Source organism: Ruegeria sp. ABM4_193, assembly GCF_056158705.1.
In genome coordinates, this window is the sequence record NZ_JBSWTT010000001.1 from 2,950,633 (window position 1) to 3,062,870 (window position 112,238).

The following is a 112,238-nucleotide window of genomic DNA, read 5'->3' on the forward strand; positions in this document are numbered from 1 at the left end:
TTTTTGAAAGCCCCCCCAACCAACATACTGACCGCCTGACAAAAACGCCCAATGTCCAAGACCGTCCCGCGCCCAGTAGCCTTCCTTCTTAGTGATATACTCTCTTGCGACCTCGATACTCCATTTGAACGTCAAAAGCGGCATATGCTCTGCTACCCGGGGGTCGGACATATGAACCGCAATGTCATTCGGATCGATTTCCGAAAGGCGTGCAAATGAAATCCCATCTTTCATCATTATACTCATTTGATGGCCCGAGCTGTCCCTTGCATGCACATAATTATGGCGCGAATGCTTTTTTTACGACTTTCTCGCGACAATGTACCGGCTCAGCAATAACCCGGCTTGATCCGCCGTCTCGACGATATCGAAGCCCGCAAGTTCAATGGCTTGCTGGAGTTCAGCTACGGACACAAAATTTACGAACGGAGCTTTCCCGAGCAACTGCATAATCGGGATCGCTATTCGGCTGATCATGCCATATTTCAACCCTCCACTCTCCGGAGCGCAGACGGTTTTGGAAATGAATACCCCACCGGGTTTTGTAAGGGTCGCAATGTGTTCGAGTGCTTTGCCCAGATCGGGAACAAGGTGCAGCAGATTATGTGCGAGGACAGCGTCGTAAGAACCGTCGTTAGGATCATGCTGCAGAACCTCGGCCACTTTGAACGTTACATTCTCCAGCTCTTCTTCAGCGAGTTTTTCGTTAGCGATTTCGATCATCCCCGGTGCGAGATCGGAGGCAGTTATTTGAGCCAGATCCGGTGCCAGCAACAACGCGGTCGACCCCGTTCCACAGCCGATTTCCAGCACGCTGTCTTCGGCTTTCAGGTAGGACTTTGTACGTTCGAGCGTGTTCAGATACCCTTCCATATTTCGGATAGGATCAGCCGCATATTTGCGCGAAATCTTGCTCCAAAATGCGGCATCTTTGGATAATGTAGCCATATCGTTTCTCTTTTCCTTTGGCGTCACCGCAGCCAATATCTTAAAACGCCAATTTATTAAATTGCCAGATATTGCAGAACTGTTATGCATTAATGCATGAATTGGAAGGCAATCAATTTCGATTGGAACCAGGCTCGGTCTTTTCTTGCAACGGCAGAAGAAGGCTCGTTTTCCGCCGCGGCGCGCGTGCTTGAACAGACCCAGCCAACCGTGGGTCGTCAGGTCGCCGCGCTGGAACAGGCGCTAGGCGTCACCTTGTTTGAAAGGGTTGGCAAGTCGCTTAATCTGACAACAGCCGGTGCTGAGCTTTTGGTGCATGTCAGTGAAATGGGAAATGTCGCGAACAGAATTTCTCTGACCGCAACAAGCCAGTCACAAGCAGTTGAAGGGCAAGTCAGGATCACTGCTTCCGACGTGATGTCAGCCTATCAGCTACCGCCTATTCTCAAACAGATCAGGATCGCGGCACCGCGGCTTGAGATCGACGTTGTCGCAGCAAATGACATACGAGACATACAGCGGCGCGAGGCAGATATCGCAATTCGGCATGTGCGCCCGACACAGCCGGACCTGATTGCAAAGCTCGTGGCAGAAGCGACGGCACATTTTTACGCTGCCCCTTCATACCTCGAACAGGTTGGGCGACCACGAAATGAAGACGAACTTGCTAAGTTGGATTTCGTCGGCTTTGGCGATGTTGACACGATGATTGGATTTCTCAATCCGGCTGGCATCGAAGTAACCCGCAAGAATTTTCGGATTGGATCGCAGAGCGGGATAGTGTCATGGGAGCTTGTGCGCCAAGGCTTCGGCATTAGTGTTATGTCAGACGATGTGGCGGCCCTTACACCCGGTGTGGAGCGTGTTCTGCCCGAACGCGAGCCATTCAAATTTCCTATCTGGTTGGCCACACACTCTGAGTTACAAACAGCGCGAAGGATCAGGTTGGTTTTTGATCAGCTTGCAGACCATCTCGGCTCGCGGACAAATTATTGAACGTGAGTTGGTCTGGTGTCGTGAACTGGAGTCTGCTTCGGGCTCGAAGCAGTCATACGGCAGAATTCAAAGAATGCCTGCAATGCGGACAAATTCGCCATTCGCCGCGGTTCAACCAATGGTTCACGAACGCGTGATCACTGTTGCGATAGTGACGTCGAGAAACGACCTACCTATCAGTAGGTAAGTATAGTCAATTTGCACATACACAGTGACAATGGAGGGAGACCAAACCATGCGCGTGAACGCCAACTTCAATAAACGTACCCTTATACACTTTGAAGAGAACGATTGGGTCGCATCCCCGATGCCCGGAGTTGAGCGCAAAATGCTTGACCGAATTGGAGAGGAAGTAGCTCGCGCCACCACTATCGTCCGTTTTGCGCCTGGCAGCGCTTTCTCTGCCCACACGCATGACGGAGGCGAAGAATACTTGGTTCTCGACGGTACTTTTCAAGACGAAGACGGTGATTTTCCAACTGGTTCCTACGTGCGGAACCCGCCGACCTCGTCTCATACACCTGCAGCACAGGACGGCGCGACAATTCTGGTAAAGCTCCACCAATTCGATGCTAGCGACCGCGATCAAGTCCAGATCGACAGCGGCAAGGCAAGCTGGATTGAAGCAGCAGATGGTGTCTCTAGGTTGCCCCTCCACACAGATGTACGTGAAACTGTAGCGATGGAACACTGGGATGCGGGTACAGTGCGCTCTTTAGATGCCTCAGGCGGGCTTGAGGTCTTTGTGATTGATGGGAGCCTGAACGAGGGTGGCGACACCCTGTCCCGCTGGGATTGGTTACGCCTGCCCGTCGGGGCGAGTTTCGAGGCGACCGCTGGCGCTAACGGGGTGCGAATCTGGATCAAGACCGGCCACCTTAGTAACGTCGCAGAGAGCGCGGCATGAAGCCAAACGCAAAGATTGTCATCGTCGGCGCAGGGTTGTCCGGCCTAGCTTTGGCGCATGCGCAGAAGCTTGAAGGGCGCGACGTGCTTTTGCTAGAGGCGCGCGACCGCGTAGGCGGTCGCATTCTCTCACAGGGCGGCTATGACCTCGGCCCTGCTTGGATTTGGCCGCACAACCACCGCATGCTATCCCTCCTAGACAAGCTTGGGCTGCGAACATTTCCACAATACAGCGATGGACGATTGGCGTTCGAGGATGCTCAGGGAAATGTGCGTCGTGACTTCGATTTCGCCCCCATGGGTGACGCGCTTCGCGTTTCAGGCGGACTCGCTCAGATAACCAACGCCCTCGCCCAAAAGGTTGTTGATACGCTGTGCCTTGGCCACGAAGTTCGGCGTGTGATCGAAGAAGACGAATTCGTGACCTTGAGCGGAAACGGGTTTTCATTGCGCGCCGACTTCGTTGTTTTGGCGCTACCCCCGCGCCTCGCTGCACAGATGGGCGTGGTCGTTCCGGATGTTCCAACTTGGATGGCCGGACATGCCAAACTCGTTGCTGTTTACGACACCCCATTCTGGCGCGACGCGGGCCTGAATGGCGACGCAATCTCTCATCAAGGTCCGCTGGCTGAAATCCATGACGCGTCGCCTATGGACGGCACCCAGGGTGCTCTGTTCGGCTTTGCCATGCCCGGCACGGCCCGACAATCCGGGTTCGAAGCGCAAGCGGTGGCGCAACTGGTCCGCCTGTTTGGCCCCAAAGCAGCCGAGCCACGCGGCGTAATCGTCAAGGATTGGAGCGCCGACATGGCAACCGCCACGTCTGCCGACCTCAAGCCGCTTAGCTCCCATCCTATGTATAGCAAACTAACTCCTACTCGGCGGGTGATCTTTGCAGGAACTGAAACCGCACCGTCGCACGGTGGTTTCCTCGAAGGCGCTCTTGAAGCCATGGATGCAGCGCGGCAAGAATTGTCGAGGGTGATGGTATGACATCAGAAGAGAAAATCCTGGTCGCCGCCGAGGCGCGGGTCCGCACTGGCGGCTACAACGGCTTTTCGTTCCGAGACCTTGCGCGCGACACAGCGCTGACCAGCGCAGGCGTACATCATTACTTCCCGACCAAGGCCGATCTGGTCGCTCGACTGGCCAGAAATTACACGTCCCGTTTCCTAGACGCTTTGGATGAATGCCCGTCTCATGCGCGTGTCGCGCGCCTACGCGAACTTTTCGCGGAAAGCTTGCGCCAGGACGGAAAGATGTGCCTTTGTGGGCTACTCGCAGCTGAAAGCGGAGGCCTGCCTGAACCGGTAACGGCGGCGGCAAAAATGTTCTTTGCAGCATTGGTCGATCGGCTTGTCAGCGCATTTCCGGACAGCGACGATCCGCTTTCTGACGCACTAGCAGTGCTCGCGACGCTGGAAGGCGCTGCACTACTTGCGACTGTGCAGGGTGATCCGGACGTCTTCGAAAAAGCAACTGCCGCTTTGGGCTCACAGCGGTCGTTCACTGCGTTCTATCAGAATTACCGCTTTGCGGACAAAGCTGACTTTTAACTGTGATCGTACAGCCTTGGTTAATGTTGGCTGCGAGAGCCATTCAGTTATAGTTGTTTCTGGAAAGGTTTTTTTCAATTTCTCGCCGAACTTGGAGGAGGAAATCCGGCGAGCTCCATCCAATCTGGGTATGACCGTGTTGTCAACGTGGCGATTAAATTCCACGTCGATTTCCTCAACTAGATGGGGCTCAATCAAGGAAAATCGACGACATTAATGCGCTACGCCCCCGTTGCGGATATTGACCCTTGTAACGCACTCGGCAACTTCCACAGAAAGCTCTAATTAGGTGGCGTTCAAGATTGGACCGTCCAATAATCTTACCAATTCTCCAAAGTATCCTCCGGAACGAGCCGGACGAGTAGGATCAGATGTGATTGCTACGGCTAGGTTTCGGTCAGTATGAGCAGCTAAAATTTGCCCTCCGTACCCACGCGCCAAAGCATAACCCGAAGGCGTCAGAAACCAACCATACCCATAGTCTAACCCAGAGTAAGCCGAGCGGCCATATGGCTTGGTCGATTCCGAGACCCAGCTTTCAGGAATAATTTGCCTTTCAGCAAAGGCCCCGCGGTCCCGAAGCAACACCGCGATCTTCAACATCGACTTTGGAGTAATTGCCATCTCATTGCCTCCTAGGTAGTAACCCTGTGGATCTCTCGTCCAAGCAGGTATCTCAATACCAAGAGGTATTCCCAGCCTCTCACGCGTGAGCGTCAAAAGATTTTGGCCGGCAGCCTCGGTCAACGCTGCACCAAGAACATGAGTTGATCCAGTGGAATAGAGCATCTGTTGTCCTGGCTCAGCAACCATCGGCCGTGTCAATACATCCGCGACCCAGTTAGGAGAGCTGATCCATTCCCCATAGTTACTGCCAGAGGTTCTTTCGAGACCGGCTCGCAGCGTCACCAGATCCTCCATGGTTATGCTTTCGGTGCCGGGTGTAGCATTGGCAGGCAAGAGCTGCGGAGCGACCTCCCGCAGGGTGGCGTCTACAGATGGGATTTCCTGCCGATCGATCGCCGTCCCAAGCAACAGAGCCACAATGCTTTTCGAACAGGACTTTATGTTAGCTGGCCTGTCTAGGCCTGCACCCTGTTGAGTCTTAGCGAAAATGACTTCATCTCCGCGTTGAATTTGAAGTGAATGCAACTGCGGCAGACCGCTTATCACATTTTTCAGCGCTACCGTTTGTCCCCGCGCTATGTACGGAGCAGCCATTGCGGTTACGGTTAAGAACAGGAACTTTCGACGTGTGGCCATAGCATTTATTTGGAAGCAAAACTCTGAATGTCCAGAATTCTACGCAACATGGCAGCCTAATTGCGCAAAGTGTTAGCCCCCCAAAAAACGTAGTGTGGGATTTGTGGCAACACGAAGCTTCGTTGGTACACCTGGCTGGCGTCGTAAAGTATAAGAACTGTGTTAGACTGGCCAGGAGGACATTCTAGCAGGAGATCTCCAGTTGCTACCGAATTCACTCCGTCTCGCACTCACTGCCACTACAATTGCCATCTCGGCGGGCGTACTCCCAGACCGCGTCGAGGCGATATCGCAAGATGTCCCAGTGTGGTTACAAAAACACGTGGGTACGGGTGACGGCCAAATCGCGCCGATCGTTTTGAACAGAGCGCGAGCGCTTTACATAGAGAAAGTACGACGAGGCGAAGTAAGGAACCCCTGCTACCTTGCCAAGGATGCAACCCGCCCCAGCACTGCAAGAAACGGCAATCCCGCGAAGCGGTTTTACGTCATCTGCGAGTCACAAAATTCTTTCCGAGCGGTTTCGTCCGGCTATGGAAATGGCCGAAAACTAAGGGGCGCCAATTTTTCGAATGGTCGGCAATGCGCGAAGAACTTCAGCAATGCAGAAGGATCTAAACTTACCGCCGGAGGTGCCTATGTGACGGCTGAAACCCGCACGTCCTTCAAAGGTTATTATAGTCATTCCGGCAAAACGCAGCCGTTCTACCGCACCTTTCTTTTGTTTGATGGGGAAGGAGAAACGAGCAATGCTCGCGAGCGCGCCATTGGAGGCCATTCCGCTGTTTTCCTTAAGTGGCAATGTAGGTTCAAAAGTCCTCGAAGCACTCATGCAGACAACGACGGCTATGTCCCCTACGGAAAACTTGTGAACTACACTGGCGGCCGTAGCAATGGCTGCACAACCTGGTCACAGTCGGCCTCAAAAGAGATATTGGCGCTTGTGGAAGGGAATCCGACGACCCTGTATATCTACCCGGAATCCAAGGATATCGATGCTGTCGCTAAGGCTGTGAAAAAGGGGAAATCACTATCGCGGGTAGGAGTTTATTGGAACGCAGCTTGCTTGCAAGCAATAGGCGCACCAAAGTTCTGGCCCAAAAGTAGCCTCCAACCGATCATAAATAGTTGGAGAGCTTCCTTGCCTAAACAACGGCCACTAGAATTGCCTATCTGCAAATAGTTGAAAAAGCGCGGGACAACTTAAGAGCACGCTGCCCTTCAAGCATTTCTGCTTTGTGCTAGTAGCAGCCGTCGGCTGTACTGGGATTGTACGAACGCTTTGCCGCTTTCCGAAGAATCCAATCAAATGGGACACTCGCATAAAGCGCAGCATTTGCCTCTTTGGGTTCGACGCTGTCGTTCGCAGCACTTGGCGTGAACTACTGCTGAGCGAATTGCCAAATGGATACGTAGCTATATGCCTGTGCCTCAATTTCAGTGCTATCCACGTCAACCTTTTATTGATACCGCGCAGCTTATTCCTGACAATTTTCGCATCTTTGTGCATGATGAAAAACTAGGCAGACTGTTTTTGCCTTCCGGGAAGTGTTTGAATTATTAAGAGGCGTGCTATGGAAGTATTGGTTAATGGCATAAACACGGTTCTTTGGAACTACGCATTAATTTACGGACTTCTTGGAACCGGTATCTTTTTTACAATTCGTCTTGGCGCACTTCAGTTTCTTCATTTTGGGGAAATGGTGCGCGTACTCACGTCTTCGAAGAGCACGGACAAAAGAGGTATTACTCCGTTTCAAGCGCTGACGGTAAGCTTGGCTTCACGCGTCGGCACTGGAAACCTGGCTGGCGTAGCTGTGGCCCTGACCTTAGGAGGTCCGGGCGCCATCTTTTGGATGTGGATCGTAGCATTGGTTGGAATGGCCACGGCTTATTCTGAAAGTACTTTGGCCCAACTCTATAAAGTCACATCGTCCAACGGCAGGTTCAGAGGAGGCCCAGCGTTCTACATGGCGAACGCCTTGAATGCTCCTTGGGCCGGAGTCATTTTTTCGATCTGCCTGATTGTTAGCTTTGGTTTGGTTTTTGTCGCCGTCCAATCCAACTCGATCGCCGAAGCTTTCGAGGGCGCGTTCGGGTTGAACAAATCGATCGTTGGCATAGCGCTGGCCGCAGCCGCAGCCGTGGTCATATTCGGTGGAATAAGGACCATCGCAAAGTTCGCTGAGATTGTCGTGCCGCTCATGGCAGGTCTCTACCTCTTGCTTGCCTGTGTTGTGGTAGTCCTGAACATTTCCGAAGTACCCGCTATGTTGTGGTCGATTGTTGCAGGGGCATTTGGCCTTCAAGAAGCTGCCGGAGGCGTGACAGGCGGCGTCATGGCTGCTGCCCTTAACGGCATAAAACGGGGACTTTTCTCCAACGAAGCGGGCATGGGCTCAGCACCGAACATTGCAGCGGTTGCCACACCTGAGCCCCACCACCCTTCCAGCCAAGGTTTCGTTCAGGCATTCGGGTGTTTTGTGGATACAATTTTGGTCGCGACGGCAACTGCATTGCTAATTCTTTTGTCGGGCGCAATCGAAATTGATGGCCCTACGGGTATGCGACTGACTCAAGACGCGGCGGCGGTCCATCTCGGCGAAATCGGTCGCCACTTTATCGCGATTGCTATCGTCTTTTTTGGCTTCACATCCATACTTGGCAACTACTCATATGCCGAAAACGCGATGACGTTCTTAAAATTGGAAGGGAAGCTGCCGATTTACATCTTGCGTTTGGGCTGCCTTGCAATGGTTGTTTGGGGCGCTGTGCAAGCTGTTGCCACAGTGTTCAATTTCGCGGATGCCGCCATGGGAATAATGGCAACCATCAATTTGGTGGCAATAGTGCTCCTGTCTGGCACCGTATACAAATTAACGGTGGACTATTTTTCGCAACGCCGACAGAACCTTGAACCTCGCTTTGTCGCAAGCAAATTTCCCGAACTTAGCAAGGGCGTAGATCACACTGTCTGGACGGAGGAGATCCATGCCGATACTCAAAACCACCGATAGCGAGAGGCTTCAGGAAGTCTTGGACGATATCGCAGATCGCATTTCCGGCATGTCCGAAAGGGGGAAAGTGGCGCAATACATTCCAGAACTCGCCACAGTTGATCTGAACCAATTCGGTATTGCCATTGCACCAATCAACGGCCCGTTAATTTCCGCTGGAGACGCGAGCACGCTATTCTCGATTCAGAGCATTTCAAAAGTGTTCTCGCTCACATTGGCGCTTCAACAGGTTGGTGCCACTTTGTGGCAAAGAGTTGGTCGGGAACCTTCCGGCGATCCATTCAATTCAATCGTTCAGCTTGAACACGAACGCGGAATCCCAAGGAACCCGTTTATCAACCCAGGTGCGATCATAGTGGCAGATGTTCTGCTCGAAGACCGTTCTTCTGATGAAGCAGTCAACGACCTTTTGGGATTGTGCCAAGAGCTTTCGGAGGACAACTCGATCGAGGTCGATGCGTCAGTTGCAGAGTCTGAGATGCGAACTGGGTCCAGAAACCGCGCTCTTGCGCATTTTATGCAGGCGGAAGGAAATCTAAACGCGCCGGTAGAGGATGTTTTGTCTCTGTACTTTCGCCAATGTAGCATCGCAATGTCATGTGAACAGCTAGCATTGGCGGGCCGCTTTCTCGCCGTAGCGGGTCAAAATCCGGCCACCGGTGCCACAGTATTGTCGGCACAGCGAGCCAGAAGAGTAACCGCACTGATGATGATGTGTGGTTCTTATGATGCCTCGGGTGAGTTCGCCTTCCGTGTTGGCCTTCCAGCGAAAAGCGGCGTTGGTGGCGGAATCTTGTGCATTGTACCTGGTATCGCATCTGTAGTCGCCTGGAGCCCCGGGCTAGATCAAAAAGGCAACTCCCATTTGGCGACTATCGCATTTCAGGAGTTAGTTCGTGCGACAGGCTGGTCGATCTTTGGACCGAGTGCATAGCCTGCCCTGTTCAATTCAAGACCAGTCACATAGCTTGAGCAGGCGCCACACTGAGGATGATCTATGACGGACAAAAATGACTTCGAAAATAGCTGGCAACCATCCCAACGGTATCCAGATCCCTCCGTTGTGACACTCGATCCTCGGTTTGATAAATACAAGCTGCCGTTGGCCGGCGTCGAACGATTGGCAACTGGTTGTCGCTGGTGTGAAGGGCCAGTGTGGTTCGGTGACGGGCGCTATCTGCTATGGAGTGATATTCCGAATAACCGGATCATGCGCTGGGACGAGGTTACCGGACGGTCATCGGCGTTTCGCCAGCCGTCGAATTTCGCCAATGGTCAGACCCGGGACAGGCAAGGTCGTCTGATAACGTGCGAGCACGGTGGACGACGGGTTACGCGTACAGAATATGATGGCTCAATCACTGTGCTAGCCGAGAGCTTTGACGGAAAGCGACTTAACTCGCCCAACGATGTGATCGTCAAATCCGACGGCAGTGTCTGGTTCACCGATCCACCGTTTGGCATCTTGGGCAACTATGAGGGTCATCGCGCCGAACCAGAGTTAGGCCAGAACGTATACCGAGTGGACCCCGACACCGGAAAACTGAAAGTCGTAGCCGATGACATTCTAGGGCCAAACGGCTTGGCCTTCAGCCCCGATGAGACCGTGCTTTACATTGTTGAATCGCGTGGTGAACCGTCTCGAAAGATACTGGCTTATGACGTGAACACGGATGGTGCCTCGATCCAGAACAAGCGTGTGCTAATCAATGCAGGTTCTGGCACGCCTGACGGGTTCCGCGTGGATGTGGACGGTAATCTCTGGTGCGGTTGGGGCATGGGTGATGCCGAACTGGACGGAGTGATTGTCTTTGCCCCTGATGGAACTCCTATAGGTCGCATCGCTTTGCCTGAACGATGTGCGAATCTCTGCTTTGGAGGCCGTGCCAACAGCCGGCTTTTCATGGCAGCAAGCCATTCTGTGTACGCCCTATATGTCAACGTCGCTGGCGTGGCGGGAGGATAACACTGCTCTCTGGTGGGCTTCTGCGCGATTAGGAATAGCGGTTTACCTAATGGGCTCTCAAATATCCTGGCTCCCTTTTTAAGCGACAACTTTGGGCTCGGTGCTGTCGTTCGCTGTGATCTGTCCGAGGGACTGCTATGCGGACAAAGCGGCCACATGGGCCGCTCAACAATTCAAATGACATGCGCGGTCGTCTATTACAAAGTGCGGGTTGAGGAGTGCGTCATGTCCGATGTTTTCGACCGTATTGCCGACTGGTTGCAAAAGCTGGCCTTTTTCGACGGCGATGTTGGTGGCCTGGTTGAGCATCTCAGTCACAGGCTGATCGACGGCGGTGTGCCAGTCGCGCGGGTTTCGCTGGGCCGTCTCATGATGCATCCCGTCATCGGACTGGTCGATGCAACTTGGGATGCATCAACGGACCGCATAGACTGGACTGTCATGCCACGGAGTTCAGTGACCGATGACCTTTTTGACAAGGCGCCGTTCGGCGAAAACACCAAGCTGACCGCCAGAATAGCCACTAAGTTCTTTCAAAGTGATATCTGGGATCTGGCCGACGGGCTGGTCGGCGAGACGGAAATGATGCCGGTGCTGCGTGCCAATCTGACCGATCCGTCAACCCGTGACAAATATCCGATTTACCAGAAGCTGGCTGCATCGGGCATCACCGATTACCTGGTCTTTTCCGTTCCGTTTGGCAAACGGAGCATTACCTTCGAAAGCGGCACGCAGTGGGTACTGGGCGCTTCAGTGTCCTTCGCGACAAAAAGGCGCTCCGGCTTTACACAGCGGGAAATCGACGGCCTCACGCGACTGTCGATACCACTGTTTGGCACCGTCCACGTCTTCACGGAGCAGTTCCTAGCGGCTGAACTGATGGAGGCCTACCTGGGCAGGATTTCAGGCCGATCCGTCTTGAACGGCCAAATATCGCGTGGCGATGTCCGCGAGATCGATTGTGCACTTCTGTTCAGCGACATGCACGGCTCTACGGCCCTGAGCCAACGCCTGTCACCGGGTGACTACGTGGCCGCGGTCAACCGGTACTTTGACTGTGTCGCGGGTGCGGTACACGACCATGGTGGCGAGGTGCTGAAGTTCGTCGGTGATGGATTGCTCGCGATTTTCCCGTTTGATGGTCATCGGCGGCTGCCGGAGGACATGTGCGAGGCAGCCCTGTCGGCGGCACGGGAAGCGTTTCAAAGGCGCGAGGAAATTGAGCCCGAGAATCGAACGGATTTTGGAATCGGCCTGCACATGGGCGCGGCGATCTACGGCAACGTGGGAACTGAAAGCAGGCTGGACTTCACGGTGACCGGGACTTCCGTCGCAATGGTAAGCAGGTTGGAGGGGCTGACCCGGTCCGTTGATGCACCCATTCTGGCAACGAGCGAGTTTGCCGAACTTGTCACCGAAACACCCAGCACGTTGGGATCACACACCTTGCGCGGTTTCGACGACGGCGTGGAAGTCTTCTCATTCGAACCCCTGGTTTGACAGCTCACCGCTCCATAGTTTCCACCCCTGTTGGGAGTTAACTTAGAACTTGTGTGGAAGTCTTTCGCCCAGCAAATAAACAGTAAACGGATAGAATATTTGGCTGAACCCGATCAGGTAACTCATAGTCAATTCGAACTGACGAGTTGGTTCCCGGTATCAATCCGTCGCTAACTACAGGCCATTCGAAACTAGCCAGCAATCTGGCGGGTATGTTGGCGGGTATCTGGTAAAAACCGCCATTTTTTCCAATGAATTCAAAGGAAAGTGGCGGACCGAGGAGGATTCGAACCCCCGACCCCTTGATTCGTAGTCAAGTACTCTATCCAGCTGAGCTATCGGTCCGCGTTGGTGAAGCGGTGTTTAGACCCGGTGCGTGGGACGTGCAAGTCGATTCTTGAAAAAATTTTCAAAAAGTCATGTCGCCACGTGGAAGGCTTATTTCGAACACTGTTCCTTCGGGTCCGGTGTGTTTCAAACTCAGGTCTCCACCATGTCCGCGCACAAGTTCCTGCGAAATCGCCAGCCCCAAACCCGAACCGCCCTTTCGAACTCCGCCCTGGAATGGTGTAAACAGGTTTTCGCGCGCTTTTGGTGGAAGACCCGGGCCTGTATCGCTGATTTCAATGCACCAGGTGTCTCCATATTCGCAGCCAGCAATTGTTACTCGCCCGGGTTTGGCAGATGCGACCAGTGCCTGACGCGCGTTGCGCACTAGGTTCATGATGACCCGGAACAATTGTTCGGGGTCTGCGCGGACAATCAGGTCATCTGGCACTTCGTTTACGATTTCAACGCAGGCATCGGCGACGGCAAGCTGCTCACTGGCTGCAACGTCAGCAGCAAGCGCCCGTACAGGAACCATCGTCAAGGTGGGCGCGGGTTCTTCCGCGCGCCCAAAGGCCAGCGTGCTTTCGCACAGCGACACAGCGCGGGTTATGGAGTTCACCAGTTTCGGAGCCATCCGACGAACCAAGGGATCGTCGCTGGATTCGATCCTGTCGGTGAACAGCTGTGCCGACGTTAAGATATTGCGCAGATCGTGACTGACTTTGGCAACCGCCCCACCCAGTTGCGCCAGTCTTTCACGCTGTCGCAACGCCTGTGTCAGATCCGTCTGCAGCATTTTCAGCGCCTCTTCTGCCTCGCGCAGTTCCGTCACTTTCGAGTTTGGCGAGATAATGCCCCGCGCGTCTTCGGGCGCGCTGGCGTAGCGCTGCATATATCCCACTACGCTTTTGATTGGCCGTACAAGCACCACCCGCACAGCCAGGAAAAGCAACGAAGCAGTGATTATCGAAATGACAAAGGAAAGGCCGAGGATACGCAGGCCGTAATCCACCATCGCCATACGTAATGGGGCACTATCCGTGGTGACCTCGATCAAAAGCCCTGCGCCTTTGACGGGTTCGCCAATAACTCGAATGATCTCGTTTTCGGGCTTGAAAATCCGGCTCATGGCGTCACGGATCAAAACCCAGGGACCGGCATCGCGCAGATCATATGTCTGGGTGATCGATTCCGGAATCGGTGATGACAACATAAGCTGCCGAACTTCGTCACGACGCAACACGACATTATAGACACCGGCATTCGCCAGCAGTTCCGCCTCGAGATCCTCGGCCAGCATATCGTCTGCCAACAACGCCAATGAGGCAATCTGGGCGCGCTCCAGACGGTTCAGCAGGAAATCCTCGCGGAACCGAGCGATAGACGGGACAAAAATCAGGATTTCGGCCAACATGACGAAGACCGTCGTCAGGATCAGAAATCGGCCCGACAGCGAATTCAAAATGCGCCCCTCCTACGGTCAGGGAATCCAGCGCTGGACGAACCTGACCACTCGTTTAACTGTCTGATTCTCAAACAGCCTTGGCGTGAAATAAGCACCCGCCACGCGTTTGTTAAGCTCTCCGATCGTCGGATAAGGCGAAACCATAGCGGCGATCTGCCCCATCTTCAGGTTATTGGCCAAAGCCAGCGACCACAAGTTGATCAACTCGCCTGCTTGATGGCCCACAATTGTGGCCCCGACAGGTCGGCCTTTAACAACCATGACTTTGATGAAGCCTTTTGTTTTACGCTCGGATATCGCCCGGTCGTTGTGGTGATAGTCAAACCGTGCAACTTCCAACCTGTTACCATGTTGGTCGCGGGCCTGTGCTTCGGTCATACCAACCTGCGCCAGTTCCGGATCGGTATAGGTCGCCCAGGGGATATGCGCGGTTTTGGCTTTGGACGGCAGGCCAAACAACGCTGAGCGAATAATGATACCCGCGTGGTACCCGGCCACGTGGGTAAACTGCAGCCCACCCGCAACATCACCGATCGCATAGACCTTGCGGTTTGTCGTCCTCAGGGCCTCATCAGTTTTGATGCCGGTCCGGGTGCGCTCAATTCCTGCCACTTCCAGATTCAGGCGTTCAACATTGGCCTTACGTCCGGCCGCAATCAAAAGATGGGTGCCCCGGTGAATCTCACCGTTCTCGGTCACGACCTCTACTGTGCCTTCGCTGCCTCGGATCTGCGCCACCATGGCATCTTCGCGGATGTCGACGCCTTCATTGCGCAACGTCTCCAACACCAGCGAAGCGGCTTCGGGGTCGTCTTTGCCCAACGCCTTCTGACCTTCTATAACAGTGACTTTGCTTCCTAGCCGTCGATGGGCCTGCGCCATTTCCAAACCAATCGGGCCGCCGCCGATGATCAGCAGGTGATCCGGTCGCTCGCGCAGGTCGAAAATGGTTTCATTCGTATAGTAAGGAACCGTGTCCAACCCCGGGATTGGCGGCACCAAGGGCGAAGATCCGGTCGCAATCACAATTCGGCGCGCAGAGATCAGGTAATCCCCCGCCTGCACTTGGTTGGAAGAGATAAAGGTACCGTATTCGCGGATCACCTTGACGCCAAATCCTTCGAACCGCTCTTGGCTGTCCATCGGTTCGATCTGGGCGATGACGTTATGCACATGATCCTTGGCCGCCGCATAATCGATCTGAGGAGCCGCATCCGCGACCCCGAATGCTGCGGAATGCGCCTGACCATAAGCAACCTTCCCGCTTGCAATCAGCGCTTTGGACGGGACGCAGCCGAAATTCAGACAATCGCCCCCCATCTTATGCCCTTCCAACAGAACGACATCCGCACCCATCTGGCTGACCCCAGCTGCAACTGACAGCCCGCCGGACCCGGCCCCAATGACCAGGAGGTCTGTTTTCAATTCGGTCATGGCTCAGCTGTCCTTATTTGCACGCAAGGCTTTGATAACGATGGGCAAAGCGGCCAGAACGCACAAGCCGATAATTGGCCCGATTACGAACGGCTCCCACAATAACGACACATCCGGGGTTTCACCGCGGTCGAACACACCGCCAAGCCCCACACCAATCCACGTGTAGACTATCCCGCCCGGAATAATGCCCAGCGCCGTGGTGATCAGGAAGTTGCGAAACTTTACGCCAACCAAAGCAGGCACCAGATTGGCCACAAAGAACGGAACAACCGGAACCAGCCGCAACAGGAACAGGACCGAGATCTCGTTCTCGCGTAGACCGTCTTTCAGTTTCTTGACCGTCCCTTCCGAGGATTCCAACCGGGCGGTCAGCGACTCGCCCAACCCCCAGCGTGCAGCCAGGAAAATCGCCGAGGCTCCAATAGTCGCTGCTACAACGTTGAAAACCGTGCCCGCAAACAGACCAAACAGGAACCCACCCGTCATCGACGCCACCGCCGCCCCCGGCAACGAAAACGCCACAATGACGATGTAAATGGCAACAAAAGCAGCCACCATGACCCAATAGTGACCGTCCCGCCAAGCCAGCAAAGCCTCACGATTTTCCCGCAGGGTTTCAAAGCTCAGATAGTCGCCAAGCGTGAAAAATCCCGCGACGGCAACACCAAGGATAACCAGCAATGGAATATGGCGCGCAAACCCGCTGCGCGGTGCCTGGCTTGTTTCGGACATAAGGTTTTCCGGTTCTTTCTGCTTCATCTTGTGCTCAAGATGCGCTGCCGGGCGGTCCAGCAACAGGGGGATCACGGGGCCTTGATCTTTGTGGCCCCGAATGTGAGAGATTCCTTCGATATTTGGGTGTTTTGAAATCTTTTCGCCTTTGCGGTTACAGAATTGTTGCAAAAGGAGCGAAAACCCGGTTGTTGGGGTTTGACTTACCCCCCGCTTAGCAGTAGAGGACGGGCTTCGAACACTAGGGCCAGGCGAATCCGCGCCGCACCCGACCGCTATAGATTGGAGACGGAGCGATGAAACGCACCTATCAGCCTTCGAACCTGGTTCGCAAACGCCGCCACGGTTTCCGCGCGCGCATGGCCACCAAGGCCGGCCGCAAGATCCTGAACGCACGCCGCGCACGCGGCCGCAAATCGCTGAGCGCGTAAACCGCTCACCGATCAGGTTATGAACATGACGCCGCCGGAGGCCCCTGTGGATGGTAAACACCACCCCGGGAACATGCCCCCGGCGGCGTCCGTTTGTGCGCCGGTCTCTTTGACTGTTCTTAAAAATCGATCAGACTTCCTGAAAGCAGCACGAGCGCGGCGGCAAGGCACATCTTCCATGATGGTGCAGGCCCGTAAGCGCGCGCCCGACGAAGCCTGCGGCATTCGCGTTGGTTTCACCTGCTCGAAAAAAGTGGGCAACGCAGTCGCGCGCAACCGTGCAAAGCGCCGACTGCGCGAGGCTGCGCGGGCCATTTTGCCCGAGGCGGGCCGCGATGGCTGGGATTACGTTCTGATCGGCCGCGCCGAAGTCACGGCCAACCGCCCATACGACGCACTGTTAGGCGACTTGCGCTATGCATTGCGCAAGGTACACGCTTCGGGCAAATGACCCTTCTGTCCCATATCGTCGCCCTGCCCGTTCGGGCGTACCGGCTGATCTTCAGCCCCTGGGTTGGGTTTAACTGCCGTTACCAGCCAACATGTTCAGCCTATGCCCTTGAAGCGCTGGAGAAACACGGTGCGATCAAAGGGACATGGCTGGCCGCGCGTCGGATCGGGCGCTGTCATCCGTGGGGTGGCGACGGTTATGATCCGGTCCCCGACTCCGATACCTCGACTGACAAGGACTAGACCCGGCGTTCAGTGACCATCTTGCCCGGTTGCGTCATCTGCTGTAGGGGCAGCGCATGTTTGATGATGCAGACGATATCCACCCGCTGTTTGCTGGCGCGCCCTCGACCACCGAGTTCAAGAAGCTGCGCAAACGCATCGTGCGCCAAACCCGTGAAGCGATCGAGCAATACGGGATGGTGGACCCGTCAGCACATGACAAAGACGGCAAACCCCCGCGCTGGTTGATCTGCCTGTCAGGCGGCAAGGACAGTTACACGCTGCTGGCCGTTCTTTATGAACTCAAATGGCGCGGCTTGCTGCCCGTCGATCTGCTGGCTTGCAACCTGGATCAAGGCCAACCCGGCTTTCCCGCGACAGTCCTGCCAGAGTTTTTGGATCGCATGGGTGTGCCACACCGGATCGAGTATCAGGACACTTATTCCGTTGTGATGGACAAGGTCCCGCAAGGCCGAACCTATTGCGCGCTGTGTTCACGCCTGCGCCGCGGCAACTTGTATCGCATCGCGCGGGAAGAAGGGTGTTCTGCCGTCGTACTGGGCCATCATCGCGACGACATTCTTGAGACGTTCTTCATGAACCTCTTCCATGGCGGCCGCTTGGCCACCATGCCGCCAAAGCTGGTGAATGAAGAGGGCGATCTGTTCGTCTTCCGCCCGCTTGCCCATGTCGCGGAAGCCGATTGCGAGAAATTCGCCAACGCGATGCAATACCCGATCATCCCCTGCGACCTGTGCGGCAGTCAGGACGGGCTGCAGCGCCAACAGGTGAAACAAATTCTTGATCAATGGGAAAAAAACAGTCCCGGTCGGCGTCAGGTCATGTTCCGCGCGTTAACAAATGCGCGTCCTTCGCATCTTTTGGACGCAAAACTGTTTGATTTCCTTAACCTTTCAATAAATTCTGACGAAAAAACTACTGTCTCGGATGGAATTCCACAGCTGCGTTAACGACTGACTCAGACTGGTTTCCTAGGCTCGGTGGGGTGTCATTCATGCCCAAGGCCCAAAGCACGATGCGGAACCACTCTACCTTCGACCGTTTCATTCAATCATTGAAACCCATTCTGAACGGCCCAGCTGCACTTGCGTTTATTCCGGCACTCAGTCTGGGCGCATTCTGGCTTGGGGGCGAACGCGCCTTGGTTTCGATGGCATTGGGCCTGCCTCTGGCCGTCGCCGGACTCGGGGCGTTTTCGAACACCCGGTCCAGTCCTCGACGCAGGTCTGCGACTGGACTTTTGTCAAACGATCACTTTGCATCCGCGCTGACCGAGGTGTTTGCCGAAACCCGTCGCACGGGTGAAGACTCTGCGTGTTTTGCCGTGGTTCTGGATGATTACACCGCGTTGCTCGATCTTCACGGGCAGGCCGCCGCGAACCATGTCGCCCAGCAATTTTATGCACGTGTCATGTCCATGATCCGCACCAGCGACTGTGCAACGCAAATTGGCGAAAACAAGGTGATGGTGGTCCTGCGCCCTGCCAGACAACTGGACCTTGAAACCTGCATCCAGATGTCAGGCCGAATGCAATCGGCCATTGAAGAACCTATCATGCTAAATGGTACAGGCGTTTATATGTCATGTTCCATCGGGTTCTGCTTGAGCAGTAGCTTCCCTGAAGGATCGGCCATTGACTGGCGTGACGCTGCAAACAATGCCTTGCTTGAGGCACAGCAAAACGGGCCTTCCACGATACGCGCCTTCTCGTCTGCGACCCGGCGGCGCGCTCTGGTGCGTACCAATCTGCGCAAAGAATTCGAAACCGCCTTGGACAGCGGCGAAATTCGCCCATGGTTTCAGCCTCAGATTTCGACCGACACCGGGCGCGTTACCGGTTTCGAGGCGCTGGCCCGGTGGGAGCATCCCCAAAAGGGGATTCTGGGGCCTAACGTCTTTCTGCCGTTTGCCGAACACGCCGATCTGATGGGTCGGTTGGGGCAAACCGTGCGGCATTATGCTTTTTCAGCTATGCGTAACTGGGATCAATCAAGTTTTCACGTACCGCGTATCGGGGTCAATTTCTCTTCGGATGAATTGCGAGACCCGGGCCTGATCGACCGCTTGAAATGGGAGCTGGATCAATTCGACCTGACGCCCGACAGGCTGGCTGTCGAAGTGCTTGAAACCGTTTTCTCTCGTCGACCAGACGATGTCATCACCCGCAATGTTACTGGATTGGCTGCAATGGGATGCTGCATTGATTTGGATGACTTTGGAACCGGCCATGCATCGATCGCGTCCATCAAGCGGTTTCACGTGTCGCGCATTAAGATCGACCGTTCCTTTGTCACTAAAGCCGATCAAGACCCCAGCCAACAGCAGCTTGCCAGCGCCATTCTGACCATGGCTGAACGCTTGAATCTGGAAACGTTAGCCGAAGGCGTCGAAACCCCGGGCGAGCATGCACTCATGGCGCAATTGGGTTGCGATCACGTTCAGGGCTTTGGCATTGGCAAGCCCATGCCTTTCGAAAAAACCAAGGACTGGATCACGTCATATCGCAGCAAATTGGATGGTGTGCCCAAAATTGGACGGGAAACAGGTTAAAGAACACTGAATTGAGGCAAAGAAGACCAGTACGTGACGAAATGACGGGCGATTCCGCTTGACCTTTGGGCCCGCACTCTGTTGAACCCTGCGGGTGTCTTTCACTGCTCAAGGTGGCTGTCCCCGATGGACGATCAGAACAAGAATCTCATCCTCGCAACTGCGCTCAGCTTTCTCGTGATCCTGGTCTGGTTTGTGCTGTTCCCTCCGCCGGAACCAACACCCGCACCGGAACAGGCTGAAATTGCCAGCGCCGAAGGCAATGAGGTTCAGGCTCCAAGCGCTGCTGATACGGGCACTGTAGGAGAAGCAACTGCGGCCGCGACAGAAGCAGAGCCCGAGGCCCAGGCGCCACGGATCAACATCGACACGCCGCGCCTGACCGGCAGCCTTTCACTGGCTGGTGGGCGCATCGATGAGCTGTCGCTGAAGGACTACAAGGTCTCTCTGGCAGACGATTCTCCAATTGTCGAACTGCTGTCGCCGGTGGGGACCGAGTCAGCTTATTATGCCCTGTACGGCTGGGCCCCCGGTGCTGGCCTAAGTGGCGCGGACGTTCCCGGCCCCAACACCATCTGGTCCGTTGAGCAGGGCGAGACCCTTGGCGTTGACAGCCCTGTGACGCTTGTTTGGGACAATGGTAACGGTCTGACCTTCCGCCGCACCATTTCGGTGGATGAGAACTATATGTTCAGCGTTACGCAGTCGGTCGAAAACGCCACGGAGGCCGAGGTTGGAATGGCCCCATACGGCATCCTGGCGCGCCACGGCATCGGCGAAGACGGTGATCTGCCTGGTCTGAAAAACTTCTTCATTCTGCATGAGGGTGTTATCGGCATGGCTGACGGCACCCTTACAGAAGTGGACTATGGCGACGTACGTGATTTCGACATCGACCCGAACGAGCGCGCGCAGGCCGAGGTTTATCAGGTCAAGGAAAACGGCTGGATCGGATTTACCGATCACTACTGGATGACCACTCTGATCCCTGACCCGGGATCCGCATTCAAAGCTGCGGCCAAATATGACTCGCGCCGCAAGATCTATCAGACAGAAACGGTTCTGCCGACGCTGACCGTAGCGCCGGGTGCGACCGAGCAGGTCTCAACACGTCTATTTGCCGGTGCAAAAGAATGGGAAGCCATTCAGGAATACCAGTCAGAAGGTGTTCAGAAATTCATCGACAGCATTGATTGGGGCTGGTTCTTCTTCCTGACCAAGCCAATTTTTTGGCTGCTGCACAACATCAACGTGCTGATTGGCAACATGGGTTGGTCGATCATCGGCCTGACGCTGATCATCAAGGCGATCCTGTTCCCGCTGGCGTTCAAATCCTACGTCTCGATGGCGAAGATGAAGGAACTGCAGCCGCAGATGGAGGCCCTGAAAGAGGCCGCTGGCGACGACCGTCAGAAGATGCAGCAAGGCATGATGGAACTGTACAAGAAGGAAAAGGTGAACCCGGCTGCGGGCTGTTTGCCGATCCTGTTGCAGATCCCGATCTTCTTCTCGCTGTATAAAGTGATCTTTGTCACAATCGAACTGCGTCAGGCCCCTTGGTTCGGCCCGTTCCAGGACCTGAGCGCACCGGATCCGACCTCGATCTTCAACTTCTTTGGCTGGCTGCCGTGGGCCGCACCCGCGCCCGAAAGCTTCATGGCGCTGATCTTCATCGGTATTCTGCCGCTCTTGCTGGGTATCTCGATGTGGCTGCAGCAAAAGCTGAACCCGGCACCAACTGACGCTACACAAGCGATGATCTTTGCCTGGATGCCTTGGGTCTTCATGTTCATGCTGGGCGGTTTCGCCAGCGGTCTGGTTGTCTACTGGATTGCGAACAACACGATCACGTTCACGCAGCAATATCTGATCATGCGCAGTCAGGGCTATACCCCGGACGTGTTCGGGAACATAAAGTCCGGCTTCAAAAAGACGCCGAAGACGGACAACAAATGAGCGGCACAGTCTCAAACCTCTGGCGTCACCCGATCAAAAGCCACGGTCGAGAAGCGCTGAGCCAAGTCACAGTCATCCCCGGGCAGACCATGCCCGGGGATCGCGTTTGGGCGGTGGCTCATGAGGCGGCCAAGACAGATGGTTCGGACTGGGCTCCTTGTTCGAATTTCAGCCGCGTTGCAAAGGCCCCCGAGCTGGCGGCGATCTCGGCCGAGTTGCTTGAAGAGCAAGTGACACTCCGCCACCCCAACCGACCTGATCTGCAATTTGCGCCGGATACCGAACAAGAGGTTTTTCTGGATTGGGTGAAGCCGTTGATGCCAGCGGACCGCGCAGCATCCGCCCGAATTGTCCGGGTTCCAGGACGTGGCATGACGGATAGCGATTTCCCATCCATCAGCCTGTGCAATATGGCATCCCACCGCGCGGTCGAGCAAAAGCTAGGACAATCGCTGTCCACCATCCGCTGGCGCGGGAACATCTGGTTTGACGGTCTGCCCTTGTGGGAAGAGTTTGACTGGCTGGGGCGCGACGTCCGCATTGGGCAGGCCGTGTTCCGTATCCGCGAACGCATTACCCGCTGCATGGCCACCACCGCCAACCCTGACACAGGCACGCGAGACGCGAATACTCTGGGTGCGCTGAGCAATTGGGGCCATCAGGATTTCGGTGTTTACGCCGAAGTCATTCAGGGTGGTGAAGTCCGCCTGAATGATGAGGTGCGCGTGCTATGACATCGCTTCCGTTTCCACTGGCTGAAGAGCCGGATGATTTTTCCAAAGAACGCGGGCGCAAGCTGTTTGCGGGCCCTTCTGAATTTGTCAAAGGCGTGGTCGTCATGAACGGCCTGCCCGCCCCCGATCGGCTGGAGGTCTGCTTTGCAGGCCGGTCAAATGTCGGCAAGTCCAGCCTGATCAACGCGTTGACCGGCACCAAGGGTTTGGCGCGCGCCTCGAACACGCCCGGTCGCACGCAAGAGATCAACTTTTTCACCCAAGGCCCCGAGCTTTATCTGGTGGACCTACCCGGCTATGGCTACGCCAACGCCCCGCTGAAAGTGGTGGAGAAGTGGCAGAAGTTGCTGAAACAGTATCTCAGTGGTCGCCAGACCTTGCGTCGCGCCTTTGTGCTGATCGATGCGCGCCACGGCGTGAAACCGGTTGATGCCGAGATCATGAAACTGCTGGACACCAGTGCCGTGACATTTCAATGCGTTCTGACCAAGTCGGACAAGGTCAAGGCCAAGGAACGCGAAAAGGTGCTGGACCAAACACGCGCCGCCCTGTCCAAGCACCCCGCAGCTTTCCCGGAAATCGTGCTGACCTCTTCCGAGAAAGGCGACGGTATCGCAACCCTGCGGTCCATCATTGCGCATCTGGAATAGCTTCACACTTGGCAGGGCCGGGCAAAGGCCCTAACACAGGTCTCCAAAGGGACTTTAGCCATGAAGACAAGAGATATGAACCGGGACTGGATCGCCACCGCAGCCACACTCAACAGCGCTCTGCCCTATCTGCAGCGCTATGACGGGGCCATTGTCGTCATCAAGCTGGGCGGTCACGCGATGGGCAGTGATGAGGCAATGGAAAGCTTCGCCCGTGACGTGGTTCTGATGCGTCAGGTTGGGGTTAACCCCGTGGTTGTGCATGGGGGCGGTCCGATGATCAACTCTATGTTGGACAAGCTGGATATCCAGTCCGAATTCGTGAACGGCAAGCGTGTAACAGATACGGCCACCGTTGAAGTGGTCGAGATGGTTTTGTCCGGGTTGGTAAACAAGCGCATTGTCCAGGCGATCAACGATCAGGGCGGCTCGGCAGTCGGCCTGTCTGGCAAGGACGCAAACCTGATGGTGTGCGACCAAACCGACGCATCGCTGGGGTTTGTTGGCACCCCTGCCGAAATGAATCCCAAAATCCTGCAAGACCTGTTCTCGCATGATGTGATCCCGGTGATTGCTCCGTTGGGTGCAGGTCGCAATGGTGAAACGTTCAACGTCAATGGCGATACGGCGGCGGGCGCAATTGCTTCAGCCCTGAAAGCAGACCGTCTGCTGCTGCTGACCGATGTCTCAGGCGTCAAGAATGCCGCCGGAGATGTTGTGACCGAACTAAAGGCCGGGCAAATTCGCGAAATGACCCGCGAGGGCACGATTGCAGGCGGCATGATCCCCAAAACTGAAACTGCTCTGGATGCCTTGCACAGCGGCGTCCGGGCCGTGGTGATCTTGGACGGGCGCGCGCCGAATGCTGTATTGCTTGAGCTGTTCACGGAACACGGGGCCGGATCGCTGATACGGCCGGACTGACCCGTTTGAGGAAGGAAAAAACATGTCCAACCTTACGCAGCCTTCCTCTGACCAAAATGCAGTATCCTATGACCACATCGTTGAATCGGCTCATCGTGAGGGGCTGATTGTTATGGGGGCTCTGCATCCCCGTAAGACAGACGCCAAACAGCTTGATACAGGCACGCTGGTCCTTTTGGGGGCCGGAGGGGACTTTTGGCGAGCCTTGAAGGCATCCCCCGAGTGGGGTGCCCCGGACCCGGTTGACCGTTGGTCGACCAGAGTGATTGGTGGGATGGCCCAGAAACTTGGTGCCGAAGTCTATTTCCCTTTTGGCGAGCCGCCTTATGCCCCTTTCATCGACTGGGCCCTGAAATCGGGGCGGACCTTCAGCAGCTCGGTGGGTGCATTGGTGCACGATACCGTTGGCATGATGATCTCATATCGCGGTGCACTACATTTTAACGACGAATTCGACATCCCGAACACAACCGGGCAATCCCCTTGCACCACTTGTGACGCGCCCTGCACGCGAACCTGCCCCGTCGGAGCCCTGAACGCGCAAGAGTTCTATGACGTTTCGGCCTGCCACAGCCATTTGGATACGTCCCAAGGACAGACCTGCATGACTGGTGGGTGTCTTGCCCGGCTTGCCTGCCCTCTTAGCGCGGGCGCGGGGCGTACATCAGAACAGTCAGCCCATCACATGAGGTCGTTCCACCCGTCATGACCCGCACATTGATCCTGACACGCCACGCCAAATCCAGTTGGGAAAACCCGATGCTGGACGACCATGCGCGTCCACTGAACAAGCGCGGGCGCAAGTCAGCCCCCGCAATTGCCAAATGGCTGCGCGTTCATGGATGGGCGCCGGACGAAGTACTGAGTTCAAACTCGGCCCGAACTCGCGAAACCTGGGACAGGATGGGCATGACAGCTGAGCATGTCCGCTTTCAGGATGCGCTTTATCTGGCGAGTCCCGACCAGATGTTACGCCAGCTGTTTGATGCGAAGGGTCAAACCGTTTTGATGCTGGGACACAATCCGGGGATTGCCCAGTTCGCGCAGCAATTGGTTCAGGATGCCCCGAAACATCCGCGGTTTCTGGATTATCCAACCTGCGCGACAACCGTCATAGAATTTGACGTTGACAGTTGGGCCGAACTTCAAAGGCACAGCGGGACGGTTCTTGGCTTCGTCATTCCGCGCGAATTGCCGGAATAGAAAAAGGCGGGGCAACACCCCGCCTTCCTTTTGGTTTCAACTCGCTTAGTGACCCAGAATCTGGCTGAGGAACAGCTTGGTCCGTTCGCTTTGTGGGTTGTTGAAGAACTCTTCCGGTTCGTTCTGTTCCACGATCTGGCCGGCATCCATAAAGATCACGCGGTTGGCGACCTGACGGGCAAATCCCATCTCGTGGGTCACACACAGCATGGTCATGCCTTCTTCGGCCAGTTCGATCATGGTGTCGAGCACCTCTTTGATCATCTCGGGGTCCAGCGCCGATGTCGGTTCGTCGAACAACATGATCCGCGGCATCATGCACAGCGAACGGGCAATCGCCACACGCTGCTGCTGACCACCGGACAACTGACCGGGGTACTTCAAAGCCTGATCGGGGATCTTCACCTTCTCAAGGAAGTGCATCGCGCGCTCTTCAGCCTCTTTCTTGGGCGTCTTGCGCACCCAGATCGGGGCCAGCGTGCAGTTTTCCAGAATGGTCAGATGCGGGAACAGGTTGAAGTGCTGAAACACCATGCCAACCTCAGACCGGATCTTGTCGATGTTTTTCAGGTCATTCGACAGCTCGATCCCGTCCACGACGATCTTGCCCTGCTGGTGTTCTTCCAGCGCGTTCAGGCAGCGGATCAGCGTGGATTTACCCGAACCCGACGGGCCCGCGATAACAATCCGCTCGCCCTGATTGACGGTCAGATTGATGTCGCGCAGCACGTGGAACGAGCCGTACCACTTATTCATGCCGTTGATTTCGATGGCGACCTCGTCGCTCACCTGCATTTTGGAGCGGTCGATTTCGCGGTCAATTGCAAGTTCAGACATGTGTTGAACTCCTTAACGATGATCTGTGGCAAGGCGACGCTCGAGCCACTGAGAATATTGAGAGATGCCGTAACAGACGACGAAGAACAGAAGCGCGGCAAAGCCCAGAAGCTCCCAATAGACGCCGTTCCATTCGGTCGACGCCAGGATGGGACCCCGGATCATGCCCACCAGATCGAACATCGAGATGACCGATACCAGTGTGGTGTCCTTGAACAGGCCCACGGCCACGTTCACGATCCCGGGGATCGAGATCTTCAGAGCCTGCGGTAGGATGATCAGCCGCATCGCCTGCGGGTAATCCAGACCCAGACTGTCTGCTGCTTCGTATTGTCCACGCGGAAGCGCTGCCAGACCGCCGCGGATCACCTCGGCGATATAGGCGGCTGAGAACATGGTGATCATGATCACAACGCGCAGGAACAGGTCGACTGTGCTGTCAGGCGGGAAGAAATACGCCAGCATCACCGAAGCCACAAACAGCAGCGTGATCAAAGGCACGCCACGGATGAATTCGATGAAGATAACGCAGACCCATTTGATCAGCGGCATGTTCGACTGACGACCCAAGGCCAGCGCGATGCCCAGCGGCACGGACAGAGACACACAGGTCACGCCCAACATCATGTTCAGCATGAAGCCACCCAGATCACGGCTGGGGACCGCTATGAGCCATGCATTCTCGGATGCGTCTTCGGGGATCAGTGCTCCGCCGACGTTCCAAATGACCAGCGCAGTCACGATGGCGCCAAAGAACCCGGCAGCGAAGCTGTTGTTGCCCAGCTTCTGGAACACAGCACCCGCAGCGATGAAACCAACCAGCGCCACCAGAGGAACCAGGATCGTGCCCCCCCAGATCAGCCAGAAGGCCACAAACGGATAGACAGCCGTAAACAACAGCATCTTGCGTGGCAGGTCAAAGAACAACACCGGAGCAAGGGCGACCAGCATCAGCACAAAGGCCAGGTTCGGTCTCCAATAAGCTTCGGCAGGGTATTTGAAGCCATAGATCAGCTGGGGCCAGCGTTCCGTCAGAACCGCGAAACAGGCACCAGTCTTGCCGTCTAGGATTTCACGACATTCCGCCAAAGAGTTGGCATTCCACACCCCGTTCAAAATCCACGGCAACGTGTTTTTCAACAGAATGTAGATCAGCACCAGCGACAGCACCGTCAGGATGGTGTTTGTCACGCCCGAGAAGAGGTTCTCGCGCAGCCATTTGACCACTCCGACTTCATTTGCCGGTGGCGGTGAAGGCGGGATAGTGCCTTCGGCCACAAAGGCGATCGGGTTTGTTGTTTGATCACTCATGGCTCAGCGCTCCTTCAACTTAACGGAGGCGTTGTAGATGTTCATCCCCATCGAAATCAGCAACGAAGCTGTGAGGTAGAACAACATCAGCAACAGAACGCACTCGATCGCGCGACCGGTCTGGTTCAGTGTGATGCCGCCTAGGGTCGCGGTGATATCCGCATAGCCAACGGCAATTGCCAACGACGAGTTTTTGGTGATGTTCAGATATTGCGAAATCAGCGGCGGAATGATGACCCGCAGCGCCTGAGGCAGAACAACAAGGTTCATAATCCGCCCTGGACGCAGGCCCAACGCGGCCGCAGCCTCAGTTTGGCCTTTGCTGATCGCCTGAATACCCGCGCGCACGTTCTCTGCGATAAATGCGCCAGTGTAGATAGACAGGGCAAACCACAGCGCAATCAGCGGACCGCCAACCTTGATGCCACCACTAAAGTTGAAGCCTTTCAGAGCGGGAATATCCCAAGTCAGCCCCATAATCAGCATCAACGCAGCAAAAGGCACCAGCCATACTGCCAACTTGACCAAAAACGTCTTCGGGCGCTCGCCGGTTTCTTCCTGTTTCAGCGTTGCACGTTTTTCAATCTCGCGCGATGCAAACCACGAGCCGATCAGGACGACAATCACCAGCAACCAGTTCAAAATGGTTGCGCCAAACAGACCGTTTGTGAATTCGGGACGAGGAATGTAAACACCCCGGTTGGTAAAGGCGAAGGCGTCGAACAGCATGCTGGATGTGGCGTCATCGCCCCGGAACGCACGTGGCGCTGGCAGCACTGCGGTCATGACGGTGAAGATTATGATGATCCAGATCAGAACCGGAATGTTCCGGAAGATCTCGACATAGACCGCCATCAGCTTCGAAACCAACCAGTTGTTCGAAAGCCGCAGAACACCCGCGATCACGCCGAACACCGTGGCGGTAATACACGCCAGAAATGCCACCAGAAGCGTGTTGAGAATACCAACAACAGCCGCTCGCCCGTGACTGGACTGGCTGTCATATTCGATCAGACGCTGGTTGATGTCATACCCGGAGGGGTCGCCCAAAAACGAGTAAGAAATGTTGAGCCCTGCGGCCCGAAGGTTCTGGATCAGGTTGTTTCCGAGATACCAGATGGAAAGCGCAATAACGATCGCCGCGATCACCTGAAACGTCAGGGAGCGATAGCGGGTGTCGTTAATGAGCATGGACAACCGAAAGTCAGCTTTCGGCGGATCAGTCATAGTCGACATATTTTGAAATCCCCGTAGCGTGCGGTTTTTTTGTCTTGGCGGGTTTGTCCCCGCTCTGCATGTTCCCGCAGCTCTTTGATGTGAAGAGGGCGCAGGTTGCCCTGCGCCCTTCTCCGTAGGTTTTAGCGGAACGGCGGCGAGTACAGCAGGCCGCCTTCGGTCCACTGTGCGTTCAGACCGCGTGCCAGACCAATCGGTGTCTCTTCACCGATGTTTTTGGCGAATACTTCACCATAGTTGCCACCCGCTTTGATGGCTTTGGCCGCCCAGTCAGCGTCCAGACCCAGCATCTCACCCAGAGTACCTTCGGTACCCAGCAGGCGGTTGATTTCCGGGTTGTCGGTGCCGGCGCTCAGCTCATCGATGTTGGCCGAGGTCACACCCAGTTCTTCTGCAGTGATCAGCGCGTTCAGAGTCCAGCGCACAACGTCACCCCACTCGTGGTCGCCGTGACGAACCAGCGGGCCCAGAGGCTCTTTCGAGATGATTTCGGGCAGCAGAACGTGCTCGTCCGGTGCTTCAAACGTGGCGCGTGTCGCAGCCAGACCCGATGCGTCGGTGGTGTAAACGTCACATGAGCCAGCCAGATATTGCTGCTGAGCTTCGGCGTTGGTTTCGATTGGAACCGGCTCGTAGCTGATGTTGTTCGAGCGGAAGAAGTCCGCCAGGTTCAGCTCGGTTGTGGTACCGGTCTGGATGCAGACGGTTGCGCCATCCAGTTCCTTGGCAGAGCTTACGCCCAGCGCCTTGGGAACCATGAAGCCCTGACCGTCATAGTAGTTTACGCCGGTGAATTCGAACTTCAGGTCGACGTCGCGGCTGAAGGTCCAGGTTGTGTTACGGGCCAGCATGTCGATTTCGCCAGAAGCCAGCGCGGTAAAGCGTGTCTTACCGGTGGTGGGAACAAACTCAACAGCGTTTGCATCGCCCAGAACAGCAGCAGCAACAGCACGGCACAGCGATACATCAAAGCCTTGCCATTCACCATTTGCGTCGGGTGCAGCAAAGCCAACCAGACCGGTGGTCACACCACAGTTCAGCTTGCCGCGCGCTTTAACGTCGTCAACGGTCCCTGCCGCGGCTGCGCCAGCTGCAAGACCGGCAATCGTTGCCGCGCCCAAGATTACGGATTTTTTCATTTTTACCTCTTCCTGATTTTCCACCTCTTACGAGGCGGCTCTGCCCGGCAAGTGGATGCCGGAAAGGTTACCCCAAAGGTGTCTCCCCTTTAGTGGGACTGAGTTTGGGCGTATTCATAAACAAACGTCAAGGGGCCGATCATCGAAATCGATGGTTCATGCACCAAGGTCTTTTAACATTTGCCCAAATATCAGGAAATAAGGCTCAAACCGACATATCAAAGAAGCGTTTTGCGTGCAAAAACGCGATCCTTTTGGTTTCGGCAACCGCATGGGCCTCGTCATCATGACCCCATTGTTCGATCTGCCACGTTTCGTCCAGTCGCGAAATGCGCCATATCTCGTCCGGTTCGCGCCAATCCATGGCTGCGGCAAAGCCGAGAATCAATGACCCTGACAAGCTGACCAGGTCGTGGAAAGCCGCCAGTTGAAACGAATCCAACGCGTGAACGCGCGCGCGCAGTGTCTCAAGAGCAGGGTCAGCTTGCGGTTTGTGCAGCACCCCAGCGACCGGCACCAGACGCGCCGACAAGGTTGCCGCGGCCCAGTCAAGGGCGGGGTCCCATTCGGCGCTTTGGCGGTTTTGCAGCTCTTGCGGGTGCGTCGCCCGGTAACACAGCAGATCTGAATCACCATAATCCGCAAGCATGTCCGCCACCTCGGCGTGTTGAATGCGCACTTTGTCGATTGCAGCATTGGCAGAACGGGTGAACGGCATTGAGGCTGGATCAACCTCTTTGTCCTGTGCGTCCCATTCAGCAGCAACGGCGTCGGCCATGGCGCGGGTCGGCAGGACCAACCCTTCTTTGGCAGGTGTTTTGACGCGCCGACCGTCCAATTCAACCGTAAACCCGCCATCAGTTTCAACAACGGCACTTTCTTTCCAAAAGCGTTTTGGTTTCCAGTCGCTCATATTCTAGTTCCATATTCCAGCCAGCGCCGTGGGCAACTGGTTAAACGTCTCGATTAAACATGTGGCCGAAGCCAAAGCCGAGCGATCATGGTATCCCCAAGTCACCCCAATTCCGCGCACACCCGCTGCGGCAGCCATATCCATGTCAAAGCTTGTGTCACCAATCATCACAGCACAATCCGGATCAATACCGGTTTCCAACAAAGCGGTTTGCACCATCGACGGGTGCGGCTTGGAGGGGTGATGATCTGCAACCTGACGTGTGACGAAGTAAGCCTCCAACCCGTGCGCCTCGATCAACGCATCAAGACCGCGCTGCGATTTTCCGGTGGCTACTCCCAAAAGCACTTCGGGCACTGCGTGTAACGCTTCAATCGCCTCACGTGCGCCGGGATAAAGCGGTGAACTGGCCGCCCCCAGATCCAGCCGATGTGCGTGGTAAGCCTCTTTGTACCCTTCGACCAGATCACTCTGGACCAAGGATGGTTGATCCGGTGCCAGTCGCGCAATGGCGTGTGGCAAGGACAGACCAACAATCGAAAGGATCGCGTCGCGCGACGGGATAGGCACCGAAGCCGCCTGAAAGCTGGTTGTCATGGAGTGAACGATACTGCCCTGACTGTCGACCAATGTGCCGTCGACATCGAACAGAACCAGCCGTAAGGGTGCGCTCATTGCAGATCCTCAAACGGATCGTCAGCAGCCAGATCTTCGGTCCATCCAAACGTATCCCAGCTGTGCTTCATATGATCCGGCAAAGGTGCCGTGACTGTCACAGGCTTGCGGGTCATCGGGTGTTGAAACGACAGTCGCCGGGCGTGTAGGTGCAGCTTTTTACTAATGATCCCGCCCAGTTGAGCGCCCCAGCCGTCGCCAAGGTTTTCCTGACCCGAGCCGCCGTATTTACCATCCCCGATAATCGGATGCCCTATCGCAGCCATGTGGGCCCGCAGCTGATGCGTCCGTCCGGTGATCGGCTCCATTGCAACCCATGCAGCACGGCCGGCGACACGGTAGAGAGTCGCATAATGCGTATGCGCGCGTTTGGCGCCCGGTGTGCTGTCGATCTCGTTCATATGCACGGGGATCATCTTTTCGCCCTCGCCGTGCTTGCCATGACCGGGCGCTTTCACAAGGCCCGTCTTGATCTCACCCAAATATGGCGTCGGAACACCGGCAACCAGCGCCCAATAAATCTTGCGTGTGTCGCGGTGACGGAAAGCGGCCGTCAGACCCTTGGCGGCCTCACGCGTGCGCGCCAGCAGCAGAACACCAGACGTATCTTTGTCCAGGCGATGGACCAGACGCGGGTTCTCCTCATAACCGAACCGCAGTGCTTCGGACAGGCTGTCGACATGGCGGGTCTGCCCGCTTCCGCCCTGAACCGGCAGGCCCTGCGGCTTGTTGAGCGCCAGAATGTGATCATCGCGGTAGATCACACAGGACTGAATCATCTTGGCATCGGCATCCGAGATACGATGTTTGACCTCAGCCGGTTTATGATCCGCGTCAGGCAAAGGCGGCACACGCACCACTTGCCCAACCTCCAGCCGGGTCGAGGCTTTGGCGCGGCTGCCATCGACACGCAGTTCACCCTTGCGGCACATCTTTTCAATGCGGCCCTGACTGACATGCGGAAAAAGACGGCGCAGCCAGCGGTCAACGCGCTGATCGCCATCCCCTTCAGCGACTGTAATCATCTGTACGCCACTCATGCCATTAACCCTTGCACCGCGCGAGTGAGCCGCCCGGATTGCACCTTTGTCCGTGTCCCAGAAATCATGGGCGTCTGTCGCGCGCAATGCACCAAGAGTCAAGGTATCTGGTCGTTGCGATCAGATGTTCGAGAAATCCCCGTGCCGCCCCGCCCCGTCCCGGAAACGCCCCGCGCCCGAGGTTCCTTCCCGACGGATCGCCTCCAATCCGTTGGCCCATTCCACCTTGAGCGCCTCGCGCACCGGCATACCCCGCGTTTCGATGATCGAACGGCGGTCAGCCCGCACAGCCTCTTGCGGAAAACGTGCAATTTCATGGGCCATTTCTTCAGCTGCAGAACGCGCTTCACCCTGCGGGACAATTTTTTCCGCCAGCCTGATGCGATAACACTCCTCAGCCTCGACTTTCCGACCCGTCAAGGCGATCTCCAGCGCTTTGCCCTGCCCCACCAAACGCGGCAACCGGACCGAGCCGCCATCCATCAGGGTAATCCCCCAGCGGCGACAATAAACACCCAGATATGCCGTTTCCGCCATCACACGGATGTCGCACCAAAGGGCAAGCTCCATGCCTCCGGCCACGGCTGCACCCTCAATCGCGCCGATGACCGGTTTCGAAAGCTCCAGCCGGGACGGTCCCATCGGCCCTAGCGTCGAAGTGGCTGAACCTATTGGAAAGGTATGTTTGTCGAAATAAGCCTCACGCAGTTCAGGATCGGCTAGCGTGGCGGCGAGTTTCAGATCCCAGCCCGCGCAGAAATTGCCACCCTTGCCCCAGAACACAGCGGTTTTGGCAGAACTGGCTTCAAAACTCAGGAATGCGTCAACCAGAGCCACGGCGTGTTCCGTATCAACGGCATTCCGAGCATCCGGCCTGTCATGGATGATGGTCCAGACGTCTTGGGTCTTTTCAATTGAAACCGGCATTTCCCGTCCTCCCTTGCTGGTATTGACCCAAGGGAAGCGTTCAATTGCGAACCTGTCGCCTGTGACGCGGCGGCATGTTCAATACTGACCCTGCGTAACTAACTGTTGCGCTGTGTCCGAAGCTTGGCAAAGTAATCGAGGCGCTTTTTCAGCTCTCGTTCGAACCCGCGTTCGACCGGCTGATAGAGGACCGGGCGTTTCATGGTTTCCGGGAAGTAGTTCTGACCGGAAAACCCATCCTCGGCGTCGTGGTCATAAGAATAACCCGCACCATATCCCTGATCCTTCATCAGCGAAGTAGGCGCGTTCAGGATATGTTTGGGCGGTGGCTCGCTGCCGGACTGCTTGGCCAGCCGCATGGCCGCTTTGTAGCCCACATATGCCCCATTGGATTTTGGGGCCAGCGCCAAATAAACCAAGGCTTGCGCCAGCGCCAATTCTCCTTCGGGAGACCCCAGCCGTTCATACGTTTCCCACGATTGCAGGCAAATGGCCTGCGCCTGAGGGTCCGCCAGACCGATATCCTCAACCGCCATCCGCGTGATCCGGCGCGCCAGATAGCGCGGGTCTTCGCCGCCGGTTAGCATTCGTGCGAACCAGTACAGCGCAGCATCCGGGTCAGACCCACGTACCGATTTATGAAGGGCCGAGATCAGGTTGTAATGCTCATCACCCGACTTGTCATATTTCACAGCCCGCCGCATAAGCCGCGTCGACAATGCATCGGGATCCAGCGGCGCGTCCACTTTCCAGGCCGAGACTTGTTCGATCAGGTTCAGCAACGCCCGCCCATCACCATCGGCCATTTCCTGCAACGCATCGCGCGCAGCCGGGGTCAAAGGCAATGCGCGGCCCAGCTCTTTCTCGGCGCGCTGCGTCAGGCGTTCAAGGTCGGCAAGGCTGAGGCGTTCCAGTACCAGAACCTGCGACCGGCTCAGCACAGCGGCATTCAGTTCAAATGACGGGTTCTCGGTTGTTGCGCCCACCAACAAGATGGTGCCGTCTTCCATATGGGGCAGAAACCCGTCTTGCTGCGCCTTGTTGAAACGGTGGATCTCGTCCACGAACAACAGCGTCCCCTGCCCGTTCTGTCGGCGAATCTTGGCGGCCTCGAAGACCTTCTTCAGGTCAGGTACACCCGTGAAGATCGCACTGATCTGGACAAAATGCAGATCGGTTTCCTGCGCCAAAAGCCGCGCTATGGTCGTCTTTCCTACTCCGGGCGGACCCCAAAAGATCAGGCTGGACAGGCTGCCCGCCGCCAGCATCACGCCCAGCGGAGCTTCCGGCCCCAACACCTGCTCCTGACCGATGACGTCGCCCAGCGATTGGGGCCGCAATCGATCTGCCAAAGGGCGATGCGGGGCGGCGGCGTGCTCCTTAGGACCGGTGTCGAACAGATCGCTCATACGTTACAGCCGGAATCGCAGTGACACGGAACGGCCTTCGCGTTGAAGCCCCATGTGCACGCGGCGTCCCGGGTCCGTCATTGCGCGTTCAACGTCACCAGGGCGCTGAATATCAACCGCGTTGATTGTCTCGATCACATCGCCGGGTCGCAACCCGGCCCGCGCGCCATAAGGGCCTGGATCAACCACAACAACACCGGTCAGAGATAGGGGCAGGCCCAGCTTGGTGATCACCGCCGGATTGATCCGAGACACGATCAAACCCGGCAAAACTGTCGTATCGTCCAGCGCGGTTTCTTCGGCAGCGGGTGTTTCAGGTGCTTTGATCAAGGCCACCTCGACCTCATCGCTTTGGTCGCCGCGCAGCCGCGTCAGAACCGAGCTTCCCCCCACACCCGCAATAGACATGCGGAACTTCATTTCAGCGGGGGAGTTCACCTCGTCCCCGTCCACATGGGTGACGACGTCGCCCACCTTCAGCCCCGCCTCGCGCAGCGGGCTGAGGTCATGCAGGTCCGAGATCACAACGCCCAGCGGGATAACCAGCCCCAAAGACTCCGCGATATCCGCGCTCATGTGCTGACCCGACATTCCCGCCCAAGGGCTAACAAAGCTGTCATTGCCTTGCTGCGCCTGTTTCAGGAACTCGGCCACCAAATTTGCCGGGATGGCAAAGCCGATACCGTTGGAACCACCGGACCGCGTCAGGATCGACGTGTTGATCCCGATCAGATCACCATTCACGTCGATCAATGCGCCGCCGGAATTACCCGGGTTGATCGCCGCATCCGTCTGAATGAAATACCCGCGACCGTTGCCCGTTGCCGTTCCCGTGCGCGCCAGACCCGAGATGATACCCGAGGACACGGTTTGCCCCACACCAAAGGGGTTTCCGATGGCCAAAGCCAGTTCGCCCACTTCAACCTGATCGGAATCCCGCAGGCTTAGGAACGGCAGGTTTTCGGCCTCTTCCAGACGCAGGATCGCAATGTCGCTTTGTTCATGACCCAGTACAACTGTGGCCGAAAACTCGCGTCGGTCCGTGGTAACAACCCGGATTTCTGTCGCGGATCCAACCACGTGATAGTTAGACACGACATAGCCGTCATCGGACAGGATCACCCCAGAGCCCAACGAGTTTTGCACGCGCGGCTGTGGCGTGCCAAAGCCGCGGCCAAAGAAGTCTTTGAAAAACGGGTCCGAAAAGAACGGGCTGGCGCGCCCCTGCCGCACGATCTTGGCATAGATATTCACGACCGCAGGAGAGGCTTTTTTCACCACAGGAGCAAAGCCCAGCGAAATCTCGGCCTGCGATTGCGGCACGCGTGTTTCAGCCGTCGCAAATGTGGAAACTGCACAGGTCAAAGCGATTAGTGTCGCGCGAAGCATGGATACCTCTACCTCAAAAGCTGCGTAGGATATGCGACTACGGGCGCGCTAATGCAAGCACCTGTCCGGCGCGCTCAATCCAGCGGCGCGTGCAGGCGGGTCCCTTTTGTAATGATCCCACCCCGATTGCCCACTTCGATCGATCCGTAACGCTGCTTGAAAACGTCAGGTAACTCCCGGTCTCCGTCGGGTGAGAGCCATAGGCGAAAAAGATGCCGACGGTCGGCCGGATCAGGCCAGTCCACGAAACCCGTCCTGTCATGCAACTGAGAATGGTTGTAGACAAATTGCATATCGCCGGGTTGCAACCGCATGGTCAGATACAGATCTGGGTCGTTCGACAAGGAGTCGAACTTGTCCAAAGCAGCGACATGCTCTGGGGTCAGGCGCATGGCTTCGGGAAACCGCTGCGCGCTGTCGATGTACTGTCGCTGATAGAATACGGTCAGCTTGCCATCATGCCAGTTGAAGGGCGGAATAGTCATATAGGGCTGCATGCCTTCCGGCACTTCACCGCGCCGGTCGGTTGCTATCGGGTCGAACAATCGCTCCAGCAGGTCCGGGCATTCGGCGCGCATCTGGTTGTAGATGGCTTCGGCACTGACCAGCAGTGAATCCCCGCCCTCTTTGGCGTCCCGAAGACACAAGAGCCCTACGATATCGGCGCTGTCTGTGTGAAAGGTCTGCCGCTCGTGGGTCTGATAGATCCGCGTGTTCGGGTCATTTGCGTCCGCACCGATATCCCGGACATGACCCAGAATATGCCCCTGTGCATTCTGGGATCGCGCCGATCCCAAATGGGCACCCACCCCGCAGAAGATCGCGGCGGCCATTTCCTGAGAATAAGTCTCGACCGGCAGGCCCCGGATCACTTCGAACCCAATACCGTTGATCAGCGTGTCACTTAGAGTCTCAAGATGACGGTCGAACCGGTGCAGCAGAAAATCTGTTTTGGTGATTTCGCCGATATCCTGCCCCAAGCTTAGATAGTGGCGCGCGGCTTGCTCAAGGTCTGCGACATCCTCAGGGCTCAGATGCAACAGCCATTCATTCTGCCGCGCTACCATTTCCCGTCCGGTCCAAACAGATGGACCGGAGATTTGCGCCGGTAAATCAGAAAACACGGTCATCGCTGCCTCTCCTCACGCTTTCCGCATGTTCGCTTGTGAGAAAGCACAGGTCATCACCTGAAGTCACCGAAACTTGTAAAAACACGACACCAATTCGGTGTGCTAGCTCGAACGGTTCGGGTTCTACTCGGCAGGGGCCCAGTCAGGGCCTGGGTCGTATTCCAGGATGCCCTCCGCGCGTTCCAGCGTGTCAGGACCCAAGTCCGCCTCGAAAATGATCCCGTTCTCACCAACCAGAAACGAGTGAATTCCGGTCTCGCCATATTCGGAAGGAACGGCCAACAACGCATGACCTGCAACAAAATGATCCCCGACAAAGTACGAATACGCACCACCCGGAGCATTGGGTCCCTGCCCTTGAAGGATCGTATAGTAATAACCCAGGAAGGGTTCAGGTTCGTAATCCTCTTCTCCGTCGCTCCACCCAGAGGCCACCGCTCGTGCGAGCGCCGCGCCGACAAAGCTGTCTTCCTCGGGCCAGAACAGACCATCTTTCACACCCGGATCGGAAATGATGTTGCGCGCGAATTCCATCACGCCATCGCCATTATGGTCGGCCAAACGGAACGCGGCCTGAAGATCGACATAAGCATCAAGCAATTCCATCACTTCCAGCTCATTCAACCCGATCTCGCGGGCCGAAACTTCTTCGATGCCCGCTTCGAGGTCAAAGTGCCATTCCTCACCGGCCCGAGAAATCGGGATTGGGAAGGGCCAGCTGTCTTCCCCCAGCAAGACGACAACACCGTCCTCGTCCGGCTGGAAACGATAGCCCTCAGCATACATGCCAAGCACTTCCTCTCGTCTGGCGCGGTCTTCTTCGGGGTCGCCGGTTGCAAGCAAGTCTTCGGCTTCAGCCCCAAACACGTCCAGCAACTGGTCCCGATCATCCGACTTCAGAGCACCGACAAACGCATCCAACGCCGCCTGCGGGCTATTATATCGGGCACCCTCGGATGCGGCTGTGCTCGCCGTGATCAAAAGAATGGCAGAAGAAATTATGAAATTCCGCATCTTATCTCCTCCGCTTTCCCTTGGCCGCGTGCCCGCGTTTTGACGCGCTGTGGGTTCTCTTGCCGGACGCTTTCTTTTGCATGGCTTTCCCTTTGGCCGCAGGTTTTTTCTGCTGAACTGCAGCCTTTTGAGCCTGGGGTTTCTTCGCGGTCTTGGCGTTGCTTTTAACCGGCTTCTTGGCGGCACCAGAAGATTGCTTGGTTCTGTCCACAGCCTTCTGTTTCGCGGCGGCTCTGTCAGTGTCGACATTCCCCCGATTCACCTTGGGCAGTTGCTTGTCATTGCCGCGGTTGGCCAGTGCACCACCTGCAATCGCCCCGGCGCCCGCCCCGGCCGCCAACGCCGCAGCGCCCGAGCCGTCCCGACTTATGTCGGCAGCTCCTGATTCACGGCTGAGCTTCGAGCGCAATTCATCTGTGCGGCCGTTTGGTCGGTCAACAGGCAATGTTCCGGCACCGCCGCCAGTGCGTTTGTGATCGGCGATTTTGTTCCGCGCTTCCTGCTGTCGGTTGGAATCGGGTTTCCACTCGATATCTGTGCGGTCACCCAGATCAATGTCGTTGCCGATATTGACGTTGCCATCGACGTCTATGTCGATATTCGGGTTTCTGTAGATCGGGCCACCGCCCCATCCACCGCAGTTTCGACACCCCCAATAACCATACCAATCATCATCATCGTCAAAAATCTCGTCAATCAACGCCACGGTGCCAAAGGTCAGCAGAGCAGCCCCCACAACGTCACCCGTTGATGGCCCGGTATAGACGGTCGCAGGATCGTATTGCGGAACATAAACGGTTTCTGTGTTGGTCGGTGTGATGACGACGGTCTCATCCTCTTCGACCTCAACTGTTTGTTCCGGGCCGGACACCAGTGCACCGCTGTCGATTGCCTGATCCCGCATCACTTGGACAGCATCCATCACATCGTCTGATTGGGCCAGCATTGCTGTTCCCATCGTTTCGGTCCAGTCGACATGCGTCGCCATTTGCCCAACGACTTCGGGGAACGCTGTTGCAAGCACGCTGACCGACGGGTCCCAACCCATGGCCTCGATTTCAGGTTCAAGCTCCGCCGGATCTCGGTCTGCATTGTCGATTAAAAAACGCTCGGCCTTTACAATCTCCAGCGGCTGGGTCGAGGCGACAAGTATCTGGATGAGCAGAGTATCCGGATACAAGGCAACCGGCGCGACCAGAGTTTGCAGTTCTGCGTCGGTCAGAAGGTCAGTTGTTTCTTGCGACGCCGCCTCGGTCGTTTCATCCGTTGTTTCCTGCGCGAAAAGCGCAGTGCTTGCGCAAAACAGGGGCGCAAAAATCAGATATCTAAACATATTGCGATCCTTCAATTTCTTTGAGGATCGCCCAAGTTCATGATTCTGGCAACAAATCTCGGAACATGCGCCTCGATTCTAATAACAACAAAACCCCCGCGTCAGGGACGCGGGGGCTAAAAAATCAGAAAGCCGGGCTTTCTTATTCTTCGTCTGCGGCCTCTTCGGCGGCAACGCGGGCTTTGTCAGCCGCGCCTTTGGCGTCGATGTCACGATCAACAAATTCGATGATCGCCATCGGGGCCATGTCGCCATAACGGAAGCCAGCTTTCAGGATGCGGACATAACCGCCCTGACGCTCGGCGTAGCGGGGGCCCAGAACTTCGAACAGCTTCGCGACGTCTTTGTCTTCTTTCAGCTGTGCTGCGGCCTGACGGCGGGCGTGCAGGTCGCCGCGCTTGCCCAGAGTGACCAGCTTTTCGATGATCGGGCGCAGTTCTTTTGCCTTGGGCAGAGTTGTCTTGATTTGCTCATGCTCGATGAGCGAGCCAGCCATGTTCGCAAACAGAGCTTTACGGTGCTCATGAGTACGGTTCAGGCGGCGGTAACCACGTGCGTGACGCATTTTTCAATTCCTATCTTGCGTTTTGCTTTGTCTGGCCGGCGATGCGTGTCACCGGCTCTCCTTGGGGCGGAAGTGCCCATGTCGTCCCCGGAAACCCGGGCATTGGGGAAGACGCGTTTAGAACGCGTCTTCGAATTTCTTGGCCAGATCTTCGATGTTGTCAGGCGGCCAATCCTCGACATCCATGCCGAGGTGCAGACCCATGCCGGACAGCACTTCTTTGATCTCGTTCAGCGATTTGCGGCCGAAGTTCGGGGTGCGCAGCATCTCGGCTTCGGTTTTCTGGATCAGATCGCCGATGTAAACGATGTTGTCGTTCTTCAGGCAGTTTGCCGAACGGACCGACAGTTCCAGCTCGTCCACTTTCTTCAGCAGCAGCGGGTTGAACTCCAGACCATCGTCCTCGTCCTGACGACTTGCCGATTCCGGCTCGTCGAAGTTGACGAAGATCGACAGCTGATCCTGCAGGATGCGAGCAGCAAAGGCCAACGCGTCTTCCGGTGTGATCGAACCATCGGTTTCGATCTTCAGGGTCAGCTTGTCATAGTCCAGAACCTGACCTTCACGGGTCGGCTGAACGTCGTAGGCAACCTTTTTGACCGGCGAATAGATAGCGTCGATCGGGATCAGGCCGATAGGTGCGTCTTCGGGCTTGTTCTTCTCAGCCGAAACATAGCCTTTGCCGGTGTTGACGGTCAGTTCCATGAACAGATCGGCGCCATCGTCCAGGTGACAGATGACGTGATCGCGGTTCAGAACCTCGATGCCAGCGCTTTCGCTGATGTCACCTGCAGTGACAATTGCCGGGCCTTTGGCATTGATCGACAGGCGCTTGGGGCCTTCGACTTCCATGCGCAGGGCTACCTGCTTGAGGTTCAGAATGATATCGGTAACGTCTTCACGAACACCTGCGACCGAGGAAAACTCGTGCAGGACGTTGTCGATCTGAACGCTGGTGATGGCAGCACCTTGCAGCGAGCTCATCAGAACGCGGCGCAGGGCGTTGCCCAGGGTCAGACCAAAGCCACGCTCCAGCGGTTCGGCAACCAGGGTCGCCTGACGTGCGGGATCGTTGCCCGGCTTGGCTTCCAGCTGGGTCGGCTTGATCAATTCTGCCCAATTCTTGTGGATCATGTAATCCCTCCATTCCTGTCCGCGCCCCATGACCAACAAGGTGCAGACGCCCGAGGTTCAAAATGACGTGCTGGGGCCGTGCACGAACACAGCCCCAGCTCAATTCAAAATCGCTTAGACGCGGCGACGCTTCGGCGGGCGGCAGCCGTTGTGAGCAATCGGGGTCACGTCGCGGATCGACGTGATGTTGAAGCCCACTGCAGCCAGCGCGCGCAGAGCCGATTCACGACCCGAACCGGGGCCCTGAACTTCGACTTCCAGCGTCTTGACGCCATGTTCCTGCGCCTTTTTGCCTGCGTCTTCTGCAGCCATCTGAGCGGCGTAGGGGGTCGATTTCCGCGATCCCTTGAAGCCCATGGTACCTGCAGACGACCACGAAATGGCGTTGCCCTGTACGTCCGAGATCAGGATCTTGGTGTTGTTGAAGGTCGAGTTCACATGGGCAACGCCCGATGCGATGTTCTTACGCTCTTTGCGCTTAACGCGAGTCTTGTCACGTGCCATCAGTCAGACCCTCCCTTATTTCTTCTTACCAGCGATGGCCTTTGCGGGGCCTTTGCGGGTACGAGCGTTGGTGTGGGTGCGCTGACCGCGAACCGGCAGGTTGCGGCGGTGACGCAGACCGCGGTAGCAGCCCAGGTCCATCAGGCGCTTGACGTTCATCTGAACTTCACGACGCAGGTCACCTTCGACGGTGAAGTTTTCGTCGATGTATTCGCGGATTTTCAGAACTTCGGCGTCGGACAGTTCGTTGACGCGACGGGTCGCTTCAATGCCCACGGCTTCGCAGATCGCTTTGGCCGAGGTGTTGCCGATTCCGGTGATATATGTGAGGGCGATAGGTACCCGCTTGGCAGTCGGGATGTTTACGCCGGCAATACGTGCCACGTGTCACTTTCCTTTTCGTTGCGGTTCCGTAACTCCAGAACCTTTTTTCACAACGCTTTACCGTGGCAGTGTGGCCAGAGGGTTCAGCATTATTCGAGGTGGTCGGGGCATTTGGGACGAATCCCGCATGCAGTCTTGATTCCCTTTAGGGATGGGGGTCGATATGGGCTTTTGGAAGGGGCGTCAAGCCCCAACCTTAAGTCAGCCGAGAATTGCCTCGATCGAGGCGGTGACTTCTTCGATGCTGGCCAGACCATTGACCGGGCGCAGGTCGCCCTTGGCATGATAATACCCAATCAACGGAGAAGTCTTTTTGTAGTACTCCATCAGGCGAATACGAACGCTGTCTTCGTTGTCGTCCGCCCGCACCGGCTTGCCCGCCGCACGCGCCTCTTCAGCGCGGCCCACGATGCGCTGCACCAGAACCTCGTCGTCGACGCGCATTTCGATCACCGTGTGCAGCGACTGGCCCATCTTGGTCAGCAAAGCCGCCAAAGCGTCAGCCTGCGCCAGTGTGCGCGGGAAGCCATCAAAGATAAAGCCTGCACCCTTTTCGGTCATCAGCTTTTCTTCGATCAGGCCGATCACGATCTCGTCGGTGACCAGTTGGCCCGAGTCCATGATCTCGGCAACTTTCTGGCCCATCTCGGTACCGCTGGTCTTGGCTTCGCGCAACATGTCGCCGGTGCTCAGTTGCACCATGCCGCGGGTTTCAACCAGATGCTGCGCTTGCGTGCCCTTGCCCGCCCCCGGGGGGCCCAAAAGAATGATGTTCATCGACGAGCGGGTCCCTTCCTGCCGCGTTTCTTGCTCTTACCGCGCAGTTGGGACTTTTCAATCAGCCCTTCATATTGATGCGCCAGCAGATGGCTCTGAACCTGTTGGATTGTATCCATGGTGACAGAGACAATAATCAGAACCGAGGTGCCGCCGAAATAGAACGGGATAGCGAACTGGTTTCGCAGAATCTCGGGCAACAGGCAGACCGCCGCCAGATAGGCCGAGCCCAGAACCAGAACACGGTTGACCACGTATTCCAGATACTCGGCTGTCTTTTTACCCGGACGGATACCCGGCACAAAGCCGTTTTGCTTTTTCAGGTTGTCCGCCACGTCATCGGGCTTGAACGCCACGTTGAACGTATAGAAATACGCAAAGAACACGATCATCGAAGCGAAGAACAACAGATACAGCGGCTGTCCGGGGCCGAAATTGGCCAGCATCCACGACATGATCGGTCCGTTCGCAGCACCCGCCGAGAAGGTTGAGATCGTTACCGGCAGCAGCAGCAGCGAGCTGGCAAAGATCGCAGGGATCACGCCCGCCGGGTTCACTTTGACCGGCAGGTGGCTGGAGCCGCCTTCGTAGACTTTCATACCGGCCTGACGACGCGGATACTGAATGTGAACCTTGCGCAGCGCGCGTTCCATAAAGACCACAAAAGTGATCACAGCGATGACCATGACGATCACGCCAACGATCACTGCGGGGCTGATGGCGCCCGAACGTCCCGAAGCAAAGAACTGCGCCAGCGCGGCCGGAACCTCGGCGATGATGCCGACGAAGATGATCAGAGAGATACCATTGCCGATACCGCGCGCGGTGATCTGTTCACCCAGCCACATCAGGAACATGGTGCCACCGACCAGGGTAATCATGGTCGACATACGGAAGAACATGCCCGGATCGGTCGCCAGATCCCCTGCTTCCAGCGAGACCGCCAGACCATAGGCCTGCACAGTGGCCAGCGCCACGGTGCCGAAGCGGGTGTACTGGTTGATCTTCTTGCGGCCCTGTTCGCCCTCTTTCTTGAGTTGCTCAAGCGCGGGAACCATGGATGTCAGCAGCTGCACGATGATCGAGGCCGAAATATAGGGCATGATGCCGAGGGCAAAGATACCCATCCGCCCCAGCGCCCCGCCGGTGAACATCGAAACCATGCCGCCGATGCCCTGCCCCGCCTGCTCCATAAACTCGCGCAGCGCCTGCCCGTCGATCCCCGGCACCGGAATAAAGGTGCCCAGACGATAGACGATCAGCAAACCCAGCGTGAACAGGATGCGGTTGCGCAGATCGGTGGCTTTGCCCAAAGCAGCCCAGCTTGTATTGGCTGCCATTTGTTCTGCTGCTGATACCATAAATCGGTCTCTCTTATGCAAACGCCGCCCGGAACCGTTTTCCGGCTCGGACGGCGTCTTGGAAAACTCTGAGGTCTATGTAAGCGGGTCTTGGCCCGCTCACAAGCGATTACTCTGCCGCAGCAGCTTTTGTGACCTTCAGTGAACCGCCCGCTTTTTCAACTGCCTCAACGGCAGACTTCGAAGCACCGGTTACTTCCAGGTTCACTTTGGCGCTGATTTCGCCTTTGGCCAGAACGCGGATACCATCCAGCTTGCGGCGGACCAGACCGGACGCAACCAGGGCGTCTTCGGTGATCGCAGCCGAAGCATCCAGCTTGCCGGCTTCGACGAATTTCTGGATCAGGCCCAGGTTAACAACGGCGAATGCCTTGCGGTTCGGCTTGCTGAAGCCACGCTTTGGCAGACGCTGGTACAATGGCATCTGACCGCCTTCGTAGCCGTTGATGGCCACACCCGAGCGGGATTTCTGGCCTTTGATACCACGGCCACCCATTTTACCTTTGCCGGAACCCGGACCACGGCCAACGCGCGTGCGTTTCGGTGCGGCGCCAGGATTGTCGCGCAATTCGTTCAGTTTCATTTCGCTTCTCCTAAGCCGGATATGACCCCCGAAGCGTGATGGGCCAAACACGGCATTTCTTGGTTTTGATTCTCATGGCGGAAAGCCACCGCAGGCGTATAGGCCCGATGGCGGGGCTTGGCAAGCCTGCAGATTGCCGTCTGGCCTGCGGTACGGTAACAAGCCCCTGTACGAGGTTTCCAGATGATACCTAAATGACAAGCTCACTGCATTCTGACCGTTATTTGACTACGAATTGCAGCGGTTTTGACAGAAACCACTTGCCATGCCGGGGTGGTAGTCTATCGGGATGCCTGAAAACACCAGACTGGCAGGCGCATGACTCACCCTTCTCACTCGCTTCGGGACAAGCCGGAGACAACCGCCGCACGTGACTGGGTCACAACGCTTGCCAAATACCGCGAACCGGACCAACTGCGCAGCGCGTTCGAGTTGGGCGTCAGCATTGTTCCTTTCTTCGCGCTGTGGGCGTTGTCATGGATGTCGCTGTCGGTCAGCTATTGGCTGGCCTTTACGATTTCCGTGCTTAATGCGGCCTTTCTGCTGCGCCTATTTGCCATCCAGCACGATTGCGGGCACGGCGCGTTCTTTAAGAACCGGGCCGTCAGTGACTGGGTCGGGCGCGGGATCGGCGTTCTGACCCTGACACCTTATGATGTCTGGCGTCGCACGCATTCCACGCATCACAACAGCTCGGGCAATCTGGACAAGCGTGGGATGGGCGACATCCACACCCTGACTGTTGCTGAATATCAGGCCAAAACGCCGATGAACCGGTTCTGGTATCGCGTCTATCGGAACCCGATCACCCTGTTCGTGTTTGGCCCCGGCTATCTGTTTCTGTTTCAGAACCGCCTTCCGCTGGGGCTGACCGACAGCGTCAGGTTCTGGGTCAGCGCCATGGCCACCAATGTCGCCATTCTGGCCATATTACTGACGGTCTATTATTTTGGCGGCCTGATGCCGATGCTGCTGATCTTCCTGCCCTCAACCCTGATTGCCGCAGCGGCCGGAGTATGGCTGTTCTACGTGCAGCACCAGTTCGAGGACACACATTGGGAGTCGGATGAGAACTGGCAACTGCACGAAGCGGCACTGCACGGAAGCTCTCATTATATATTGCCGTCGGTGTTGCAGTGGTTCACCGCCAATATCGGCATCCACCACGTGCATCACCTGTACAGCCGCATTCCGTTCTATCGACTGCCCGAAGTGCTGCGCGATCATGAAGAGCTGGCCAACAGCAACCGGATGACCATCCGCGAAAGCCTCGCCAACGCACGGCTGCATCTGTGGGATGAGCAAAGCCGTCGCCTGCTATCCTTCGCCGAAGCCCGCGCGCTGTATGGGTGAGGGGCAAACAGCCCCTGATCCTGACTGTTCCAGCAGAGCGATGAGCCGCGCTAGCGACTGCCCTTGGGATGGTGTCGTAACTGCTGTTCAGTGCGCTTTATGGTGCCAGATACATCCGAATTCCTAGCGAGACGCAAACGTCCCCAAAGCGCCAGCCCGCCGGGACGGGCAGTCGCTGGCGCGGCGGCCTTCTGCCTTGTCCCGTGCTCGGGTGAATGGCTGGGAAACACGTGAACCCTAGAGGAAGGCTACAGCATCGACGTGCCCACGGGCTTTGATCGAACCCGTTTTTGGTGAGAGAGGTAAAAACCCCTGCGAAAGCGGGGGTTTTTTTGTTCGTGTTTACCAGACGACCATAGGCACTGGGCAGGAAGGCGCTTGGTACCCGGGGTCATCCTTAAGTGCGTAAAGCACACCTAGAACGTTGGTGTTGTTTAACCGTTCCCCTTGTTCAAGCCATTCTCCGGCTTCGCCGATTATTTCAGAGTATAAAGCCCAGTTCTCGGAGCGGGTAACGAGGCCGACATCCGGTTGGAAAACAAGGCCGGTCGCTGAGCCCTGACGCTCATCGATATCGACCCAAAAACAGTTGTCTTTCAGAAAAGGACTCTCTCATCGTTGCCGACGGACAAAATTTGAAAGTCTGGGTCCCGGACAACCGGAACTGGAGTTCCAAACGGCCGAGAGAGGTCAAACAGAGCCTGATAGGAGACAATCACGCCGTTAGGCAAGCGTACACAAGATCCATATTCTTCGATACGGTGTCGCAGAAACAGAGCCGAATATGCCAGCACTAGAACGATAAAAAACACACTGAGTGTCAGAAGGAGGTATCTTGCACCTGTAGCCAACCGTGAGATGATTGTACTCACATTAGCCATCGAAACGAATCCAGCTTTTGTTTCTGTCCGCAACGATTGTGCCTGACATTCGCGCTGACCAGCTATCAAAGATTGGATATGGGGTGCCTCCCGGCAGTTCAATTCCTATATCCAATGGATCGGCGAATTCGTCGACAAGTTCAAAGTCGCAATCACCACTTATGCGAAGGGTACCGTTCTTCTGAAAAGTGACTTGACCTTTTGCTTCCCCTTCGATTGTCGTGTGTCCAATACTGAATACAATGTGCTGCATCTGATAGAAATTCGTGAACGGATAGGTAAATTTACCAGATGTTTGTATACGAGCGGCATCTGCGATTTGGCCAACCAGTCGATTGGAGACAGTGCCCCAATATTCGTTAACGACTTTTCGGAGGTGGCCAATTTCTCGCACCCTGACGGGTACCCCGTTGCCGTTCCGATAGTGATTGATGAAATCGCGGTTGGTCCATGGTCTGCCAGTGTCGGTCACACCTATCATTTGCACGTTCAGCGATTCACTTACAGCTGGAACATATGGTTCAGCTTTGCACAGACATCCAAATCCTTCACCGGGATGACCAGTAGAGGGCGGGTTGCCCCAAGCAAAAACCTTACCATCCTGGGCGGTATGAGATGATCGTACTTTGTTGTCGCCGCGGGTTCGCCAGATATAGAATCCAGTCGATTTGTCCTGTTTAAGCGCAAGCTCAATTGGGGTACCTTTTCTCAGGTAGGCATCGAAGACTTTCTGGTAGGTGTTCTGGTCGATGATCAATGCATGTGTCCCAGCGAAAGTTTGCCAAGAAACTGTGAGTGGTTGGTTAAGAAACCTGAAACAGTGAGGGCGATGCGCTTTTTGCTCGGTTAACCAAAATAGGCGCTCCACCCTATAGACACCCACCCCCAACACTGCTAAACGCACCCAATCTTGCGGCCTCGGATTCGTTCCGGGGCCTCTGATATTTGTAACCGGGGACCTTCGGGGCCCTATACCCTTGGCACCTACGGGGGCCTATCACATAGCAGGGAAACCCCCTGCACTTGCTAAACGGAAGACAGAAAGCATGGCACTCAAGTCGTACAAGCCGACGACGCCGGGCCAGCGCGGGCTGGTGCTGATCGACCGTTCGGAGCTTTGGAAAGGACGTCCGGTCAAGTCTCTCACAGAGGGTTTGACCAAATCGGGCGGCCGGAACAACACCGGACGGATCACTTCACGCCGCCGCGGCGGTGGCGCAAAGCGTCTCTACCGGATCGTTGACTTCAAACGGAACAAATTTGATGTCGCGGCAACCGTCGAGCGGATCGAATATGACCCGAACCGGACCGCATTCATCGCACTGGTAAAATACGAAGACGGCGAGCAGGCATATATCCTGGCTCCGCAGCGTCTGGCTGTTGGTGATAAAGTCGTGGCATCCGCCAAGGCCGACATCAAGCCGGGCAACGCAATGCCGTTCTCGGGCATGCCCATTGGTACCATCGTCCACAACATCGAGATGAAGCCTGGCAAAGGCGGTCAGATCGCACGTGCGGCCGGTACTTACGCTCAGTTCGTTGGTCGCGATGGCGGCTACGCTCAGATCCGTCTGAGCTCGGGCGAGCTGCGCATGGTCCGTCAGGAATGCATGGCCACCGTCGGTGCCGTGTCCAACCCCGACAACTCGAACCAGAACCTCGGTAAAGCCGGTCGTATGCGCCACAAAGGCGTTCGTCCGTCGGTTCGTGGTGTTGCAATGAACCCGATCGATCACCCGCACGGTGGTGGTGAAGGTCGTACATCGGGTGGCCGTACACCGGTTACACCGTGGGGTAAGGACACCAAGGGTAAGCGTACCCGCAACAAGAACAAAGCGTCCCAGAAGCTGATCATCCGCTCGCGGCACGCCAAGAAGAAGGGACGTTAATCTATGTCTCGCTCTGTTTGGAAGGGTCCTTTCGTCGATGCTTACGTGCTGAAAAAAGCCGAAGCAGCGCGCGAGTCGGGCCGCAACGAAGTCATCAAAATCTGGTCGCGTCGTTCCACCATTCTGCCCCAGTTCGTGGGTCTGACCTTTGGTGTGTACAACGGCCAGAAGCACATTCCCGTCAACGTCTCGGAAGACATGATTGGTCAGAAGTTCGGTGAATACTCGCCGACCCGTACCTATTATGGCCACGCCGCAGACAAAAAAGCGAAGCGGAAGTAAGTCATGGGCAAGGAAAAGAACCCCCGCCGCGTGGCTGAAAACGAAGCAATGGCGAAAACGCGCATGCTTCGCACCAGCCCGCAGAAACTGAACCTGGTTGCGCAAATGATCCGCGGCAAGAAAGTTGAGAAGGCTCTGACCGACCTGACTTTCAGCAACAAGCGTGTCGCGCAGGACGTCAAGAAGTGCCTGCAGTCCGCAATCGCGAATGCCGAAAACAACCACAACCTGGACGTTGACGAGCTGATCGTCGCCGAAGCATGGGTTGGCAAGAACCTGGTCATGAAGCGCGGTCGCCCGCGTGCCCGTGGCCGTTTCGGCAAGATCATGAAGCCGTTCTCGGAGATCACCATCAAGGTGCGTCAAGTTGAGGAGCAAGCCTAATGGGACATAAAGTCAATCCGATCGGCATGCGCCTTCAGGTCAACCGCACCTGGGACAGCCGCTGGTACGCTGATACCAAAGACTACGGTGATCTTCTGCTGGAAGACATCAAGATCCGTGAGTTCATCAACAAAGAGTGCAAGCAGGCCGGTGTTGCACGTGTGATCATCGAACGTCCGCACAAGAAGTGCCGCGTCACGATCCACACCGCACGTCCGGGTGTCATCATCGGCAAGAAAGGTGCAGACATCGAAGTTCTGCGCAAGAAGCTGGCCAAGATGACCGACAGCGAACTGCACCTGAACATCGTCGAAGTGCGCAAGCCGGAACTCGACGGTCAACTGGTTGCCGAGTCGATCGCTCAGCAGCTGGAACGCCGTGTCTCGTTCCGCCGCGCGATGAAGCGTGCCGTTCAGAACGCCATGCGCATGGGCGCCCTGGGTATCCGGGTGAACGTCGCTGGTCGTCTGGGTGGTGCCGAAATCGCACGGACCGAGTGGTACCGCGAAGGCCGCGTGCCTCTGCACACCCTGCGTGCCGACATCGATTACGCACATGCCGAAGCGATGACTCCTTACGGGATCATCGGGATCAAGGTCTGGATCTTCAAAGGTGAGATCATGGAGCACGATCCGCAGGCACGTGACCGTAAAGCACAGGAACTCCAGGATGGTCCGGCACCTCGCGGTGCAGGCGGCCGTCGCTAAGGGGGAATTGAGATGCTTCAACCAAAGCGTACAAAATTCCGCAAGATGCACAAAGGCCGGATCAAGGGTGAAGCCAAAGGCGGCTCTGATCTGAACTTTGGCACTTACGGTCTGAAAGCTCTGCAGCCTGAACGCGTCACCGCGCGTCAGATCGAAGCTGCACGTCGTGCCATGACCCGTCACATGAAACGTCAGGGTCGTGTCTGGATCCGTATCTTCCCCGACACTCCGGTCACTGCAAAGCCGATCGAAGTTCGTATGGGTAAAGGTAAGGGTTCGGTGGACCGCTGGGTTTGCAAGGTCAAGCCTGGTCGCGTGATGTTCGAGATCGACGGCGTCAATGACGACATCGCCCGCGAGGCCCTGCGCCTGGCCGCGATGAAGCTGCCGATCAAGACCCGCGTCGTGGTTCGCGAAGACTGGTAAGCGATTGGGGCTCAGGCCCTGTTCGTAAAAAGATTGACCCCCGTCGGGACACCGGCGGGGGTTTTTTGTTGGGGGCGCTGCCCCCGCCACGGCAAACCGCGCCTCCCCCGAGGTATTTTTAGCCAGATGAAAAAAGGATCCCAACTTCATCTGGCCAAAAATATCTCGGAGCGCGAGGCAGAGCCTCGCAATTCCGCCATCGCCTTCTCCGCATCACTGGTCTAAGAGAGGGCGCATGGCACAGATTGAATCACTCTTCGTTACCCGTCTCTATCGCGCAGCTTTGTCCGAGTTTGATCCCAAGATCGATGCGGAGGAGTTGGAAAACTCCTGCCTTGTCATCGCGGAAGATGACGAGGCCGGGCAGGATTGGTGCGAAGAAAACGGCTACCCCGGCTACACCAGCTATGCATCGCTGACGGACCTGCCTTGGCGGTTCCCGATCTTTGCCGATCTGGTGAAAGTGCTTGATCAACACGTGGCGGCCTTCGCCAAGGATTTGGAGTTTGATCTGGGTGAAGGAGAGCTGAAGCTGGAGGATCTGTGGATCAACATCCTGCCCGAGGGCGGAATGCACTCCAGCCACCTGCACCCGCACAGCATCATTTCAGGCACGACCTATGTGGCGATGCCCGAAGGGGCGAGCGCGTTGAAGCTGGAAGATCCGCGCTCAGGCCGAATGATGGCAGCGCCGACGCGTCTAAAAGGCGGACGGCGGGATTTGCAGCCGTTCATCTATATGAAGCCACAGGTAGGCGACGTCCTACTTTGGGAAAGCTGGCTGCGCCACGAGGTGCCGATGAACATGGCCGAGGACGAGAGGATCAGTGTCAGCTTCAACTACAAGTGGGATTGACCCCTGTATCAGGCATGCAATGGAAGTTGCGACTCCGGTACTCTGGGGTGGCGCTTTGGTGTTGTTGCTATTGACGCTCTATCGAACAGGCTGGAATTTTCGAGAGAGCATCTTGAAGATGGTCGGATTGCGGGGGTTTGGCGACCTTAGCACGCTTGAATTGGTTGTTTGGGCAGCAACAATGGGCGGAACGTTTTACGTATTCTTTCAGGTTTTGGAAGCGTGTAAAAAATTGTAGCGATCAATCAGTTTTTTGACCCGATAGATTCTCTCCAAACTTTCCCTTGCCACCCACCCCCTAAACCCTTATACGGCGGCATCCTGCAAGTCCCCCGGCCGAGTCGGGGGATTCGCATGTCTATCATTCATCCACCAGGTCCAAGGTGACCCTGCAAGGGGGCCTTCTGGTGTTTTGAGCAAAGGAAAAAGGCGATGAACGCCCAAGAACTGCGTGACAAGACCCCGGACCAGCTCCGCGAGGAACTGGCCAACCTGAAGAAAGAAAGCTTTAACCTGCGCTTTCAACAGGCAACCGGTCAGCTGGAAAATACAGCTGGTATCAAAGCGGCCCGCCGCAATGCTGCCCGCGTCAAAACCATTCTGAACGAAAAGGCCGCTGCCGCGGCATCGGAGGAGTAATCCTATGCCCAAGCGTATCCTGTCCGGAATCGTAACCAGCGACGCCAATGAGCAGACAGTGACTGTTTCGGTTGAACGCCGTTTTAAGCACCCGCTGCTGCAGAAAACCGTTCGTAAGTCCAAGAAATATCGGGCTCACGACGAAAAGAACGCCTTCAAGGTCGGCGACACCGTACGCATCATCGAATGCGCGCCGAAATCGAAGACGAAACGTTGGGAAGTTCTGGAAGCGTAAGCTTCCGGGATTTTTCATTTGTCGAAACCCTGGGGGATCTAATCAGACCAGCCCCCACAGGTCGGGAGAAACCACATGATCCAGATGCAGACCAATCTGGATGTTGCTGACAACTCCGGCGCACGCCGAGTTCAGTGCATCAAGGTCCTGGGTGGTTCCAAGCGTAAATACGCCTCCGTTGGCGACATCATTGTCGTCTCGGTGAAGGAAGCCATCCCGCGCGGCCGCGTAAAGAAAGGTGACGTCCGTAAGGCCGTCGTCGTACGCACCGCCAAAGAAGTCCGTCGCGAAGACGGCACCGCGATCCGTTTTGATCGCAACGCCGCCGTCATCCTGAACAACAACAACGAGCCAGTCGGCACCCGTATCTTTGGCCCCGTTGTTCGCGAACTGCGCGGCAAGAACTTCATGAAAATCATCTCGCTGGCTCCGGAGGTGCTGTAATCATGGCTGCTAAACTCCGCAAAGGCGACAAGGTCGTCGTGCTGGCCGGCAAAGACAAGGGCAAAGAGGGAACCATTTCCTCGGTTGACCCGAAAGCCGGTAAAGCTGTTGTCGATGGCATCAACATCGCCATCCGCCACACCCGTCAGTCGCAAACCTCGCAAGGTGGTCGCCTGCCTCAGGCAAACCCGATCGAGCTGTCGAACCTGGCGCTGCTGGACAAGAACGGCAAAGCAACCCGCGTTGGCTTCCGCATGGAAGGTGACAAGAAGGTCCGCTTCGCCAAGACCACAGGGGACGTGATCGATGCTTGATAACGCAACCTACACCCCGCGTCTGAAAGCACAGTACGCTGAAACCATCCGAGCCGCTCTGAAAGAAGAGTTCGGCTATAAGAACGACATGCAGCTGCCCAAGCTGGAAAAAATCGTTCTGAACATCGGTTGTGGTGCTGAAGCGGTCAAAGACTCGAAGAAAGCAAAAGCTGCTGTCCAAGATCTGACTGCGATTGCTGGTCAACAGGCCGTTGCAACCAAGGCGAAGAAGTCGATCGCGGGTTTCCGCGTCCGTGAAGACATGCCGCTGGGTGCGAAAGTGACCCTGCGCGGTGACCGGATGTACGAATTCCTGGATCGTCTGATCACCATCGCGCTGCCGCGCGTTCGTGACTTCCGCGGTGTTAAGCCGTCTTTCGATGGTCGTGGCAACTTTGCCATGGGCATGAAAGAGCACATCGTGTTCCCGGAAATCGACTTCGACAAAGTCGACGAAGTCTGGGGCCTGGACATCGTAATCACCACCACAGCGAAAACCGACGCTGAAGCGAAGAGCCTGTTGAAAGCATTCAACATGCCTTTCAACGCGTAAGCGCCGGGAGGATTGAGACATGGCTAAAAAAGCAATGATCGAACGCGAGAAGAAGCGCGAACGCCTGGTGGCCAAATATGCCGCAAAGCGTGCCGAGCTGAAAGAAATCGCGAATGACGAGAGCCGCCCGATGGAAGAGCGTTTCAAAGCGCGTCTGAAACTGGCGAAACTGCCGCGCAACAGCTCGGCTACACGTCTGCACAACCGTTGTCAGCTGACCGGTCGTCCCCACGCTTACTACCGTAAGCTGAAGGTCAGCCGTATCGCGCTGCGCGAGCTGGGTTCTGCTGGTCAGATCCCCGGCATGGTGAAATCGAGCTGGTAAGGGAGACATAGATATGAATGATCCTATCGGCGATATGCTCACCCGTATCCGCAACGCGCAAATGCGCGGCAAGTCCACCGTTTCCACCCCAGCTTCCAAGCTGCGCGGTTGGGTTCTGGACGTGCTGGCGGACGAAGGCTATATCCGTGGCTATGAAAAGACGACCGGTGCAAACGGTCATCCGGCCATCGAAATCAGCCTGAAATACTACGAAGGCACCCCTGTTATTCGCGAACTGAAGCGGGTCTCGAAACCCGGTCGGCGCGTATACATGGGCGTCAATGACATCCCGCAGGTCCGTCAGGGTCTGGGCGTGTCGATTGTCAGCACTCCGAAAGGTGTGATGTCGGACGCAAACGCTCGCTCCAACAATGTTGGCGGCGAAGTGCTCTGCACCGTCTTCTAAGGAGGTCTGCAATGTCTCGTATTGGTAAAAAACCGGTCGAGCTGCCCAGCGGCGTTACCGCCTCTGTGTCCGGCCAGACCATCGAAGTGAAAGGTCCGAAAGGCACCCGCAGCTTCACCGCCACCGACGACGTAACGCTGTCGGTTGAAGACAACGTGGTCAAGATCGACCCCCGTGGCATGTCCAAGCGTGCCCGCCAGCAGTGGGGCATGAGCCGCACCATGGTTGCCAACCTGGTAACCGGTGTGACCACAGGCTTCAAAAAAGAGCTGGAGATCCAGGGTGTCGGTTACCGGGCTCAGATGCAGGGCAACACCTTGAAGCTGAACCTGGGCTACAGCCACGACGTTGATTTCACTGCTCCGGAAGGTGTCACCATCACCGCACCGAAGCAGACCGAAATCGTTGTGGAAGGTATCGACCAGCAGTTGGTGGGCGAAACCGCGGCCAAAATCCGCGAGTGGCGCCGTCCCGAGCCGTACAAAGGCAAGGGCATCCGCTATAAGGGCGAGTTCATCTTCCGCAAGGAAGGCAAGAAGAAGTAAGGACGCAAACAATGGCAAACAGCAAAAGAACCCTGTTTCTGAAGCGCCGCCTGCGCGTTCGGAACAAACTTCGCAAAGTCAACGCCGGCCGTGTACGCTTGTCGGTTCACCGTTCGAACAAGAACATCAGCGTTCAGCTGATCGACGACGTTCGTGGCGTGACCCTGGCTTCGGCCTCGACCCTGGAAAAAGATCTGGGTGTTGTTGGCAAGAACAACGTCGAAGCGGCCACCAAAGTGGGCGCGGCCATCGCCGAGCGTGCCAAGAAGGCAGGCGTCGAAGAGGCCTATTTCGATCGTGGTGGCTTCCTGTTCCACGGCAAAGTGAAGGCTGTCGCCGACGCTGCGCGTGAAGGTGGTCTGAAGATCTAAGACTTGCGGGCAGCTTTGCGGCTGCCCCGATGATCCGGGGGCCTCGACAACAGTCGGGGCTCACTTGGATTGAAGCAAACGGCGTCACAAGCGCCACATGAGAAAAGGGATGCCAAATGGCAGAACGTGAAAACCGTCGGGGCCGTGGCCGCGACCGTGAAGAAGCACCGGAATTTGCAGATCGTCTGGTCGCAATCAACCGTGTGTCGAAAACCGTAAAAGGTGGTAAGCGCTTTGGCTTCGCCGCTCTGGTGGTTGTCGGCGATCAGAAAGGCCGCGTCGGCTTTGGCAAAGGTAAAGCGAAAGAAGTACCTGAGGCCATCCGTAAGGCGACTGAACAAGCCAAGCGTCAGATGATCCGCGTGCAACTGCGCGAAGGTCGGACCCTGCACCACGACATCGAAGGCCGTCACGGCGCCGGTAAAGTGGTTATGCGTACCGCACCTGAAGGTACTGGTATCATCGCCGGTGGTCCGATGCGTGCCGTGTTCGAAATGCTGGGCGTCAAGGACGTTGTGTCCAAGTCGCTGGGCTCGCAGAACCCGTACAACATGATCCGCGCCACCATCAACGGCCTGCAGAAAGAGCAGAGCCCGCGTTCGGTTGCCGCACGTCGTGGCAAAAAAGTTGCCGACATCCTGCCCAAGCGGGACGAAGCACCTGCTGCTGCTGAAGCAGAAGCATAAGGAGAGCGACCCATGGCAAAAACCATCGTCGTCAAACAGATCGGCTCCCCGATCCGCCGCCCCGCCGAACAGCGCGCAACCCTGATCGGTCTGGGTCTGAACAAGATGCACAAAACCCGTGAGCTGGAAGATACTCCTTCGGTTCGCGGCATGATCCGCAAAATCCCGCATCTGGTAGAGATCGTCGAAGAGCGCGGCTAAGCGCAAAATCTTCGCAGAGTTTGAAACGCCCCTGACTTCGGTCCGGGGTGTTTTTTTTGGTCAGCGCAACCTGGACACCCAACCAACACCAATTTGCACTACAACAACACCGCGCCCAAGGCAGTAGATGTACCGAGGTACGCAAAATATCTTGAATTCTTTCGAAAAGTTCAAAGGCTAATCTTTTCCGAAGTCGGGGCGAAATACCACCAGTCGCTTCCCTTGGGAGAAAGACGAATGGTTCAGCCTGCGTCGAGCCTAAGCAGCCAGAGACAATTCATCCCCCTAAAGACCTATCTAGGTAGATCGAACGGAAACACCCGTATTTTGCGTTAAGCGCAGACACGTACATGTCGCCCAACTGTTATTCCCTTGGTGCATATCGGCTAGACCGAAACTTCCGTTGTTAGCGATAACCATCGTCCTTATCTCAGCCTTGTCCAAATAAGGAACACAAGAAGGAAACGTCAAGGAATACGCCTTGATTTGAGAAAGGAACAAAAGAATGACAACTGCTACACTGACACATTCAGGCTTGAACTTTACTGCACGGATTACGGACATGATCGAACGCGTGAAAGCCGCGCGTGCCCGTGCTGCCGAGTACCAGCGCACGTTTTCCGAGCTGCAACGTTTGAGCAACCGGGAACTCGATGACATCGGCATCCGTCGTTGTGACATCGCGGATATCGCACACAAGCATGTCTACTGTTCGTAAATTCGAACAACCGGAAGCAAGACACAAAGGCGCCAAAGGGCGCCTTTTTTGCTTCACGCATTGGCTCTCAGAATGGCTAGAAGACGCGCCACAGCAGGGGAAAATCCTTGTAGATCGCAATGACGCTGTACGAAGCTAAAATCCGGCTCTATGTCGCTTTCGAACCGTAGGCGTCCCGCACTATGCGTTTCGCCGATCCGCGGCCTGCTGACACCCTACCCCAAAGACCGCCTACGGCAGAGTGGTTCTGACTCCACTGCAATCCGCTGCTTGAGCTTGATATGGCCCAGCACCTCACGAAACGCGCGGTGCTTGGGTTTGCCTTCCAGATAATCCGCCAGTTTGAGCAGGTTGATCGGATGCTTCTTAACAAGCGTTTCGATCCGCTGCACGGCATCGTCCAACGCATAGTGGTCGACGAACTGGCAAGCCACCTGCGTCGGGGTCAGCAGACAATAGTCCTGAGCCCGCTTGTCCGTATAGCGCGTGATGTCGAAGGGCGACGCGCCAAGGGCATGGAACTTTGGAACATGTACGCGCATGTCCGCTTTGACGTGCTCCAACACCGTGCCGGAGGTCTGACGGAACCCCAGCGGGCCAAGCTTGCCGACGACATGGCGACGCATCGCCGGAGAGATCATGTCCACATCCGCCCGGTCGTATTTCAGATCATCGAAAACCGACAAAAGCCCCAGCTTTTCGTCAGCAATCTGGAAATAAGGTTCAGCGCTAAATGCCCGCATCCGTTCCAGCACCTGCGCCCGCTCAATTTCAGGGTCCGAAACGAAATCGGCCCCGGCGGGTTGAACCGCCGAGGCCGTAAATAGTCGCAGTAAGCGTCGGATCAAAGACCGGTGCTCACATCGATTGTGTTGCCCTCTTCCAGGGTCACATATGCTTTTTTGACGTCTTTCCGGCGACCCAACTGGCCGCGGAACCGCTTGACCTTGCCTTTGGTCACGGTGGTGTTCACCGCTTTGACCTTCACACCAAACAGCGCCTCAACGGCCTCTTTGATCTGCGGCTTATTGCTGTCGATCGCCACTTCAAAGACAACCGCGCCGTTTTCGGACGCCATGGTCGACTTTTCGGTGATGATCGGCTTGCGGATCACGTCGTAGTGTTCTGCCTTCGCGCTCATTTCAGACGAGCCTCCAGTGCTTCGACAGCCGCTTTGGTGAGCACCAGGGTGTCACGCTTGAGGATGTCATAAACGTTTGCACCCATCGACGGCAGGATATCCAGACCTTCGATGTTGCGCGACGCCTTCAGGAAACCTTCGTTCACGGTCGCGCCGTCGATGACCAAAGCGCGTTTCCAGCCCAGGTTTGCAACCTGTTTGGCCAGTGCGGCGGTCTTGCCTTCGGCTTCGGCGTTCTCGATCACAACCAGTTCACCTGCTTTGGCTTTGGCCGACAGAGCGTGGCGCAGGCCAAGCTTACGGAACTTCTTCGGCAGGTCGTGGCCGTGCGAACGAGGGGTCGGGCCCTTGTAGATACCACCCTTGCGGAAGATCGGCGCGTTGCGGTCACCATGGCGTGCGCCACCGGTGCCCTTCTGGCGATAGATCTTCTTGGTCGAGTAGCTGGTTTCCGAGCGGGTCTTGACCTTGTGGGTGCCGGCCTGCGCGTTGTTGCGCTGCCAACGGACCACACGGTGCAGGATGTCCGCACGAGGCTCGAGACCGAACAGATCGGCGTTCAGCTCGATGTCGCCGGCTTTGCCGCCGTCCAGTTTGATTACATCAAGTTTCATGCTTCACCACCTTCCGCGGGAGCTTCTTCCGCAGGTGCTTCGGTTGCAGCCGATTTCACAGCAGCCGGGAAAGGCAGGCCTTCCGGTGCTTTCTTCTTCACGGCGTCCTTGACGGTGACCCAGCCCGATTTCGGTCCGGGAACGGCGCCTTTGATGAAGACCAGGTTCCGGTCGGCGTCGGTTTTGACAACTTCCAGGTTCTGGGTGGTTACACGGGCAGCACCCATGTGACCGGCCATCTTCTTGCCTTTGAAAACCTTGCCCGGATCCTGACACTGACCGGTCGAACCGTGCGAACGGTGGCTGATCGAAACACCGTGCGAGGCGCGCAGACCACCGAAGTTGTGGCGCTTCATCGCACCGGCAAAGCCTTTACCGATCGAGGTACCCGAAACGTCAACTTTCTGACCTTCCAGGAAGTGTTCTGCCGAAATCTCGGCGCCCACTTCGATCAGGCCATCTTCAGAGACGCGGAACTCGGCCAGCTTACGCTTGGGCTCAACCTTGGCAGCGGCGTAGTGACCGCGCATGGCTTTCGAGGTGCGTTTTGCCTTGGCAGCACCGGCGCCCAGCTGAACGGCAGTGTAGCCATCTTTGTCAGCGGTACGCTGTGCAACAACCTGCAGGTTGTCCAGGTGAAGCACGGTCACAGGGATCTGCTTGCCGTCTTCCATGAACAGGCGGGTCATGCCAACTTTTTTTGCGATAATACCAGAGCGCATAATCTATACCCTCCGATCTTACGACTGCAGCTTGATCTCGACGTCCACACCAGCAGCGAGGTCGAGCTTCATCAGCGCGTCAACGGTCTGGGGGGTCGGATCAACGATGTCCAAGAGACGCTTGTGCGTGCGGATCTCGAACTGGTCGCGGGATTTCTTGTCAACGTGAGGGCCACGGAGAACCGTGAACTTCTCAATCTTGTTCGGCAGCGGGATCGGGCCGCGCACGTTCGCGCCGGTCCGCTTGGCAGTGTTGACGATCTCTTGCGTGCTGGCATCCAGAACGCGATAGTCAAATGCCTTCAGCCGAATACGGATGTTTTGGCTTTGCATAGATACAGCCTTTTATCAGGCGTTGAGGTTGAGAGGAGGACAGACGCGCATCGCCAACCCTCTTCGAACCCAAAAGGCGGGAATCACCCCGCCTTGATGTTCTTGTTGAGAACTCGCGCGTATTAGTGGGATTGGTCGGGTTTGGCAAGGGGGTATTGTACCCGGAGTATAGCGCGTTCATTTTGTCATCGCTCGCTCGTTGGAATGGTTCTGCTTCACAAAGATGAGTTGCTAAAATAGAAGCGCCACCAGATAACGTGACGGGCGCAATCAGTCGGCCAGTCCAGATTGTTTCGGAGATTAGATGGACAAGGAACTCCTTCTGCATATTGGAATGGGCAAAACCGGAACTTCCGCGCTACAAAGCTTCTTCGCGAAGAATACGAGCGCCTTGCTGGAAGCCGGCATCTATTACCCAGAGCTGCTTAGTCTGGAGAACGCAGCAAAAGGCGGCGTTGGTGCGGGTAACGGCGCGCAGCTTGCCAAAGCATTACTCTCGGATCACCCAAACTTTCCCGATGGTACAGAAATTTCTGCTGATAGAGCAGCGGACGAGCTGTCTCCGCACCTAATGCAAGCTCACCCGCAAGTTCTCATTTCGAGCGAGCGGCTTATGCATTTTGATCCGGAATTACTGGATCGGTTCGTGGAAAGAGTTTCCACATTTGGATACCGAACCCAAATAATCTGCTTTGTTCGAAACCCAGCGGAGCAACATTTTTCCGCGTATCTGCAAGGAGTAAAAGTACAGTCAGAGACGAGAAGCTATCATGAATTTTTAGCAGACAACGAACCAGAGAAGTTCTTTGTCGCTCACCTGATTGGTAAACTACAGACGCTGACTTCAAGTAATTTGTCGTACAGAGTTTTTAATTATGCAGATTCTAAAAGTGATGTCGTTGATTTTTTTCTTCGAAAAATCATCAATCGGAAAGATCTCGCCCAAAGGCTTGCATTTGATAAGCGTGTGAACCGGTCCATCAGCCCTCGGGAAACTGAATTCTTGAGAATGATCAATGGATTGTTTGAAAGAAACTCTCACAAAGAAATATCTGACGGTTTGCTGAAAGCGTCACCTGAACTGGCGGTTTCCAACACTCCGGATTACGAAGATCAGCAGAGACTCGTCGAAGCAATTAAGCCGATACTTCCGCTGATCAACTCAAAAATTGAAGGAACCAAAGTTTTAGCAACGGAGGGATCGGATCAGAATGATGAGGATGATTTCAATACTCTGTTGCGGATCATGGCTGTGTATTTCCATTTTTTGGATCAGTCCATGAATAAACTGCACCAGGAAATCAAACAGCTTTCGAATAGCCCAAACGAAACCCGCGGCAATTCCAGTGATGATAGTGTAGAGGCTTCCGAACCAGGACAAAGTGTGAAAAACAGCATTAATACCGAGGAAGTGAAGCCAAACGAACAACTCCAGAGGGCGTTCCATCACCCGTGGCTAAATCTGGTTGATAGCTTCCGATACAGGATCGCGATGGCTAGAGCGAATAAACCGAATCTGCCAGACGCGATAAGGAAGAAGCGATTAGAACGAGCTATGAGAATTCGCCCCTATTAAATGGCATGTATTTCAGAATAATAGCTTAACAAAAAAGGCCGCCCCCTGTGGGACGGCCTTCTTTCATTCAACGATGTGCCGGGCTGAAGCCCGGCCTACCGATTATTCAATGATCTTCGACACAACGCCGGCGCCGACGGTGCGGCCACCTTCGCGGATCGCGAAGCGCAGGCCCTGCTCCATCGCGATCGGTGCGATCAGCTCAACGCCGAACGACACGTTGTCGCCAGGCATGACCATCTCGGTGCCTTCGGCCAGGGTCACGGTGCCGGTCACGTCAGTTGTACGGAAGTAGAACTGCGGACGGTAGTTCGCGAAGAACGGGGTGTGACGACCGCCTTCTTCCTTGGTCAGGATGTAGGCTTCGGCTTCGAACTTGGTGTGCGGTGTAACCGAACCCGGCTTACACAGAACCTGGCCACGCTCAACGCCGTCACGGTCAACACCACGCAGCAGCGCGCCGATGTTGTCGCCTGCTTCACCGCGGTCCAGCAGCTTGCGGAACATCTCAACACCGGTGCAGGTGGTTTTCGAAGTGTCGCGGATGCCGACGATTTCGATCTCGTCGCCAACGTTGATCACGCCACGCTCAACACGACCGGTCACAACGGTACCACGGCCCGAGATCGAGAACACGTCTTCGATCGGCATCAGGAACGGCTGGTCGACAGCACGCTCAGGGGTGTCGATATACTCATCAACAGCCGCCATCAGTTCCTTGATCTTCTCTTCGCCGATTTCCGGGTTGTTGCCTTCCATCGCGGCCAGAGCCGAACCTGCGATGATCGGAATATCGTCGCCGGGGTATTCATACGAAGACAGCAGCTCGCGGATTTCCATTTCCACCAGTTCCAGCAGCTCTTCGTCGTCAACCTGGTCAACTTTGTTCATGAACACGACCATCTTCGGGATGCCAACCTGGCGGCCCAGCAGGATGTGCTCGCGGGTCTGCGGCATCGGGCCGTCAGCGGCGTTCACAACCAGGATCGCGCCGTCCATCTGGGCAGCACCGGTGATCATGTTCTTGACGTAGTCGGCGTGGCCGGGGCAGTCAACGTGCGCATAGTGGCGGTTGTCGGTCTCGTACTCCACGTGGGCGGTCGAGATGGTAATGCCGCGCGCTTTCTCTTCCGGCGCACCGTCAATCTGGTCATACGCTTTGAAGTCACCGAAATACTTGGTGATTGCTGCGGTCAGCGTGGTCTTGCCGTGGTCAACGTGGCCAATCGTGCCGATGTTGACGTGCGGTTTTGTACGCTCAAACTTTTCCTTTGCCATGATGGCCTCCTTTTTCGGTAATGAAGGGAGCCCCTGACCGGAGCTCCCTCAAATCTTCGCTTATGCGTATTTCGCCTGGATCTCGTCCGAGATGTTCTGCGGAACCGGATCGTAGTGGTCGAACTGCATGGTGAACTGGGCACGGCCCGACGACATCGAACGCAGAGTGTTGATGTAGCCGAACATGTTCGCCAGCGGAACGAACGCGTCGATCGCGATTGCGTTGCCGCGCGGTTCCTGACCAGACACCTGGCCACGACGCGAGGTCAGGTCGCCGATGATGCCGCCGGTATATTCTTCCGGGGTGATCACTTCGACCTTCATGATCGGTTCCAGCAGTTTCGCGCCAGCTTTGCGCATGCCTTCACGCATACACATACGGGCCGCGATTTCGAACGCCAGAACGCTCGAGTCAACGTCGTGGAACTTACCGTCCAGCAGGGCAACCTTGAAGTCGATCACGGGGAAGCCAGCCAGCGGGCCGCTGTCCATAACCGACTGAATGCCTTTTTCGACACCCGGGATGTATTCCTTCGGAACGGCACCACCAACGATGCGGCTTTCGAACGAATAACCTTCGCCCGGCTCGGTCGGAGTGATCTCGAGCTTGACCTCACCGAACTGACCCGAACCACCCGACTGTTTCTTGTGGGTGTAGGTGTGCTCGACCGGCATCGAGATGGTTTCACGATAGGCCACCTGCGGTGCACCGATGTTCGCTTCAACCTTGAACTCGCGCTTCAGACGGTCAACCAGAATGTCCAGGTGAAGTTCGCCCATGCCTTTCATGATGGTCTGACCCGATTCCAGATCAGTTTCCACACGGAAGGACGGGTCTTCGGCGGCCAGACGGGCCAGACCCTGAGACATCTTTTCCTGGTCGCCCTTGGTTTTGGGCTCAACCGCGATCTCGATCACCGGATCGGGGAAGGTCATGGTCTCCAGAACCACCGGATCCTTCGCATCACACAGGGTGTCACCGGTGGTGGTGTCTTTCAGACCCGCCAGCGCGATGATGTCGCCTGCAAACGCTTCTTCGATCTCTTCCCGGTTGTTCGAGTGCATCATCATCATACGACCGATGCGCTCTTTCTTACCTTTGGTCGAGTTCAGGATCGAGTCACCCTTGTTCATGGTGCCCGAGTAGATCCGGGTAAAGGTCAACGAGCCAACAAAGGGGTCGTTCATGATTTTGAACGCCAGACCCGAGAACGCCATTGCGTCATCGGCACGACGCGCGATGTCACGAACTTCTTCCTCGTCGCCGGGCTTAAAGCCCATGTAATCAACAACGTCCAGCGGGCTGGGCAGATAGTCGATCACAGCGTTGAGCAGCGGCTGAACACCTTTGTTCTTGAACGCAGAACCACCCAGAACCGGAACAAACGCGATGTCCAGGGTGCCTTTGCGCAGCAGGGCGCGCAGGGTCGGAACGTCGGGCTCATTGCCTTCAAGGTATTCCATCATCGCGTCGTCGTCCATTTCGACGGCCGCTTCGATCATCTTGCCGCGCCATTCGTCAGCCATGTCTTTCAGGCTGTCGCGGATTGGGGCTTTGATCCAGCTTGCGCCCAGATCTTCGCCCTGCCACAGCCACTCTTCCATGGTGACCAGGTCGATCAGACCTTCCAGCTCGGACTCGGCGCCGATCGGAATACCAACCGGAACAGCGCGTGCGCCGGTGCGGTCTTCGATCATGCGAACGCAGTTGAAGAAGTCCGCGCCGATCTTGTCCATTTTGTTGACGAAAACCATACGCGGAACCTTGTAGCGGTCAGCCTGACGCCACACGGTTTCGGTCTGGGGCTCAACACCGGCGTTTGCGTCCAGAACGCAAACGGCACCGTCGAGAACCGCCAGCGAACGTTCAACTTCGATGGTGAAGTCAACGTGGCCGGGGGTGTCGATGATGTTCAGGCGGTGCTTGGGGGTATCGGCGGTCTGACCGTCTTCGGTGCGTTCCCAGAAGGTGGTGGTCGCAGCCGATGTGATGGTGATGCCGCGTTCCTGCTCCTGCTCCATCCAGTCCATGGTGGCTGCACCATCGTGCACCTCACCGATGTTGTGGGATTTACCAGTGTAATACAGGATACGCTCCGAGCAGGTGGTCTTACCTGCGTCGATGTGCGCCATGATACCGAAGTTACGGTACAGTTCGAGCGGATATTCGCGTGCCATTTTTGATAAGCCTCTGAATTACCAACGGTAGTGGCTGAAGGCTTTGTTCGCCTCGGCCATCTTGTGGGTGTCTTCGCGCTTCTTCACGGCAGTACCGCGGGACTGTACAGCGTCCAGCAGTTCACCGGCGAGGCGTTCTTCCATGGTGTTTTCGTTGCGGCCACGCGCAGCAGTGATCAGCCAACGGATGGCCAGTGCTTCGCGGCGCTCGGGGCGCACTTCGACCGGAACCTGATAGGTTGCACCACCAACCCGGCGCGAGCGAACCTCGACCGACGGTTTGATGTTGTCGAGTGCTTCGTGGAACACTTCGACAGGAGCGCGCTTTACCTTGTTCTCAACGCGGTCAAACGCGTTGTAAACGATGCGCTCTGCGACCGACTTCTTGCCGTCGATCATCAGGTTGTTCATGAATTTGGTCAATACCTTGTCGCCAAATTTGGCGTCAGGCAGGACTTCGCGTTTTTCGGCGGCGTGACGACGTGACATATCAGCCTCTCCTTCTTACTTGGGACGCTTCGCGCCGTATTTCGAACGACGTTGCTTACGGTCTTTGACGCCCTGAGTATCCAGAACACCGCGCAGGATGTGGTAACGCACACCGGGAAGGTCTTTCACACGGCCGCCACGGATCAGAACAACCGAGTGTTCCTGCAGGTTGTGGCTTTCACCGGGGATGTATGAGATAACCTCGAACCCGTTGGTCAGGCGCACCTTGGCAACCTTACGCATAGCCGAGTTCGGTTTCTTCGGTGTGGTGGTGTACACGCGGGTGCAGACGCCGCGCTTCTGCGGGCACTGCTCCAGGTGCATGGACTTCGAGCGTTTTACTTTGGGCTGCCGCGGTTTGCGGATCAGCTGTTGAATAGTTGGCATTCCGGTTCTTTCCCCGTTTTGCAACACACATGACATGCACGCGCGTTGCGTGCGGCTAAATTCGCTGCGTTCGTGCGTCCACAAGCGCAAAACCCACGAGCGTTCCCATTCCGAGGTGAACGTCGCGGTTGTTTCTCAGAGGGCGCGAACTGTAAAATTGTCCGGGCCTTGACCAGCTCATTACTGGAATCGGCTACGGGGCGGCCCCCGGCACCGAGATGACGCGCGTAATAGGGGGAGTCGGCCCAAGTGTCAACAGCACTATCCCGACAACCGCGACCTGCTGGGGTTTTGGACTTAACACATTGCCCCAAAAGGCAACCTCATCCCTGTTGCGACCGGTGTACAGCGGGGGCATAATTGCGCTGACTACCAGCCGATGGACGACAGATGCAAGTGATTGGCCTGTGCCGTTTTTCCTATTCCGCGATTGGCGGCTTTCGGCTGAGCCACAAGACAATCGAGGAGCAAAGGCAGTTTCTATATGCACCCGACAGAATGGAAGAACGCTTTCGCTTGTTTGAAACCGTTACCCTGCCCGGTTTTCGCGCCCAAACGGATGAACGTTTTGAGCTGCTGGTTTTAACAGGGACATGCCTGCCGCCGCCTTATTCGCAACGGCTGCGCGATCTGACCGCCGGGGTCAAACAGGTCCGCATCATTGAGAAGGAACCCGCAGATCACAAGCGAGTGATGCGGGAGGTTCTGAACACCGCCAGAACAGACCCGCATAAACCCTGCCTTCAGTTTCGGCATGACGACGATGACGCGGTCTCGGTCGACTTCATAGAAAAGCTCCGCTCTGCAACGCGCGAAAACGCAGGGCTAATGCAGCAATGCGAGTCAGTCGCGATCGACTACAACCACGGTTACGTCGCCCGGCGTGACAAAAATGAGTTGCACGTTGCGCAGGTCTATCGGTCGCTGTTGGGGGTCGGCTTGGGTATGTATGTTCGGGGCGGAAGTAAACAGACAATCTTTGACCGTTTGCACAACAGACTGGCGCGGTTCATGCCGGTGGTCAGCTACCCGGACGCGCCCATGTGGGTGCGTATGCTGCACGGGTTCAACGACTCGGACCATGCCCGCAAGGACACGCGTGAGCTGTTGCCGCTTACACCAGAACAGGCGGAAGATTTGCGGACACGTTTCGCGATCCACCCTAAAGAGTTCGAAACTACACCTGTGCGGGGTTGAGCGGATGCAGGTCCTCGGTCTTTGCCGTTTTTCTTATCCTGCCATTGGTGGGTTTCAGACCATGCACGCCACTGTCGAAGAACGGCGGCAGTTTCTGTATCAATCTGAACGGCTGGACGAACGATTCCGGTTGTTTGAAACCATCGCCCTGCCCGGACTGAAACAGCAAACCGACCAAGACTTTCATCTTGTGATCGTTGTTGGTGAGTGCTTGCCCAAACCCGCCTTTGATCGCTTGCATGATCTGACCGCCGACCTGAAACAGGTGCAAATCGCCGCCAGACTTCCGGGGCGGCACAGAAAGGTCATGCAAGAGGTTATGAATGCCGCGCGTCAAAACCTCCACCTGCCCTGCCTGCAATTTCGCCATGATGACGATGATGCGGTGGCAGTGGATTTCGTCGAACGGCTGCGTGGAACTGTAATTGACAATGCCGGGCTGTTTCAAAACCGAGCCATGGTTGCAATTGATTTCAACTGTGGCTACCTGGCGCGCGCAGATGCTGCGGGCATTCAAGCCAAGCGCGTACATCGTCCGTTGATGACAGCCGGACTTGGAATGTTTGCGCAAGGCGGCAACCGCAAATCGATCATGAACTTTACCCACAACAGGATCAATCGGGCCATGCCGGTGATTACGCGCCCGGATAAGCCGATGTGGGTCCGCGGCTTGAACCGGTTCAATGACTTTCCCAAAACCAGAAGCACAACGGCCGAACTCAGCCCCCTATCACAGCTTCAGGAGGCCGAGTTTCAATCACGTTTTGCCATTGATCAGAGCCATGTCAGGCGGGTTCACTCTGTGCCTTGACGGGCCCGCTCGCGGAACAAGGTGAACAAACCAGCACCGACAATCAACGCAGCACCCAGCATTGTCACCGTGTCGGGCCACTCATCAAATACAACCCAACCCAGCCCCAGCGCCCAAAGCAGACTGGAATACCGAAACGGCGCGACAAACCCAACATCGCCCTGACGCATGACCATGACGCTGAACAGGTAGCCCATCAGCACAAAAATAGCGGCGGCGGCGACCAATGATCCCGCTGCGGCCGAAACCGGAACCCACCCTTCAAACACCGAGGCAACCGCCGCAGCACTTGCTATAGAGCCTGAGGTTGCCAATGTCACAACCATCGACGGCACGTCGGCAGACATACGACGGGTGACGAGATCCCGCACCGTTATCGATGCCACGGCGATCAGCGCGTAGACAGAATAGATGCTGAAGCCGTCCGGGCCCGGCCGGACGATCAACACCATGCCAATGAATCCCACCACAATCGCCAGGGTGCGCCGCCAGCCAACCTGTTCCGAGAATACCAAAGCGGCACCCAGCGTTACAGTCAGCGGCAGCGCTTGTAGAATGGCCGTTACGTTAGCAAGCGGCATGTTCTTCAACGCCGTCAGGAAAAAGAACGTGGCAGCCAGTTCAGTCAGGCTGCGTAACGCTACAAGCCATTTGTCGTGACGCGAAAAATTCAGATGCAGGGCCCCAAGTGAACGGGCCAGCAGATAGACCAGAACAACAGCCAAGGCACCCCTTAAAGCCACCAACTGGAAAAGGGGCAGCTCCTGCAGCGCGATCTTCACCAGCGTATCGTTAAGGGTAAACGCGGCCATGCTGCCCATCATCAGCAAGGCACCTTTGGTATTCGGGGTCATGTTGGCTGGGCTCCGGGCTGGCAAACGCCGGTATTGGCCAAACTATAGCTTCGGATGTCAATATCGCTTTTGCCCGTCAGCCGGATGTCAGCCGAAGGGGACAATGGTCCCAAACAGATTTAAACTGGACGGCTCGGTTGTATCTTTGACGAAATCCACCCAGTCTTTTCCATAGGTCTGCTCAAAAAAATCTGGGTACTTCCAAACAAGGTTGTGAAAGGTAAACGTCGTCAGCAACGCGCCAACCGTAAGCGCGCCTGCGAACTCTCGCAGTTTACCTTTCAGAAAAAGCATCACCATGATGCAAGCCCCGCCCGCAAGTCCGAGGCTGACGAAATCCTGCGTATCAACTTGCCGCTGAACCGGAATACCAACGGATTGGTATTGAATGTAACGGGTCAGAAACACGGCACAGATTCCCAGCAAAAAGGCCCCCAAAAACGCACCGGGATAGGCCAAACGTTGCCAGATGCTCTCGGTTCTGGGCCGAGGTGCGTTTCTCGCGTTCTCATCCGAGCGCTGTTTGATCCGCGCAACGCGATCTTCGAAAGAGTTGTTTTCTGTGCTCATGAGTCAATTCAAAATAAAATGTAATCTCAGGCCAGAGCTAAACTAGAGATTGTGAAACCTCAAGAACGAGACATCACGATAGAAGTGTGCAGTGGGTCAAGCCGGATCAAAATCGCGTGCTTTCTTGCGACGTTAAAATGAACCGCGCGCCCTATAACCTGAGTTATCCGAAATCGGTATTTGGTTATTTTGAATCCTGACAGGCATGCGTAAGACAAGGCTTACGCTGACCGTTCAACATCACAGTTTTGGCCATAGAGCCGCCGCGCGCAACGTGAGCGTTCAAGGTTAATAAGCGCGCGGTCAAAGATGCCGCGCCTCATCCTTCAACCAAGGACAGCAAGCTTCTCAAAGCTGACATCGCTTTCCGACGTTTCACAGAACTCGAAAGACTGAGACTTCACATCCCTTGGATAGTCGCGAGTTGCGCAGGATAGGGGGTAAAAAGATAGAAAGACGCTCCATGACACCAACCGGTTTCTTTTTGACCAGATGCTGGTAGTGATTGAACTGATACGAACACTGGCAGAGCCATAAGGCTTGTCTCAAGTACCATGGCATTTTGTGATGCGGTGCAGCGAGTGACTGCTGTTTTAAGGAAATTGCGACTTAATAATTGAATCTAAGACCGATCCCGGCGCCTTGGTCATAGGGTCGATCAGCACCAATCCCGATCAGCACATCTGCATAGAGGGCCATTCCGAGGCTCAGGTTCTTTCCGATCTGGAATTCTGCGGTCGCGGGCCAGGCGTCATTCTCCCAATCATAGGGCGCTTTGATATCCGCTTTGATCCAATACCCCTCACCAAATGGCTGAAGTGCAATTAGGCGCATCGCGGTTTGGTTGACATCGGTCGGTCCATTGTAAGATGCGAAATGCTGGACCAGTGGGATCAGTGTCAGCCCACTTTTTGTGTTTGAAAAAGCGAAGCCTCCGAACGGAGCGATTTGATCAGACCCGGTGCCAATGCCTTCGTCAGTGTCGCCAAAATCAAGTATCCACTCCAAACCAAGCGCGGATTTTACAGCCCATGTGTCATTCAAGGGTTTTTGGGAAGGGAAGTAGATCAGCTTGAAGCTGGTCTTCTCGAACCCATTGAACCTCTGTCCCGTCACATTCGTTGAATTGTAATGCAGTTCGTATTTTAGCTTCAGATCGGGGCGCAGCATGTATGCACCATCGATGAACATGTCCTGACGGTCTGCCCCCCCTTCCAGATCGAAATACTGATAGCGAATGTCCGTGTTGTTAACCGCCGCCAGTGGATTTGACGCGTTTTCTTCGGCTTTGGTGGTAGAAGCCACTACGAGCATCGCCAAGGATAAGACTGCCAGATGAAAGGTGATGCGGGTCATAGAACACCTTGGAAAAACTCATGCGACCAGTTTGACGGCGGTGTCTCGGCACCGCCGTCTCAAGTTCGTCATTGCCAGCTAGAAAAGACTTCTCGGGCCAATTCGCTTTCGGGCCTGAGGTTTTCAATGCCTTCATAGGGGACACCCTTGCCGAGCGGTTTGTGAGGGTGCTCTTCGATGGACTTCTGGTGGCGCTTCAACATGTCCTGGAAAGACGCCCCGGACCACAGCGAGTACCCGACAAGCGGATGTTCTTCTCGTGGATCGCGATAGACATTGAATACAGGGGCGGCCGCGCCGGGCTGACCGGGGGCAGGTAGATGCATCTTGAACTCTTGTTTCACCACCGAACGCAATACTGGCCCTTCGTACACATAGACGTAGTCACGGCGCGAATTGCCTTCTCCCTCCAGCAATAGTGCTGTCTGGTCGATGCCATCAATTACACGGTCGCGTGGAATGTGGTCTGTTGCGCCTGCGATCCGGGCAAATGTCGAAAACAGATCCGAGACATGAACGATGTCACCTGCCGCACTGCCCGCTTCGATTGCGCCGGGCCACCGAATAAACGCGTCAGTTCTCACACCTCCTTCAAGGTGCTGAGTCTTTCCGCCGCGATAGATCAGTTGGTTCAGCCCGGAAGTACCTTCATAATGATACATCAAACCATTGTCAGCCATGATCATGACTACGGTATTTTCTGCTTTACCGGTTTCATCCAGCTTGGCCAAAACCTCGCCAATCCAACCGTCCAGAACCTGCAATTTGTCCGCATGGAAGCCGCCGTTACGAGATACAGCCTGATCAGGATAGGCAAAGTTCAGAGGATAGAGCGGCCAGTATTGCATAAAGAATGGCGCGTCCTGCGAAGCCAGCCGCTCAAGCTGTTCCAGTGCTTGCCGCTGATAGCGCAGGTTCATTTCCTCGTATTTAGCCTGAGTCCACTCTTCGCCCGGCGCCATGTCGACTTCGCGCGCCAGACCGCCAGCTTCCGCTTCAACGCCGGTTACTAGGCCGTAGGGTTTGAACCGCGCGTCCAGCCGGAATTGGTTCGACTGACCCGACGGATGGAAGCCAAGCATGTTGTTGGCAACCATGGCGTCCCGTGTCATCAGGCTGAGCTGAACCTGTTGATGCAAGGGGAAGGCCGCCCAATCAAAACCCTGATTGTGCGGGTAGGCCTGTTCTATATCGCCCTGATGCCACTTTCCAACATGCGCTGTGTTATAGCCTTCTTCCTTCAGGATTTCGGCAATCGTAACCTCCTCGGCTGAAAGACCTTCGCCAACCAACGCTACTTTGACCTCCTCCACACCGGCACGTACCGGATGGCGACCGGTCAGCATGGCCGTTCGTGTCGGTGTGCAGGATGGCTCAGTATACATTCTCATCAAAGACATGCCTTGCGTGGCAAAGTCGTTGATGTTGGGCGTGTCGAAGCCGGTGACGTAGTTCATCGTCCGGTTGCCCATCTGACCAAAGCTGACATCGTCTATCAGAATGTAGAGGATATTGGGTGGCTTGCCGCCATTGGCGTCGCGAATCTCGGCAAGCTTTGCTTCAATTTCTGTATCCTGAGCGTCCCATTCCTCTCCAAACTGCGCGCGGAGATACTCGAACTCTCCGTCGTGTATGATGGGTGCTTCCTGAGCAAAGCTTGCGCCAGCCATCAACACAATGGCCGAGGCTTGTTTCAATATCGATCTCATCGGTATCCCTTCCCCTTTTGAACTACATCTTTCCTGCCCGCCGCAATGACCGGACGATTTCATCCCGAAGACCATCCAAAGTTTCGCGGATGTCGCAGGCAAGCTGGTAAGACTGACTTCCAGGCTCAGTGTTCAAAGCAGAGTACTCGTCACTGAGAAGCTGATAGTCTCGGCAGATTTCATCGAATACCGCGTCCACCCGCCTTAGGTCTGCTATCGTGGCCTTTTGGTTGGGAAACAGATTATCAATAGCGTTACGCTTCATTTAGACAGTACATTCGATGGAGCAGCATGTTACCAAAGCAAACAACGAATTCACTTTTCACAATAGGTATATCGGGGCATAATACGGTGTAATGATGGATGTAACTTGCTGAAAAAATGGTATTATCTGAAAGAACATCCCCAGCAACAAATGATCAAGAAAAGCCCGACACCAAAGATGTGCGGGCAGCGCTTCAGAGGCTTGTGAGTTCCTCAACCTTTGAAGGGTCACTGCGTCTACAGGACTTTCTTGTGTATGTGGTTGAGGAAACTCTCAACGGCAGGGCAGATGAAATTCGCGCAAAAACAATTGCAATGGATGTCTATGGCGGATCAGCGTCCGAGATGGAGCGCCGTGAAAACGTGGTGCGGGTGGACGCTGGCCGCTTGCGACGCAAGCTTGCCGAGTATTACGCCGCAGACGGGCATGGCGAAAAAACGGTGTTTGAACTGCCAAAGGGTGGTTACGTACCTCGGATTTCGAAGAGCTGTTCCGAAACCGCTCAGCCTGAATTCCCAAAGCTGGAAACCAATACGCGTGCATGGGCTCGGCCAGGGGTTGGGCTTGTGGGGATTATCACTCTTGGCTGTTTTGCAATTGCCTATTTTGTGAGCTCGACAAAGCAGGATGTTCCGACTGATTTATCCGTAGATGGCCTGAGCCGTGACGAGCGCAGCGCAATCTTTGACGCATCCCCAATGCGTCTGCAGGCTGTCAATCTGGCCAATACTGGTCGGGACCTGATCTTTCCGGCTTTAGAACCTGCGCGTCTTGAAGCGGCTCTGACCATATTCAAGGGGGCAATCGAAAACGACGACAGCTATTTCGGCGGCCACGCAGGCGCTGCCCAGGTCGCAGCGACAATTGCCGTGCTAACCTCCGATGACGACCTGGCTCAGAACATGTTGAACTATGCCGACGCGCAGGCAAAGAGAGCCATGGAGTTAGCTCCGGAAACGGGTTGGAGTCAGGCCGCAATGGCCTGGGTCAAGTTTGCCAAGGGAAACTGGCATGAGGCCATTGAATTTGCACAAAGAGCACAGCGTTTGGCACCACACGACGTCCATGTGTTAGAGTTCGTGTCGCTGGTAATGCTATATTCTGGTTCATTTGAACAAGTCGTAGCGATTAGCGAAGACGCACTCTCAAAAATCGAGCTTCAAAGGGGTTATGTGTTTCAGAACGCGATGGGTTCAGCAAAGTTCCACATGAAGGACTACGAAGGCGCCGTGTCAGCCTTTGAGGGAGTGATGGAAAAAGGCGGCCCCGTCGGACCTGTCTCGGTTGCTTACCTAATGGCATCACATCATATGTTGGGGAATAAGGTTCAAGCTCAGTCTCTATCTGAACAACTTTCACGCGAGTGGCCAGACAGTCGCGTGGATGCGCTGTTTGAGAAACTTTTTGCAAATCCGAAATACGGGCAAGAACTCGGTGACGCCATGAGACAAGCCAATTGGAAGCCACCAAGTTAGGAGTGTGATTTCGAATTGCGACCGCTTGAGTTTCTCTCAACGGCATTGAGACCGAATGCTCAGCAGTTGCACCATGTCCGCTTCATTCGAATTCCTGTCATTCGGACATTACGCAGAATTGGTCAAAGTGGGCTCAATCCTTTCATTAGATGGCAGATCGAGCACTCGCAGCATCAGGCTGACACTTGACACTTATCCAAGAAAAAAGGCCCCGCGTTTTGCAGGGCCTTTTTCAAATTTATGCTGTCGAGCTTACTCGCGGCTTTCCGGTGTTTCCACCAGAACGTCCAGCTCATCGCCAACCATGTCGTCGTCGAAGGTCGGCGCAGCCAGAGCAGCGGCGGCTTCGGCCTCTTCCCGGCGGGCTTCGATGACCACGTTGTCACGCGACTGCGCGATGTGGCGGACGGCCTGAGTTGCACCACCGGTACCGGCGGGGATCAGACGACCAACGATGACGTTCTCTTTCAGGCCAACCAGCTTGTCCTTCTTGCCCTGAACCGAAGCTTCGGTCAGCACGCGGGTGGTTTCCTGGAACGACGCCGCCGAGATGAACGAACGTGTCTGCAGCGAGGCTTTGGTGATCCCCAACAGGATCGGCTCGCCCTGTGCCGGACGACCACCACGCGAGAGGGTCTTCTCGTTGGCTGCGTCGAACTCCTGCTTGTCGACATGTTCGCCTTTCAGCAGGGTGGTGTCGCCTGAATCCAGGATCTCCCACTTCTGCAGCATCTGGCGCACGATGACCTCGATGTGCTTGTCGTTGATCTTCACGCCCTGCAGACGATAGACGTCCTGCACCTCGTCGATCATGTAATCCGCCAGCGCTTCGACACCCATGATGGACAGGATGTCATGCGGAGCCGGGTTACCGTCCATCAGGTATTCACCCTTCTGGATGAAGTCCCCTTCGGCGACCGGGATGTGCTTGCCCTTGGGCACCATGTACTCGATGGTCTCCATGGACTCGTCCGCCGGTTCGATGCTGATGCGACGCTTGTTCTTGTAGTCGCGGCCAAAGCGCACGTAACCATCGGCTTCTGCGATGATCGCGTGATCTTTCGGGCGACGCGCTTCGAACAGTTCGGCCACACGCGGCAGACCACCGGTGATGTCCTTGGTCTTGGCACCTTCACGCGGGATACGCGCAACAACGTCACCAGCTTCGATCTTCTGGCCGTCTTCGACCGACAGAATCGCATCGACCGACATCGGATAGTGAACCGGGTTGCCCGCGTCGTTGCGGACCGGCTCGCCATCTTCACCGACCAGAATGATCTCGGGCTTGAGGTCGCTGCCTTTGGGGGCCGCACGCCAGTCGATCACGATCTTCTGGGTCATGCCAGTTGCTTCGTCGGTCTCGTCGCGGACAGCAAGGCCCGAAACCAGATCAACGTATTTCGCGGTACCGGCTTTCTCGGCGATGATCGGCAGAGTGTAGGGATCCCATTCGAACAGCTTGTCGCCACGGGCCACTTTGGTGCCGTCTTTGACGAACAGCTTGGAGCCGTAGCCCAGCTTGAAGCTGGCACGCTCTTCGCCGTTCTCGTCGTTGATCACCAGCTTCATGTTCCGGCCCATGACCAGGCTTTCGCCTGCGGCATTGACCAGGATCTGCGGGTTCTCAAACGCGACAACACCTTCCTGGTTGGCTTCCTGGAACGACTGCTGACCACCTTGCGCAACACCACCGATGTGGAAGGTCCGCATGGTCAGCTGTGTACCGGGTTCACCGATCGACTGGGCGGCAATGATGCCAACAGCTTCACCGGTGTTCACCATGGTACCGCGTGCAAGGTCACGACCGTAGCAGGTTGCACAGACGCCTTCCTCGGACTCACAGGTCAGAGGCGAGCGGATGCGCATCGACTGAACACCAGCTTCATCAATCGTATCTGCCATACGTTCGTCGATCAGCTGACCTGCTGCGACGATCACCTCATCTGTGCCTGGACGCAGAACATCGTCAGCAGCGACACGGCCCAGCACACGTTCGGCCAGCGAGGCGACAACCTCACCGTCGTTCACGGCTGCTTCGGCAGTGATCGCACGCTCGGTGCCACAGTCGATCTCACGAACGATACAGTCTTGCGCCACGTCCACCAGACGACGGGTCAGGTAACCCGAGTTCGCCGTCTTCAGAGCGGTATCCGACAGACCCTTACGGGCACCGTGGGTCGAGTTGAAGTACTCGAGAACGGTCAGACCTTCTTTAAAGTTCGAGATGATCGGCGTTTCAATGATGTCACCGTTCGGCTTGGCCATCAGACCGCGCATACCGCCCAGCTGTTTCATCTGAGTGACCGAGCCACGCGCACCCGAGTGGGCCATCATGTAGACCGAGTTCGGTTCCTGCTCGGACCCGTCCTCTGCCCGATCCGATGACGAGATCGTGCTCATCATCGCTTCGGTCACGCGGTCGTTACACTTCGACCAGGCATCGACAACTTTGTTGTACTTTTCGCCCTGAGTGATCAGGCCGTCCATGTACTGCTGTTCAAAGTCCTTCACCTGACCGCGGGTGTCATCAACGATGCCCCACTTGTCACCCGGAATGACCATGTCGTCCTTACCGAACGAGATGCCAGCCTTGAACGCTTCTTTGAAGCCCATCGACATAATCTGGTCACAGAAGATAACCGACTCTTTCTGACCGCAGTAACGGTAGACGGTGTCGATCACCTGTTGCACTTCTTTCTTCCGCAGCAGGCGGTTGACCAGCTCGAACGGCGCTTTGTTGTTCATCGGCAGCAAGGCACCCAGACGCAGACGGCCCGGAGTGGTTTCGTAACGCTTCTGAACTTCGTTGCCTTCGTCATCGATCTGCGTGATCCGCGCGGTGATTTTCGAGTGCAGATGCACTTCACCCGCGTCCAGCGCATGCTGCACTTCTTCGATCGAGCCAAAGACTTTGCCTTCGCCCGGCATGCCTTCACGTTCCAGGGTCACATAGTAGAGACCCAGGATCATATCCTGCGACGGAACGATGATCGGTGCGCCGTTTGCAGGCGACAGAACGTTGTTCGTCGACATCATCAGAACACGCGCTTCCAGCTGCGCCTCAAGGCTCAGCGGGACGTGAACGGCCATCTGGTCACCGTCGAAGTCGGCGTTAAAGGCCGAACAGACCAGCGGGTGCAGCTGAATGGCTTTACCTTCGATCAGGACCGGCTCGAACGCCTGAATGCCAAGACGGTGCAGCGTCGGCGCACGGTTCAACATGACAGGGTGTTCGCGGATCACCTCGTCGAGGATATCCCACACTTCGGGACGCTCTTTCTCGACCAGTTTCTTCGCCTGTTTCACGGTCGAAGACAGACCCTTGGCTTCAAGGCGTGAGTAGATGAACGGCTTGAACAGCTCCAACGCCATCTTTTTGGGCAGACCACACTGGTGCAGCTTGAGTTCCGGACCGGTCACGATGACCGAACGGCCCGAGAAGTCGACGCGTTTACCCAAAAGGTTCTGACGGAAGCGGCCCTGCTTACCTTTCAGCATGTCCGACAGCGATTTCAGCGGGCGTTTGTTGGCACCGGTGATCACGCGGCCACGACGGCCGTTGTCGAACAGTGCATCCACGGATTCCTGAAGCATCCGCTTTTCGTTGCGGACGATGATGTCAGGCGCGCGCAGTTCGATCAGACGCTTCAGACGGTTGTTCCGGTTGATGACGCGGCGATACAGATCGTTCAGATCCGAAGTCGCGAAACGGCCACCATCCAGCGGAACCAGCGGACGCAGTTCCGGCGGAATGACCGGGATCACAGTCATCACCATCCACTCGGGCCGGTTGCCCGACTCGAGGAAGGATTCAACAACCTTCAGACGCTTGATGATCTTCTTGGGCTTCAGCTCTCCGGTTGCTTCGGCCAGATCAGCGCGTAGCTGCTCGGCTTCGGCTTCCAGATCGATCTGGGCCAGCATCTCGCGGATGGCTTCGGCACCAATGTTGGCGGTGAACGCGTCCATGCCATAGGCATCCTGCGCATCCATGTACTCTTCTTCAGTCAGCATCTGGCCGTAGGTCAGGTCAGTCAGACCGGGCTCGATGACGACGTAGTTTTCAAAGTACAGAACGCGTTCCAGATCGCGCAGCGTCATGTCCAGCATCAGACCGATGCGGGACGGCAGCGATTTCAGGAACCAGATATGTGCGACGGGCGCGGCCAGTTCGATGTGGCCCATACGCTCACGACGGACTTTCTGCAGGGTGACTTCCACACCGCATTTCTCGCAGACAACGCCGCGATACTTCATCCGCTTATATTTGCCGCACAGACATTCGTAATCTTTGATCGGGCCAAAGATACGCGCGCAGAACAGGCCGTCACGTTCAGGCTTGAACGTCCGGTAGTTGATGGTTTCGGGTTTCTTGATCTCGCCATAGGACCAAGACAGGATCCGCTCGGGCGACGCCAGCGAGACCTTGATCTCGTCAAAGACCTTCGGGGGCGTCAGCGGGTTGAACGGGTTGTTGGTGATTTCCTGGTTCATTTGTTACCTCAAATCTTGCGGAAGGGGGGACGGGAGAAAGGGCAGCGCCCTTACTCCTCAACCTCCGCATCCAGGAGTTCCATATTCAGGCCGAGGCCACGGACTTCTTTCACCAGAACGTTGAACGATTCCGGTACGCCCGCTTCAAAGTTATCCTCGCCCTTGACGATCGACTCATAGACCTTGGTCCGGCCGGCGACGTCATCCGATTTCACGGTGAGCATCTCCTGCAAGGTGTAGGCGGCGCCGTAAGCTTCCAGAGCCCAGACTTCCATCTCACCAAAGCGCTGACCACCGAACTGCGCCTTACCACCCAGCGGCTGCTGGGTAACCAAGCTGTACGGCCCGGTTGAACGCGCGTGGATCTTATCGTCCACAAGGTGGTGCAGTTTCAGCAAGTACTTGATGCCCACGGTCACCGGACGCGCGAATTGCTCGCCGGTACGACCGTCGAACAGAACCGACTGACCGCTTTCCGAGAAGCCCGCACGCACCAGCGCGTCGTTGACGTCAGCCTCTTTGGCACCGTCGAAGACCGGGGTTGCGATCGGAACACCGCGGGTCACGTTGCCCGCAGCCTCGATCAGGCCATCCTCGTCCAGACCGGTGATGCCTTCTTCGTAGACATTCTCGCCATAGGCCAGCTTCATCGCTTCGCGCACCGGGGTCAGGTCGCCGGAGCGGCGGTATTCACCCAGAGCCTCATCGATGTTCAGACCCAGACCGCGTGCGGCCCAGCCCATATGGGTTTCAAGGATCTGACCGACGTTCATACGCGAAGGCACACCCAGCGGGTTCAGACAGAAGTCAACCGGCGTACCATCGGCCAGGAACGGCATGTCTTCCATCGGAACAACCTTGGAGATCACACCTTTGTTCCCGTGACGACCGGCCATCTTGTCGCCCGGCTGCAGCTTACGCTTCACGGCGATGAAGACTTTGACCATCTTCATCACACCCGGCGGCAGATCGTCGCCACGACGGACCTTCTCGACCTTGTCTTCAAAACGGGCGTCCAGAGCACGCTTTTGCACTTCGTACTGCTCGTTCAGAGCCTCAACGATCTGTGCGTCCTGCTCACCTTCAAGCGCCAGCTGCCACCACTGACCACGGGTCAGGGTTTCCAGCAGGTCCTCGGTGATCACCGACCCTGCCTTGACGCCTTTCGGGCCTTTGACAGCGGTTTTGCCAAGGATCAGGCCTTGCAGACGCGCATAGATGTTGCGGTCCAGGATCGCCAACTCGTCGTCCCGGTCACGGGCCAGACGTTCGACTTCCTCACGCTCGATCTGCAGCGCACGCTCGTCTTTCTCGACGCCGTGACGGTTGAAGACGCGGACTTCCACGACCGTACCGTAATCGCCCGGCTTCACGCGCAGCGAGGTGTCGCGCACGTCAGATGCTTTTTCGCCAAAGATGGCGCGCAGCAGCTTTTCTTCCGGGGTCATCGGGCTTTCGCCCTTCGGAGTGATCTTGCCGACCAGAATATCGCCCGGTTCAACATCCGCGCCGATGTAAACGATGCCCGCCTCGTCGAGGTTGCGCAGCGCTTCTTCACCGACGTTCGGGATGTCGCGGGTGATCTCTTCCGGGCCCAGCTTGGTGTCACGGGCGGCGACTTCGAATTCCTCGATATGGACCGAGGTAAAGACGTCATCACGCGCGATACGTTCGCTGATCAGGATCGAGTCTTCGTAGTTGTAACCGTTCCACGGCATGAACGCGACGACCACGTTCTTACCAAGCGCCAGTTCACCCATATCGGTCGACGGACCATCGGCAATGACCTCGCCCTTCTGGACGGTGTCACCCACCTTGATCAGCGGACGCTGGTTGATGCAGGTATTCTGGTTAGACCGCTGGAATTTGCGCAGACGGTAGATGTCAACGCCAGCGTCGCCCAGTTCCAAATCCTCGGTGGCGCGGATAACGATACGCTGGGCATCGACCTGGTCGATGATACCGGCGCGTTTCGCCTGAATCGCAGCACCCGAGTCGATCGCAACCTTTTCCTCGATACCGGTACCGACCAGCGGTGCCTCGGCCCGCAGCAGCGGAACCGCCTGACGTTGCATGTTCGAGCCCATCAGAGCGCGGTTGGCGTCGTCATTTTCAAGGAACGGGATCAGCGATGCAGCGACCGAGACCAGCTGTTTCGGCGACACGTCGATCAGGTCCACATTCTCGCGCGGGGCAAGCGTGTAGTCACCGGCCTGACGGGTCGAAACCAGATCATTGATGAACTTGCCATCGGCATCCAAGGTCGCGTTCGCCTGCGCCACGGTGTGACGCATTTCCTCGGTCGCGGACATGTAGTGAACCTCATCGGTCACCTCGGCGTCTTTGACGACGCGGTACGGTGTTTCGATGAAGCCATACTTGTTCACGCGGGCAAAGGTGGCCAGCGAGTTGATCAGACCGATGTTCGGACCTTCTGGCGTTTCAATCGGGCACATCCGGCCATAGTGGGTCGGGTGTACGTCGCGCACCTCAAAGCCCGCACGCTCACGTGTCAGACCACCGGGGCCAAGCGCCGAGAGACGGCGTTTGTGGGTAACCTCCGACAGCGGGTTGGTCTGGTCCATGAACTGCGACAGCTGCGACGAACCGAAGAATTCGCGGACAGCAGCCGCAGCAGGTTTCGCGTTGATCAGGTCCTGAGGCATGACGGTGTCGATCTCAACCGACGACATACGCTCTTTGATCGCACGCTCCATGCGCAACAGACCGACGCGGTACTGATTCTCCATCAGTTCGCCAACCGAACGCACACGACGGTTGCCGAGGTGGTCGATATCGTCCACGTCGCCTTTGCCGTCACGCAGTTCCACCAGCGCCTTGATGCAGGCAACGATGTCTTCGCGGCGCAGAGTGCGCAGGGTGTCCGGTGCATCCAGAGCCAGACGCATGTTCATCTTCACGCGGCCAACGGCGGACAGGTCGTAACGCTCGCTGTCGAAGAACAGCGTGTCGAACAGGGCTGACGCAGCTTCGACGGTGGGCGGCTCGCCCGGACGCATGACGCGGTAGATGTCCATCAGCGCGGTTTCACGGCTCATGTTTTTGTCCTGAGCCATGGTGTTGCGCATGTACGGACCAACATTGACGTTGTCGATGTCCAGAACCGGGATGTCGGTGATGCCCGCATCGATCAGCTCTTTCACGGTGCCGCCAATCAGGTCGCCGTCTTTGTCGTATTCCAGGGTCAGCTCATCACCGGCTTCGACATAGATCGCGCCGTTTTCTTCGTTGATGATGTCCTTGGCGACAAATTTGCCAACGATGTGATCGAACGGAACCAGCAGGTCGGTGACGGTGCCTTCGTCGATCAGCTTCTTGACCGCGCGCGGGGTGACTTTCTTGCCGGCCTCAGCAATCACTTCACCGGATTTGGCGTCGACCAGATCATAGGTCGGGCGTGTACCACGCACACGCTCGGGGAAGAATGGCGTGACCCAGCCCTTCTTCTTGTCCAGCTTGTAGGACACGGTGTTGTAGTACGCGTCCATGATCGCTTCCTGATCCAGACCCAGCGCGTACAGCAGGGTGGTCACAGGCAGTTTGCGGCGACGGTCGATACGGGCGAACACGATGTCCTTGGCGTCGAACTCAAAGTCCAGCCAGCTGCCGCGATACGGGATAATGCGGCAGGCAAACAGCAGCTTGCCCGAGGAATGGGTCTTGCCCTTGTCGTGGTCAAAGAACACACCGGGCGAGCGGTGCATTTGGGATACGATCACACGCTCGGTCCCGTTCACGACGAAGGTGCCGTTCGGTGTCATCAAAGGCATATCACCCATGAAGACATCTTGTTCCTTGATGTCTTTTACCGATTTCGCGCCGGTGTCCTCGTCGACATCAAACACGATCAGTCGCAGAGTGACCTTTAGCGGCGCGCTGTAAGTCATGTCGCGCTGCATACACTCTTCGACGTCATATTTTGGTTTTTCCAGATCGTATTTCACGAACTCCAGAACGGAGGTTTCGTTGAAATCCTTGATCGGGAAAACCGACTGGAACACACCTTTGATGCCTTCGCCGTCTGTCGGCTGCTCTGCATCGCCGGAGCGCAGGAAAAGATCATAAGAAGATTTCTGTACCTCAATAAGGTTCGGCATCTCCAGCACTTCGCGGATTTTGCCGTAGTATTTACGAAGACGTTTCTGGCCAAGGAACGTTTGAGCCATGTCAGATGTCACCTTTCGATGTTCTCAGCGGGCAAAGACACCGTCGGGCCCCGGCATCTTGCACAATCGAGACAACACGTCCGGATCAATTCATGGCCACCGTCCCGAAGGCGGCCTCCCGATCCGAAAACCGTGTCTTAGAAAACGCCCCACATGTTGAGGCCCTTTCTAAGACAGGTTCGGCTGGACCCGGATTTCTCCGGACCCAGCCAAATTTTTCGGCGCATCAGCGATGCACCTGAGACTAAGCTTAGGCCAGCTCGACTTCGGCGCCAGCTGCTTCCAGCTTGGCTTTGACGTCTTCTGCTTCTGCTTTGTCTACGCCTTCTTTGATCTTGCCGCCGGCTTCGACCAGTTCCTTGGCTTCTTTCAGACCCAGGCCGGTGATGCCGCGAACTTCTTTGATGACGTTGATTTTCGATGCGCCGGCGTTCTTCAGAACGACGTCGAATTCGGTTTTTTCTTCCTCAGCTGCACCGCCGGCGTCGCCGCCTGCTGCGACCATTACGGCACCGCCAGCTGCGGGCTCGATGCCGTATTCGTCTTTGAGGATGGTTTTCAGTTCTTGTGCTTCCAGCAGGGTCAGACCCACGATGCTTTCTGCGAGTGCTTTCAGATCAGCCATTGTATTAGCTCTTTCCGTTTTACAGTGTGTGTTCCAACGTCAGGGCATATGCCCCACGCAGATCATTCAGTGCCAACCGCTTACGCAGCTTCCGCCTTCTCTTCGATGGTGGAAAGGATGCTTGCGATGTTGCTTGCAGGTGCGCCAATCGCGCCGGCGATGTTCGAAGCAGGTGCGCCAATGCAGCCCACGATCGAAGCAATAAGCTCCTCGCGAGACGGCATTTTCGAAACTGTTTCGACGCCTTTGCGGTCCAGAGCGTTCTCACCCATTGCACCGCCGAGGATCTCAAAATTCTTGTTATCCTTGGCGAAGTCCTCGGCCACCTTGGCTGCTGCCACAGGGTCCTCGGAATAGGTCAGAACGGTCATCCCTGTCAGCAGGTCGGCCATGCTTTCACACGGCTTACCCTCAAGGGCGATTTTGGCGAGCCTGTTCTTGGCAACACGCACGGAACCACCCGCGTCACGAGCACGTGCGCGAAGGTCCTGCATCTCGGCAACTGTCAGACCGGCGTAGTGAGCAACCACTACGACGCCAGAGCTTTCGAAGATTTGGCCGAGTTCCTCGACCACTTTCTCTTTCTGGGCTCTATCCACAGTTCTCTCCAAGTTTGGGGCGATACCTCACCCCGGCTCATATTTGCCGCAGCTTTCGCTCCGGCGTTCAGGTCCGTTATTACGGGATTGGCCAAAATGCGCCCGAGGGTGGGACCCTCAGAATTCTTTGGTCTTACCCGTCTCAGGCAGGGAATTAAGGGATCGAATGGACCCACCCACCGTCTTGGACGAAACGAAAGAAAGCGCACGACGAATCGCACGCTTTATTCCGCAGGTCTACTTAGGGCAGATAGGCGGGGTTTCCAAGGGGTAAATTTGCGTCAATCGCAAGCGTACTTTCACATTCATCGAAGCGGGTAAGTTTCACCTCAACATTGCTTCCGGATTCGGCGATCACGGCCAAAAGTGCCTAGCCCTCCTCAACACCGCTTGGGAACCCAATTCAAACTCAAATGCTTATGATGACCCTCAGAAATTTCCAGGGTCTCAAGCAGAACGAATGGAAAGTGATTTTGACTGACTAAGTTCTCTCGGCGCCGATCAGGAGCGTAAACGGATAGTCAAAAAAAGATGTCGCTGCGGTAACGTCTTTCAATAACCTTTTGATCATTCCCGGATCAAGAGAGCCAATCTTCGAATGATGAGGCCAAAGTGAGCGCCCAAAACTCGGGTTCAGGAGTATCTGTGGGCTGCAAGGACATCGATGGAACTTCCTGCTCAGCCAAATTGGGAAGACCGCGCCCCATCCAACTGGCCAATGAACCACCTTCATCCGCTGACACGGCAGACGCAAAAACGAACGCGTCGTCGCGCGCGCCAACACCCGCAGACAGCGCATCATCAGCAGATCGGAATGAAACCCCTGTATCCACGATCTGCAAACTACCACTCGCAACCGCTGCGATCGCGTTGACCAAAGCCGGACTTCCAGGTGTGTTTGCAGTGTCTGTGGTCGCAACCGTGCCCGGCAGTTCACCCTTCATTTGCTCGATAAGGTCAGGGTTCAATCTGCGTGCGCAATATCCACACATTGTATTCTCCAAGAATGCCACCTGACAGGCCCACGATCCCGTCTTGCTGAAATAGAATTTCTACGTTCGGTATTCGAGAATTACGGCAGTTTTTGGGCTACCAGTTCAAAACCGAACTTTACCCTTGCACCAGTATGGTTTGCATAAAACGCCGAGAGTGTGAAGTTTCTAGATTTGCTGCAAAAAGTTGGCCCTTCTGTGGGGGCATGGATTGGACCCAAAAAGACACAAGAAAAATCCCGGGCAGTTCGCACCACCCGGGATCAATTCTTCCAAGCTGAATGCCAGGGCTTATTCGCCGGAAGCTTCCGCAACATCCAGTGTCACGCCCGGGCCCATGGTCGAGCTCAGCGCGATTTTCTTCATGTAGGTGCCTTTGGCGCCCGACGGCTTGGCCTTGGCAACAGCCGAGACAAAAGCGCGAACGTTTTCAACCAGCTTGGCTTCGTCAAACGACGCTTTGCCAACGCCAGCGTGCACAACGCCGCCTTTTTCCGCCTTGAACTGAACTTCACCGCCTTTGGCTGCTTCCACGGCCGCTTTCACGTCCATGGTCACGGTGCCAACTTTGGGGTTCGGCATCAGGTTACGGGGACCCAGAACTTTACCCAGACGACCGACGATCGGCATCATGTCCGGGGTGGCAATGCAGCGATCGAATTCGATGGTGCCGCCCTGAATGGTTTCCATCAGGTCCTCTGCGCCAACGATATCTGCGCCAGCTTCTTTCGCTTCGTCCGCCTTCGGGCCACGAGCAAAAACAGCAACGCGCATCGCTTTACCGGTGCCGTTCGGAAGGCCAACAACGCCGCGAACCATCTGGTCTGCGTGACGAGTGTCAACGCCCAGGTTCATCGCGATTTCGATGGTCTCGTCGAATTTCGAGGTTGCGTTGCCCTTGACCAGAGCAACAGCTTCTTCAACCGACAGGTTTTCCTTGCCGGCGACAGCTTCGCGCGCAGCGCGGGTACGTTTACCGAGTTTTGCCATCTTACTTCACCTCGATGCCCATAGAGCGGGCCGAGCCCAGGATGATCTGCATTGCGCCTTCGACGTCGTTGGCGTTCAGATCTTTCATTTTGGCTTCGGCGATTTCGCGAACCTGCTTCGAGGTCACGGTTGCCACGGTCTCACGACCTGGGTTTTCCGCGCCACGAGGACGGTTACGCTTGCCGACCGGCTTCAGACCAGCTGCTTTTTTCAGGTAGTAAGACGCGGGCGGCGTCTTGATGTCCATTGTGAAGGACTTGTCCTGATAGTAGGTGATCACGGTCGGGCAAGGAGCGCCGGGCTCCATGTCTGCTGTCTTGGCGTTGAACGCCTTGCAGAATTCCATGATGTTGATGCCGCGCTGACCCAGCGCCGGACCAACTGGCGGCGACGGGTTCGCCTGACCTGCAGGAACCTGCAGCTTCATTGTACCAGCAAGCTTCTTGGCCATTTGGTTTTCCTTTCAACTTAGGCAGGACGCGTCCCACCCAGATTATGTTGCGTGGTTCGGACCGGGATCGCGATCCCAGCAACCTCCCACGAGAGAATCTCGCCCGAAGACGATAGAGGCGGCATTTATAGCGGAAAGGTGACGTTGGCAAGAGGATCCCGCCGTATTCCTGAACCATACCTGCACTAGCCAAACCAAACGTTGCGACAGACTGGAGCGACTTAGAAGTTACCTAATTTGAATACAAAAGTTGCGTACGAACCGCCGACGGTTATCTTAGGGCAACTTAGTTAAAGAAGGGGCGGTCTGGGATGGCATCATCTCGACGAAGCAGGGGACTACTGATTTGTGCTCTTTTTGCTGTGTTGCCGGGGTGCGGCAGCAAAGCACAAGATCAGGGCACAGTATCCGAGACAGTTGCCCAATCAGAAGCATCCCAAAACGCTTCCTCACGCAACACGGCAGGCATTGATCCCGCTACCTATGCCGGTCGCTTTCAGGTAAAATTGACCAAAGAAGTTCCTCTGCGCGATATTCCCGTTCCCTTCACCGTCTACGGCGGTCTAGAGGAATCCAGCCCAACCCGACTGCGATTGCGCGCGTTCATGGATTTGCGCGGATTGCAGGAAAAGGCGCCCCAGATTTTGACGGGCCCCCTGGAAGAAAGTTGTAAGCGTCAAATCTATCTTGAGGTTCGAGACGTTACTGCCATAGGCGAAACTGTAAAGGTTGAGGGGTCAGCTCGTGCTCAGTTCACACGATGCAAGCGGAATGAAGAAGCGGGCTTTCGGTTTTTCGGGGCCACGGTGGATGCGGTCGCTGTCGCCAAGGCAGAAGTGAAGGGTCAATGCCTTACATTCAGCATCGAAAGTGCCGATCTCAGCCCGCGCGGATTTATCGGTGCTGTCACCAACTTTTTCGGCCTGACAAACCGCATCAACGAAGCGGTCCTTGAAAAGGGTGGGGAGTTTTTGGCGGCCAATCCGGTTTGTCCGCCACTGCCCGAAGAATTCTCTGTTCTTGATCCGAATTACGAATCCGGCGGAACCCGCGAAATCGCACCCGGAGGATTGGGCGCCGCTGTTGTCGGATCAGCGGATGTAAGTGCTGAGACAATTGTGAAAGTCCTTGCAGGTCTGAAAGAACTTGGCGTGTTGGAGTTTGCTGAATGAGACTTTGGTTTATCCTCCCCGCCTTTTTGGCATCTTTTCTGGACGCCCGCGTACCCGACGCGCAGCAAGTGGACTTTGTCATCGATGCGACACTGCCCGTTCGCGATACAGAATTGCCATATACACTCGATCTGAACCTCACCGCCACTGCGCCCACTCGGATCGGGGTCGGTGCCCTTCTCGACCTGCGCGAAGTTCAAAAGGTTGTGCCCGAGCGGTTGGCTGACAATGCAATCGTCGACAATTGTGGCCTGCAGGTCCGACTAGATGATTTGAGCTTTAAGGCCGAAGACCAAACAATAGATTTGGATGGGGATGTGACCATCACGATCTTTGAATGCAGCCGCACCGGTGAACGCAACTTTGAACGCGGTGAAGAAAAAAGAGCGATCCTGGCCAGCTTGTCCACCGAAGCGACTGTCGAAGTGCGGGACAACTGCGCCTATTTCAAGCTTATTGATCTTACTCTAACTGCCCCCGAAGAACAGCGAGAGCAACTGCTGGAAGATGACACTTTAGACTCAGTGAAGGAGTTGATGTTGGCAGCTGTGGATCTTGCCCTGAACGACACTCCTTTGTGCCCGGAACTCCCGGCAGAGCTTGCGTCACTCGACCCAGCCTACGACAAAGGCGGCCCGCGCGAGATCGGAGAAGGTGGTGTTGGCGTTTTCCTTGAAGGCTCAGTTGACGTCAGCCCTTCGACAATCCTCGACATTCTGACAGTGCTTCAACAACAAGAACTTATACCGGGTCGACCCTAGCGCAGACCAAACCTCGCCCGTCGAACCTCTCTTTTTTCTGGTTGGAAAACTGGGGTGTCAAAACAACAAACGCCGCGCTGCTCGAAGCACCGCGGCGTCTAATACAAGTGAAGAGTAATTAGCTCTGCTTTGTTACCTGCGTGAAGTCCAGTTCGACCGGTGTCTCGCGACCAAAAATCGAAACCGAGACTTTCAACTTCTGAGCTTCGTCGTCCACGCCTTCGACCATGCCGTCGAAATCCTCGAACGGGCCGTCGTTGACCTTGACCTTTTCGCCCACCTCGAAGGTGATCATCAGTTTCGGCGCTTCTTCGCCTTCCTGAACGCGGTTGAGGATCTGGTTCACTTCGGCATCGCGCATCGGCATCGGGCGGCCTTGCGGGCCAAGGAAACCGGTGACGCGGTTGATCGAATTGATCAGGTGATAGCCCTGATCCGACATTTCCATATGCACCAGCACGTAGCCGGGCATAAAGCGGCGCTCGGTTGTGACCTTCTTGCCGCGGCGCACTTCGATCACCTCTTCGGTGGGCACCAGTACTTCGTCGATATCGTCCTCAAGGCCCTGCTCAACCACCGACGTGCGGATCTGTTCTGCGATCTTCTTTTCGAAATTCGAAAGAACGCTGACCGAGTACCACCGTTTCGCCATGAACCTGTCGTCCTTGTCTGTCTTCGGGGTATCGGATGTGCCGGATACGCCCGTCATTGAAATCTTATCACGTCATCCGGAATAAAAAGCGGCGCGCAGCCCGAATCGCCACACGCCCATTCCGAATAGTCCTGCGTCAACTACTCTGACATTGCCCGCAGTGCAAGGGGCTGCAGCGTTTCGACGCTTAGCTGAACGCGCCCAGGATCAACTGAAGACCACCCCGGATTCCGAGATCGACCAACGCAAAGAATACAGCCGTAAGCGCCGCCATGATGAAAACCATAACCGTGGTCAACAGCACCTCGCGCCGGGTCGGCCAGACGACCTTGGACACTTCGGCACGGACTTGCTGAATGAACTGAATCGGGTTGGTGGTGGCCATTTGGCGTGTTCTCTCTGCTAGCGGATGGCCTGGACATAACCGGGCATTGCGGCAATTTCAAGGGCAGTTGGATCAACTCTGCCCAATGCGGTCAGGGTTTGGGTTTGTCGTCCCATTCATCGCTCAGGATCCGGCGCGCATCGCCTTCGGGGTCTTCGTACTGGTTTGAACGGACAGTATAGATAAAGGCGACCAGACCAACGCCGCCCAGCAACAAAGAAATCGGGATGAGATAGGCAAGAACTTCCATCTGGCTTACCTCAGCCGAAGGGCATTGAGCGACACGGTGATCGAAGAGGTCGACATCGCCAAAGCCGCGATCAATGGAGTTGCAAGCCCAATCACTGCCAAAGGAACGGCAATCACGTTGTAAATTGTCGCTATGCGGAAGTTTTCTCGAATGCGTTTTGTCGCTTTGACCGCCGTGTCGCACGCATCCGCGATGGGGCTCAGGTCATTGCCCAACAACACAATGTCCGACGCCACCCGTGCGGCATCCAACGCTGATGCCGGTGAGATCGAAACATGCGCTGCCGCTAAGGCCGCTGTGTCATTCAGACCGTCGCCCACCATCAGGACATGGTGACCCTTATCGCTGAGGTCCTGAATGCGCTGCGCCTTGTCTTGCGGCAAAGCTTCGGCAATCCAATCTGTGATCCCCAGTTTTTCAGCCAACGCGCGCACTGCCCCCTGCGAGTCGCCGGACATCAGGACCATATGCTTGCCAGCGGCACGCAACGCGTCGACCGCCTGGGCCGCGCCCGGACGCAACGCGTCTAAGAAGCGGAACGCCACAGGTGCGTGATCACCAATCGCCAGCCAGGCACAGGTTTCACTGCCCTGCTCTGCCCCGACCCAAGCGGCCCGGCCCAAACGCACGCGTTGACCACGGTATTCACCTTCGGTGCCGTAACCCGGAACCTCAACGACGCCCCGCACGCTGGCAGGCTTGATCCCGGCCTCACGCGCGGCTTTCGCCAAAGCCACGGACAAAGGGTGTGCCGACGCCTCGGCCAGCGCCAGGGCAACTTCGACCTTCGCGCGGGAATGATCCCCTAGGTTGACCAGTTCCGGCGCACCGGATGTCAGAGTGCCCGTTTTGTCGAACACCACCGTGTCAGCCTCGGACAGACGTTCCAATGCGGTTGCATGTTTGATCAACATACCTTTGCGGAACAACCGGCCAGACGCCGCCGTTGTCACCGCTGGAACGGCCAAACCCAGAGCACAGGGGCAGGTGATAATCAGAACCGCCGCCGCGATATTCAACGCCGTGCGGATATCGCCGGAATAAATGTACCAGCCCAGAAAGCTGAGCGCTGATAGGATGTGAACGCCCGGCGCATAAAGCTTGGCCGCCTTGTCAGCCAAAGAGGTATAGCGCGACCGGCCGGATTCAGCGATGGCCACCAGATCCGCCATGCGATGCAGCGACGTATCCTCGCCCACTGCTGTTGCGCGCAGGGTCAAGGGACCAGTCAGGTTGACCTCACCCGCACTGACCAACTGGCCGATTTCGGCAAATACAGGCACCGTTTCCCCGGTCAGTAGCGAGCGGTCGAGTTCAGACTGGCCAGACACGATCTCACCATCCACAGGCATCCGACCGCCCGGGCGCACAAGGATCAAATCGCCAACTTTCAGATCAGCAACTGCGGTTTCATGTTCTACGCCATCCACCAAACGGATCGCGCGCGGCACCTCAAGCGCGGTTAGTTCTTCGGCGGCGGAACGGGCTGCGGCACGGGTGCGGTAATCCAGATAACGTCCCGCCAGCAGGAAGAAGGTGAGGGTCAGGGCCGCATCGAAATAGGCGTGCTCGCCACTCAGCGCGGTTTCCCAAAGCGATGTGACCAGCGCCAACAAGATCGCCAACACAATGGGCACATCCATGTTCAGGCGGCGCACCCGCAAGGCGCTCAACGCATTGGAAAAGAAGGGCTGGGCTGAAAACGCGATGGCAGGCAGAGCAATCGCGGCAGAAATCCAATGGAACATGTCCCGCGTAGCGTCAGTGGCCCCGGACCAGACCGAAACCGACAACAGCATGACGTTCATGGAGGCAAACCCGGCAACCGCCAGGCGCATCAGCAAGTCGCGCCCTGCCTTGTCCGTCTGAGTGGCCGACAAGGCACCCGGATCAAGCTCGTGCGCTTCAAAACCGGCTTTCTCAAGCACTGGGATCAGATCGACAGCGCGCGTTTCAGGCGCTGCTTTGATCATCGCGCGTTTCAGGGTCAGGTTCACCCGTGCATCTTCGACGCCGGGATGCGCGTTCAATTCCCGCTCAACCGTTGCAATACAGGCCGAGCAGTGAATACCCGGCAATGACAGTGCAATCTGCACATCCTCCGGAATCGGCCGGGCGGGTTCCGCCGGTGCCGCAAGGCAGCCCGGACAGGCTGCAGTGCCGGAAGAAAGCTGCACGGTCATCGCTTACCCCTTCACATACAGCGGAACGCGCTGCGAAAATTCCGCGCCATCACTGTCCCGCGCCACCAGACGAATGTTCCAGTTACCCTCGCCCAACGTAGCTGGCGTGGCGTAGGCTGTTCCGTCAAAGGTGAAATCAGGCACGAAATCCTCGCGCACATGGGTCGCGCGGCCCACAACAGCCTGCAACTCGCTGACCTGAACAGGTGCGCCGCTTTCGTCAGTGATGTGCAAGATCAGCAACCCGCCCTTGGTTTCAGCCCGTACGGTCCACCCCAGTGCTTGCTGTTCTTTCAGACGTTCGTTGAACTCCTGACTGGCCACGTATGAATTCTTGACCTCAAGCCCCGGAAAGGTTTTGACCGCGCTGTAAGCCAGCACAAGGTTTACGGTGATGATCACGCCAAAAGCGCCGATGAATACCGCCAAAGCGTGCTTTCCCGTGAATTTCCGTTCCGCCATGATCAATTCCCCCGTCCGTTAAACGTGGTGTCCTTATAGGCCCGCTCACCGCTGCTCAGATCTTCAACCCAGATGCGGACCGGCGTTGTATCCGCTCCGGCTGGGCCCGAGTCGCGGGACGAGATGATATACACTCGGGTCAATTGTGCCGTATCTGCCGGAACATTCACAGTGTGCAGGTTCGTGCCTTCGATTTCCAGACGCATAGCCGGATCCCCGGTCAGAGACAGAGTGAACAGTCGATCTTCGCCATGCTTGTTACGCAACCGCACGTCATAGGTGTTGCGAATTGTGCCATCGGACAGGGTCACAAATGTCGGGTTACGAACCGGAGCAACGGTCAGGTCAATATCCGAGCGGATGAACAAAGCGAACAGCAACGCAAAACCAACCAGCGACCACAGGGCCGTGTATAGGATCGTGCGGGCGCGGAAAATATGCGTCCACACACTTTTCGGCGGCTGCCCAGACCGCTCGCGCGTTTCATCGCTGAGGGCCATATAGTCGATCAGCCCGCGCGGCTTACCGATCTTGGCCATCATGTCATCACAGGCATCAATACACAGGGCGCAGGTGATGCATTCCAGCTGCTGACCGTCACGAATGTCGATCCCAACTGGGCAGACATTCACGCAGGCCATGCAGTCGATGCAATCCCCCAACTCGGAATCCGCTGTCCGCTTGCCTTTTCCCCTTGGTTCGCCGCGCCATTCGCGGTAGCCGACAACCAGCGTGTCCTCGTCCATCATCGCCGCCTGAATGCGTGGCCAAGGGCAGGCGTAGATGCAGATTTGCTCGCGGGCGAAACCACCAAAGAAGAACGTGGTGCCCGTCAGGATCAGCATCGTCGTATAGGCGACTGGATGCGCGTTGCCTGTGACCAGATCCACCAAAAGCGTCGGGGCGTCTGCAAAATAGAATACCCAGGCCCCACCCGTTGCCAGACCGATCAGGAACCAGACGGTCCATTTCGTGGCCCGCAGCCGGACCTTGCGGAAATCGAGCTTTTCCTGACGGTGCAGACGCAGACGGGCGTTTCGATCCCCTTCGATCCAACGTTCAACCAGAATGAACAAATCGGTCCAAACTGTTTGCGGGCAGGCATAGCCACACCAGACACGCCCCAAGGCCGAGGTGAACAGGAACAGGCCCAGACCGGCCATGATCAGCAGACCGGCGACAAAGTAGAATTCGTGGGGCCAGATTTCGATCCAGAAGAAATAGAACCGACGATTTGCCAAATCCAGCAAAACTGCCTGATCCGGCTGGCTTGGCCCGCGATCCCATCTGATCCAGGGTGTTACATAGTAGATGCCCAGTGTCACGATCAGGATGATCCATTTCAGGTTCCGAAACGGCCCTGAGACACGTCTTGGAAAGATCGGCTCTCTGGCTGCGTAAAGGCTGGGGGCGGGATCGGAATCGCTCACTGGCTGGCTCCACAAATGGGTCTTCTAAAGGCGACTTGTTCCAGATCACGGGCAAGCGAACTTTGACATGGGTCAAAACGCGCATCGAACACACATCTTTTGCAAATCAGCCGACCCTGAGTGTGTCGGAGCAGAGATGTTTTGCCCGCTTTTTCACTTATTTTAGCAGAAAAACCGCGATTGTCGCGAAAGCTGCTGTGTCGCGGGTTAGCCGCAGGTCACATACCGGCCAATTGTCGCAGCCCAAGACTACGCCCGCCTGGACGCGTCAAAGCTGCCCGCATCACTACAGACAACTCAACGAAACTGGCAGAACGTGGTAAAAGTGGGCACCGGCTGTTCAGGAAACGCGCGAACAGATGGAACAGCCGGTGCCACAGCCTTCGGGCAGCGAACTGCCCGAAGGTGTTCCTTATGGTTTACTGACCACCACCCAACTGGTGGACATAGGCCGTCACGGCGCGGATCTGCGCGTCGGTCAGGCGGTTTTCCCACGGAGGCATTACGCCAAAGCGGCTGTATGTGACTGTTTCGGTCAGAGCCTCTTCGCTGCCACCGTAAAGCCAGATCGCGTCGGTCAGGTTCGGAGCGCCCTGAAAGACGTCGCCCTGGCCGTTATCGCCGTGGCAGGCAGCACAGTTGTCCTCAAAAACAACCTTGCCCGCTTGCGCCGCCGCATCGTCCGTCTGCGCATTGGTCAGCGACATGACATATTGGACAACCTGGGTGATCTCTTCGCTTTCGAGAATCTCACCAAATGCCGGCATTTCAGAATAGCGCGCATCGTCGCTTTCTTCGTTCCTGATACCATAGGCAACGGTGTACTCGATATCTTCAAGCGTACCGCCCCACAGCCAGGCATCGTCCAGCAGGTTGGGGAAGCCGGGCGCGCCTTGAGCACCGGAACCGTGGCACTGTGCGCACCAGGTGCGGAATACGGCCCCGCCAGAGTTCACGGCGTATTGCTGCAGTTCGGGGTCCTTCGAGATATCCTCGAGCGGTGTCTCGACCAGCTTGGCATTCCAAGGGGCGTTTGCCTCTTCGAACGAAACCAGCTCCTGCTGAACCAGCTCACGCGAGGACCATCCCAGAACCCCTGCTGTTGCAGATTGAACCAGCGGCCATGCCGGATACATGATCGTATAGATCAGACCCCAGAAAATGGTCGCATAGAAGGTCCACAGCCACCAGCGCGGCATCGGGTTGTCGAATTCCTCGATCCCATCCCAGGAATGGCCGGTTGTGTTTGGATCACCCGGCTGTTTTTCAGGTGTCTTGCTCATTGCCGCGCCTCCTTGGATGTGGCGGGTTTGTCTTGATGCCGGAACGGGATGTTGGCGGTGTCGTTATATTCTTTGCTGGCACCAGGGCGGAACACCCAGATGATGATGCCGATAAAGAAGACGAACAACACAAGCAGCATCCAGCTATCCGCGAACTGTCGCAGGAGTGTATATTCTTCCATCACACCCTCCTTAGCGGCTTGCGTCCGGGGTGAAGGTCGAGAAATCGACCAGCGTGCCCAGCATTTGCAGATAAGCGATCAGCGCATCGGCCTCGGTCAGATCAGACTGGCCGTCGAAGTTACGCACGTTGACTTTATCGCCATAGCGTTCCAGCAACCCGTCATAGTCGCTGTCCGGATCGGCCTGCGCGCGGAAATCGGCCACGGCGTTCTCCAGCATGTCTTCGGTATAGGGCGTGCCGACCAGAGCGTTGGCGGCCATGATGTCACCGATATACTCACCGTCGATCTTGCGGGTTTCGAGGAAGCCGTATTTAGGCATCACCGATTCCGGCACCACCGACTGCGCATCACGCAGGTGGCGTACATGCCAGTCGTCCGAGTAGCGGCCACCGACGCGGGCCAGATCAGGCCCGGTCCGCTTGGACCCCCACTGGAACGGGTGGTCATACATCGACTCAGCCGCCAGCGAGTAGTGGCCATAACGTTCGACCTCATCCCGCATCGGACGGATCATCTGGCTGTGGCAGACATAGCAGCCTTCGCGCAGATAGATCTCACGACCCGCCATTTCGAGTGGGGTGTAAGGGCGCATGCCCTCCACCTTTTCGATGGTGTTCTCAAGGTAGAACAGCGGGGTGATCTGAACGATGCCACCGATAGTTACGACCAGGAAGCTGAAGATCAGCAGGAGGGTCGCGTTGGTCTCGAGGATCTTGTGTTTGTCGAGAATTGCCATTGCTCCGGCCCTCCTTATTCAGCCGGGACTGCGACGGTCAGGCTGGCCTCTTTGGCCGGCGCTTTCCGTACAGTCATCCACAGGTTGTAGCACATGATGACCGAGCCAGCGACGAACAGGACACCGCCCAGCGCACGCACCACATACATCGGGAATTTGGCAGCCACGGTGTCGGCGAACGAGTTCACCAGGAAGCCGTTGGCATCCACTTCACGCCACATCAGGCCTTCCATGATACCGGTGACCCACATCGAAGCGGCGTAGAGCACGATGCCGATGGTGGCGAGCCAGAAGTGCCAGCTGACCATCTGCAACGAGTACAGACGCTCGCGCTTCCACAGGACAGGCACCAGGAAGTACAGCGCACCAAAGGTGATCATGCCGTTCCAGCCCAGCGCGCCCGAGTGCACGTGACCAATGGTCCAGTCGGTGTAGTGGCTCAGAGAGTTCACCGCGCGGATCGACATCATCGGGCCTTCAAAGGTGGACATGCCGTAGAAGCCGACCGAGATCACCATCATCCGGATCACAGGGTCGGTGCGCAGCTTGTCCCATGCACCCGACAGGGTCATCAGGCCGTTGATCATACCACCCCAGGACGGCATCCACAGGATCACCGAGAACACCATGCCCAGCGTCGAAGCCCAGTCAGGCAACGCGGTATAGTGCAGGTGGTGCGGACCAGCCCAGATGTACAGGAAGATCAGTGCCCAGAAGTGGATGATCGACAGCTTGTACGAGAAGACCGGACGCTCGGCCTGTTTCGGGATGAAGTAGTACATCATGCCCAGGAAGCCCGCTGTCAGGAAGAAGCCCACGGCGTTGTGGCCGTACCACCACTGGATCATGGCGTCTTGAACACCCGACCAGACGATGACCGACTTCGAACCCCAGATGCTGACCGGAATGGTCATGTTGTTGACCAGATGCAGCATGGCAACGGTCACGATGAACGCCAGATAGAACCAGTTTGCCACATAGATGTGGGGTTCTTTCCGTTTGATGATCGTGCCCAGATAGACAGCAAGGTAAGCAACCCAAACAACGGTCAGCCACAGGTCAACATACCATTCAGGTTCAGCATATTCTTTGGACTGTGTACCGCCCAGAATATAGCCAGTCGCGGCCAGCACGATGAACAGCTGATAGCCCCAGAACACGAACCATGCGAGGTTGCCGCCCCACAGACGCGCTGCGCTGGTGCGCTGCACCACGTAGAACGACGTTGCGATCAGCGCGTTACCGCCAAATGCAAAAATCACTGCCGAGGTGTGCAGCGGACGCAAACGTCCAAAGTTCAAATACCCTTGCGCCCATTCGAAGTTGAGCACCGGAAACGCCAACTGGAACGCAATAAAGGTTCCCGCCAGGAACCCTACAACGCCCCAAAAGGCGGTTGCGATCACGCCGTAGCGGATCACGTCATCCATGTATTCGCCCGAACGATCGACAAGAATATCTGGCTCTTCCGTGTTTCGAAGCGTCCAGATGAACAATCCACCGGCGATAAGCATCACCAGAATCGCATGCACCTGATACGCCAAATCGCGTGCATAATTTGATCCGATGGCGGCAAACACCACGACCAGACCAAGCACGATCAGCTTGATGTAATTCGACATATTGCGTCCCTTTGCCGTGCTTCGCGCGATTTTGATTCTTTTGACACGCGAAACCTATTTGACTGGCTGCCGTTCTGAAGCACGACAGCCGATGTTGCTTTGATCTGTATCAAGACAGTTCCCCGTTTTCTGTGACACGCATTGAGGATGAAAGAGGCCAACCGGTCGCATGAGACCATATGCCCGAACTAAGAGGTCGAAATGGCGTACAAATCCCTTCTCACTGTCATGACCGAAACGCAGACAGCTCAGACCGCACTGGCGCAGATGGTGGCGCTGTCGGATTCGCAGGATGCCCATGCCGAAGCGCTGTGCCTCGGTGTCGATCGCAGCCAGACCGGTTACTATTACGCCGGAGCCAATGCACTGATCGTTCAGGAAACACTCAGCCGGGCCAATGCCGAGGCACAAGAGTTGCTGACATTTGCCCAGGATTATCTGGGCAAATCCGGTGTTCGCTGGTCCGCCGAACACGGTGTGGCGCAGATTGCCGACATAGGGCGACATGTTGCACATCGGGCGCGGTTTTCAGATCTGGTGATCTTGCCGCATCCTTACGGCAAAGACCGTGGAGCCGAGGCCGAGCCGATTATTGAAGCGGCTATGTTCGAAGGCCATTGCCCGGTTCTGGTGGTACCTGATGACACCCCACCCCTAAAAGCGCCGCGCAATGTGATGATAGCCTGGAACGAAAGCGTCGAGGCGATGTGTGCCATCCGGCGCGCTCTGCCCTTCCTGAAAAAGGCGGAACTGGCCCGCATCGTCGTCATTGATCCGCCGCGCCACGGCCCTGACCGGTCGGATCCTGGTGGGATGCTATCTCAGATGTTGGCCCGACACGGGGTCAAATGTGAGATCGATGTCCTGAGCAAGACCATGACGCGCGTGTCAGACATTCTGAACCGCCATGCATCAGATACGGAATCGGACATGATCGTGATGGGTGCCTATGGGCATTCGCGCTTCCGCGAGGCCATACTCGGCGGGGCCACCCGCAATATGCTGGAACAGTCTTCCGTCCCAGTGTTTCTGGCGCATTGAACTTTGTCTAAATTGAAAAAAGCCGCCCGAAACGGCGGCTTTTTTCATGCTTTGCGGATAAGGCCGATCACGAACAGCAAAATCACGGCCCCAACGGTCGCAAAGAAGATCGATGAAAAGAACCCTCCGCCCACCGAAAAGCCAAGCGCCGGGAAAATCATGCCCGCCAAAAACGCCCCGACGATTCCAACGATGATGTTACCCACAAGGCCAAATCCACGGCCTTCCATGATCTTGCCTGACAGCCACCCGGCGATCGCGCCGATGAAAAGCATTGCCAGGACACTGCCGAAAACCATGCTAAGCTCCTGAGTTTTTTTTAGCCGCAATCCAAAGACTGCGGCCACTGTTTTGCGGCACAAAGACCGGGATCAAACCAAAAAGCCACCGTCCGAATCGTCACCGGCCTCTTCCATCAGACGGCCCATGTCGGGAATGGTCACGTGGCGCTTGCCTTCCAGCGTGATCACGCCTTCCTTTTTCAAGGCCGAGATCTGGCGGCTGACAGTTTCAAGCGTCAGACCCAGGTAATCCGCCATGGCCTCGCGGGTCAGGGGCAGATCAAACACAATCGGTCCCGCCAGACCTTTCTGACTGATCGACGCATCCCTGCGTGCGATGATCGACAATAGGCTCGCGATCTTTTCCCGTGCAGTCTTGCGTCCAAGCACCAGCATCCATTCGCGGGCAGCGTCAAGCTCGTCCAGAGTCATCTGCAACAGACGATGCGCAATATGCGGTGTCGTCGCCATCAATTCTTCGAAGGGCTTCTTGCGGAAACAACACATGACAACATCCGTGGTCGCCTGCACATCGTAGGGCGCAGCCTCACGCCCGGGTCGGCCGACAAAGTCACTGGGCAACAGCAAACCCACCATCTGGGTACGCCCGTCTTCCATTGTCTGTGTCAATGACGCGATCCCGGCCACGACCGAGCCTACAAAATTCATCTGATCGCCGGACCAGATGATCGTTTGTCCCGCCTCGAAGCTGCGGTAATACTTAATGCTTTCAAGCTCTTCCAGCTCATCGGCATCGCAACGGGCGCAGACTGCTCGGTGTCGAATCGGGCAGTCTTCGCAATTGGAATGATCAAACTGTGCTTTTACTGTCATGCGCGTTCCTACTTGATCTCCATCAAAGCAACCAAGTTGTCGGTGCCATAAGGGTATCGCCATGATAGTGAAACCACAATTGGCAAAGCTTGGACTTTTTGACGCGAAAGTACCGCGTTACACAAGCTACCCCACCGCCCCCCACTTTAGCAATGATGTGGGAGCAGACATGTTTGGCGACTGGATTTCGGGGATCAAACCCGGCAGTGCCATTTCCCTGTACATCCATGTTCCGTTCTGCCGCAGGCTGTGTTGGTTCTGTGCCTGCCGGACACAAGGAACTCAAACCGACAACCCGGTTATTGCCTATGTGGACGTTCTGAAGGCCGAGTTGGACCTGCTTGCAGCCCGCCTGCCCGAAGGTGTGGTGCTGTCGCGCCTGCATTGGGGTGGCGGCACGCCGACCTTGCTGAACGCGCAGCTGATGCGCGAATTGGCGCAGCATATTCTGGGTATCGTACCCATGGGATCTGATGCCGAATTTTCAGTCGAGATTGATCCCAACGAAATTGATGAAGCCCGTCTGGATGCGTTGGCGGACGCAGGTATGAACCGTGCCTCGATCGGGGTGCAGGATTTCGACGACGAAATTCAGAAAACCATCGGTCGTATTCAAAGCTACGACACCACCCGCGACGCCATCGACATGATCCGTGAACGTGGCATCACCAGTTTGAACGCAGATATCCTTTATGGCCTGCCGCATCAGACAAAGGCCCGGATGACCGAAAGCGTGCAGAAGCTGCTTTCGCTCAGCCCGGATCGCGTGGCGTTGTATGGCTACGCGCATGTGCCCTGGATGGCGAAGCGCCAACAGATGATCCCGTCCGACGCGCTACCCACGCCGGAACAACGGCTCGAGCTGTTCGATACCGCCCGACGCCTGTTCCTGTGGGACAACTACGCCGAAATTGGCATCGACCATTTCGCTACACAGGATGACGGGCTGACCCATGCCTTGCGCGCGGGACGCTTGAAGCGGAACTTCCAGGGATATACCGACGATCAGGCCGACGTTCTGATCGGGGTCGGGGCCAGTTCGATCTCGCGCTTTCCGCAAGGCTATGCGCAGAACGCCTCGGCCACCTCGGCGCACACAAAAGCCGTCCGTGACGGACAGTTTTCAACAGCCCGTGGACATCTGTTCAAAGGCCAGGACATTCTGCGCGCACGTCTGATCGAAGCGCTGATGTGTGATTTCCAGATCAACAGCGCTGAAATCCTGCGCGACCACGACGTCTCGGCCGCCACGCTGAATGATATGTATCACTCCGCCAACGCCGATTTCGACGGGCTTCTGCGGATCACTGATGACGGGCTTTTCATCCCGCCCGAAGCGCGCGCGTTAACCCGGATGATCGCCCGCAGTTTTGACGTGTATGACCTGAGCAAAGCCGGGCACAGCTCGGCAATCTGACCTCTTTGCTGCGGGCAATTTCTGGCCCGCAGACCACAAAACGCAACGAGGGCTTGACGCACGCCTGCGGTTTTTCCCACACTCGTGCTGTGGGGTGAAGTTTCGCCCTGCACCCTGAGGCGGGCAAAATACAGACAGTCCTTGCCGACGCAAATGCGGCGGATGCCCCTTTCGTGCAGCCATTCTGCAACCTGAAAGAGGGACAACACTCATGCGCGTCTTCACCGTCCTCGGGCCCAGCCAATCGGGCAAATCTACCCTGGTCGAGGCCATCAGCCGCCTCGACGGGCGCCCCACAACATTCGATGTTTCCGGAACCGTGCATTTGCACGGTTTTTCTTACCTGGACGAGCCCTGGTGCGCGATCGACGTGGATGGCGGTGGCGATGCGCTCGCCTATGTCGGGCCTGCAATGGCCATATCGGACGCCGCCGTGGTGGTCGTGCCACCCGACCCGAATGCCGCTGTTCTGTGCGCGCCTTACCTGCGACTAGTCGAAGAAGCGGGCATCCCCTGTTTCCTGTTCATCAACCGGATGGACAATCCCAATGGCCGCATCCGCGACATCATCGCGGCCCTGCAAACATACTGCACCCATCATATCGCCTTGCGTCAGGTGCCCATCCGCGAAGGAGACACGATCATCGGCGCGGTCGATCTGATCTCGGAACGAGCCTGGAAATATCAGGAAGGCCAACCCTCGGCCCTGATCGAACTGCCACAATCCGTGGAAGATCGAGAGCAGGAAGCACGAACCGAGTTGCTGGAAACCTTGTCCGATTTCGATGACCACCTTTTGGAACAGCTGATCGAGGACAAACAGCCGCCAAATGACGAAGTGTATGATCTTGCCGCGCAGGTCCTGCAAAATCACCAGTTGATCCCCGCGTGCTTGGGTGCAGCGAGCCATGGCAACGGGCTGACTCGCCTGATGAAAGCACTGCGACACGAAGCGCCTGAATTTGATATCGCCGCAGGACGCGACGAGGCTGCAGACAGCGCACGCGCTATTGCCGGCTTTGCAGATGTCAAAAAACACATTGGAAAGATCGTCGTTCTGCGCGGCCTTGGGGACGGTGTACAAGCGCACGAGGCCTTGGGCGGTGAAACCGTAGGCAACCTGACAACGCTGGATGCCAAAACCCATATCGCGACACTGGAAGCGGGGCAGATTGGTCTGGCGGTGAAATCCGATCACCTCAACCCCGGCTATATCTACGACAGCTCTTCTGCGACGGAGCTGCCGGAATGGGCTTCCTCGCACCCGGTTGCGCATCGTCAGATCGTCTCACCCGCGCATGAGCGGGACGATGTGCGCCTTTCCAACGCCCTAAGCCGTCTGGCCGAAATCGACCCCGGTCTGCACCTGCAACAGGATGAGTTGAGCGGCCATTCCATCCTTGGATCGCAAGGCCCACAACACATGCGCCGTGTGACCGCGAAGCTGGCTGAGGATTTTGGGATCGAGATTGAAGCGGATCAGGTCGAAACCGCCTATCGCGAGACCATCCGCACGCCCGTCGAACATCGCCACCGCCATCGCAAACAATCCGGCGGGGCCGGACAGTTCGCGGATGTGGTGATCTCGGTCGCACCCCTGCCTCGCGGGTCGGGGTTCCAGTTCGAAGAGGTGGTTAAAGGCGGTGCAGTACCCAAGAACTATATTCCGTCGGTGGAACACGGTGCCAAGGACGCGCTGGAACAAGGCCCCGAGGGATTTCCGGTTGTGGATGTCAAAGTGACCCTCAGCGACGGCAAACACCATAATGTGGACAGTTCGGACTATGCGTTCCGCACCGCAGGCAAAAACGCGGTACGCGAAGCGCTGCCTCAGGCCAAACCGGTGGTTTTGCAACCGATTCTGACCGCAGAGATTCACCTGCCATCGGACTTTGTTGGCGATCTCGTACCAACGATCAGTTCGCTGCAAGGGCAGGTTCTGGGATTTGAGGGCAACCCAAACGCGTCAGGGTGGGAGATCTTCAACGCCCAGATCCCCGCCGTGACCGAGGATGAACTGCACCGCACCCTTGCCAGTGCCACGCGCGGAACCGGATGGGTCAAGCTGACCTTTGATCACTACGAAGAACTGCGCGGACCAGTGCCGAAAGCGGCGACCAAAGAAAAGGCAAGCGCTTGATGGCCTGAGGAAGGCGGGCTGATGTCAGCCCGCCGCTGCAATCAACTCGCGGGTATAGTCGGTCTGGGCGTTTTCGAACAATGCCTCGGCCGCACCCATTTCCACCACATCCCCATTTCGCATGACGATCACGTTGTGCGAAATGGCCCGTACGACTTTCAGGTCATGGCTGATGAACAGGTAAGCCAGACCGTATTTCTTCTGCAGATCACGCAGCAGATCAACGATCTGAACCTGCACCGTCATGTCCAGCGCGCTGGTCGGCTCGTCCAGTACCAGCAGTTTGGGCCGCAAAACCATCGCGCGCGCAATGGCGATACGCTGGCGCTGTCCGCCTGAGAACTCGTGCGGATACCGGTCCATCGCCGCTGGATCCAGTCCCACTTCGGTCATCACCTCAGCGACCAGCTCACGCGGGGCGCGGTGAGGGTCAATGTTGTGAATGGCCAGACCTTCCGCGATGATCTGCTGACAGGTCATGCGTGGGCTAAGGCTGCCGAACGGGTCCTGAAACACGATCTGCATATCCTTGCGCAGCCTGCGCAATTCGCGGGTAGACCATCTTCGCACATCCTGATCGCGGAAGGTGATGCCGCCTTCGGACGCAATGAGGCGCATGATCGCCAGCGCCAGCGTGGTCTTGCCCGAGCCGCTTTCGCCGACGATTCCCAAAGTCTCACCCGCGCGCACGCTAAACGTGGCGTCATTCACAGCCTTCACATAGCCAACGGTACGCTTCAGAAATCCGCGCTGGATTGGGAACCAGACCTTCAGGTGATCGGTGCGCGCGACCTCTTCCGCGTCTGAGGCAACCGGTTCGGGCTGACCCGAAGGTTCCGCGGCCAAGAGTTTCCGGGTATAGGGATGCTGTGGGTTGTCAAAGATGTCCTGCGTGACACCGGTTTCGACAATCTCACCATCCTTCATCACACAAACACGGTCGGCAATCCGGCGTACGATTCCCAGATCGTGGGTGATGAACAGCATCCCCATATTCTCGGATTTCTGCAATTCGGCCAACAACTCGAGTATCTGCGCCTGAATGGTCACGTCCAACGCCGTTGTCGGTTCGTCGGCTATCAGGATGTCCGGTTTGTTGGCCAGCGCCATCGCGATCATCACCCGCTGCCGTTGTCCGCCAGACAACTGGTGCGGATAGCTGTCCAACCTATCCTCAGGGTCGCGGATACCAACTTTGGTCAGCAGCTCCAAAATCCGACCTCGTGCCGCGTCGCCGGTCACCCCCTGATGCAGCGCCAGCAATTCCGCCATTTGCTTCTGAATCGTGTGCAGCGGGTTCAGCGAGGTCATCGGCTCCTGAAAGATGAAGCTGATGTCATTGCCACGGACATCCATAAGATGCTGCTCGGACGCACCGATCAACTCTTGCCCATCATAGGTCACCGATCCTTCGACCAGTGCACTGTCACCCAGCAGTGACACTGTCGACAAAGCCGTCACGGATTTGCCTGAACCGGATTCACCCACCAATGCAACGGTTTCGCCCCGATCTACTGTGAAGGAAACGCCTTTGACTGCGGCACTGACCTGACCGTCCTGCCGAAACGAGACCTTGAGGTTGTTCACATCCAGCAAGCTCATGAGAAGGTCTTTCTAGGATCAAACGCATCCCGCACGCCTTCGAAAATGAAGACCAGTAGCGACAGCATGATGGCAAAGGTGAAAAAGGCAGTGAAAGCCAGCCACGGGGCTTGCAGGTTCTGTTTTGCCTGCAAGGTCAGCTCTCCCAAAGACGGTGCCGAAGATGGCAAACCAAAGCCCAGATAATCCAGCGAAGCCAGGCCGCCGATGGTTCCTGTGACAATGAACGGCATGAACGTCAGGGTGGCCACCATTGCATTGGGCAGCATATGACGGAACATGATGGTCATGTTGCCGACGCCCAGCGCACGCGCGGCGCGTACATATTCAAGGTTCCGCGCCCGCAGAAACTCGGCGCGCACCACGCCGACCAATCCGGTCCAACTGAACAAGATCATCAGCGCAACCAACAGCCAGAAACTTCGGCCCAGAACAGCGAACATGATGATGATCACATATAACGAAGGCGTCGCTGACCAGATCTCGATGATCCGCTGAAAGATCAGATCCAGCCAACCGCCGAAGAACCCTTGAATGGCACCAGCGAAAATACCGATCAGGCTGGCGGCACCGGTCACAAGCAGTGTGAACAGGATCGACAAGCGGAACCCGTATATCACGCGAGCCAGCACATCGCGTTTAGTGTCATCCGTGCCCAACAGGTTCTGACCGTTCGGCGGTAAGGGCGCGGCCCCCGGTCGGTCTACCGACGTATTGAAGGAGTATGGGATCAACGGCCAAAGCGCCCAGCCGCGCTCGAACCCTTCCGCCTGGAAAGTCCCGGCGTCGATTTGTTCTATGATGCCTTCGGGATCGTCGAAACACTCTTCCAGTCCGCCGCTATCGATCAAGCATTGAACCTCGGGATCGCGATAAATGGCTTCCGTCTGGAAGTCCCCACCAAATTCGGTTTCTGCATAGAAATTGAAGATGGGCGTATAGAAATCACCCCGGTACTTCACGAGGATGGGTTTGTCATTTGCGATGAACTCGGCGCACAGGGACAGGCCAAACAACACCGAAAAGATGATCAACGACCAGAACGCGCGCCTGTTGCGGCAGAAGTTGCTCCAGCGGCGCTGGTTCAGAGGAGAGAGTGCCATTTACCCCTCCCGCTTTTCGAAATCGATGCGTGGATCGACCAGCACATACATCAGATCGCTGATGATCCCCACAACCAGCCCCATAAGGCCGAAGATGAACAAGGTGCCAAAAATCACCGGATAGTCCCGCGCCACAGCGGCCTCGAACCCCAGACGGCCCAGACCGTCGAGCGAGAAGATGGTCTCGATAATGATCGAACCACCGAAGAACACGCCGATAAACACCGCCGGAAAACCGGCAATTACGATCAGCATCGCGTTTCTAAAGACATGACCATAAAGAACTTTGCGTTCGCTCAGTCCTTTGGCACGGGCCGTCATGACATACTGCTTTTTGATTTCATCCAGAAACGAGTTCTTGGTCAGCAGCGTCAGCGTCGCAAAGGCCGAGATCGTGAGCGCTGTTGTTGGAAGTGCAATGTGCCAGAAATAGTCCGCAATCTTGCCGAAGAGGCTGAGGCTCTCCCAGTTGTCCGAGGTCAGACCCCGCAGCGGGAAGATCTGCCAGTAAGACCCACCCGCGAACAGCACCAGCAGGAGGATCGCAAACAGAAAGCCCGGGATCGCATAGGCCACGATGATCGCTCCGCTGGTCCAGGTATCGAACTGTGATCCATCTTTGATCGCTTTGCGAATGCCCAGCGGGATAGAAACCAGATAAGCAATCAGGGTCGACCACAGACCCAATGAAATTGAAACCGGCATCTTTTCAAGCACCAGATCAATCACGCTGATCGAACGGAAATAGCTCTGCCCGAAGTCTAACGTCAGATAGTTGCCCATCATGATCAGGAAACGTTCCAGAGGCGGTTTGTCGAATCCGAATTCTTTTTCCAGCTCAGCAATGAACTCGGGCGGCAGGCCGCGCGCACCGACATATTTATCATCGAAAACACCACCTGCAGGTTCAGAACCTGCGCCAGCATCGCCTCCACCCGCAAATCCGGCAAATACGTCCCCCTGACCTTCGATCTGCGCGATGATCTGTTCGACCGGTCCACCCGGCACGAATTGTACCAGCGTGAAGTTGACGATCATGATGCCCAAAAGGGTCGGAATGATCAGCAACAAGCGTCTTAAAATATAGGCGCCCATATTATCGCAGCGCGCCTTTCGCTTTCAATGCAGACTCTTTTTCCGGATTGATCCACCACAAATCCAGATGACCCAGCGAATAGGGCGGCAGGTTTTCGGGGTATTCGTACATATCGTAATAGGCCGTCCAGTAATCAGCGATGAATCCCACGGGGACCACAAAGAACTCATAACGCAAGGCGCGATCAAGCGCCGTCAGTGCCGTGTCCTGATCTGCCTGATTGTCGGTTTCAAAAGACGCTTCAATGATTGCGTCAACCAGGGGGCTGGCCAAACCCGCTGGATTAAAGAGGCTGAATGCAGCTTCTTCCGATCCATACATCTGGCTTAACCCGCCGCCAGTGGACAGGAATGACCCGTAGCGTGTGGAATAGACCATATCGTAGTCCCGCTCACGGCTGCGCAGGGTGTATTGTGCCGGGTCAACCTTTTCAGCCGATGCGTCCACACCAATAGACTGCAAGTTCTGAACATAGGTTTCGATCATGGTTGCTGTCGATGTCGGCAGGTTTGAAGGATAGGGGATATTCACCTTCAATGTCTGCCCTTCCGCATTGCGCCGCACATTGCCATCACCAACAGGCCAACCGGCCTCGTCCAGTATTTTCGCCGATTTGCGAAGATTTCTCCGATCGTTCAAACGCGCAGGGTTTGACTCGTGGGCCAAGACAGCGGGCTCTGTCAGAAGGTCTTCGGGCACAACGTCACCCAACGCTTGCAAAAACGCCAGCTCATCACCTTCAGGCAGACCTTTTGCCTCAAGCGGGGTGCCTTGAATGAAGGAATTGCGCGGCGCATTCAGCCCGAACAGCAAAGACTCGTTTGCCCATTCGAAATTAAAGGCTAAGGCAAGGGCTTTGCGGACGTTCTTGTCTGCAAATTGCGGTTTTCCCAGATTGAATACAAAACCCGACGGGGTCGGCGGGCTGCCATCCACGATTTCATCGCGAACGACCACGCCTTCGTTCAGCTTCGGGAAATCATACCCCGTCGCCCAAAGCTTGGGGTCGCTTTCGATACGCAGCGTGTACTCACCGGCTTTGAAACCTTCGAACGCCGCGGTCTGATCAGCGAAATACTCGACACGGATTGTGTCGAAATTGTTCCGACCAACATTGAAGGGCAGATCCTTGCCCCAATAATCATCACGGCGCTTGTAAACGATCCGACGATTGATGTCGTAGCTATCAAGCTTATACGGACCTGATCCAACCGCAACTTCCAGACGCGGTTCATCCAAACGCCTGAACTCATCCGCTTCGAACCATGCTTTGGAAAATACAGGGGTCGCGCCGACTGTTTCGATCAGGCTGCGGCGGGTTACTTCGGGATTAAACGAGAACTTGACCGTATGTTCATCCAGCGCTTCGGCCCCCGTCACCATACGACCCACAGCCTGCGCGTACGACGGCAAGCCCTGTTCGATGAACAGGCGATGGCTATAGACGACATCTTCCGCCGTTACCGGAGTGCCATCCCAAAAGGTTGCTTCGGGCCGCAGGTGAAAGATAACGTAGTTCCGCCCTGCATCATACTCCAGACTTTCTGCCAATACTCCGTAATACTGACCGACACTGTCATCAGCACTATCAAAAAGGCGATCATATTGCAGTGTCGTCAGCGCGCCAGCGCGCCCCTTGCGAGAATAAGGATTGAGAGAATCGAACGTTCCCGAGGCAGCTAAAGATAGCTCACCGCCTTTAGGAGCATCCGGGTTCACGTAGTTCAGATGCGTGTAATCAGCAGGATAGTCCAGATTACCAAAATACGAATACCCATGACTGCTGGTGACACCATCATCCAAAGCCTGCACGACTTGCGGAGCGATCAAAGCCGTGCACAGCCCCAATATGCTAGCCCAGGGCCGTAATTTAAGATCACGCGCAGCGGGCATCAGGGATTTCATGTGGCTCGTCCTCTCGGTCAGTGTCTTCACCAATGTCGTAACCGCTAGCTAAAGTGCCAACGCTAACAGTTTCAAGTTTAGAATGCGTGAGCGCTTTGTGAAGTTTCCTTCAGACAAAAAAAGCCGCTGCACAGGGCAGCGGCCTTGGAAATCTTTGATCTGACGGGCAATCAGTTGCCGATTGTCTGCAGGTAAGCAATCACATCTGCGCGATCCTGCGGCTTTTTCAGACCCGCAAAGCTCATCGATGTGCCCGAGATGTAGGCGCTTGGGCGTTCCAGGAAGGCATCCAAAGCCTCAGGCGTCCAGTTGCCGCCATGCGCCTGCATGCTGGCCGAGTAGCCTGTAAAGCCCTTAGCCGACGCAACAGGACGGTCCACAACAGCGTACAGGTACGGGCCAGTACCGTTTGCGCCGTCTTCCAGCTTGTGGCAGGCAGTGCATTTGCGGAACACTCTTGCACCTTTTTCGACGTCAGCGGCGGCCAGCAGGTCTTCAAAGACCACTTCTTCACCATCAGCGCTTTCGCCCGAGCTTTCGGTTTCGATAATGTAGGCGGCCTCAGCGTGGCCATGGCCACCGGAAGAATAGAGGACATCAGCCCCCCATTTGGCCAGAAGCAGCACCAGGAAAGTGCCGAACAGGCCTGCGGCGGCCTTGGTAACTGTCATCGTGTCGAACATTGATCGCGAGTCCATTTCAGCTGTCTGGGCTGCTGTCTAAGGCTTCCCCTTGCGAGAGGCAAGGTATAGACACCGCGACGAAACGACCAAATCGCGAACTTGTTGCATGGAATCGACCAAATGACCAATCGCATCGCATTTCAGGGCGAACCAGGCGCCTATAGCCACGAAGCATGTCGGAACGCACGGCCCGAAATGGAGGCCCTGCCCTGCCGGACTTTCGAAGATGTGATCGAATCGGTTCGTTCAGGTGCGGCGGATCTGGCGATGCTGCCGGTTGAAAACACGACCTACGGACGAGTCGCCGATATTCACCGGCTGTTGCCTCATAGTGGCTTGCATATCATCGACGAAGCATTTGTGCGGGTACATATCAACCTGTTGGGCGTCCCCGGCGCAAAACTGGAAGACATTACCGAGGCACATTCCCATCTTGTGCTGCTGCCGCAATGCGCAGGATTTCTGAAACAGCATGACATTCGCGGACGCGTCAGCCCCGACAACGCCCGCGCGGCGCGCGAAGTGGCTGAGGTGGGCGACCTGCACTCTGCGGCGCTGGCCAGTGAGTTGGCTGGTGAGATCTACAACCTGAATGTGCTGGCCCGCCACATCGAGGACAGCGACGACAACACGACCCGTTTCCTTGTGATGTCTCGACAGGCCGACCTGGCGCGTCGCGGAGAACATGGAATGATCACCAGCTTTGTGTTTCAGGTCCGCAACATCCCTGCGGCGCTGTACAAGGCGATGGGCGGCTTTGCCACCAACGGCATCAACATGACCAAGCTGGAAAGCTACATGGTTGACGGGTCGTTCACTGCGACGCAGTTTTATGCAGATATCGTTGGTCATCCGGATGACCGGAACGTTCGGTTGGCCATGGACGAGTTGGAACACTTCACAACCAATGTGGAAATCCTGGGCGTCTATCCGGCAGCGCAGCCCCGCGGCTAGGCTACTCTTCCTTAGGTTGGGCGAATTCAGATTGGCGCAGGTTGCTGCGCCACGCCTTAAGGATCGTTTCCACGTTGACCTCCGGATCTTCGGTCGATTGGACCTCGATATCGTAGACCCGACCACTGTGTATGACCGCGTGATCGCGCGCGGCGCTGCCGATCGGACGATCGCCGCGCGAACGTTCACGCGTCTTCAACTCGGCAAGTGGACAGTGAACCGCAACAAACAGCACATCAAAAGGATGAAGCAGCCTGTGCAGGTCTTCAACCCAACCCGGCGTATCCAGAATGTGTTCCAAAATCAGATTGTTGCCCGCTGCTGCATAGGCGGCGAGCGACCGATGAAACCCGTCGAAAACAGCGGATCTGTCAGTGCGCCAATCAAATTCTTCGCTGCTGTAGCGCACCAGCGGAAGAACCCCGGGCTCGCGTAAGTGATCTATGGAGACATGCCAGAACGGCAGTTCGATCCTTTGTTGCAGAGCTTTTGCCAAGGTGGATTTTCCGCTGCTTGATGCACCGTGCAGAAAGATGATGTGCGACATCCAAACCTCGTCTGACCAATCAACCCAAGGAACAAAGCGGCGGCTTTTTTATGCACCGTGCAGATGCCGCTGCTCCAACTCGCGTGCAAACTCACTCAGCCGGGATTGCAGTTGTTTGCGGAATCGGGTCTGACCCAGTTTCACCGATTGCAACAACAGACGTGCAGGCAGGGTTTTGGCCGCCAGTGACATCTCAAGGCTCAGGCGCGTTCTACGCGGCGACAGGGCCAGAAAATCAACACTGGTCAGACCGGTCATGCCCTTGCTGGACGCTTCAAATCGCATTTGCGAAGGCCGGTCAAAATCCGTCATCACCACCGACATTTGGCGCAGCTTGCCGCGCAGCTTGAACTCTGTCTGCCACTCAGTCCCGGCAACAAAGACCGCTTCGGACCCCAAGCGCCGTACGTCGATTCCCCGGCGCATGGCCATACGTTCGAACCGTCCGAAATCCGACACCATGTCGAACACTGCGTTAATGGGGGCTTCGATATCCTCACGGGCTGAAAACTGCATGATACCCTTTGATGTTTATGGCCGCGCCAATATTTCGTCAGTCCAGCGTATCCGCAAGCCAGTTCTCAAGCAGAAAATGTGCAATTGCACCCTTGCGGGCGGGCAAAAGGCTTGGATGATCCCCGGCAAATGCCTGCATCATCTCGGATTTGCTGACCCACATCGCCTCTTCAATCTCAACGGGATCAATCACGATGTCACGCGCCAGTGCCTCGCCCGCGCAGCCAAACATCAGCGAAGCCGGGAATGGCCAGGGTTGACTGGACAGATAGGATACGTTTCCGACCGGAACGCCCGCTTCTTCCATCACCTCGCGGCGCACCGCAGCTTCCAGCGTTTCTCCGGGTTCGACAAATCCCGCCAATAGCGAAAACATACCCTCGGGCCAGCCCGGAGACCGGCCCATCAACACACTGTCACCATGTGTGATCAGCATGATCACAACCGGGTCGGTGCGCGGGAAATGTTGCCCACCGCATGACGGGCAACTGCGTTGCCAACCGCCCTGAGACATCTCGCTGGCAGCCCCACAGCGCGCGCAAAACCGATGCGTTTCGTGCCAGCCGATAAC

General features: G+C 56.3%; 117 protein-coding genes and 1 tRNA gene (2 of these 118 only partly in view). 48 read left to right on the plus strand and 70 right to left on the minus strand.

From position 1 onward, the window contains the following. On the minus strand, positions 1–246 hold the 5' portion of the coding sequence (locus ACXADZ_RS14725; protein ID WP_475197460.1) for a GNAT family N-acetyltransferase. Its footprint begins 240 nt before the window's first position; only the first 246 of its 486 coding nucleotides appear in the window; the start codon lies at positions 244–246; its stop codon lies beyond the left edge, outside the window. Positions 247–300: 54 nt separating this feature from the next. After that, on the minus strand, positions 301–948 hold the full coding sequence (locus ACXADZ_RS14730; protein WP_475197463.1) for a class I SAM-dependent methyltransferase: 648 nt from the start codon (positions 946–948) through the stop codon (positions 301–303). A gap of 96 nt (positions 949–1,044) precedes the next feature. Between ACXADZ_RS14730 and ACXADZ_RS14735 the strand changes: the two genes are divergently transcribed. The 4 genes from ACXADZ_RS14735 (at position 1,045) to ACXADZ_RS14750 (ending at position 4,406) form a co-directional block, all read left to right on the plus strand. Continuing rightward, positions 1,045–1,944, plus strand: a complete 900-nt coding sequence (locus ACXADZ_RS14735) for a LysR family transcriptional regulator (RefSeq protein WP_475197466.1) — start codon at positions 1,045–1,047, stop codon at positions 1,942–1,944. Positions 1,945–2,179: 235 nt separating this feature from the next. Next, on the plus strand, positions 2,180–2,851 hold the full coding sequence (locus ACXADZ_RS14740; protein WP_171189206.1) for a cupin domain-containing protein: 672 nt from the start codon (positions 2,180–2,182) through the stop codon (positions 2,849–2,851). Next, the gene (locus ACXADZ_RS14745) at positions 2,848–3,843 is read left to right on the plus strand and encodes a flavin monoamine oxidase family protein (protein ID WP_475197467.1); all 996 of its coding nucleotides are present in this window, start codon (positions 2,848–2,850) and stop codon (positions 3,841–3,843) included. Before ACXADZ_RS14740 ends, ACXADZ_RS14745 begins: the two co-directional genes overlap by 4 nt. Continuing rightward, a complete protein-coding gene (locus ACXADZ_RS14750; protein WP_475197468.1) occupies positions 3,840–4,406 on the plus strand; it encodes a TetR/AcrR family transcriptional regulator in 567 nt (188 codons plus the stop codon). The genes ACXADZ_RS14745 and ACXADZ_RS14750 overlap by 4 nt, the downstream gene beginning before the upstream one ends. Before the next feature lie 285 nt (positions 4,407–4,691). Here ACXADZ_RS14750 and ACXADZ_RS14755 read toward each other — a convergent pair whose 3' ends face one another. Both ACXADZ_RS14755 and ACXADZ_RS14760 read right to left on the minus strand, forming a co-directional pair. Beyond that, positions 4,692–5,669 (minus strand): serine hydrolase domain-containing protein, encoded by a 978-nt coding sequence (locus tag ACXADZ_RS14755; protein ID WP_475197471.1) that lies wholly within the window; start codon positions 5,667–5,669, stop codon positions 4,692–4,694. A gap of 550 nt (positions 5,670–6,219) precedes the next feature. Continuing rightward, positions 6,220–6,447: a hypothetical protein gene (locus tag ACXADZ_RS14760; protein ID WP_475197474.1), complete on the minus strand. Its 228-nt coding sequence runs from the start codon at positions 6,445–6,447 to the stop codon at positions 6,220–6,222. Between the two features lie 796 nt (positions 6,448–7,243). Here ACXADZ_RS14760 and ACXADZ_RS14765 point away from each other — a divergent pair. The 4 genes from ACXADZ_RS14765 (at position 7,244) to ACXADZ_RS14780 (ending at position 12,152) form a co-directional block, all read left to right on the plus strand. Continuing rightward, positions 7,244–8,686, plus strand: a complete 1,443-nt coding sequence (locus ACXADZ_RS14765; RefSeq protein ID WP_171091903.1) for an alanine/glycine:cation symporter family protein — start codon at positions 7,244–7,246, stop codon at positions 8,684–8,686. After that, complete coding sequence (locus tag ACXADZ_RS14770) at positions 8,661–9,620, plus strand: glutaminase (RefSeq protein WP_475197476.1); 960 nt, start codon at positions 8,661–8,663, stop codon at positions 9,618–9,620. The genes ACXADZ_RS14765 and ACXADZ_RS14770 overlap by 26 nt, the downstream gene beginning before the upstream one ends. Before the next feature lie 63 nt (positions 9,621–9,683). Beyond that, positions 9,684–10,652: an SMP-30/gluconolactonase/LRE family protein gene (locus tag ACXADZ_RS14775; protein ID WP_475197478.1), complete on the plus strand. Its 969-nt coding sequence runs from the start codon at positions 9,684–9,686 to the stop codon at positions 10,650–10,652. A 225-nt stretch (positions 10,653–10,877) separates the two neighbouring features. Beyond that, positions 10,878–12,152, plus strand: a complete 1,275-nt coding sequence (locus tag ACXADZ_RS14780) for an adenylate/guanylate cyclase domain-containing protein (protein ID WP_171668870.1) — start codon at positions 10,878–10,880, stop codon at positions 12,150–12,152. Between the two features lie 268 nt (positions 12,153–12,420). Here the strand turns inward: ACXADZ_RS14780 and ACXADZ_RS14785 are convergent. The 4 genes from ACXADZ_RS14785 to ACXADZ_RS14800 all read right to left on the minus strand — a co-directional run bounded on the left by ACXADZ_RS14785 (position 12,421) and on the right by ACXADZ_RS14800 (position 16,116). Beyond that, positions 12,421–12,497, minus strand: a tRNA-Arg gene (locus ACXADZ_RS14785). A 64-nt stretch (positions 12,498–12,561) separates the two neighbouring features. After that, positions 12,562–13,947 carry a sensor histidine kinase gene (locus tag ACXADZ_RS14790; protein WP_171186684.1) on the minus strand — a complete coding sequence of 462 codons (1,386 nt, stop codon included), beginning with the start codon at positions 13,945–13,947 and terminating at the stop codon, positions 12,562–12,564. A 15-nt stretch (positions 13,948–13,962) separates the two neighbouring features. Then, positions 13,963–15,381, minus strand: a complete 1,419-nt coding sequence (locus ACXADZ_RS14795; RefSeq protein WP_475197483.1) for a dihydrolipoyl dehydrogenase family protein — start codon at positions 15,379–15,381, stop codon at positions 13,963–13,965. Positions 15,382–15,384: 3 nt separating this feature from the next. Continuing rightward, positions 15,385–16,116, minus strand: a complete 732-nt coding sequence (locus tag ACXADZ_RS14800; RefSeq protein ID WP_475198581.1) for a TVP38/TMEM64 family protein — start codon at positions 16,114–16,116, stop codon at positions 15,385–15,387. A 296-nt stretch (positions 16,117–16,412) separates the two neighbouring features. Between ACXADZ_RS14800 and rpmH the strand changes: the two genes are divergently transcribed. The 11 genes from rpmH (at position 16,413) to ACXADZ_RS14855 (ending at position 25,258) form a co-directional block, all read left to right on the plus strand. Beyond that, the gene (gene rpmH / locus ACXADZ_RS14805) at positions 16,413–16,547 is read left to right on the plus strand and encodes a 50S ribosomal protein L34 (protein ID WP_005980833.1); all 135 of its coding nucleotides are present in this window, start codon (positions 16,413–16,415) and stop codon (positions 16,545–16,547) included. Positions 16,548–16,572: 25 nt separating this feature from the next. Then, positions 16,573–16,998: a ribonuclease P protein component gene (gene rnpA / locus ACXADZ_RS14810; protein WP_171672764.1), complete on the plus strand. Its 426-nt coding sequence runs from the start codon at positions 16,573–16,575 to the stop codon at positions 16,996–16,998. Further along, on the plus strand, positions 16,995–17,240 hold the full coding sequence (gene yidD / locus ACXADZ_RS14815; RefSeq protein WP_171091944.1) for a membrane protein insertion efficiency factor YidD: 246 nt from the start codon (positions 16,995–16,997) through the stop codon (positions 17,238–17,240). The genes rnpA and yidD overlap by 4 nt, the downstream gene beginning before the upstream one ends. Before the next feature lie 56 nt (positions 17,241–17,296). Then, the gene (gene ttcA, locus ACXADZ_RS14820; protein ID WP_475197489.1) at positions 17,297–18,190 is read left to right on the plus strand and encodes a tRNA 2-thiocytidine(32) synthetase TtcA; all 894 of its coding nucleotides are present in this window, start codon (positions 17,297–17,299) and stop codon (positions 18,188–18,190) included. Positions 18,191–18,234: 44 nt separating this feature from the next. Further along, positions 18,235–19,791, plus strand: a complete 1,557-nt coding sequence (locus ACXADZ_RS14825; RefSeq protein WP_475197492.1) for a putative bifunctional diguanylate cyclase/phosphodiesterase — start codon at positions 18,235–18,237, stop codon at positions 19,789–19,791. Positions 19,792–19,917: 126 nt separating this feature from the next. Continuing rightward, positions 19,918–21,747 carry a membrane protein insertase YidC gene (gene yidC, locus ACXADZ_RS14830; protein WP_475197493.1) on the plus strand — a complete coding sequence of 610 codons (1,830 nt, stop codon included), beginning with the start codon at positions 19,918–19,920 and terminating at the stop codon, positions 21,745–21,747. Beyond that, positions 21,744–22,481, plus strand: coding sequence for an MOSC domain-containing protein (locus ACXADZ_RS14835; protein ID WP_475197495.1), 738 nt, complete (start codon positions 21,744–21,746; stop codon positions 22,479–22,481). The genes yidC and ACXADZ_RS14835 overlap by 4 nt, the downstream gene beginning before the upstream one ends. Continuing rightward, positions 22,478–23,131: a ribosome biogenesis GTP-binding protein YihA/YsxC gene (gene yihA / locus ACXADZ_RS14840; RefSeq protein WP_475197498.1), complete on the plus strand. Its 654-nt coding sequence runs from the start codon at positions 22,478–22,480 to the stop codon at positions 23,129–23,131. The genes ACXADZ_RS14835 and yihA overlap by 4 nt, the downstream gene beginning before the upstream one ends. A gap of 60 nt (positions 23,132–23,191) precedes the next feature. Beyond that, entirely contained in the window at positions 23,192–24,055 is an 864-nt protein-coding gene (gene argB / locus ACXADZ_RS14845) for an acetylglutamate kinase (RefSeq protein ID WP_171675617.1), read from the plus strand. Between the two features lie 22 nt (positions 24,056–24,077). After that, positions 24,078–24,764: a ferredoxin gene (locus tag ACXADZ_RS14850; protein WP_475197502.1), complete on the plus strand. Its 687-nt coding sequence runs from the start codon at positions 24,078–24,080 to the stop codon at positions 24,762–24,764. Then, positions 24,761–25,258: a SixA phosphatase family protein gene (locus tag ACXADZ_RS14855; protein WP_475197504.1), complete on the plus strand. Its 498-nt coding sequence runs from the start codon at positions 24,761–24,763 to the stop codon at positions 25,256–25,258. Before ACXADZ_RS14850 ends, ACXADZ_RS14855 begins: the two co-directional genes overlap by 4 nt. A 45-nt stretch (positions 25,259–25,303) precedes the next feature. Here the strand turns inward: ACXADZ_RS14855 and ACXADZ_RS14860 are convergent, their stop codons facing one another. The 20 genes from ACXADZ_RS14860 to rplO all read right to left on the minus strand — a co-directional run bounded on the left by ACXADZ_RS14860 (position 25,304) and on the right by rplO (position 44,919). Further along, positions 25,304–26,095 (minus strand): amino acid ABC transporter ATP-binding protein, encoded by a 792-nt coding sequence (locus ACXADZ_RS14860; RefSeq protein ID WP_171091963.1) that lies wholly within the window; start codon positions 26,093–26,095, stop codon positions 25,304–25,306. Between the two features lie 12 nt (positions 26,096–26,107). Further along, positions 26,108–27,406, minus strand: coding sequence for an amino acid ABC transporter permease (locus tag ACXADZ_RS14865; RefSeq protein ID WP_171091965.1), 1,299 nt, complete (start codon positions 27,404–27,406; stop codon positions 26,108–26,110). A gap of 3 nt (positions 27,407–27,409) precedes the next feature. Next, the gene (locus ACXADZ_RS14870) at positions 27,410–28,642 is read right to left on the minus strand and encodes an amino acid ABC transporter permease (RefSeq protein ID WP_171091967.1); all 1,233 of its coding nucleotides are present in this window, start codon (positions 28,640–28,642) and stop codon (positions 27,410–27,412) included. A gap of 122 nt (positions 28,643–28,764) precedes the next feature. Beyond that, positions 28,765–29,781 carry an amino acid ABC transporter substrate-binding protein gene (locus tag ACXADZ_RS14875; protein WP_475197508.1) on the minus strand — a complete coding sequence of 339 codons (1,017 nt, stop codon included), beginning with the start codon at positions 29,779–29,781 and terminating at the stop codon, positions 28,765–28,767. Positions 29,782–29,986: 205 nt separating this feature from the next. Continuing rightward, positions 29,987–30,694: an ATP12 family chaperone protein gene (locus ACXADZ_RS14880; RefSeq protein WP_475197510.1), complete on the minus strand. Its 708-nt coding sequence runs from the start codon at positions 30,692–30,694 to the stop codon at positions 29,987–29,989. Positions 30,695–30,697: 3 nt separating this feature from the next. After that, the gene (locus ACXADZ_RS14885) at positions 30,698–31,369 is read right to left on the minus strand and encodes an HAD-IA family hydrolase (protein ID WP_475197512.1); all 672 of its coding nucleotides are present in this window, start codon (positions 31,367–31,369) and stop codon (positions 30,698–30,700) included. Then, positions 31,366–32,409, minus strand: a complete 1,044-nt coding sequence (locus tag ACXADZ_RS14890) for an RluA family pseudouridine synthase (protein ID WP_171186686.1) — start codon at positions 32,407–32,409, stop codon at positions 31,366–31,368. Before ACXADZ_RS14890 ends, ACXADZ_RS14885 begins: the two co-directional genes overlap by 4 nt. 120 nt (positions 32,410–32,529) lie before the next feature. Further along, on the minus strand, positions 32,530–33,336 hold the full coding sequence (locus tag ACXADZ_RS14895; RefSeq protein WP_475197514.1) for a crotonase/enoyl-CoA hydratase family protein: 807 nt from the start codon (positions 33,334–33,336) through the stop codon (positions 32,530–32,532). A gap of 98 nt (positions 33,337–33,434) precedes the next feature. Beyond that, the gene (locus ACXADZ_RS14900) at positions 33,435–34,745 is read right to left on the minus strand and encodes a replication-associated recombination protein A (protein ID WP_475197516.1); all 1,311 of its coding nucleotides are present in this window, start codon (positions 34,743–34,745) and stop codon (positions 33,435–33,437) included. Positions 34,746–34,748: 3 nt separating this feature from the next. Continuing rightward, positions 34,749–36,134, minus strand: a complete 1,386-nt coding sequence (locus tag ACXADZ_RS14905; RefSeq protein WP_475197519.1) for a trypsin-like peptidase domain-containing protein — start codon at positions 36,132–36,134, stop codon at positions 34,749–34,751. Between the two features lie 74 nt (positions 36,135–36,208). Continuing rightward, on the minus strand, positions 36,209–37,264 hold the full coding sequence (locus tag ACXADZ_RS14910; RefSeq protein WP_475197524.1) for a TauD/TfdA family dioxygenase: 1,056 nt from the start codon (positions 37,262–37,264) through the stop codon (positions 36,209–36,211). 123 nt (positions 37,265–37,387) lie between these two features. Continuing rightward, positions 37,388–38,278 (minus strand): DUF2950 family protein, encoded by an 891-nt coding sequence (locus ACXADZ_RS14915; RefSeq protein ID WP_171091983.1) that lies wholly within the window; start codon positions 38,276–38,278, stop codon positions 37,388–37,390. A gap of 1 nt (position 38,279) precedes the next feature. Then, entirely contained in the window at positions 38,280–39,611 is a 1,332-nt protein-coding gene (locus ACXADZ_RS14920; RefSeq protein ID WP_475197529.1) for a DUF3300 domain-containing protein, read from the minus strand. A 142-nt stretch (positions 39,612–39,753) separates the two neighbouring features. Beyond that, the gene (gene rplQ, locus ACXADZ_RS14925) at positions 39,754–40,176 is read right to left on the minus strand and encodes a 50S ribosomal protein L17 (protein WP_170387757.1); all 423 of its coding nucleotides are present in this window, start codon (positions 40,174–40,176) and stop codon (positions 39,754–39,756) included. Positions 40,177–40,293: 117 nt separating this feature from the next. Then, complete coding sequence (locus tag ACXADZ_RS14930) at positions 40,294–41,310, minus strand: DNA-directed RNA polymerase subunit alpha (RefSeq protein WP_050605850.1); 1,017 nt, start codon at positions 41,308–41,310, stop codon at positions 40,294–40,296. A 114-nt stretch (positions 41,311–41,424) separates the two neighbouring features. Then, positions 41,425–41,814 carry a 30S ribosomal protein S11 gene (rpsK, locus tag ACXADZ_RS14935; RefSeq protein ID WP_008757289.1) on the minus strand — a complete coding sequence of 130 codons (390 nt, stop codon included), beginning with the start codon at positions 41,812–41,814 and terminating at the stop codon, positions 41,425–41,427. A 15-nt stretch (positions 41,815–41,829) separates the two neighbouring features. Next, a complete protein-coding gene (rpsM, locus tag ACXADZ_RS14940; RefSeq protein WP_170332212.1) occupies positions 41,830–42,198 on the minus strand; it encodes a 30S ribosomal protein S13 in 369 nt (122 codons plus the stop codon). A gap of 201 nt (positions 42,199–42,399) precedes the next feature. Beyond that, on the minus strand, positions 42,400–42,975 hold the full coding sequence (locus ACXADZ_RS14945) for an adenylate kinase (RefSeq protein WP_475197535.1): 576 nt from the start codon (positions 42,973–42,975) through the stop codon (positions 42,400–42,402). Further along, on the minus strand, positions 42,972–44,336 hold the full coding sequence (gene secY, locus ACXADZ_RS14950) for a preprotein translocase subunit SecY (protein ID WP_475197538.1): 1,365 nt from the start codon (positions 44,334–44,336) through the stop codon (positions 42,972–42,974). The genes ACXADZ_RS14945 and secY overlap by 4 nt, the downstream gene beginning before the upstream one ends. 109 nt (positions 44,337–44,445) lie before the next feature. Beyond that, positions 44,446–44,919: a 50S ribosomal protein L15 gene (rplO, locus tag ACXADZ_RS14955; protein ID WP_171091991.1), complete on the minus strand. Its 474-nt coding sequence runs from the start codon at positions 44,917–44,919 to the stop codon at positions 44,446–44,448. Positions 44,920–45,237: 318 nt separating this feature from the next. On the opposite strand from rplO, the gene ACXADZ_RS14960 reads away from it, so the two are divergent. Then, on the plus strand, positions 45,238–46,272 hold the full coding sequence (locus tag ACXADZ_RS14960) for a fatty acid desaturase (RefSeq protein ID WP_475197541.1): 1,035 nt from the start codon (positions 45,238–45,240) through the stop codon (positions 46,270–46,272). An 873-nt stretch (positions 46,273–47,145) separates the two neighbouring features. Here ACXADZ_RS14960 and ACXADZ_RS14965 read toward each other — a convergent pair. Then, complete coding sequence (locus ACXADZ_RS14965) at positions 47,146–47,910, minus strand: phage minor head protein (protein ID WP_475197544.1); 765 nt, start codon at positions 47,908–47,910, stop codon at positions 47,146–47,148. Between the two features lie 289 nt (positions 47,911–48,199). Between ACXADZ_RS14965 and rplB the strand changes: the two genes are divergently transcribed. From rplB to ACXADZ_RS15055, 18 genes are all read left to right on the plus strand, one after another. Next, complete coding sequence (gene rplB / locus ACXADZ_RS14970) at positions 48,200–49,042, plus strand: 50S ribosomal protein L2 (protein WP_008757664.1); 843 nt, start codon at positions 48,200–48,202, stop codon at positions 49,040–49,042. Between the two features lie 3 nt (positions 49,043–49,045). Next, complete coding sequence (rpsS, locus tag ACXADZ_RS14975) at positions 49,046–49,324, plus strand: 30S ribosomal protein S19 (RefSeq protein ID WP_005980699.1); 279 nt, start codon at positions 49,046–49,048, stop codon at positions 49,322–49,324. 3 nt (positions 49,325–49,327) lie between these two features. Next, positions 49,328–49,708 carry a 50S ribosomal protein L22 gene (gene rplV / locus ACXADZ_RS14980; RefSeq protein WP_039538267.1) on the plus strand — a complete coding sequence of 127 codons (381 nt, stop codon included), beginning with the start codon at positions 49,328–49,330 and terminating at the stop codon, positions 49,706–49,708. Then, entirely contained in the window at positions 49,708–50,415 is a 708-nt protein-coding gene (rpsC, locus tag ACXADZ_RS14985; protein ID WP_171091997.1) for a 30S ribosomal protein S3, read from the plus strand. Before rplV ends, rpsC begins: the two co-directional genes overlap by 1 nt. Before the next feature lie 12 nt (positions 50,416–50,427). Beyond that, positions 50,428–50,841: a 50S ribosomal protein L16 gene (rplP, locus tag ACXADZ_RS14990; RefSeq protein WP_117872242.1), complete on the plus strand. Its 414-nt coding sequence runs from the start codon at positions 50,428–50,430 to the stop codon at positions 50,839–50,841. Positions 50,842–51,076: 235 nt separating this feature from the next. Continuing rightward, positions 51,077–51,697 carry a 2OG-Fe(II) oxygenase family protein gene (locus tag ACXADZ_RS14995; RefSeq protein WP_475197549.1) on the plus strand — a complete coding sequence of 207 codons (621 nt, stop codon included), beginning with the start codon at positions 51,077–51,079 and terminating at the stop codon, positions 51,695–51,697. Between the two features lie 432 nt (positions 51,698–52,129). Beyond that, positions 52,130–52,336 (plus strand): 50S ribosomal protein L29, encoded by a 207-nt coding sequence (rpmC, locus tag ACXADZ_RS15000; RefSeq protein WP_010437082.1) that lies wholly within the window; start codon positions 52,130–52,132, stop codon positions 52,334–52,336. A 4-nt stretch (positions 52,337–52,340) separates the two neighbouring features. Beyond that, a complete protein-coding gene (gene rpsQ, locus ACXADZ_RS15005; RefSeq protein ID WP_171092001.1) occupies positions 52,341–52,571 on the plus strand; it encodes a 30S ribosomal protein S17 in 231 nt (76 codons plus the stop codon). Between the two features lie 75 nt (positions 52,572–52,646). Further along, positions 52,647–53,015 (plus strand): 50S ribosomal protein L14, encoded by a 369-nt coding sequence (gene rplN, locus ACXADZ_RS15010; protein ID WP_008757934.1) that lies wholly within the window; start codon positions 52,647–52,649, stop codon positions 53,013–53,015. A gap of 2 nt (positions 53,016–53,017) precedes the next feature. Beyond that, on the plus strand, positions 53,018–53,329 hold the full coding sequence (gene rplX / locus ACXADZ_RS15015; protein ID WP_171092002.1) for a 50S ribosomal protein L24: 312 nt from the start codon (positions 53,018–53,020) through the stop codon (positions 53,327–53,329). Beyond that, positions 53,322–53,882: a 50S ribosomal protein L5 gene (rplE, locus tag ACXADZ_RS15020; protein ID WP_475197557.1), complete on the plus strand. Its 561-nt coding sequence runs from the start codon at positions 53,322–53,324 to the stop codon at positions 53,880–53,882. Before rplX ends, rplE begins: the two co-directional genes overlap by 8 nt. 19 nt (positions 53,883–53,901) lie before the next feature. Next, positions 53,902–54,207 (plus strand): 30S ribosomal protein S14, encoded by a 306-nt coding sequence (gene rpsN / locus ACXADZ_RS15025; RefSeq protein WP_068340744.1) that lies wholly within the window; start codon positions 53,902–53,904, stop codon positions 54,205–54,207. A gap of 13 nt (positions 54,208–54,220) precedes the next feature. Next, the gene (rpsH, locus tag ACXADZ_RS15030) at positions 54,221–54,613 is read left to right on the plus strand and encodes a 30S ribosomal protein S8 (RefSeq protein ID WP_170373360.1); all 393 of its coding nucleotides are present in this window, start codon (positions 54,221–54,223) and stop codon (positions 54,611–54,613) included. A gap of 11 nt (positions 54,614–54,624) precedes the next feature. Continuing rightward, positions 54,625–55,158 (plus strand): 50S ribosomal protein L6, encoded by a 534-nt coding sequence (gene rplF, locus ACXADZ_RS15035; protein ID WP_170467582.1) that lies wholly within the window; start codon positions 54,625–54,627, stop codon positions 55,156–55,158. An 11-nt stretch (positions 55,159–55,169) separates the two neighbouring features. Beyond that, positions 55,170–55,529 carry a 50S ribosomal protein L18 gene (rplR, locus tag ACXADZ_RS15040; protein ID WP_039523386.1) on the plus strand — a complete coding sequence of 120 codons (360 nt, stop codon included), beginning with the start codon at positions 55,170–55,172 and terminating at the stop codon, positions 55,527–55,529. A 116-nt stretch (positions 55,530–55,645) separates the two neighbouring features. Then, entirely contained in the window at positions 55,646–56,215 is a 570-nt protein-coding gene (gene rpsE / locus ACXADZ_RS15045) for a 30S ribosomal protein S5 (RefSeq protein WP_155148691.1), read from the plus strand. 12 nt (positions 56,216–56,227) lie between these two features. Beyond that, positions 56,228–56,416: a 50S ribosomal protein L30 gene (rpmD, locus tag ACXADZ_RS15050; RefSeq protein WP_050605831.1), complete on the plus strand. Its 189-nt coding sequence runs from the start codon at positions 56,228–56,230 to the stop codon at positions 56,414–56,416. A gap of 505 nt (positions 56,417–56,921) precedes the next feature. Beyond that, positions 56,922–57,134, plus strand: coding sequence for a DUF1127 domain-containing protein (locus ACXADZ_RS15055; RefSeq protein ID WP_475197565.1), 213 nt, complete (start codon positions 56,922–56,924; stop codon positions 57,132–57,134). Positions 57,135–57,349: 215 nt separating this feature from the next. Here the strand turns inward: ACXADZ_RS15055 and ACXADZ_RS15060 are convergent, their stop codons facing one another. Genes ACXADZ_RS15060 through rpsJ form a run of 5 tightly spaced genes read right to left on the minus strand, consistent with a single transcriptional unit; the run spans position 57,350 to position 59,944 of the window. Next, positions 57,350–57,982: a hypothetical protein gene (locus ACXADZ_RS15060; protein WP_475197566.1), complete on the minus strand. Its 633-nt coding sequence runs from the start codon at positions 57,980–57,982 to the stop codon at positions 57,350–57,352. After that, positions 57,979–58,275: a 50S ribosomal protein L23 gene (locus ACXADZ_RS15065; protein ID WP_008757532.1), complete on the minus strand. Its 297-nt coding sequence runs from the start codon at positions 58,273–58,275 to the stop codon at positions 57,979–57,981. The genes ACXADZ_RS15060 and ACXADZ_RS15065 overlap by 4 nt, the downstream gene beginning before the upstream one ends. Next, positions 58,272–58,889, minus strand: coding sequence for a 50S ribosomal protein L4 (gene rplD, locus ACXADZ_RS15070; protein WP_155148664.1), 618 nt, complete (start codon positions 58,887–58,889; stop codon positions 58,272–58,274). The genes ACXADZ_RS15065 and rplD overlap by 4 nt, the downstream gene beginning before the upstream one ends. Continuing rightward, entirely contained in the window at positions 58,886–59,611 is a 726-nt protein-coding gene (gene rplC / locus ACXADZ_RS15075; RefSeq protein ID WP_170574972.1) for a 50S ribosomal protein L3, read from the minus strand. The genes rplD and rplC overlap by 4 nt, the downstream gene beginning before the upstream one ends. Before the next feature lie 18 nt (positions 59,612–59,629). Then, entirely contained in the window at positions 59,630–59,944 is a 315-nt protein-coding gene (gene rpsJ, locus ACXADZ_RS15080; RefSeq protein WP_008756422.1) for a 30S ribosomal protein S10, read from the minus strand. A 304-nt stretch (positions 59,945–60,248) separates the two neighbouring features. On the opposite strand from rpsJ, the gene ACXADZ_RS15085 reads away from it, so the two are divergent. Then, positions 60,249–61,520: a hypothetical protein gene (locus ACXADZ_RS15085; RefSeq protein WP_475197569.1), complete on the plus strand. Its 1,272-nt coding sequence runs from the start codon at positions 60,249–60,251 to the stop codon at positions 61,518–61,520. A 102-nt stretch (positions 61,521–61,622) separates the two neighbouring features. Here the strand turns inward: ACXADZ_RS15085 and tuf are convergent, their stop codons facing one another. Genes tuf through rpsL form a run of 4 tightly spaced genes read right to left on the minus strand, consistent with a single transcriptional unit; the run spans position 61,623 to position 65,852 of the window. Continuing rightward, entirely contained in the window at positions 61,623–62,798 is a 1,176-nt protein-coding gene (tuf, locus tag ACXADZ_RS15090) for an elongation factor Tu (RefSeq protein WP_171136109.1), read from the minus strand. 60 nt (positions 62,799–62,858) lie between these two features. Continuing rightward, entirely contained in the window at positions 62,859–64,976 is a 2,118-nt protein-coding gene (gene fusA, locus ACXADZ_RS15095) for an elongation factor G (RefSeq protein WP_171096025.1), read from the minus strand. A gap of 18 nt (positions 64,977–64,994) precedes the next feature. After that, positions 64,995–65,465, minus strand: coding sequence for a 30S ribosomal protein S7 (gene rpsG, locus ACXADZ_RS15100; RefSeq protein WP_010441203.1), 471 nt, complete (start codon positions 65,463–65,465; stop codon positions 64,995–64,997). Between the two features lie 15 nt (positions 65,466–65,480). Continuing rightward, the gene (rpsL, locus tag ACXADZ_RS15105; protein ID WP_005621086.1) at positions 65,481–65,852 is read right to left on the minus strand and encodes a 30S ribosomal protein S12; all 372 of its coding nucleotides are present in this window, start codon (positions 65,850–65,852) and stop codon (positions 65,481–65,483) included. A gap of 390 nt (positions 65,853–66,242) precedes the next feature. Here rpsL and ACXADZ_RS15110 point away from each other — a divergent pair, with 390 nt between their 5' ends. Both ACXADZ_RS15110 and ACXADZ_RS15115 read left to right on the plus strand, forming a co-directional pair. Further along, a complete protein-coding gene (locus ACXADZ_RS15110) occupies positions 66,243–67,049 on the plus strand; it encodes a putative rhamnosyl transferase (RefSeq protein WP_475197575.1) in 807 nt (268 codons plus the stop codon). Between the two features lie 4 nt (positions 67,050–67,053). Beyond that, complete coding sequence (locus ACXADZ_RS15115; protein WP_475197578.1) at positions 67,054–67,860, plus strand: glycosyltransferase; 807 nt, start codon at positions 67,054–67,056, stop codon at positions 67,858–67,860. On the opposite strand, the gene ACXADZ_RS15120 is transcribed toward ACXADZ_RS15115, so the two are convergent. The 5 genes from ACXADZ_RS15120 to ACXADZ_RS15140 all read right to left on the minus strand — a co-directional run bounded on the left by ACXADZ_RS15120 (position 67,845) and on the right by ACXADZ_RS15140 (position 72,614). Continuing rightward, on the minus strand, positions 67,845–68,714 hold the full coding sequence (locus ACXADZ_RS15120; protein WP_475197581.1) for a DMT family transporter: 870 nt from the start codon (positions 68,712–68,714) through the stop codon (positions 67,845–67,847). The genes ACXADZ_RS15115 and ACXADZ_RS15120 overlap by 16 nt on opposite strands. A gap of 87 nt (positions 68,715–68,801) precedes the next feature. Next, positions 68,802–69,284, minus strand: coding sequence for a hypothetical protein (locus tag ACXADZ_RS15125; RefSeq protein ID WP_475197583.1), 483 nt, complete (start codon positions 69,282–69,284; stop codon positions 68,802–68,804). A 609-nt stretch (positions 69,285–69,893) separates the two neighbouring features. Then, positions 69,894–70,640: a hypothetical protein gene (locus ACXADZ_RS15130; RefSeq protein WP_475197585.1), complete on the minus strand. Its 747-nt coding sequence runs from the start codon at positions 70,638–70,640 to the stop codon at positions 69,894–69,896. Between the two features lie 68 nt (positions 70,641–70,708). Next, on the minus strand, positions 70,709–72,349 hold the full coding sequence (locus tag ACXADZ_RS15135) for a sulfatase-like hydrolase/transferase (RefSeq protein WP_475197586.1): 1,641 nt from the start codon (positions 72,347–72,349) through the stop codon (positions 70,709–70,711). 22 nt (positions 72,350–72,371) lie between these two features. After that, positions 72,372–72,614: a hypothetical protein gene (locus ACXADZ_RS15140; protein ID WP_475197588.1), complete on the minus strand. Its 243-nt coding sequence runs from the start codon at positions 72,612–72,614 to the stop codon at positions 72,372–72,374. A 203-nt stretch (positions 72,615–72,817) separates the two neighbouring features. Here ACXADZ_RS15140 and ACXADZ_RS15145 point away from each other — a divergent pair, with 203 nt between their 5' ends. Continuing rightward, the gene (locus ACXADZ_RS15145; protein WP_475197590.1) at positions 72,818–74,089 is read left to right on the plus strand and encodes a tetratricopeptide repeat protein; all 1,272 of its coding nucleotides are present in this window, start codon (positions 72,818–72,820) and stop codon (positions 74,087–74,089) included. 252 nt (positions 74,090–74,341) lie between these two features. Here the strand turns inward: ACXADZ_RS15145 and rpoC are convergent, their stop codons facing one another. The 7 genes from rpoC to rplK all read right to left on the minus strand — a co-directional run bounded on the left by rpoC (position 74,342) and on the right by rplK (position 86,427). Then, the gene (gene rpoC / locus ACXADZ_RS15150; protein WP_475197593.1) at positions 74,342–78,583 is read right to left on the minus strand and encodes a DNA-directed RNA polymerase subunit beta'; all 4,242 of its coding nucleotides are present in this window, start codon (positions 78,581–78,583) and stop codon (positions 74,342–74,344) included. 50 nt (positions 78,584–78,633) lie between these two features. Beyond that, a complete protein-coding gene (rpoB, locus tag ACXADZ_RS15155; protein ID WP_171096004.1) occupies positions 78,634–82,770 on the minus strand; it encodes a DNA-directed RNA polymerase subunit beta in 4,137 nt (1,378 codons plus the stop codon). 250 nt (positions 82,771–83,020) lie between these two features. Continuing rightward, the gene (gene rplL / locus ACXADZ_RS15160) at positions 83,021–83,395 is read right to left on the minus strand and encodes a 50S ribosomal protein L7/L12 (RefSeq protein ID WP_170446876.1); all 375 of its coding nucleotides are present in this window, start codon (positions 83,393–83,395) and stop codon (positions 83,021–83,023) included. An 80-nt stretch (positions 83,396–83,475) separates the two neighbouring features. After that, the gene (rplJ, locus tag ACXADZ_RS15165; protein WP_170387618.1) at positions 83,476–83,994 is read right to left on the minus strand and encodes a 50S ribosomal protein L10; all 519 of its coding nucleotides are present in this window, start codon (positions 83,992–83,994) and stop codon (positions 83,476–83,478) included. A gap of 578 nt (positions 83,995–84,572) precedes the next feature. Beyond that, complete coding sequence (locus ACXADZ_RS15170) at positions 84,573–84,986, minus strand: hypothetical protein (RefSeq protein ID WP_171670540.1); 414 nt, start codon at positions 84,984–84,986, stop codon at positions 84,573–84,575. A gap of 291 nt (positions 84,987–85,277) precedes the next feature. Then, the gene (gene rplA / locus ACXADZ_RS15175; RefSeq protein ID WP_171180094.1) at positions 85,278–85,976 is read right to left on the minus strand and encodes a 50S ribosomal protein L1; all 699 of its coding nucleotides are present in this window, start codon (positions 85,974–85,976) and stop codon (positions 85,278–85,280) included. Position 85,977: 1 nt separating this feature from the next. Next, on the minus strand, positions 85,978–86,427 hold the full coding sequence (gene rplK / locus ACXADZ_RS15180; protein WP_010440985.1) for a 50S ribosomal protein L11: 450 nt from the start codon (positions 86,425–86,427) through the stop codon (positions 85,978–85,980). 506 nt (positions 86,428–86,933) lie between these two features. Here rplK and ACXADZ_RS15185 point away from each other — a divergent pair. After that, on the plus strand, positions 86,934–87,599 hold the full coding sequence (locus ACXADZ_RS15185; RefSeq protein WP_475197598.1) for a hypothetical protein: 666 nt from the start codon (positions 86,934–86,936) through the stop codon (positions 87,597–87,599). After that, positions 87,596–88,360 carry a hypothetical protein gene (locus tag ACXADZ_RS15190; protein ID WP_171095996.1) on the plus strand — a complete coding sequence of 255 codons (765 nt, stop codon included), beginning with the start codon at positions 87,596–87,598 and terminating at the stop codon, positions 88,358–88,360. Before ACXADZ_RS15185 ends, ACXADZ_RS15190 begins: the two co-directional genes overlap by 4 nt. 118 nt (positions 88,361–88,478) lie before the next feature. On the opposite strand, the gene nusG is transcribed toward ACXADZ_RS15190, so the two are convergent. The 10 genes from nusG to ccoN all read right to left on the minus strand — a co-directional run bounded on the left by nusG (position 88,479) and on the right by ccoN (position 97,548). Continuing rightward, positions 88,479–89,012 (minus strand): transcription termination/antitermination protein NusG, encoded by a 534-nt coding sequence (gene nusG / locus ACXADZ_RS15195; protein WP_171096042.1) that lies wholly within the window; start codon positions 89,010–89,012, stop codon positions 88,479–88,481. 187 nt (positions 89,013–89,199) lie between these two features. After that, positions 89,200–89,397, minus strand: coding sequence for a preprotein translocase subunit SecE (gene secE / locus ACXADZ_RS15200; RefSeq protein ID WP_050605011.1), 198 nt, complete (start codon positions 89,395–89,397; stop codon positions 89,200–89,202). Positions 89,398–89,488: 91 nt separating this feature from the next. After that, on the minus strand, positions 89,489–89,647 hold the full coding sequence (ccoS, locus tag ACXADZ_RS15205) for a cbb3-type cytochrome oxidase assembly protein CcoS (RefSeq protein ID WP_074737762.1): 159 nt from the start codon (positions 89,645–89,647) through the stop codon (positions 89,489–89,491). Between the two features lie 5 nt (positions 89,648–89,652). After that, the gene (locus ACXADZ_RS15210; protein WP_475197601.1) at positions 89,653–91,830 is read right to left on the minus strand and encodes a heavy metal translocating P-type ATPase; all 2,178 of its coding nucleotides are present in this window, start codon (positions 91,828–91,830) and stop codon (positions 89,653–89,655) included. Between the two features lie 3 nt (positions 91,831–91,833). Then, on the minus strand, positions 91,834–92,292 hold the full coding sequence (locus tag ACXADZ_RS15215) for a FixH family protein (RefSeq protein WP_171095992.1): 459 nt from the start codon (positions 92,290–92,292) through the stop codon (positions 91,834–91,836). Positions 92,293–92,294: 2 nt separating this feature from the next. After that, complete coding sequence (gene ccoG / locus ACXADZ_RS15220; protein ID WP_475197604.1) at positions 92,295–93,722, minus strand: cytochrome c oxidase accessory protein CcoG; 1,428 nt, start codon at positions 93,720–93,722, stop codon at positions 92,295–92,297. Between the two features lie 419 nt (positions 93,723–94,141). Continuing rightward, complete coding sequence (ccoP, locus tag ACXADZ_RS15225) at positions 94,142–95,005, minus strand: cytochrome-c oxidase, cbb3-type subunit III (protein ID WP_475197606.1); 864 nt, start codon at positions 95,003–95,005, stop codon at positions 94,142–94,144. Beyond that, on the minus strand, positions 95,002–95,187 hold the full coding sequence (locus tag ACXADZ_RS15230) for a cbb3-type cytochrome c oxidase subunit 3 (RefSeq protein ID WP_171095986.1): 186 nt from the start codon (positions 95,185–95,187) through the stop codon (positions 95,002–95,004). Before ACXADZ_RS15230 ends, ccoP begins: the two co-directional genes overlap by 4 nt. Positions 95,188–95,197: 10 nt before the next feature. Next, positions 95,198–95,926, minus strand: coding sequence for a cytochrome-c oxidase, cbb3-type subunit II (gene ccoO, locus ACXADZ_RS15235; RefSeq protein ID WP_171180111.1), 729 nt, complete (start codon positions 95,924–95,926; stop codon positions 95,198–95,200). A gap of 14 nt (positions 95,927–95,940) precedes the next feature. After that, positions 95,941–97,548 (minus strand): cytochrome-c oxidase, cbb3-type subunit I, encoded by a 1,608-nt coding sequence (gene ccoN / locus ACXADZ_RS15240; protein WP_171095983.1) that lies wholly within the window; start codon positions 97,546–97,548, stop codon positions 95,941–95,943. Positions 97,549–97,749: 201 nt separating this feature from the next. Between ccoN and ACXADZ_RS15245 the strand changes: the two genes are divergently transcribed. After that, positions 97,750–98,589 (plus strand): universal stress protein, encoded by an 840-nt coding sequence (locus ACXADZ_RS15245; RefSeq protein ID WP_475197608.1) that lies wholly within the window; start codon positions 97,750–97,752, stop codon positions 98,587–98,589. Between the two features lie 44 nt (positions 98,590–98,633). On the opposite strand, the gene ACXADZ_RS15250 is transcribed toward ACXADZ_RS15245, so the two are convergent. Both ACXADZ_RS15250 and fnrL read right to left on the minus strand, forming a co-directional pair. Then, a complete protein-coding gene (locus tag ACXADZ_RS15250) occupies positions 98,634–98,888 on the minus strand; it encodes a GlsB/YeaQ/YmgE family stress response membrane protein (RefSeq protein ID WP_171095978.1) in 255 nt (84 codons plus the stop codon). Positions 98,889–98,960: 72 nt separating this feature from the next. Then, on the minus strand, positions 98,961–99,704 hold the full coding sequence (gene fnrL, locus ACXADZ_RS15255) for a transcriptional regulator FnrL (RefSeq protein WP_171095976.1): 744 nt from the start codon (positions 99,702–99,704) through the stop codon (positions 98,961–98,963). Positions 99,705–99,765: 61 nt separating this feature from the next. Between fnrL and hemN the strand changes: the two genes are divergently transcribed. Together hemN and ACXADZ_RS15265 are read left to right on the plus strand one after the other, a co-directional pair. Beyond that, the gene (gene hemN / locus ACXADZ_RS15260) at positions 99,766–101,121 is read left to right on the plus strand and encodes an oxygen-independent coproporphyrinogen III oxidase (RefSeq protein WP_171188729.1); all 1,356 of its coding nucleotides are present in this window, start codon (positions 99,766–99,768) and stop codon (positions 101,119–101,121) included. A gap of 211 nt (positions 101,122–101,332) precedes the next feature. After that, entirely contained in the window at positions 101,333–103,261 is a 1,929-nt protein-coding gene (locus ACXADZ_RS15265; RefSeq protein WP_475197611.1) for an elongation factor G, read from the plus strand. Positions 103,262–103,285: 24 nt separating this feature from the next. Here ACXADZ_RS15265 and ACXADZ_RS15270 read toward each other — a convergent pair whose 3' ends face one another. The 5 genes from ACXADZ_RS15270 to ACXADZ_RS15290 form a co-directional block, all read right to left on the minus strand. Further along, the gene (locus ACXADZ_RS15270; protein ID WP_475197614.1) at positions 103,286–104,863 is read right to left on the minus strand and encodes an ABC transporter ATP-binding protein; all 1,578 of its coding nucleotides are present in this window, start codon (positions 104,861–104,863) and stop codon (positions 103,286–103,288) included. Continuing rightward, complete coding sequence (locus ACXADZ_RS15275; RefSeq protein WP_171095968.1) at positions 104,860–105,966, minus strand: ABC transporter permease; 1,107 nt, start codon at positions 105,964–105,966, stop codon at positions 104,860–104,862. The genes ACXADZ_RS15270 and ACXADZ_RS15275 overlap by 4 nt, the downstream gene beginning before the upstream one ends. Continuing rightward, positions 105,967–107,061: a microcin C ABC transporter permease YejB gene (locus ACXADZ_RS15280; protein WP_475197615.1), complete on the minus strand. Its 1,095-nt coding sequence runs from the start codon at positions 107,059–107,061 to the stop codon at positions 105,967–105,969. It lies immediately after the preceding gene. Between the two features lies 1 nt (position 107,062). After that, on the minus strand, positions 107,063–108,967 hold the full coding sequence (locus tag ACXADZ_RS15285; protein WP_475197616.1) for an extracellular solute-binding protein: 1,905 nt from the start codon (positions 108,965–108,967) through the stop codon (positions 107,063–107,065). 170 nt (positions 108,968–109,137) lie between these two features. Next, positions 109,138–109,650: a c-type cytochrome gene (locus tag ACXADZ_RS15290; protein ID WP_171096040.1), complete on the minus strand. Its 513-nt coding sequence runs from the start codon at positions 109,648–109,650 to the stop codon at positions 109,138–109,140. Between the two features lie 120 nt (positions 109,651–109,770). Between ACXADZ_RS15290 and ACXADZ_RS15295 the strand changes: the two genes are divergently transcribed. Beyond that, positions 109,771–110,604, plus strand: a complete 834-nt coding sequence (locus tag ACXADZ_RS15295) for a prephenate dehydratase (RefSeq protein ID WP_475197618.1) — start codon at positions 109,771–109,773, stop codon at positions 110,602–110,604. 1 nt (position 110,605) lies between these two features. On the opposite strand, the gene ACXADZ_RS15300 is transcribed toward ACXADZ_RS15295, so the two are convergent. The 3 genes in view from ACXADZ_RS15300 to nudC are tightly spaced (at most 48 nt apart) and all read right to left on the minus strand, a layout consistent with a single transcriptional unit that may run on beyond the window. Next, entirely contained in the window at positions 110,606–111,151 is a 546-nt protein-coding gene (locus ACXADZ_RS15300; RefSeq protein ID WP_475197619.1) for a chloramphenicol phosphotransferase CPT family protein, read from the minus strand. A gap of 48 nt (positions 111,152–111,199) precedes the next feature. After that, entirely contained in the window at positions 111,200–111,667 is a 468-nt protein-coding gene (locus ACXADZ_RS15305) for an SRPBCC family protein (protein WP_171670510.1), read from the minus strand. Positions 111,668–111,704: 37 nt separating this feature from the next. Beyond that, positions 111,705–112,238, minus strand: the 3' portion of a protein-coding gene (gene nudC / locus ACXADZ_RS15310) for an NAD(+) diphosphatase (RefSeq protein ID WP_171670508.1). Its footprint extends 450 nt past the window's final position; 534 of the gene's 984 nt are visible here — the last part of the coding sequence; its start codon lies off the right edge, out of view; its stop codon occupies positions 111,705–111,707.

What these genes read in the sequence shown, in the direction of transcription:
- ACXADZ_RS14745 (WP_475197467.1), top strand. Translation starts at nt 2,848, where the DNA reads ATGAAGCCAAACGCAAAGATTGTCATCGTCGGCGCAGGGTTGTCCGGC.
- rpsN (WP_068340744.1), top strand. Translation starts at nt 53,902, where the DNA reads ATGGCTAAAAAAGCAATGATCGAACGCGAGAAGAAGCGCGAACGCCTG.
- ACXADZ_RS15055 (WP_475197565.1), top strand. Translation starts at nt 56,922, where the DNA reads ATGACAACTGCTACACTGACACATTCAGGCTTGAACTTTACTGCACGG.
- rplO (WP_171091991.1), bottom strand. Translation starts at nt 44,919, where the DNA reads ATGAAACTGAACGAATTGCGCGACAATCCTGGCGCCGCACCGAAACGC.
- ACXADZ_RS15140 (WP_475197588.1), bottom strand. Translation starts at nt 72,614, where the DNA reads ATGAAGCGTAACGCTATTGATAATCTGTTTCCCAACCAAAAGGCCACG.
- yihA (WP_475197498.1), top strand. Translation starts at nt 22,478, where the DNA reads ATGACATCGCTTCCGTTTCCACTGGCTGAAGAGCCGGATGATTTTTCC.
- rpsE (WP_155148691.1), top strand. Translation starts at nt 55,646, where the DNA reads ATGGCAGAACGTGAAAACCGTCGGGGCCGTGGCCGCGACCGTGAAGAA.
- rplF (WP_170467582.1), top strand. Translation starts at nt 54,625, where the DNA reads ATGTCTCGTATTGGTAAAAAACCGGTCGAGCTGCCCAGCGGCGTTACC.
- ccoN (WP_171095983.1), bottom strand. Translation starts at nt 97,548, where the DNA reads ATGTCGAATTACATCAAGCTGATCGTGCTTGGTCTGGTCGTGGTGTTT.
- ACXADZ_RS15120 (WP_475197581.1), bottom strand. Translation starts at nt 68,714, where the DNA reads ATGACCCCGAATACCAAAGGTGCCTTGCTGATGATGGGCAGCATGGCC.
- ACXADZ_RS15115 (WP_475197578.1), top strand. Translation starts at nt 67,054, where the DNA reads ATGCAGGTCCTCGGTCTTTGCCGTTTTTCTTATCCTGCCATTGGTGGG.
- yidC (WP_475197493.1), top strand. Translation starts at nt 19,918, where the DNA reads ATGGACGATCAGAACAAGAATCTCATCCTCGCAACTGCGCTCAGCTTT.
- rpsS (WP_005980699.1), top strand. Translation starts at nt 49,046, where the DNA reads ATGTCTCGCTCTGTTTGGAAGGGTCCTTTCGTCGATGCTTACGTGCTG.
- ACXADZ_RS15270 (WP_475197614.1), bottom strand. Translation starts at nt 104,863, where the DNA reads ATGAGCTTGCTGGATGTGAACAACCTCAAGGTCTCGTTTCGGCAGGAC.
- rplB (WP_008757664.1), top strand. Translation starts at nt 48,200, where the DNA reads ATGGCACTCAAGTCGTACAAGCCGACGACGCCGGGCCAGCGCGGGCTG.
- ACXADZ_RS14900 (WP_475197516.1), bottom strand. Translation starts at nt 34,745, where the DNA reads ATGAGCGATCTGTTCGACACCGGTCCTAAGGAGCACGCCGCCGCCCCG.
- rplR (WP_039523386.1), top strand. Translation starts at nt 55,170, where the DNA reads ATGGCAAACAGCAAAAGAACCCTGTTTCTGAAGCGCCGCCTGCGCGTT.
- rpmC (WP_010437082.1), top strand. Translation starts at nt 52,130, where the DNA reads ATGAACGCCCAAGAACTGCGTGACAAGACCCCGGACCAGCTCCGCGAG.
- ACXADZ_RS14895 (WP_475197514.1), bottom strand. Translation starts at nt 33,336, where the DNA reads ATGCCGGTTTCAATTGAAAAGACCCAAGACGTCTGGACCATCATCCAT.
- ACXADZ_RS14795 (WP_475197483.1), bottom strand. Translation starts at nt 15,381, where the DNA reads ATGACCGAATTGAAAACAGACCTCCTGGTCATTGGGGCCGGGTCCGGC.
- ACXADZ_RS14875 (WP_475197508.1), bottom strand. Translation starts at nt 29,781, where the DNA reads ATGAAAAAATCCGTAATCTTGGGCGCGGCAACGATTGCCGGTCTTGCA.
- ACXADZ_RS14915 (WP_171091983.1), bottom strand. Translation starts at nt 38,278, where the DNA reads ATGCGGAATTTCATAATTTCTTCTGCCATTCTTTTGATCACGGCGAGC.
- rplP (WP_117872242.1), top strand. Translation starts at nt 50,428, where the DNA reads ATGCTTCAACCAAAGCGTACAAAATTCCGCAAGATGCACAAAGGCCGG.
- ACXADZ_RS14890 (WP_171186686.1), bottom strand. Translation starts at nt 32,409, where the DNA reads ATGAGTGGCGTACAGATGATTACAGTCGCTGAAGGGGATGGCGATCAG.
- ACXADZ_RS14880 (WP_475197510.1), bottom strand. Translation starts at nt 30,694, where the DNA reads ATGAGCGACTGGAAACCAAAACGCTTTTGGAAAGAAAGTGCCGTTGTT.
- ACXADZ_RS14770 (WP_475197476.1), top strand. Translation starts at nt 8,661, where the DNA reads ATGCCGATACTCAAAACCACCGATAGCGAGAGGCTTCAGGAAGTCTTG.
- ccoO (WP_171180111.1), bottom strand. Translation starts at nt 95,926, where the DNA reads ATGGCAATTCTCGACAAACACAAGATCCTCGAGACCAACGCGACCCTC.
- ACXADZ_RS15190 (WP_171095996.1), top strand. Translation starts at nt 87,596, where the DNA reads ATGAGACTTTGGTTTATCCTCCCCGCCTTTTTGGCATCTTTTCTGGAC.
- rplV (WP_039538267.1), top strand. Translation starts at nt 49,328, where the DNA reads ATGGGCAAGGAAAAGAACCCCCGCCGCGTGGCTGAAAACGAAGCAATG.
- ACXADZ_RS15215 (WP_171095992.1), bottom strand. Translation starts at nt 92,292, where the DNA reads ATGGCGGAACGGAAATTCACGGGAAAGCACGCTTTGGCGGTATTCATC.
- rpoC (WP_475197593.1), bottom strand. Translation starts at nt 78,583, where the DNA reads ATGAACCAGGAAATCACCAACAACCCGTTCAACCCGCTGACGCCCCCG.
- ACXADZ_RS15290 (WP_171096040.1), bottom strand. Translation starts at nt 109,650, where the DNA reads ATGTTCGACACGATGACAGTTACCAAGGCCGCCGCAGGCCTGTTCGGC.
- ACXADZ_RS14825 (WP_475197492.1), top strand. Translation starts at nt 18,235, where the DNA reads ATGCCCAAGGCCCAAAGCACGATGCGGAACCACTCTACCTTCGACCGT.
- ACXADZ_RS15110 (WP_475197575.1), top strand. Translation starts at nt 66,243, where the DNA reads ATGCAAGTGATTGGCCTGTGCCGTTTTTCCTATTCCGCGATTGGCGGC.
- rplL (WP_170446876.1), bottom strand. Translation starts at nt 83,395, where the DNA reads ATGGCTGATCTGAAAGCACTCGCAGAAAGCATCGTGGGTCTGACCCTG.
- ACXADZ_RS14945 (WP_475197535.1), bottom strand. Translation starts at nt 42,975, where the DNA reads ATGAACATCATTCTTTTGGGCCCCCCGGGGGCGGGCAAGGGCACGCAA.
- ACXADZ_RS14905 (WP_475197519.1), bottom strand. Translation starts at nt 36,134, where the DNA reads ATGCTTCGCGCGACACTAATCGCTTTGACCTGTGCAGTTTCCACATTT.
- rpmD (WP_050605831.1), top strand. Translation starts at nt 56,228, where the DNA reads ATGGCAAAAACCATCGTCGTCAAACAGATCGGCTCCCCGATCCGCCGC.
- ACXADZ_RS15230 (WP_171095986.1), bottom strand. Translation starts at nt 95,187, where the DNA reads ATGGAAGAATATACACTCCTGCGACAGTTCGCGGATAGCTGGATGCTG.
- ACXADZ_RS14780 (WP_171668870.1), top strand. Translation starts at nt 10,878, where the DNA reads ATGTCCGATGTTTTCGACCGTATTGCCGACTGGTTGCAAAAGCTGGCC.
- ccoS (WP_074737762.1), bottom strand. Translation starts at nt 89,647, where the DNA reads ATGGAAGTTCTTGCCTATCTCATCCCGATTTCTTTGTTGCTGGGCGGC.
- ACXADZ_RS15265 (WP_475197611.1), top strand. Translation starts at nt 101,333, where the DNA reads ATGCGCGTCTTCACCGTCCTCGGGCCCAGCCAATCGGGCAAATCTACC.
- argB (WP_171675617.1), top strand. Translation starts at nt 23,192, where the DNA reads ATGAAGACAAGAGATATGAACCGGGACTGGATCGCCACCGCAGCCACA.
- ACXADZ_RS15065 (WP_008757532.1), bottom strand. Translation starts at nt 58,275, where the DNA reads ATGAGCGCGAAGGCAGAACACTACGACGTGATCCGCAAGCCGATCATC.
- ACXADZ_RS15285 (WP_475197616.1), bottom strand. Translation starts at nt 108,967, where the DNA reads ATGAAATCCCTGATGCCCGCTGCGCGTGATCTTAAATTACGGCCCTGG.
- ACXADZ_RS14885 (WP_475197512.1), bottom strand. Translation starts at nt 31,369, where the DNA reads ATGAGCGCACCCTTACGGCTGGTTCTGTTCGATGTCGACGGCACATTG.
- rplN (WP_008757934.1), top strand. Translation starts at nt 52,647, where the DNA reads ATGATCCAGATGCAGACCAATCTGGATGTTGCTGACAACTCCGGCGCA.
- ACXADZ_RS15295 (WP_475197618.1), top strand. Translation starts at nt 109,771, where the DNA reads ATGACCAATCGCATCGCATTTCAGGGCGAACCAGGCGCCTATAGCCAC.
- ACXADZ_RS15170 (WP_171670540.1), bottom strand. Translation starts at nt 84,986, where the DNA reads ATGTGTGGATATTGCGCACGCAGATTGAACCCTGACCTTATCGAGCAA.
- ACXADZ_RS14755 (WP_475197471.1), bottom strand. Translation starts at nt 5,669, where the DNA reads ATGGCCACACGTCGAAAGTTCCTGTTCTTAACCGTAACCGCAATGGCT.
- ACXADZ_RS14730 (WP_475197463.1), bottom strand. Translation starts at nt 948, where the DNA reads ATGGCTACATTATCCAAAGATGCCGCATTTTGGAGCAAGATTTCGCGC.
- rpsK (WP_008757289.1), bottom strand. Translation starts at nt 41,814, where the DNA reads ATGGCACGTGACAAGACTCGCGTTAAGCGCAAAGAGCGTAAGAACATC.
- rpmH (WP_005980833.1), top strand. Translation starts at nt 16,413, where the DNA reads ATGAAACGCACCTATCAGCCTTCGAACCTGGTTCGCAAACGCCGCCAC.
- ACXADZ_RS14920 (WP_475197529.1), bottom strand. Translation starts at nt 39,611, where the DNA reads ATGTTTAGATATCTGATTTTTGCGCCCCTGTTTTGCGCAAGCACTGCG.
- ACXADZ_RS15250 (WP_171095978.1), bottom strand. Translation starts at nt 98,888, where the DNA reads ATGGTTTTCGGCAGTGTCCTGGCAATGCTTTTCATCGGCGCGATCGCC.
- secY (WP_475197538.1), bottom strand. Translation starts at nt 44,336, where the DNA reads ATGGTATCAGCAGCAGAACAAATGGCAGCCAATACAAGCTGGGCTGCT.
- nusG (WP_171096042.1), bottom strand. Translation starts at nt 89,012, where the DNA reads ATGGCGAAACGGTGGTACTCGGTCAGCGTTCTTTCGAATTTCGAAAAG.
- ACXADZ_RS14775 (WP_475197478.1), top strand. Translation starts at nt 9,684, where the DNA reads ATGACGGACAAAAATGACTTCGAAAATAGCTGGCAACCATCCCAACGG.
- fusA (WP_171096025.1), bottom strand. Translation starts at nt 64,976, where the DNA reads ATGGCACGCGAATATCCGCTCGAACTGTACCGTAACTTCGGTATCATG.
- ttcA (WP_475197489.1), top strand. Translation starts at nt 17,297, where the DNA reads ATGTTTGATGATGCAGACGATATCCACCCGCTGTTTGCTGGCGCGCCC.
- ACXADZ_RS14835 (WP_475197495.1), top strand. Translation starts at nt 21,744, where the DNA reads ATGAGCGGCACAGTCTCAAACCTCTGGCGTCACCCGATCAAAAGCCAC.
- rplC (WP_170574972.1), bottom strand. Translation starts at nt 59,611, where the DNA reads ATGCGCTCTGGTATTATCGCAAAAAAAGTTGGCATGACCCGCCTGTTC.
- fnrL (WP_171095976.1), bottom strand. Translation starts at nt 99,704, where the DNA reads ATGACAGTAAAAGCACAGTTTGATCATTCCAATTGCGAAGACTGCCCG.
- ACXADZ_RS15125 (WP_475197583.1), bottom strand. Translation starts at nt 69,284, where the DNA reads ATGAGCACAGAAAACAACTCTTTCGAAGATCGCGTTGCGCGGATCAAA.
- rplX (WP_171092002.1), top strand. Translation starts at nt 53,018, where the DNA reads ATGGCTGCTAAACTCCGCAAAGGCGACAAGGTCGTCGTGCTGGCCGGC.
- ACXADZ_RS14865 (WP_171091965.1), bottom strand. Translation starts at nt 27,406, where the DNA reads ATGAGTGATCAAACAACAAACCCGATCGCCTTTGTGGCCGAAGGCACT.
- ACXADZ_RS14765 (WP_171091903.1), top strand. Translation starts at nt 7,244, where the DNA reads ATGGAAGTATTGGTTAATGGCATAAACACGGTTCTTTGGAACTACGCA.
- hemN (WP_171188729.1), top strand. Translation starts at nt 99,766, where the DNA reads ATGATAGTGAAACCACAATTGGCAAAGCTTGGACTTTTTGACGCGAAA.
- ACXADZ_RS15085 (WP_475197569.1), top strand. Translation starts at nt 60,249, where the DNA reads ATGGACAAGGAACTCCTTCTGCATATTGGAATGGGCAAAACCGGAACT.
- ACXADZ_RS14860 (WP_171091963.1), bottom strand. Translation starts at nt 26,095, where the DNA reads ATGTCTGAACTTGCAATTGACCGCGAAATCGACCGCTCCAAAATGCAG.
- rplA (WP_171180094.1), bottom strand. Translation starts at nt 85,976, where the DNA reads ATGGCAAAACTCGGTAAACGTACCCGCGCTGCGCGCGAAGCTGTCGCC.
- ACXADZ_RS15305 (WP_171670510.1), bottom strand. Translation starts at nt 111,667, where the DNA reads ATGCAGTTTTCAGCCCGTGAGGATATCGAAGCCCCCATTAACGCAGTG.
- rplK (WP_010440985.1), bottom strand. Translation starts at nt 86,427, where the DNA reads ATGGCCAAGAAGCTTGCTGGTACAATGAAGCTGCAGGTTCCTGCAGGT.
- ccoP (WP_475197606.1), bottom strand. Translation starts at nt 95,005, where the DNA reads ATGAGCAAGACACCTGAAAAACAGCCGGGTGATCCAAACACAACCGGC.
- rplE (WP_475197557.1), top strand. Translation starts at nt 53,322, where the DNA reads ATGCTTGATAACGCAACCTACACCCCGCGTCTGAAAGCACAGTACGCT.
- secE (WP_050605011.1), bottom strand. Translation starts at nt 89,397, where the DNA reads ATGGCCACCACCAACCCGATTCAGTTCATTCAGCAAGTCCGTGCCGAA.
- rplD (WP_155148664.1), bottom strand. Translation starts at nt 58,889, where the DNA reads ATGAAACTTGATGTAATCAAACTGGACGGCGGCAAAGCCGGCGACATC.
- rnpA (WP_171672764.1), top strand. Translation starts at nt 16,573, where the DNA reads ATGACGCCGCCGGAGGCCCCTGTGGATGGTAAACACCACCCCGGGAAC.
- ACXADZ_RS14735 (WP_475197466.1), top strand. Translation starts at nt 1,045, where the DNA reads ATGAATTGGAAGGCAATCAATTTCGATTGGAACCAGGCTCGGTCTTTT.
- ACXADZ_RS14740 (WP_171189206.1), top strand. Translation starts at nt 2,180, where the DNA reads ATGCGCGTGAACGCCAACTTCAATAAACGTACCCTTATACACTTTGAA.
- tuf (WP_171136109.1), bottom strand. Translation starts at nt 62,798, where the DNA reads ATGGCAAAGGAAAAGTTTGAGCGTACAAAACCGCACGTCAACATCGGC.
- ACXADZ_RS15300 (WP_475197619.1), bottom strand. Translation starts at nt 111,151, where the DNA reads ATGTCGCACATCATCTTTCTGCACGGTGCATCAAGCAGCGGAAAATCC.
- ACXADZ_RS14800 (WP_475198581.1), bottom strand. Translation starts at nt 16,116, where the DNA reads ATGTCCGAAACAAGCCAGGCACCGCGCAGCGGGTTTGCGCGCCATATT.
- yidD (WP_171091944.1), top strand. Translation starts at nt 16,995, where the DNA reads ATGACCCTTCTGTCCCATATCGTCGCCCTGCCCGTTCGGGCGTACCGG.
- ACXADZ_RS14930 (WP_050605850.1), bottom strand. Translation starts at nt 41,310, where the DNA reads ATGATCCACAAGAATTGGGCAGAATTGATCAAGCCGACCCAGCTGGAA.
- rpoB (WP_171096004.1), bottom strand. Translation starts at nt 82,770, where the DNA reads ATGGCTCAAACGTTCCTTGGCCAGAAACGTCTTCGTAAATACTACGGC.
- rpsH (WP_170373360.1), top strand. Translation starts at nt 54,221, where the DNA reads ATGAATGATCCTATCGGCGATATGCTCACCCGTATCCGCAACGCGCAA.
- ACXADZ_RS14870 (WP_171091967.1), bottom strand. Translation starts at nt 28,642, where the DNA reads ATGTCGACTATGACTGATCCGCCGAAAGCTGACTTTCGGTTGTCCATG.
- rplQ (WP_170387757.1), bottom strand. Translation starts at nt 40,176, where the DNA reads ATGCGTCACGCACGTGGTTACCGCCGCCTGAACCGTACTCATGAGCAC.
- ACXADZ_RS14750 (WP_475197468.1), top strand. Translation starts at nt 3,840, where the DNA reads ATGACATCAGAAGAGAAAATCCTGGTCGCCGCCGAGGCGCGGGTCCGC.
- rpsG (WP_010441203.1), bottom strand. Translation starts at nt 65,465, where the DNA reads ATGTCACGTCGTCACGCCGCCGAAAAACGCGAAGTCCTGCCTGACGCC.
- rpsL (WP_005621086.1), bottom strand. Translation starts at nt 65,852, where the DNA reads ATGCCAACTATTCAACAGCTGATCCGCAAACCGCGGCAGCCCAAAGTA.
- ACXADZ_RS15275 (WP_171095968.1), bottom strand. Translation starts at nt 105,966, where the DNA reads ATGGCACTCTCTCCTCTGAACCAGCGCCGCTGGAGCAACTTCTGCCGC.
- ACXADZ_RS15135 (WP_475197586.1), bottom strand. Translation starts at nt 72,349, where the DNA reads ATGAGATCGATATTGAAACAAGCCTCGGCCATTGTGTTGATGGCTGGC.
- ACXADZ_RS14960 (WP_475197541.1), top strand. Translation starts at nt 45,238, where the DNA reads ATGACTCACCCTTCTCACTCGCTTCGGGACAAGCCGGAGACAACCGCC.
- ACXADZ_RS15210 (WP_475197601.1), bottom strand. Translation starts at nt 91,830, where the DNA reads ATGACCGTGCAGCTTTCTTCCGGCACTGCAGCCTGTCCGGGCTGCCTT.
- ACXADZ_RS15245 (WP_475197608.1), top strand. Translation starts at nt 97,750, where the DNA reads ATGGCGTACAAATCCCTTCTCACTGTCATGACCGAAACGCAGACAGCT.
- ACXADZ_RS15280 (WP_475197615.1), bottom strand. Translation starts at nt 107,061, where the DNA reads ATGGGCGCCTATATTTTAAGACGCTTGTTGCTGATCATTCCGACCCTT.
- ACXADZ_RS14760 (WP_475197474.1), bottom strand. Translation starts at nt 6,447, where the DNA reads ATGGCCTCCAATGGCGCGCTCGCGAGCATTGCTCGTTTCTCCTTCCCC.
- ACXADZ_RS14850 (WP_475197502.1), top strand. Translation starts at nt 24,078, where the DNA reads ATGTCCAACCTTACGCAGCCTTCCTCTGACCAAAATGCAGTATCCTAT.
- ACXADZ_RS14995 (WP_475197549.1), top strand. Translation starts at nt 51,077, where the DNA reads ATGGCACAGATTGAATCACTCTTCGTTACCCGTCTCTATCGCGCAGCT.
- rpsQ (WP_171092001.1), top strand. Translation starts at nt 52,341, where the DNA reads ATGCCCAAGCGTATCCTGTCCGGAATCGTAACCAGCGACGCCAATGAG.
- rpsC (WP_171091997.1), top strand. Translation starts at nt 49,708, where the DNA reads ATGGGACATAAAGTCAATCCGATCGGCATGCGCCTTCAGGTCAACCGC.
- rpsJ (WP_008756422.1), bottom strand. Translation starts at nt 59,944, where the DNA reads ATGCAAAGCCAAAACATCCGTATTCGGCTGAAGGCATTTGACTATCGC.
- ACXADZ_RS14910 (WP_475197524.1), bottom strand. Translation starts at nt 37,264, where the DNA reads ATGACCGTGTTTTCTGATTTACCGGCGCAAATCTCCGGTCCATCTGTT.
- ACXADZ_RS14855 (WP_475197504.1), top strand. Translation starts at nt 24,761, where the DNA reads ATGACCCGCACATTGATCCTGACACGCCACGCCAAATCCAGTTGGGAA.
- ACXADZ_RS15130 (WP_475197585.1), bottom strand. Translation starts at nt 70,640, where the DNA reads ATGACCCGCATCACCTTTCATCTGGCAGTCTTATCCTTGGCGATGCTC.